This is a genomic window from Pantoea sp. X-Soil-TKNS-1280 (assembly GCF_059730475.1).
Map to the genome: position 1 here is coordinate 860,686 of NZ_AP035962.1, position 115,343 is coordinate 976,028.

At 54.9% G+C, this 115,343-nt stretch carries 107 protein-coding genes, 3 tRNA genes and 3 rRNA genes (2 of these 113 only partly in view); 66 read left to right on the plus strand and 47 right to left on the minus strand.

The genetic code is table 11. The annotated features are described in order from the left end of the window. Positions 1–186, plus strand: the 3' portion of a protein-coding gene (acnB, locus tag AC6I8X_RS03860) for a bifunctional aconitate hydratase 2/2-methylisocitrate dehydratase (RefSeq protein WP_497840599.1). 2,412 nt of this gene lie to the left of the window's left edge; only the last 186 of its 2,598 coding nucleotides appear in the window; its start codon lies off the left edge, out of view; the stop codon is at positions 184–186. Between the two features lie 172 nt (positions 187–358). Then, positions 359–721 (plus strand): protein YacL, encoded by a 363-nt coding sequence (gene yacL / locus AC6I8X_RS03865; RefSeq protein WP_313688169.1) that lies wholly within the window; start codon positions 359–361, stop codon positions 719–721. A gap of 53 nt (positions 722–774) precedes the next feature. On the opposite strand, the gene AC6I8X_RS03870 is transcribed toward yacL, so the two are convergent. The 6 genes from AC6I8X_RS03870 to AC6I8X_RS03895 form a co-directional block, all read right to left on the minus strand. Continuing rightward, complete coding sequence (locus tag AC6I8X_RS03870; protein ID WP_497840600.1) at positions 775–1,668, minus strand: hypothetical protein; 894 nt, start codon at positions 1,666–1,668, stop codon at positions 775–777. A gap of 85 nt (positions 1,669–1,753) precedes the next feature. Then, positions 1,754–2,560, minus strand: a complete 807-nt coding sequence (locus tag AC6I8X_RS03875) for a scabin-related ADP-ribosyltransferase (protein WP_497840601.1) — start codon at positions 2,558–2,560, stop codon at positions 1,754–1,756. A gap of 171 nt (positions 2,561–2,731) precedes the next feature. Further along, entirely contained in the window at positions 2,732–4,042 is a 1,311-nt protein-coding gene (locus AC6I8X_RS03880; protein ID WP_313688173.1) for an MFS transporter, read from the minus strand. Positions 4,043–4,087: 45 nt separating this feature from the next. Then, positions 4,088–5,041 (minus strand): phosphoglycerate dehydrogenase, encoded by a 954-nt coding sequence (locus AC6I8X_RS03885; RefSeq protein WP_313688175.1) that lies wholly within the window; start codon positions 5,039–5,041, stop codon positions 4,088–4,090. Between the two features lie 60 nt (positions 5,042–5,101). Further along, complete coding sequence (locus tag AC6I8X_RS03890) at positions 5,102–5,986, minus strand: dihydrodipicolinate synthase family protein (protein WP_497840602.1); 885 nt, start codon at positions 5,984–5,986, stop codon at positions 5,102–5,104. A gap of 17 nt (positions 5,987–6,003) precedes the next feature. Next, on the minus strand, positions 6,004–7,152 hold the full coding sequence (locus AC6I8X_RS03895; RefSeq protein ID WP_497840603.1) for an iron-containing alcohol dehydrogenase: 1,149 nt from the start codon (positions 7,150–7,152) through the stop codon (positions 6,004–6,006). Between the two features lie 192 nt (positions 7,153–7,344). Here AC6I8X_RS03895 and dtnK point away from each other — a divergent pair, with 192 nt between their 5' ends. Genes dtnK through AC6I8X_RS03910 form a run of 3 tightly spaced genes read left to right on the plus strand, consistent with a single transcriptional unit; the run spans position 7,345 to position 10,357 of the window. Beyond that, positions 7,345–8,616, plus strand: a complete 1,272-nt coding sequence (gene dtnK, locus AC6I8X_RS03900; protein ID WP_313688181.1) for a D-threonate kinase — start codon at positions 7,345–7,347, stop codon at positions 8,614–8,616. Continuing rightward, complete coding sequence (locus tag AC6I8X_RS03905; RefSeq protein WP_497840604.1) at positions 8,609–9,589, plus strand: D-threonate 4-phosphate dehydrogenase; 981 nt, start codon at positions 8,609–8,611, stop codon at positions 9,587–9,589. Before dtnK ends, AC6I8X_RS03905 begins: the two co-directional genes overlap by 8 nt. A gap of 6 nt (positions 9,590–9,595) precedes the next feature. Continuing rightward, positions 9,596–10,357 carry a DeoR/GlpR family DNA-binding transcription regulator gene (locus AC6I8X_RS03910; protein ID WP_310617693.1) on the plus strand — a complete coding sequence of 254 codons (762 nt, stop codon included), beginning with the start codon at positions 9,596–9,598 and terminating at the stop codon, positions 10,355–10,357. 264 nt (positions 10,358–10,621) lie between these two features. Here AC6I8X_RS03910 and AC6I8X_RS03915 read toward each other — a convergent pair whose 3' ends face one another. From AC6I8X_RS03915 to AC6I8X_RS03930, 4 genes are all read right to left on the minus strand, one after another. Then, the gene (locus AC6I8X_RS03915) at positions 10,622–11,938 is read right to left on the minus strand and encodes a ferredoxin reductase family protein (RefSeq protein ID WP_497840605.1); all 1,317 of its coding nucleotides are present in this window, start codon (positions 11,936–11,938) and stop codon (positions 10,622–10,624) included. Positions 11,939–12,240: 302 nt separating this feature from the next. Then, complete coding sequence (gene speD / locus AC6I8X_RS03920; protein ID WP_313689639.1) at positions 12,241–13,056, minus strand: adenosylmethionine decarboxylase; 816 nt, start codon at positions 13,054–13,056, stop codon at positions 12,241–12,243. A 28-nt stretch (positions 13,057–13,084) separates the two neighbouring features. Continuing rightward, a complete protein-coding gene (speE, locus tag AC6I8X_RS03925) occupies positions 13,085–13,948 on the minus strand; it encodes a polyamine aminopropyltransferase (RefSeq protein WP_299457380.1) in 864 nt (287 codons plus the stop codon). Between the two features lie 108 nt (positions 13,949–14,056). Continuing rightward, positions 14,057–14,404, minus strand: a complete 348-nt coding sequence (locus AC6I8X_RS03930) for a YacC family pilotin-like protein (RefSeq protein WP_084872772.1) — start codon at positions 14,402–14,404, stop codon at positions 14,057–14,059. 176 nt (positions 14,405–14,580) lie between these two features. On the opposite strand from AC6I8X_RS03930, the gene cueO reads away from it, so the two are divergent. Beyond that, the gene (gene cueO / locus AC6I8X_RS03935) at positions 14,581–16,200 is read left to right on the plus strand and encodes a multicopper oxidase CueO (protein ID WP_497840606.1); all 1,620 of its coding nucleotides are present in this window, start codon (positions 14,581–14,583) and stop codon (positions 16,198–16,200) included. Here the strand turns inward: cueO and AC6I8X_RS03940 are convergent. Then, on the minus strand, positions 16,197–17,477 hold the full coding sequence (locus tag AC6I8X_RS03940) for a cystathionine gamma-synthase family protein (protein WP_497840607.1): 1,281 nt from the start codon (positions 17,475–17,477) through the stop codon (positions 16,197–16,199). The genes cueO and AC6I8X_RS03940 overlap by 4 nt on opposite strands. A 168-nt stretch (positions 17,478–17,645) precedes the next feature. On the opposite strand from AC6I8X_RS03940, the gene hpt reads away from it, so the two are divergent. The 3 genes from hpt to AC6I8X_RS03955 all read left to right on the plus strand — a co-directional run bounded on the left by hpt (position 17,646) and on the right by AC6I8X_RS03955 (position 20,104). Beyond that, the gene (gene hpt, locus AC6I8X_RS03945) at positions 17,646–18,182 is read left to right on the plus strand and encodes a hypoxanthine phosphoribosyltransferase (protein ID WP_208714032.1); all 537 of its coding nucleotides are present in this window, start codon (positions 17,646–17,648) and stop codon (positions 18,180–18,182) included. A gap of 228 nt (positions 18,183–18,410) precedes the next feature. Then, complete coding sequence (locus AC6I8X_RS03950) at positions 18,411–19,337, plus strand: ABC transporter ATP-binding protein (RefSeq protein ID WP_299457372.1); 927 nt, start codon at positions 18,411–18,413, stop codon at positions 19,335–19,337. After that, positions 19,334–20,104: an ABC transporter permease gene (locus AC6I8X_RS03955; protein WP_084872784.1), complete on the plus strand. Its 771-nt coding sequence runs from the start codon at positions 19,334–19,336 to the stop codon at positions 20,102–20,104. The genes AC6I8X_RS03950 and AC6I8X_RS03955 overlap by 4 nt, the downstream gene beginning before the upstream one ends. A gap of 114 nt (positions 20,105–20,218) precedes the next feature. Here AC6I8X_RS03955 and panD read toward each other — a convergent pair whose 3' ends face one another. From panD to thpR, 9 genes are all read right to left on the minus strand, one after another. Next, positions 20,219–20,599: an aspartate 1-decarboxylase gene (panD, locus tag AC6I8X_RS03960; RefSeq protein ID WP_013507914.1), complete on the minus strand. Its 381-nt coding sequence runs from the start codon at positions 20,597–20,599 to the stop codon at positions 20,219–20,221. 28 nt (positions 20,600–20,627) lie between these two features. Then, entirely contained in the window at positions 20,628–21,482 is an 855-nt protein-coding gene (panC, locus tag AC6I8X_RS03965) for a pantoate--beta-alanine ligase (protein ID WP_299457366.1), read from the minus strand. A gap of 15 nt (positions 21,483–21,497) precedes the next feature. After that, positions 21,498–22,292 carry a 3-methyl-2-oxobutanoate hydroxymethyltransferase gene (gene panB, locus AC6I8X_RS03970; protein WP_313686385.1) on the minus strand — a complete coding sequence of 265 codons (795 nt, stop codon included), beginning with the start codon at positions 22,290–22,292 and terminating at the stop codon, positions 21,498–21,500. Positions 22,293–22,373: 81 nt separating this feature from the next. Further along, complete coding sequence (gene folK / locus AC6I8X_RS03975; protein WP_497840608.1) at positions 22,374–22,859, minus strand: 2-amino-4-hydroxy-6-hydroxymethyldihydropteridine diphosphokinase; 486 nt, start codon at positions 22,857–22,859, stop codon at positions 22,374–22,376. Further along, the gene (gene pcnB, locus AC6I8X_RS03980; protein WP_313686389.1) at positions 22,856–24,268 is read right to left on the minus strand and encodes a polynucleotide adenylyltransferase PcnB; all 1,413 of its coding nucleotides are present in this window, start codon (positions 24,266–24,268) and stop codon (positions 22,856–22,858) included. Before pcnB ends, folK begins: the two co-directional genes overlap by 4 nt. A gap of 38 nt (positions 24,269–24,306) precedes the next feature. Continuing rightward, positions 24,307–25,236, minus strand: a complete 930-nt coding sequence (gene gluQRS, locus AC6I8X_RS03985) for a tRNA glutamyl-Q(34) synthetase GluQRS (RefSeq protein WP_497840609.1) — start codon at positions 25,234–25,236, stop codon at positions 24,307–24,309. Positions 25,237–25,308: 72 nt separating this feature from the next. After that, the gene (gene dksA / locus AC6I8X_RS03990; RefSeq protein ID WP_084872798.1) at positions 25,309–25,764 is read right to left on the minus strand and encodes an RNA polymerase-binding protein DksA; all 456 of its coding nucleotides are present in this window, start codon (positions 25,762–25,764) and stop codon (positions 25,309–25,311) included. Positions 25,765–26,010: 246 nt separating this feature from the next. Then, complete coding sequence (gene sfsA / locus AC6I8X_RS03995) at positions 26,011–26,715, minus strand: DNA/RNA nuclease SfsA (RefSeq protein WP_497840610.1); 705 nt, start codon at positions 26,713–26,715, stop codon at positions 26,011–26,013. Continuing rightward, positions 26,716–27,255, minus strand: coding sequence for an RNA 2',3'-cyclic phosphodiesterase (gene thpR / locus AC6I8X_RS04000; RefSeq protein ID WP_313686377.1), 540 nt, complete (start codon positions 27,253–27,255; stop codon positions 26,716–26,718). Between the two features lie 25 nt (positions 27,256–27,280). On the opposite strand from thpR, the gene hrpB reads away from it, so the two are divergent. The 6 genes from hrpB to fhuB all read left to right on the plus strand — a co-directional run bounded on the left by hrpB (position 27,281) and on the right by fhuB (position 38,445). Further along, complete coding sequence (gene hrpB, locus AC6I8X_RS04005) at positions 27,281–29,758, plus strand: ATP-dependent helicase HrpB (protein WP_497840611.1); 2,478 nt, start codon at positions 27,281–27,283, stop codon at positions 29,756–29,758. 96 nt (positions 29,759–29,854) lie between these two features. Continuing rightward, positions 29,855–32,347, plus strand: a complete 2,493-nt coding sequence (gene mrcB / locus AC6I8X_RS04010) for a bifunctional glycosyl transferase/transpeptidase (protein WP_299457351.1) — start codon at positions 29,855–29,857, stop codon at positions 32,345–32,347. Between the two features lie 205 nt (positions 32,348–32,552). Beyond that, positions 32,553–34,742, plus strand: a complete 2,190-nt coding sequence (gene fhuA, locus AC6I8X_RS04015) for a ferrichrome porin FhuA (protein WP_313686371.1) — start codon at positions 32,553–32,555, stop codon at positions 34,740–34,742. 42 nt (positions 34,743–34,784) lie between these two features. Beyond that, positions 34,785–35,579, plus strand: a complete 795-nt coding sequence (gene fhuC / locus AC6I8X_RS04020) for a Fe3+-hydroxamate ABC transporter ATP-binding protein FhuC (RefSeq protein ID WP_299457347.1) — start codon at positions 34,785–34,787, stop codon at positions 35,577–35,579. Between the two features lie 8 nt (positions 35,580–35,587). Beyond that, complete coding sequence (fhuD, locus tag AC6I8X_RS04025) at positions 35,588–36,466, plus strand: Fe(3+)-hydroxamate ABC transporter substrate-binding protein FhuD (RefSeq protein WP_497840612.1); 879 nt, start codon at positions 35,588–35,590, stop codon at positions 36,464–36,466. Beyond that, entirely contained in the window at positions 36,466–38,445 is a 1,980-nt protein-coding gene (gene fhuB / locus AC6I8X_RS04030; protein WP_497840613.1) for a Fe(3+)-hydroxamate ABC transporter permease FhuB, read from the plus strand. The genes fhuD and fhuB overlap by 1 nt, the downstream gene beginning before the upstream one ends. Before the next feature lie 30 nt (positions 38,446–38,475). Here fhuB and hemL read toward each other — a convergent pair whose 3' ends face one another. Then, positions 38,476–39,756, minus strand: coding sequence for a glutamate-1-semialdehyde 2,1-aminomutase (gene hemL / locus AC6I8X_RS04035; RefSeq protein ID WP_208714047.1), 1,281 nt, complete (start codon positions 39,754–39,756; stop codon positions 38,476–38,478). A 221-nt stretch (positions 39,757–39,977) separates the two neighbouring features. Between hemL and erpA the strand changes: the two genes are divergently transcribed. Then, positions 39,978–40,325, plus strand: a complete 348-nt coding sequence (gene erpA, locus AC6I8X_RS04040; protein WP_084872819.1) for an iron-sulfur cluster insertion protein ErpA — start codon at positions 39,978–39,980, stop codon at positions 40,323–40,325. 28 nt (positions 40,326–40,353) lie between these two features. Here the strand turns inward: erpA and AC6I8X_RS04045 are convergent, their stop codons facing one another. The 3 genes from AC6I8X_RS04045 to mtnN all read right to left on the minus strand — a co-directional run bounded on the left by AC6I8X_RS04045 (position 40,354) and on the right by mtnN (position 42,215). After that, positions 40,354–40,605 carry a hypothetical protein gene (locus AC6I8X_RS04045; RefSeq protein ID WP_299457340.1) on the minus strand — a complete coding sequence of 84 codons (252 nt, stop codon included), beginning with the start codon at positions 40,603–40,605 and terminating at the stop codon, positions 40,354–40,356. A gap of 106 nt (positions 40,606–40,711) precedes the next feature. After that, positions 40,712–41,524 (minus strand): vitamin B12 ABC transporter substrate-binding protein BtuF, encoded by an 813-nt coding sequence (btuF, locus tag AC6I8X_RS04050; RefSeq protein ID WP_299457337.1) that lies wholly within the window; start codon positions 41,522–41,524, stop codon positions 40,712–40,714. Further along, complete coding sequence (mtnN, locus tag AC6I8X_RS04055) at positions 41,517–42,215, minus strand: 5'-methylthioadenosine/S-adenosylhomocysteine nucleosidase (protein ID WP_497840614.1); 699 nt, start codon at positions 42,213–42,215, stop codon at positions 41,517–41,519. The genes btuF and mtnN overlap by 8 nt, the downstream gene beginning before the upstream one ends. Before the next feature lie 99 nt (positions 42,216–42,314). On the opposite strand from mtnN, the gene dgt reads away from it, so the two are divergent. The 4 genes from dgt to AC6I8X_RS04075 all read left to right on the plus strand — a co-directional run bounded on the left by dgt (position 42,315) and on the right by AC6I8X_RS04075 (position 47,955). Beyond that, a complete protein-coding gene (gene dgt, locus AC6I8X_RS04060) occupies positions 42,315–43,808 on the plus strand; it encodes a dGTPase (protein WP_416413104.1) in 1,494 nt (497 codons plus the stop codon). A gap of 137 nt (positions 43,809–43,945) precedes the next feature. Next, the gene (gene degP, locus AC6I8X_RS04065) at positions 43,946–45,385 is read left to right on the plus strand and encodes a serine endoprotease DegP (RefSeq protein ID WP_313689592.1); all 1,440 of its coding nucleotides are present in this window, start codon (positions 43,946–43,948) and stop codon (positions 45,383–45,385) included. A 168-nt stretch (positions 45,386–45,553) separates the two neighbouring features. Next, positions 45,554–46,711 carry a CdaR family transcriptional regulator gene (locus AC6I8X_RS04070; RefSeq protein WP_208714053.1) on the plus strand — a complete coding sequence of 386 codons (1,158 nt, stop codon included), beginning with the start codon at positions 45,554–45,556 and terminating at the stop codon, positions 46,709–46,711. Continuing rightward, positions 46,711–47,955, plus strand: coding sequence for an alginate lyase family protein (locus AC6I8X_RS04075; protein WP_497840615.1), 1,245 nt, complete (start codon positions 46,711–46,713; stop codon positions 47,953–47,955). Before AC6I8X_RS04070 ends, AC6I8X_RS04075 begins: the two co-directional genes overlap by 1 nt. 28 nt (positions 47,956–47,983) lie before the next feature. Here the strand turns inward: AC6I8X_RS04075 and AC6I8X_RS04080 are convergent, their stop codons facing one another. From AC6I8X_RS04080 to map, 4 genes are all read right to left on the minus strand, one after another. Next, a complete protein-coding gene (locus AC6I8X_RS04080) occupies positions 47,984–48,376 on the minus strand; it encodes a DUF3461 family protein (protein ID WP_084872836.1) in 393 nt (130 codons plus the stop codon). Between the two features lie 276 nt (positions 48,377–48,652). After that, the gene (gene dapD, locus AC6I8X_RS04085; RefSeq protein ID WP_084872838.1) at positions 48,653–49,477 is read right to left on the minus strand and encodes a 2,3,4,5-tetrahydropyridine-2,6-dicarboxylate N-succinyltransferase; all 825 of its coding nucleotides are present in this window, start codon (positions 49,475–49,477) and stop codon (positions 48,653–48,655) included. Positions 49,478–49,553: 76 nt separating this feature from the next. Further along, positions 49,554–52,208 carry a bifunctional uridylyltransferase/uridylyl-removing protein GlnD gene (gene glnD, locus AC6I8X_RS04090; protein ID WP_497840616.1) on the minus strand — a complete coding sequence of 885 codons (2,655 nt, stop codon included), beginning with the start codon at positions 52,206–52,208 and terminating at the stop codon, positions 49,554–49,556. Between the two features lie 69 nt (positions 52,209–52,277). Then, positions 52,278–53,072 carry a type I methionyl aminopeptidase gene (map, locus tag AC6I8X_RS04095; RefSeq protein WP_299457323.1) on the minus strand — a complete coding sequence of 265 codons (795 nt, stop codon included), beginning with the start codon at positions 53,070–53,072 and terminating at the stop codon, positions 52,278–52,280. A gap of 315 nt (positions 53,073–53,387) precedes the next feature. Here map and rpsB point away from each other — a divergent pair, with 315 nt between their 5' ends. From rpsB to AC6I8X_RS04200, 21 genes are all read left to right on the plus strand, one after another. After that, a complete protein-coding gene (gene rpsB / locus AC6I8X_RS04100) occupies positions 53,388–54,113 on the plus strand; it encodes a 30S ribosomal protein S2 (protein WP_013507942.1) in 726 nt (241 codons plus the stop codon). A gap of 183 nt (positions 54,114–54,296) precedes the next feature. After that, positions 54,297–55,148, plus strand: a complete 852-nt coding sequence (gene tsf / locus AC6I8X_RS04105; RefSeq protein WP_299457321.1) for a translation elongation factor Ts — start codon at positions 54,297–54,299, stop codon at positions 55,146–55,148. A gap of 158 nt (positions 55,149–55,306) precedes the next feature. Beyond that, on the plus strand, positions 55,307–56,032 hold the full coding sequence (gene pyrH / locus AC6I8X_RS04110) for a UMP kinase (protein ID WP_084872843.1): 726 nt from the start codon (positions 55,307–55,309) through the stop codon (positions 56,030–56,032). Between the two features lie 160 nt (positions 56,033–56,192). After that, the gene (gene frr, locus AC6I8X_RS04115; RefSeq protein WP_084878324.1) at positions 56,193–56,750 is read left to right on the plus strand and encodes a ribosome recycling factor; all 558 of its coding nucleotides are present in this window, start codon (positions 56,193–56,195) and stop codon (positions 56,748–56,750) included. Between the two features lie 137 nt (positions 56,751–56,887). After that, complete coding sequence (ispC, locus tag AC6I8X_RS04120; RefSeq protein ID WP_497840617.1) at positions 56,888–58,090, plus strand: 1-deoxy-D-xylulose-5-phosphate reductoisomerase; 1,203 nt, start codon at positions 56,888–56,890, stop codon at positions 58,088–58,090. Between the two features lie 166 nt (positions 58,091–58,256). Then, on the plus strand, positions 58,257–59,009 hold the full coding sequence (gene ispU, locus AC6I8X_RS04125; protein WP_299457318.1) for a (2E,6E)-farnesyl-diphosphate-specific ditrans,polycis-undecaprenyl-diphosphate synthase: 753 nt from the start codon (positions 58,257–58,259) through the stop codon (positions 59,007–59,009). An 18-nt stretch (positions 59,010–59,027) separates the two neighbouring features. Continuing rightward, the gene (cdsA, locus tag AC6I8X_RS04130; RefSeq protein ID WP_313686005.1) at positions 59,028–59,885 is read left to right on the plus strand and encodes a phosphatidate cytidylyltransferase; all 858 of its coding nucleotides are present in this window, start codon (positions 59,028–59,030) and stop codon (positions 59,883–59,885) included. 12 nt (positions 59,886–59,897) lie between these two features. After that, positions 59,898–61,247: a sigma E protease regulator RseP gene (rseP, locus tag AC6I8X_RS04135; RefSeq protein ID WP_313686007.1), complete on the plus strand. Its 1,350-nt coding sequence runs from the start codon at positions 59,898–59,900 to the stop codon at positions 61,245–61,247. Between the two features lie 51 nt (positions 61,248–61,298). Beyond that, positions 61,299–63,710, plus strand: a complete 2,412-nt coding sequence (gene bamA / locus AC6I8X_RS04140; RefSeq protein WP_313686026.1) for an outer membrane protein assembly factor BamA — start codon at positions 61,299–61,301, stop codon at positions 63,708–63,710. A gap of 106 nt (positions 63,711–63,816) precedes the next feature. Beyond that, positions 63,817–64,317, plus strand: coding sequence for an OmpH family outer membrane protein (locus tag AC6I8X_RS04145; protein ID WP_299457315.1), 501 nt, complete (start codon positions 63,817–63,819; stop codon positions 64,315–64,317). Between the two features lie 3 nt (positions 64,318–64,320). After that, complete coding sequence (gene lpxD, locus AC6I8X_RS04150; protein ID WP_299457314.1) at positions 64,321–65,346, plus strand: UDP-3-O-(3-hydroxymyristoyl)glucosamine N-acyltransferase; 1,026 nt, start codon at positions 64,321–64,323, stop codon at positions 65,344–65,346. Between the two features lie 193 nt (positions 65,347–65,539). Further along, positions 65,540–65,995 carry a 3-hydroxyacyl-ACP dehydratase FabZ gene (fabZ, locus tag AC6I8X_RS04155; RefSeq protein ID WP_013507953.1) on the plus strand — a complete coding sequence of 152 codons (456 nt, stop codon included), beginning with the start codon at positions 65,540–65,542 and terminating at the stop codon, positions 65,993–65,995. A gap of 3 nt (positions 65,996–65,998) precedes the next feature. Next, on the plus strand, positions 65,999–66,787 hold the full coding sequence (gene lpxA, locus AC6I8X_RS04160; RefSeq protein WP_313686015.1) for an acyl-ACP--UDP-N-acetylglucosamine O-acyltransferase: 789 nt from the start codon (positions 65,999–66,001) through the stop codon (positions 66,785–66,787). Between the two features lie 3 nt (positions 66,788–66,790). Next, complete coding sequence (lpxB, locus tag AC6I8X_RS04165; RefSeq protein WP_313686017.1) at positions 66,791–67,939, plus strand: lipid-A-disaccharide synthase; 1,149 nt, start codon at positions 66,791–66,793, stop codon at positions 67,937–67,939. After that, on the plus strand, positions 67,932–68,558 hold the full coding sequence (gene rnhB / locus AC6I8X_RS04170; protein ID WP_299457291.1) for a ribonuclease HII: 627 nt from the start codon (positions 67,932–67,934) through the stop codon (positions 68,556–68,558). The genes lpxB and rnhB overlap by 8 nt, the downstream gene beginning before the upstream one ends. A 31-nt stretch (positions 68,559–68,589) precedes the next feature. Beyond that, positions 68,590–72,072 (plus strand): DNA polymerase III subunit alpha, encoded by a 3,483-nt coding sequence (gene dnaE / locus AC6I8X_RS04175; protein ID WP_313686021.1) that lies wholly within the window; start codon positions 68,590–68,592, stop codon positions 72,070–72,072. 12 nt (positions 72,073–72,084) lie between these two features. Beyond that, positions 72,085–73,044: an acetyl-CoA carboxylase carboxyl transferase subunit alpha gene (accA, locus tag AC6I8X_RS04180; RefSeq protein ID WP_299457286.1), complete on the plus strand. Its 960-nt coding sequence runs from the start codon at positions 72,085–72,087 to the stop codon at positions 73,042–73,044. Between the two features lie 134 nt (positions 73,045–73,178). Then, complete coding sequence (locus AC6I8X_RS04185; protein ID WP_497840618.1) at positions 73,179–75,329, plus strand: lysine decarboxylase LdcC; 2,151 nt, start codon at positions 73,179–73,181, stop codon at positions 75,327–75,329. 75 nt (positions 75,330–75,404) lie between these two features. Next, positions 75,405–75,794: a VOC family protein gene (locus AC6I8X_RS04190; protein ID WP_313687927.1), complete on the plus strand. Its 390-nt coding sequence runs from the start codon at positions 75,405–75,407 to the stop codon at positions 75,792–75,794. A gap of 52 nt (positions 75,795–75,846) precedes the next feature. After that, positions 75,847–77,148 (plus strand): tRNA lysidine(34) synthetase TilS, encoded by a 1,302-nt coding sequence (tilS, locus tag AC6I8X_RS04195; protein ID WP_497840619.1) that lies wholly within the window; start codon positions 75,847–75,849, stop codon positions 77,146–77,148. A gap of 14 nt (positions 77,149–77,162) precedes the next feature. Beyond that, a complete protein-coding gene (locus AC6I8X_RS04200; RefSeq protein ID WP_299458300.1) occupies positions 77,163–77,471 on the plus strand; it encodes a c-type cytochrome in 309 nt (102 codons plus the stop codon). A 41-nt stretch (positions 77,472–77,512) separates the two neighbouring features. Here AC6I8X_RS04200 and rof read toward each other — a convergent pair whose 3' ends face one another. Both rof and AC6I8X_RS04210 read right to left on the minus strand, forming a co-directional pair. Then, positions 77,513–77,776: a Rho-binding antiterminator gene (gene rof, locus AC6I8X_RS04205; protein ID WP_084872879.1), complete on the minus strand. Its 264-nt coding sequence runs from the start codon at positions 77,774–77,776 to the stop codon at positions 77,513–77,515. After that, complete coding sequence (locus AC6I8X_RS04210) at positions 77,763–77,963, minus strand: YaeP family protein (protein WP_013507964.1); 201 nt, start codon at positions 77,961–77,963, stop codon at positions 77,763–77,765. Before AC6I8X_RS04210 ends, rof begins: the two co-directional genes overlap by 14 nt. Before the next feature lie 216 nt (positions 77,964–78,179). Here AC6I8X_RS04210 and arfB point away from each other — a divergent pair, with 216 nt between their 5' ends. Then, positions 78,180–78,590 carry an alternative ribosome rescue aminoacyl-tRNA hydrolase ArfB gene (gene arfB, locus AC6I8X_RS04215; protein ID WP_084872881.1) on the plus strand — a complete coding sequence of 137 codons (411 nt, stop codon included), beginning with the start codon at positions 78,180–78,182 and terminating at the stop codon, positions 78,588–78,590. Positions 78,591–78,624: 34 nt separating this feature from the next. On the opposite strand, the gene proS is transcribed toward arfB, so the two are convergent. From proS to metN, 6 genes are all read right to left on the minus strand, one after another. Then, positions 78,625–80,343, minus strand: coding sequence for a proline--tRNA ligase (gene proS / locus AC6I8X_RS04220; protein ID WP_313687932.1), 1,719 nt, complete (start codon positions 80,341–80,343; stop codon positions 78,625–78,627). Positions 80,344–80,434: 91 nt separating this feature from the next. Next, positions 80,435–81,142, minus strand: coding sequence for a tRNA (N6-threonylcarbamoyladenosine(37)-N6)-methyltransferase TrmO (gene tsaA / locus AC6I8X_RS04225; RefSeq protein WP_497840620.1), 708 nt, complete (start codon positions 81,140–81,142; stop codon positions 80,435–80,437). Further along, positions 81,139–81,540, minus strand: coding sequence for an envelope stress sensor lipoprotein RcsF (gene rcsF, locus AC6I8X_RS04230; protein ID WP_313687936.1), 402 nt, complete (start codon positions 81,538–81,540; stop codon positions 81,139–81,141). Before rcsF ends, tsaA begins: the two co-directional genes overlap by 4 nt. A gap of 129 nt (positions 81,541–81,669) precedes the next feature. Next, on the minus strand, positions 81,670–82,485 hold the full coding sequence (locus tag AC6I8X_RS04235) for a MetQ/NlpA family lipoprotein (RefSeq protein ID WP_084872890.1): 816 nt from the start codon (positions 82,483–82,485) through the stop codon (positions 81,670–81,672). A gap of 36 nt (positions 82,486–82,521) precedes the next feature. Then, positions 82,522–83,175 carry a methionine ABC transporter permease MetI gene (locus AC6I8X_RS04240; RefSeq protein WP_013507970.1) on the minus strand — a complete coding sequence of 218 codons (654 nt, stop codon included), beginning with the start codon at positions 83,173–83,175 and terminating at the stop codon, positions 82,522–82,524. After that, entirely contained in the window at positions 83,168–84,199 is a 1,032-nt protein-coding gene (gene metN, locus AC6I8X_RS04245) for a methionine ABC transporter ATP-binding protein MetN (protein WP_084872892.1), read from the minus strand. Before metN ends, AC6I8X_RS04240 begins: the two co-directional genes overlap by 8 nt. 188 nt (positions 84,200–84,387) lie before the next feature. On the opposite strand from metN, the gene gmhB reads away from it, so the two are divergent. The 7 genes from gmhB to dkgB all read left to right on the plus strand — a co-directional run bounded on the left by gmhB (position 84,388) and on the right by dkgB (position 91,502). After that, on the plus strand, positions 84,388–84,948 hold the full coding sequence (gene gmhB, locus AC6I8X_RS04250; RefSeq protein ID WP_084872894.1) for a D-glycero-beta-D-manno-heptose 1,7-bisphosphate 7-phosphatase: 561 nt from the start codon (positions 84,388–84,390) through the stop codon (positions 84,946–84,948). A gap of 381 nt (positions 84,949–85,329) precedes the next feature. Then, positions 85,330–86,871, plus strand: a 16S ribosomal RNA gene (locus AC6I8X_RS04255). A gap of 89 nt (positions 86,872–86,960) precedes the next feature. Beyond that, positions 86,961–87,035 (plus strand) — tRNA-Glu (locus tag AC6I8X_RS04260). Positions 87,036–87,251: 216 nt separating this feature from the next. Further along, a 23S ribosomal RNA gene (locus tag AC6I8X_RS04265) occupies positions 87,252–90,156 on the plus strand. 105 nt (positions 90,157–90,261) lie between these two features. Further along, a 5S ribosomal RNA gene (rrf, locus tag AC6I8X_RS04270) occupies positions 90,262–90,377 on the plus strand. Together the 16S, 23S and 5S rRNA genes with 2 tRNA genes alongside form the textbook arrangement of a ribosomal RNA operon. Positions 90,378–90,451: 74 nt before the next feature. Beyond that, positions 90,452–90,528 (plus strand) — tRNA-Asp (locus AC6I8X_RS04275). 170 nt (positions 90,529–90,698) lie between these two features. Further along, a complete protein-coding gene (gene dkgB / locus AC6I8X_RS04280; protein WP_497840621.1) occupies positions 90,699–91,502 on the plus strand; it encodes a 2,5-didehydrogluconate reductase DkgB in 804 nt (267 codons plus the stop codon). Positions 91,503–91,513: 11 nt separating this feature from the next. Here the strand turns inward: dkgB and yafC are convergent, their stop codons facing one another. Continuing rightward, on the minus strand, positions 91,514–92,422 hold the full coding sequence (yafC, locus tag AC6I8X_RS04285) for a DNA-binding transcriptional regulator YafC (RefSeq protein WP_416413084.1): 909 nt from the start codon (positions 92,420–92,422) through the stop codon (positions 91,514–91,516). 98 nt (positions 92,423–92,520) lie between these two features. Between yafC and AC6I8X_RS04290 the strand changes: the two genes are divergently transcribed. Then, entirely contained in the window at positions 92,521–93,699 is a 1,179-nt protein-coding gene (locus AC6I8X_RS04290; protein ID WP_497840622.1) for an MFS transporter, read from the plus strand. A gap of 146 nt (positions 93,700–93,845) precedes the next feature. Continuing rightward, on the plus strand, positions 93,846–94,649 hold the full coding sequence (locus AC6I8X_RS04295; protein WP_313690086.1) for an endonuclease/exonuclease/phosphatase family protein: 804 nt from the start codon (positions 93,846–93,848) through the stop codon (positions 94,647–94,649). A gap of 60 nt (positions 94,650–94,709) precedes the next feature. Here AC6I8X_RS04295 and mltD read toward each other — a convergent pair whose 3' ends face one another. Together mltD and gloB are read right to left on the minus strand one after the other, a co-directional pair. Further along, positions 94,710–96,089: a murein transglycosylase D gene (mltD, locus tag AC6I8X_RS04300; RefSeq protein WP_497840623.1), complete on the minus strand. Its 1,380-nt coding sequence runs from the start codon at positions 96,087–96,089 to the stop codon at positions 94,710–94,712. A gap of 71 nt (positions 96,090–96,160) precedes the next feature. Continuing rightward, a complete protein-coding gene (gene gloB / locus AC6I8X_RS04305; protein ID WP_497840624.1) occupies positions 96,161–96,916 on the minus strand; it encodes a hydroxyacylglutathione hydrolase in 756 nt (251 codons plus the stop codon). Between the two features lie 40 nt (positions 96,917–96,956). Here gloB and AC6I8X_RS04310 point away from each other — a divergent pair, with 40 nt between their 5' ends. Further along, positions 96,957–97,691, plus strand: a complete 735-nt coding sequence (locus AC6I8X_RS04310) for a class I SAM-dependent methyltransferase (protein WP_299457252.1) — start codon at positions 96,957–96,959, stop codon at positions 97,689–97,691. On the opposite strand, the gene rnhA is transcribed toward AC6I8X_RS04310, so the two are convergent. Continuing rightward, positions 97,676–98,242 (minus strand): ribonuclease HI, encoded by a 567-nt coding sequence (rnhA, locus tag AC6I8X_RS04315; RefSeq protein WP_167379253.1) that lies wholly within the window; start codon positions 98,240–98,242, stop codon positions 97,676–97,678. The two genes, AC6I8X_RS04310 and rnhA, sit on opposite strands and share 16 nt — an antisense overlap. Between rnhA and dnaQ the strand changes: the two genes are divergently transcribed. Together dnaQ and AC6I8X_RS04325 are read left to right on the plus strand one after the other, a co-directional pair. After that, positions 98,196–98,927, plus strand: coding sequence for a DNA polymerase III subunit epsilon (gene dnaQ, locus AC6I8X_RS04320; protein ID WP_497840625.1), 732 nt, complete (start codon positions 98,196–98,198; stop codon positions 98,925–98,927). The two genes, rnhA and dnaQ, sit on opposite strands and share 47 nt — an antisense overlap. A 134-nt stretch (positions 98,928–99,061) precedes the next feature. Beyond that, a tRNA-Asp gene (locus tag AC6I8X_RS04325) sits at positions 99,062–99,138 on the plus strand. 90 nt (positions 99,139–99,228) lie between these two features. On the opposite strand, the gene AC6I8X_RS04330 is transcribed toward AC6I8X_RS04325, so the two are convergent. After that, positions 99,229–100,725, minus strand: a complete 1,497-nt coding sequence (locus AC6I8X_RS04330) for an NCS1 family nucleobase:cation symporter-1 (protein ID WP_497840626.1) — start codon at positions 100,723–100,725, stop codon at positions 99,229–99,231. A 145-nt stretch (positions 100,726–100,870) separates the two neighbouring features. On the opposite strand from AC6I8X_RS04330, the gene AC6I8X_RS04335 reads away from it, so the two are divergent. From AC6I8X_RS04335 to puuE, 3 genes are read left to right on the plus strand one after another with little or no spacing between them, the layout of a single operon-like run. Further along, entirely contained in the window at positions 100,871–101,587 is a 717-nt protein-coding gene (locus AC6I8X_RS04335) for a GntR family transcriptional regulator (protein ID WP_313689142.1), read from the plus strand. Beyond that, on the plus strand, positions 101,587–102,318 hold the full coding sequence (hpxA, locus tag AC6I8X_RS04340; protein WP_208714089.1) for an aspartate/glutamate racemase family protein: 732 nt from the start codon (positions 101,587–101,589) through the stop codon (positions 102,316–102,318). Before AC6I8X_RS04335 ends, hpxA begins: the two co-directional genes overlap by 1 nt. 33 nt (positions 102,319–102,351) lie before the next feature. Beyond that, complete coding sequence (gene puuE / locus AC6I8X_RS04345) at positions 102,352–103,305, plus strand: allantoinase PuuE (RefSeq protein ID WP_497840627.1); 954 nt, start codon at positions 102,352–102,354, stop codon at positions 103,303–103,305. 120 nt (positions 103,306–103,425) lie between these two features. On the opposite strand, the gene hpxZ is transcribed toward puuE, so the two are convergent. Genes hpxZ through AC6I8X_RS04365 form a run of 4 tightly spaced genes read right to left on the minus strand, consistent with a single transcriptional unit; the run spans position 103,426 to position 106,989 of the window. After that, positions 103,426–103,809: an oxalurate catabolism protein HpxZ gene (hpxZ, locus tag AC6I8X_RS04350; RefSeq protein WP_313689090.1), complete on the minus strand. Its 384-nt coding sequence runs from the start codon at positions 103,807–103,809 to the stop codon at positions 103,426–103,428. A 2-nt stretch (positions 103,810–103,811) separates the two neighbouring features. Beyond that, positions 103,812–105,209 (minus strand): AtzE family amidohydrolase, encoded by a 1,398-nt coding sequence (locus tag AC6I8X_RS04355; protein WP_497840628.1) that lies wholly within the window; start codon positions 105,207–105,209, stop codon positions 103,812–103,814. After that, on the minus strand, positions 105,206–105,391 hold the full coding sequence (gene hpxX, locus AC6I8X_RS04360) for an oxalurate catabolism protein HpxX (RefSeq protein WP_084872924.1): 186 nt from the start codon (positions 105,389–105,391) through the stop codon (positions 105,206–105,208). Before hpxX ends, AC6I8X_RS04355 begins: the two co-directional genes overlap by 4 nt. Before the next feature lie 11 nt (positions 105,392–105,402). Continuing rightward, on the minus strand, positions 105,403–106,989 hold the full coding sequence (locus AC6I8X_RS04365) for a gamma-glutamyltransferase family protein (protein ID WP_299457233.1): 1,587 nt from the start codon (positions 106,987–106,989) through the stop codon (positions 105,403–105,405). A gap of 122 nt (positions 106,990–107,111) precedes the next feature. Between AC6I8X_RS04365 and hpxU the strand changes: the two genes are divergently transcribed. From hpxU to uraH, 9 genes are all read left to right on the plus strand, one after another. Beyond that, complete coding sequence (gene hpxU, locus AC6I8X_RS04370) at positions 107,112–107,951, plus strand: MurR/RpiR family transcriptional regulator HpxU (protein ID WP_299457231.1); 840 nt, start codon at positions 107,112–107,114, stop codon at positions 107,949–107,951. Positions 107,952–108,143: 192 nt separating this feature from the next. Beyond that, complete coding sequence (locus AC6I8X_RS04375) at positions 108,144–108,929, plus strand: transporter substrate-binding domain-containing protein (protein WP_313689097.1); 786 nt, start codon at positions 108,144–108,146, stop codon at positions 108,927–108,929. A gap of 12 nt (positions 108,930–108,941) precedes the next feature. Continuing rightward, the gene (locus tag AC6I8X_RS04380; RefSeq protein ID WP_299457226.1) at positions 108,942–109,610 is read left to right on the plus strand and encodes an amino acid ABC transporter permease; all 669 of its coding nucleotides are present in this window, start codon (positions 108,942–108,944) and stop codon (positions 109,608–109,610) included. Continuing rightward, a complete protein-coding gene (locus AC6I8X_RS04385) occupies positions 109,607–110,263 on the plus strand; it encodes an amino acid ABC transporter permease (protein ID WP_497840629.1) in 657 nt (218 codons plus the stop codon). Before AC6I8X_RS04380 ends, AC6I8X_RS04385 begins: the two co-directional genes overlap by 4 nt. Next, positions 110,244–110,975 (plus strand): amino acid ABC transporter ATP-binding protein, encoded by a 732-nt coding sequence (locus AC6I8X_RS04390; RefSeq protein WP_313689673.1) that lies wholly within the window; start codon positions 110,244–110,246, stop codon positions 110,973–110,975. Before AC6I8X_RS04385 ends, AC6I8X_RS04390 begins: the two co-directional genes overlap by 20 nt. Before the next feature lie 21 nt (positions 110,976–110,996). Further along, a complete protein-coding gene (locus AC6I8X_RS04395; protein WP_313689661.1) occupies positions 110,997–112,232 on the plus strand; it encodes a pyridoxal-phosphate-dependent aminotransferase family protein in 1,236 nt (411 codons plus the stop codon). Further along, entirely contained in the window at positions 112,229–113,488 is a 1,260-nt protein-coding gene (gene hpxK, locus AC6I8X_RS04400) for an allantoate amidohydrolase (RefSeq protein WP_313689663.1), read from the plus strand. The genes AC6I8X_RS04395 and hpxK overlap by 4 nt, the downstream gene beginning before the upstream one ends. A gap of 13 nt (positions 113,489–113,501) precedes the next feature. Beyond that, a complete protein-coding gene (uraD, locus tag AC6I8X_RS04405) occupies positions 113,502–113,996 on the plus strand; it encodes a 2-oxo-4-hydroxy-4-carboxy-5-ureidoimidazoline decarboxylase (RefSeq protein ID WP_497840630.1) in 495 nt (164 codons plus the stop codon). Continuing rightward, the gene (uraH, locus tag AC6I8X_RS04410) at positions 113,993–114,328 is read left to right on the plus strand and encodes a hydroxyisourate hydrolase (RefSeq protein WP_313689667.1); all 336 of its coding nucleotides are present in this window, start codon (positions 113,993–113,995) and stop codon (positions 114,326–114,328) included. The genes uraD and uraH overlap by 4 nt, the downstream gene beginning before the upstream one ends. A 97-nt stretch (positions 114,329–114,425) precedes the next feature. Here uraH and AC6I8X_RS04415 read toward each other — a convergent pair whose 3' ends face one another. Beyond that, positions 114,426–115,193, minus strand: a complete 768-nt coding sequence (locus AC6I8X_RS04415) for an amidohydrolase (protein WP_497840631.1) — start codon at positions 115,191–115,193, stop codon at positions 114,426–114,428. Beyond that, positions 115,181–115,343: the 3' end of a pyridoxal phosphate-dependent aminotransferase gene (locus AC6I8X_RS04420; protein WP_299457210.1), read on the minus strand. Its footprint extends 998 nt past the window's final position; only the last 163 of its 1,161 coding nucleotides appear in the window; its start codon lies beyond the right edge, outside the window — the gene reads right to left on this strand; it ends in the stop codon at positions 115,181–115,183. The genes AC6I8X_RS04415 and AC6I8X_RS04420 overlap by 13 nt, the downstream gene beginning before the upstream one ends.

Here is a 115,343-nt window from a genome sequence, read left to right on the forward strand (position 1 = left end):
CTGGCGTCTGCGGAGCTGGCGGCGGTTGCATCGCTGCTGGGCAAATTGCCGACGCCGGACGAGTATCAGCAGTTCATGACTCAGGTTGATAAGACAGCGGCAGATACCTACCGCTATCTCAACTTTGACCAGCTGAATCAGTACACCGATAAAGCAGATAACGTGATCTTCCAGACCGCGCTGTAATCGGCTGTAAACTCAGTAAAGGGGCGATGCAAATCGCCCCTTTTTTTACGCCCTTTTTTCCTCTGCCGTGGCCTGACATAATGCGAGCGCGATCCCACTTTATTCAGCGTGTTGCGCACAAAATGAATTCAGGCAGTGCCACGCGGCGCGCCATTGGTAAGAGGTTATACACATGGAGTATGAATTTTTGCGCGATCTGACCGGTAAGGTCAAAGTGCGTATGTCGATGGACCACGAAGCGGTGGGGCACTGGTTCAACGAAGAGGTTGATGAAAATCTGGCTTTGCTGGATGACGTCGAAGCCGCCGCGCAACAGGTAAAAGGCACCCATCAGCAATGGCAACGTGTCGGCCATGAATACACATTATGGCTTGATGAAGAAGAGGTGATGATCCGGGCCAATCAGCTGGCGTTAGAAGACGACGGGCTGGAAGAGGGGATGACCTATTACGACGAAGAGAGTCTGTCATTCTGCGGCGTCGAGGATTTTCTGGCGGTGATTGCAGCATACCGGCAATTTCTGGCCGGGAAATAACCGGTTGCCACTTCTTCTCCCCCAATCGGGCCTTTCGGCCCGATAAAAGGTCGTTAATTCCAGTCCCTGTCTATGCCATAAGTGGAGACCATATCCACATCGGAAACCAGTGCTCCGCAGGCTGCCAGTTCCTTGCTTTTCGATGCAAATTCAATGGTTAAATGCAGGTCTTCGTGGGGTTCCGGTAGATCCAGTGCCAGGGCGTAAGATTGCCATTGCGGGTTCATTCTGGCGTGTTTACGTTTACCAACCTGGTCGATGACGAATTCAGGGCTGGTGCCGAGATTATAGCGGTTTTGGGCAACCGGTAGCTCCTGGCCCTCAAGTTTGACCGTCACTTCAACATCCTGGCTGCCCTGCAGAAATGGCTGGCTTCCCTGCCATTGGCTGTCAGCGGGTTTTGCGCACCACGGCTGGGTGTTATTGCCTAAACGAAATAACAGGACCGATTTCAGATGAGCACTTCTCTCCGTATCGGGTTTAATAAAGCTGACTTTTTGTGAGATTTTTCCGGGATAAAGATAATAATTTTTACCCTCATATTCCGCGCGGCTCAACTCTAAAGCCTGAGATTCACTTTCCGTATGTGCACCCTTAGCGGAAAATATAAATGCTCCTCCCTCAACCTGCCATCCACCCTGTGATCCTTCATCCAGATATCGCAGGGAATAATCTTTTAAATTACCCGTGTCGGTAAACGATTTATCTTTCAGTGCAACCAATTCTGGACTGTTGGCCAGCAGACAGGGCTTATCACTGGCATCTGGCAGCTGTTTATAGTGCTGTACTGCCTGGGTAATGAGGGTGCTATGGTAACTCATGCCGCCTGGTAATTTAATACAGGATGGGTTTTCATTTTTATTTGCTGCCACTGTACCCAGTCCAGATATATACCAGTAAGAAATTGGTATGTATTTCCGTTCGGCATCAACAGCCGCTAATGTCATACTTTTTTTCTCGGGCAGACGAATTATCCCTGGATTTATCGGCTTCCCATCCAGTAAAAAATGAATGTCATTATCACCGAAATCTCTATTCGCTCCCCGGCGCAAAAAGCGCTCTTCCAGTGGAGGAAAGGATTAAATCGATCTGACCGGGTTGGCTGGGAGCGAAGTTTCGATAGTGTGGATTCAGATAGTAGTCTATCCCTGCCCATGATTTGCCCCACCAGTCTTTTTCCGATGATGCGATTACCCCATGAATGTAATCAGGTTGGATACCGCCAGGGAAGGCAATTTCCTGTTCGTTGATGCCAAAACTATTATCAACATCAATCCCACCCGGCGCATCAATAATATAGGTGTTCACACCGAAGAAACGGGTGTGCATAATATTATAACTGGTGCTGGTGATACCTGATTCCTGGGTGGAAATACCACTCACCATAGCCAGGTTTCCACCGTCTGGCTGCCACGGGAAAAAGCCTTTTAAGAAAATATCAGGAATAGAGGGGGTGGATGTTAACGTTGAACCGCTGGTGCGAAAAAGTAATTCTGAGCTTTCACGCCAATGTATTTTTTCAAAAGGAATGGTTTGATCTTTTTCTATATTCCTCAGATTAACGCAGAGTGACACTGTGGTATTAAGCCAGTGTTGATACCACGGCACCGATACAATCTCACCATCAACCCATTCGGGCATTTTGCCCGCAGCGGGGACACAGGCTTCTCGTAATTTTCCGTAATCAGGATGTAACTCTCCCGGTGGTGATTCAATGGGGCTGGCCGAAAGAATGTGGTTTTTTAGGGCAGATGTATTCGCCGAATCGGCAAAAGTGGAAGGGGAGAAGAGGCTGGCGACGACTATATTAATAGCCAGAAAACTTAATTTAGTTTTCATTACGGTGATGTCCTTATCCTGATTGCTTTGTTTCATCCATTAAAGAGCAATAAATTTAAGGGGTTACCGATAAATATTCATTGATGGCTGTCAAATTCTCACGATTGTAGCCAATGTTTTTTCATGAGGAAAAAGGACGCCGCATCAGGACGATGCGGCGTGGCAGGGCACTTACGCGCCGCTGGTCAGGGTGTGTGGATGATGAACTTTTTCCTCATCCACGATCGGTTCAACTTTGCCCATCAGGAACAGGTAGTTGAGGATGCCAATCACCACCAGCACGGCGGAGAACACCAGTGCCCAGGTGAAGTGACCGGTGGCACCGACGATGGCACCGGTAATGATCGGACCCACCGCGCCGCCCATATTCGAGACGGTGTTCTGTAAACCGGCAACAATCGACACGCTGTTTTTCGGGGCGACGTCACCCGGCAGTGCCCACACCTGGGAAGCCGCCACGGTGGTGCCGGATTTAGCGATACACAGCAGCAGTACCGTCATAAATACCGAATCGGTGAAGGGAGCGAAACCGATACACAGCGCCATTAGCAGGCCAATGGTCAGGAACAGTTTGCGGGTGGCAGTGAGAGACAGCACTTTGTTATGCACCATACGGTCCGATGCCCAGCCCGCCAGCACTTCAATCACCATGCCGCAAATCAGCGGCAGAGCAGCCACCATGCCCATTTTCAGGAAATCCATGCCTTTGTCTTTCACCAGGTAGGTTGGCAGCCAGGTGATAAAGAAATAGGAAGTGTAGTTAATGGTGAAGAAGCCAATACACATCGCCCAGATGTTGCGATAGCGCAGCAGCTTGTACCATTTCATCGGCAGCACGCTTTTATCGCCATGCTTGTTGGCCTGGCCATCACGGATCAGGTGAACTTCGTCGCGGCTGATCGCTTTATGATCTTCCGGATTTTCCGCGTAGATAAAGTACCAGGCGATCACCCAGAACAAACCGATCGCGCCGATGGCGAGGAAGGTGATGCGCCAGTCAAACATGGCGATCATCCAGACGATCAGCGGCATGGCGACGGCCCCACCAAACTTGGAGGCGCTATCAAACAGGCCAGAAACCGTTGCGCGTTCGCGATCCGGGAACCAGCGTGCGGCGATCCCGGCGTTGCTTGGGTAAGCGGCGGCTTCACCAACACCCAGTGCCAGGCGCAGCGCCAGCAATGATTTAAAGCCTGTCGCCAGCCCCATCGCCATGGTGGCGATGGACCACCAGCCGACAGCAATGCCGAGACCTTTTTTCTGACCGAAGCGGTCAGCAAACCAGCCCGCCGGGATCTGCAGCAGCGCATACGACCAGAAAAACGCAGCCATGATCACGCCCATCATTTCGGGATTGATCGACAGTTCTTTGATCAGATGTGGGGCAGCAGCAGAGAGTACAGTACGGTCAATATAGTTAATGGCAACCGCCAGCCACATCAGGCCTGCGATCCACCAGCGAATGCGAGAGGTGTTGTTCATAATAATAATCCACCAGACATTTCGTAGGGTTGAGCCGGGCGGCCTTTAAGCCAGCCCGTTCATCACGTTCACCGGGCGTTCGCCCTGTTTAATGCACTGCACAATCTGCATCACGCAACGTTCGCCGATGGCGCTGATGGCTCCGTCGGTGTAGCCCGCGATGTGCGAGGTTGGGATAAAGTTACTCAGCGTGAACAGCGGGTGTTCCGCCAGCGGTTCCTGCTCAAATACGTCGGCAGCGGCACCGGCAATCACATTGTCTTGCAATGCCTGGAACAGATCCTGTTCGTTCACCACGCCACCGCGTGACACGTTGATCAGGAAGGCGCTTTTCTTCATGCGTCTGATACGTGCCGCATCGAACAGGTTGCGCGTTTCGTTGGTCAGCGGGGTATGCAGAGTGATGAAGTCACTCGCTTCGGTCAGTTGTTCCATATCGACGAATTCAATGCCGTGTTCGGCAGCGAATTTTGCATCCGGGTAGAAATCAAACGCGATGACGCGCATGTTGAATCCTTTGGCACGCAATGCGACCTGCTTGCCAATGTTGCCCAGACCGACGATACCGAGGGTTTTGCCATACACATCGGTGGCAAAAATGCGTGGCCAGTGACCGGCGCGGGTATCTACGGCGGCCTGAGTCACCTGGCGTGCGCTGTTGAGAATTAGCGCAAAGGCAAAGTCGGCCACGGCGTGCTTATTGGCGTCCGGCACGTTGGTGACATAGATGCCGCGTGCGCGCGTGGCGTCGAGGTTGATGTTATCGACGCCAACGCCGTGCTTGCAGACAATCTTCAGCAGCGGCGCTTTGCTTAGCAGTTCTTCATTCACGTCGGTAAAGGCGACAATCATCGCTACGGTGTCAGCCAGATGAGGTTCCAGCGCGCTGAGCGGGGCATCGGCCGGCAGGGTAATCAGCTCGAAACCCTGCTGCTGTAAGGTCGTAATTGGTGTGGCGTCATATTTGGCGAATGACGGTGAGGTACAGATGACTTTCATAACGCTTCCCGGTGTAAAAAGTGGAACAGGCAAGGGCAGCAGCGGCTGCCCTGACGGCCGTTACTGCAAATACTGGTTCACTACCTGGCGGATCTTCTGCTCTTCTTCGGCAGAGAAGCGCACCGCATAGCGGCTGTCGCCTACGTCATAACCCAGCAGGGAGAGGGCTTTCTTCACTGCTGCCGGGGAGAACCCGATGCTGTAAAGATCGGTACGCAGGCCAGTGACGTTTTCTTGCGCCAGACGCGAACCTTCAATATCACCAGCATGGAAACGTGCCCAGATGGCGTTGATCTCTTTCGGTGCTACGTTGGCAAGGCCGGAGATGCAGGCAGAGCAGCCATCGACAAAGCCCTGATGGATTAAGGAATCCGGGCCGTTCAGCACATCAAAACCCTCGATACCTTCCGCTGCCTTGAGGAAACCGCTCAGGCTCTCATAGCTGCCTGCACTGTCTTTGATACCGATGATGTTGGGATGCGCAGCCAGCTGGCGCACGGTTTCCGGTTGCAGCGTGTTGCCGGTACGCGCCGGGATGTTGTAGAGAAACAGCGGGACGCTCAGCGCATCGGCCACGCTCTGATAGTGATAAATCAGCTCATCCTGTTTCAGCGGCACAAAATACGGGGTGATCACCGACACCGCATCCACGCCCAGCTTCTCAATCTGCTTACCGAGACGGATGGTTTCACGCGTCGAGATCTCGCCAATGTGGGCCACGACAGGCGCACTGCCGTTGACTTCATCGACACAGGTTTCGGTGACGGCCAGCTTCTCCTGCTCATTCAGCACGAAGAATTCGCCGTTGGTACCGCCGCAGAAAATACCGTTACCGGCGCTCAGCTGACGCCTGACCTGCTCACGTTGGGTCGCAGAGTTGAAGGCACCGTCGCGGTCGAAGGTGGTGACAATGGCGGTCAGTACGCCCTGGATTTTGTTACTCATGATTTCCTCGATAGTCCTTAGTGATTCAATGCCGGAAACAGCGTCAGGTAGACGTTTCGTACGTCATCGGCGCTCACTTTCATCGGTACATTCTTCATCAGGCGTTGCACGTCGAGCGCGGCTTCCACCAGATAGGGCAGGTGATCCGGGCCGATACCCAGTTCTTCCAGGCTGGCCGGCAGCTTCAGGCGTTGCACCAGCGCGGCGAAATACTCCACCAGCGCGTGCGACTTCGCCTCTTCATCCAGCTGGAGATCGGCATCGGGCAGTAAATCGTAGGCCTGAGCAAACTTGCTCACCGCTGCCGGACGCACGAAACGCATGCAGGGTGCCAGCAGGATGGCGTTGGCGACGCCGTGCGGGATGTGATATTTGCCGCCCAGCGGATAAGACATGGCGTGTACCAGGTGCGTACCGGCATGGGCAATTGACGCGCCACCGTAATAAGACGCCCACAGCATATTCAGGCGCGCTTCGAGATTGCCCGGTTCGGCAACGGCGGTTTCCAGGCTGGCAAACAGCTTCTTCATGCCGATCATCGCGTAGTTATCGCTGACCGGGTTCGCCACCGTGGCGGTGAAGCACTCAATCAGGTGACACAACGCATCGATACCGGTTGAAGAGGCAATATGCGGCGGCATGCTGGTGGTCAGCTCCGGTATTAGTGCCACGTAATCCGGCAGCATCACCGGGGTGATAATGCCGACTTTGGTCTCTTTCTCCGGGAGCGCCAGAATGGCGTTGGGCGTGGCTTCAGAACCGGTACCGGCGGTGGTGGGAATCAACAGCGAGGTGGTGCGAGTCAGCGGTTTTTCCCCTGCCAGCAGCGCATCGAGGTTGGGTGCGCCTGCTACGCACAGAATAGACAGCAGCTTGGCGACATCCAGTACGCTACCGCCACCCACGCCAATCACCAGATCGACATCAGTGGTTGGCAGGGCCGCGACGATCGCCGTCACATCGTGCTGGCTCGGTTCCGGTGGCACGCTATTGACCAGGCTGAGGCTGGCAATCTGCTGCTTCAGCTGGGCGATTAACGTCTGTACTGCCGGAATGCCCTCTATATTCTTATCAGTAACCAGCAGAGCTTTTTGCTTACCTTTCAGCAGGTAGCTGAGGTCATTAAGTGCCTGGTAGCCGCTGATCACGGTGCTGTTGATATTCATTTCGTACCCTTTTCCCGGTGTTATCGCACTGATTGATTGTTATTGCTCAATGCAATGCGATATCTGTCACTAACTGTGCCTGAATTTATAGGGCATATTGATTTCAATTAATTTGATCTTGCTCACATATAATCAATCATGATTTAATATAATCAATCTCAATACGGCAAGCTGCCCGTGACAGGAGAGAGAATGCATTCACAACCATGGAAAACGCCGGTGCTGGTAATTGCCGATGATTTTACCGGCGCTAACGATGCGGGAAGCGGGCTGGCCCGGGCAGGTGCGCGCGTCCATGTGCTGTTTGATAGCCAGACACCGCACGATGCCGGTGCTGCAGATGTGCTGGTCATTAGCACCGACAGCCGGGCGGTGAGTGCAACCGACGCGGCCGAACGCACCCGTCAGGCGGTGCAGCAGCATCAGGCGATGGCTCAGGATGGCTGGCTGTTCAAGAAGATTGACTCCACGTTACGTGGCAACCCCGGCGCAGAGATCGCCGCAGCATTGCAGGCCAGTGGCAAAGCGCTGGCGCTGGTGGTACCGGCGGTGCCGAAACTCGGGCGTACCACGCGCAACGGTGAAGTGTGGATCAACCAGCAGCGCCTGACCGACACCGAATTTGCCAGCGACCCGAAGACGCCGGTCACCAGCAGCCATGTTTTGACACGCCTGCAAATGCAGAGCGATTTGCCCGGTGAGGTGATAGATCTTGCCACGCTGCGTAGCGGCAAACTTGCTCAGGTGCTGGCTACGATGCACGGGCTGGTGGTGATTGATATCGAGCAGGATGCTGATCTGACCTTGCTGATGCAGGCTGCCGCGATGCTGAAAACCCGCCCATTGCTGGCTGGCGCGTCTGGTCTCGGTGATGCGCTCGGTGAGTATCTTGCCGGACGACCGGCACGACCGGTGCTGGCGATCGTCGGTTCGATGAGCGCCATTGCGCAGCAGCAGATTGACAGGCTCGCCAGCCAGCGCGCCATTCGTATCATCGATATTGATATCCGCCAGCTGTTTGCCCAGCCCGCATGGCCGCAGGCCCGCGTCTGGCAGCAGGAGATGCAACAGGCGCTGCACGCCGGTCACCACTGCGTGGTTCGCACCACGCAACATGCCGGGCAGCGCCATGAGATAGATGCGCTGTGCCAGCAGCATCAGCTATCGCGCCAGCAGTTGGGCGAGCAGATTTGCCAGTTTCTGGCGCAGCTGACCAACACGGTCTGCCGCGATCATCAACCTGCCGGGCTGTATCTTTCCGGCGGTGATGTTGCGATCGCCGTGGCGCAGGCACTCGGTGCCAGTGGTTTCCAGATTCAGGGCCTGGTGGCGGGCTGTGTGCCGCACGGGGTTCTGCTTAATAGTGATTTACACCTGCCGGTGATGACCAAAGCGGGTGGCTTTGGTGACGAAAACACCCTGCTAGAAGCCATTCGTTTTATTGAGGAGAAGTCGAGTGAATAAAATTATTGCGGTGACCATGGGCGATCCGGCGGGCATCAGCCCGGAGATCATCATTAAAGCGCTGGCGGAAGGCGACCTGGCAGGCGTGCCTGCGGTGGTGGTTGGCTGCGCCAGTACGCTGCGTCGGGTGATGGGATTGAACATTACGCCGCAGGTCGAACTGCGCGTGCTGGATCAGGTAAAAGATGCGCACTTTGCGCCAGGCATCATCAACGTGATTGATGAGCCGCTGGCGAATCCGGACGCACTGAAGCCCGGTGTGGTACAGAAGGAAGCGGGCGATCTGGCGTGGCGCTGTGTGAAACGTGCCACCGAGCTGGCGCTGGCCGGGGAAGTCCATGCCATTGCCACCGCACCGCTGAACAAAGAAGCGCTGCATTCGGCGGGGCATATCTATCCGGGACACACCGAATTGCTGGCGCAACTGACCAATACCAAAAATTACGCCATGGTGCTGTATACCGACCATCTGAAGGTGATTCACGTCACTACCCATATTGCGCTGCGTAAATTCCTCGATACCCTGAATCGGCCACGTATTGAAACGGTGATCGGCATGGCGGATAGCTTCCTGCGTCGCGTTGGGTTCGACAAGCCACGCATTGCGGTAGCGGGGGTTAACCCGCATGCCGGTGAAAACGGCCTGTTCGGCGATGAAGAGATCACTACCGTGGCACCGGCTATCCGGGCGATGAAGGAAAAAGGCATTGATGTGTACGGCCCGTGCCCGCCGGATACGGTGTTCCTGCAATGTCAGCAAGGCCAGTACGATATGGTGGTAGCGATGTATCACGATCAGGGGCATATTCCACTGAAATTACTCGGTTTTTATGATGGTGTAAATATCACTGCCGGGCTGCCGTTTATCCGCACTTCAGCAGACCACGGCACCGCCTTTGATATCGCCTGGACAGGTAAGGCGAACTCTGCGAGCATGGCGATCTCCATCAAACTCGCGATGCAACTTGCATAGGGAAATATGAAGGGACAAAGTCGCCTCGACCAGATTATGGATTATCTGAAAAGCCATAATCTGGTTACTGTTGAACAGCTGGTGAGTGCCATTTCTGCCTCACCGGCCACTATTCGCCGCGATCTGATTAAGCTGGACAAGGAAGGCGTGGTAAGCCGCAGTCATGGCGGCGTGACCTTAAATCGTTTTATTCCCGCCCAGCCGACCACGCTGGAAAAAATGCAGCGTAACCTGGCAGAAAAACAGGCGATCGCCCATTTTGCCGCTGGTTTTGTGCAGTCCGGGGATGCGGTAGTGCTGGATGCCGGTACCACCATGTTGGAACTGGCGCGTCAGCTGACCCATTTGCCGTTGCGGGTGATTACCGCCGATCTGCATATCGCGCTGTTCCTGTCAGAATTCAAACAGATTGAAGTCACTATCATCGGCGGGCGTATCGACGATTCCAGCCAGTCGTGCATTGGTGAACATGGCCGCCGTCTGTTGCGTAGCATCAATCCGGATATCGCTTTTGTCAGCTGTAACTCGTGGAGCATTGAACGCGGGATAACCACGCCAACCGAGGAGAAGGCCGGTCTGAAGATGGATCTGTTGGCGAATGCCCGGCGGCGGATTCTGCTGGCGGACAGCAGCAAATACGGTTCCTGGTCGCTGTTTTGCGCGGCACCGATTGACAGCCTGACCGACATCGTCACCGATGCACGGCTGGATGAGACGGTATGCCATAGCCTGCGTGAACGCGGTATTGCGCTGCAACTGACGGAATAAAACGATTTTCCTCCCCTGCCGTGGCTCAAGAGTTCAGGCGCGAAGGCGCCGGACTCATTCCTGAGCACGATTACCGATTACACATACTATTTTCTGCATACCGTTTTGTATGATGTTAATTCTACAGGCGATGAGCGGTGATCATTTCAGGGAAATGTTCAAAAATAGACTCTGCTATATGCAAAGAATATCATCAGTGCCAGTATTATCACGGCCGTGATAAAAATAAGAAGATCGGCAAATAATTTACGCATTTTGGCCTCTTTATACAAAGTGATAGCGTTCTGAGTGATATTTCGCTAACGGAACATGTAATGCAGACAGTGTTTTTTCAATCTCATCCATCATTCTGTTCGGGCCGCAGATAAAGTATTCATGTTGTTCATATGGCGCTGGAATATAACGCTCTATCAGCTCACTGGTAATGATGCCGGTCTCTCCCGTCCAGTTTTTCGGCGGGTGTTCAAGAACATGTATGACCTGTAGATTTATCCTGCCTGACAAGGCTTCCAGTTCTTCTCTGAAGGTAATGACATCCCAGTTTTTATTGCCATAAATCAGTATTATCGGACGCTTATCACCATTATCGGCAAACGTTCTGATGATACTCATCATTGGGGTAATACCAATTCCTCCGGCAATTAATACATGCATATCCGCCGGATTACCCACAGTGAATGCACCATAGGGACCATCAATATAAACACGCTTACCCGCAGTCACATTTCTGATCTTCCTGGTGTAATCGCCAGCATCTTGTATGGTCATTTCAATCGACTCTTTCGCGATTTCCGCACTGGATGAAAAGGAGAAGGGATGAGAGGTCAATTTGAAAGGACTTCCCCAGACGTTCAGCCAGCCAAACTGACCAGGGATAAATGGAAATCCTTTATGACCAATAGGTTGCATCACCAGCGTTGTACTACCTCCCCGTTCATGGCGCGTTGCGATGACCTGGTAGGGTTTTCGCAACATCAGAAAAGGCCGGACGATGCGTGTATAAATCAGCAGGCAGCACCAGAGAATGGCTAATCCTGTCCACAAGGCGCGTTTTAATGGCGCATCTAAATAGAATCCCCAGGCAATCGTATGAAGTAAACCGCCACCAATCGCTAAAACCGCCAGAATAATATGAGTGTAGTGCCAGGTCTCATAGTTAATTTTCAGTTTTACACGCCATAGTGCCATCACAATTAATGCAATAAGCGAATAGGTCGATATTGCCGCGAAGCGTGCCCGCCAGGGAGCATCAATGAAATTGAGCAGCGCAAGCCTTTCCGGTCGTAAAATAAAAAGGATGACAGGATGGGCAATAATCAGGACCAAAGCAATAAAAGACATTTGTTTATGAAAATGATAAATAGTATCTTCCCCCCAGGGGCGCGTCACCGCGCGAAAGCGGGCGGTGAGACCAACCTGCAATCCAAGAATTGCCAGACCAGTATAACCTGCAGCAGCGGAAAATTCTGTCCAGAAATCCCTGGGTGGTGGGAGTGGACCTATCAGCAGAATAAATAACGGACCGGCAGTGAAAAATAGATAGAATAATACCCAGAGAGTATTTCGCGTGAAAATGTTCATGTCCACAACCCCGTTCAGAGTTATTACGGATGATGTATCATTTATTCTGCTATCAGTCTTATGTATATGAAATAATATTCAATCTTTTGTACATACGAAGAGTAGACGAACATTTCTGTTTATACAAAATGATAACTGATACCACACGGGCGTGTGTTTATTAATGGGTGGTACTAAAGTTCATCTTAATAATGATTTTTTTGATAAATTTTCGCGGCATCAAAGTATTGGCGGGCTGCTGCCCGCCATAAAAAATGGTAAAGATAACGTCTAAGTTGACTGAACCATTTCCGTGAAAGGTGTCAGAACGCTCCTGGCTTCAGGCCCACCGACGGAATATTGCGGCCGTAATAAATCTCCCGCATCTCTTTCCACAGCAAGCTGGTTATACGCTTATGTTCCTGCGGGCTGAGATCTTCCGGTTTGGTATTGAACAGGTAATGCTTCAGGTCAAATTCTTTCAGCAACATCTTAGTATGAAAGATATTTTCCTGGTAAACGTTCACGTCCAGCATGTCATACATTGATTTCATATCGTCAGACATAAAGTTCTGAATCGAGTTAATCGCATGATCAATGAAGTGCTTCACGCCATTCACATCGCGGGTGAAACCACGCACGCGATAATCAATGGTGACGATGTCGGATTCCAGCTGGTGAATCAGATAATTTAACGCTTTCAGCGGGGAAATCACGCCGCAGGTCGAGACTTCGATATCGGCGCGGAAGGTGCATAATCCGCCTTCCGGGTGGCTCTCCGGATAGGTATGCACGCAGATATGGCTTTTATCGAGATGGGCGACAACCGAGTTAGGCAGTGGGCCGGGGTGCTCTGAGTTATCGATATCTTTCGGATCCATCGGCTCCTCGCTCACCAAAATGGTGACGCTCGCGCCTTGTGGTTCATAGTCCTGGCGCGCGATGTTGAGCACGTTAGCACCAATGATCGAGCAGGTTTCTGTCAGGATTTCGGTCAGACGGTTGGCGTTATATTGCTCATCAATATAAGCGATGTAACCATCACGCTCAGCTTCAGTATTTGCATAGCAAATATCGTAAATACAAAAACTCAGGCTCTTTGTCAGGTTGTTGAAGCCATGTAGTTTTAGCTTTTGCAATTTCGTTCACCCCCTTATAAATGTCCGATCAGCGCGCGTCTGACAGGGCATTCAACAGATATTGCGGCAGGGCAAAGCTGCCAGTATGGATTGCCGGATTGTAGTAACGGCAGTTCAGGCCAGCGGCCACAAAACGTGACTGCAAGGTCGCGCTGTCGAGCGTGCGCAGCGCCGGATTGTCGCTTGCCCAGGCAAAGGTCATGATGCCGCCGTAGTAGGTCGGGATCGCTGCCTGATAAAAACTGACATCGGAAAAGTAGTGGCTGAGTTTGCGATGGCTGTTAACCGCTTCATCTTGTTGCAGAAAACAGACGCCGTTCTGCGCCACAAAAATGCCGCCAGGGTTGAGGGCGTTTTTGCAACCGGCATAGAACTCCGAAGTGAACAGGCTCTCTCCCGGACCGATCGGGTCGGTACAGTCGGAGATGATCACATCGAATTTTTCCTGCGTCTGATTGACGAAGTTGACGCCATCGTCAATCACCAGCTGCAAACGTGCATCGTCGTAAGCCCCTGCGCTGTGGTTCGGCAGGTACTGCTTACAGAAGCTCACCACACCCGCATCGATCTCCACCATGGTGATCTGTTCGATGCTGCGATGACGTGATACTTCGCGCAGCATGGCACCATCGCCACCGCCGATGATCAGCACACGTTTCGCCGCCCCGTGCGCCAGAATCGGTACATGGGTCATCATTTCATGGTAAATGAATTCATCACGCTCGGTGGTTTGTACCACGCCGTCCAGCGCCATAACGCGACCGAAAGCCGCATTTTCGAAGATGACGAGATCCTGATGCGCGGTTTTATCACGGTAGAGTTCTTTATCAACCGTGAAATATTGTCCGAAACCGGCATGAAGGGTTTCATACCACATTTCATTTTGGGCCATGATGAGGCTCTCCTGTAATGACATCGCCATGAAAATGGGCGGCAAATCATAGCGAATTATGACCGTGGTTGCACGGTCAAATGTTCAGCAGGAGAGCGGGGCAGCAGGTTATTTCACGTAGGCGAGCAGGCTCAGGGAATCCCGTGCCAGCGACTTACACTTCTTGTCGTTGGTGATGGCGATGCCGCTCAGATCTTTATAACTGTCTTCGCCGAGCGCTTTCATGTTGAAGGTGCTGTAGTTACTCAAATCCCAGCGATTCTGCTGGGCGAAAAACACCAGAGCCTTGCGAATCTGCGCATCGGGGAGATCCTGATAGCCGCAATCATTCTTCAGATAGACAAAAACCGCCGTCAGATCAGCCAGATCTTCCGCTTCGGATTCGCTCAGGGCAAAGCTGGTGGAGGAGAAGCCAAGGAGTCCCGCCAGCAGCAGGATCTTGATGCTTTTCGACATAATCATTCTCAACAGGGGGCAATAAAATGACGTTAACACAGATATTGGCAGGATTCTGATAAATTTGCCGCCGTGGCGCTCGCCACACTTTTTTTCGGTGCATTCTGCAGCAGGGCTTGACCCTCCCGCAGGGGCAAGGTTTACGCTGTGCCCTTATGCACAATAAGGATATGAATATGCAACGTCGTCATTTTCTGAAGCTGACTGCCGCCCTCAGCGCGGCAGGTGCCCTGCCCATGTGGAGCCGTTCGCTGATGGCCGCCACGCGACCGCTGCTGCCTATCCCCAACCTGCTGGAAGCGGATGCACACGGCAACTACAACCTGACCGCTCAGGCGGGCACCAGCCAGTGGAATGGCAAAGCGGTGCCGACCTGGGGCTACAACGGCAGCCTGTTTGGGCCGGCAATTGTGCTTCAGCGGGGTAAACCGGTCACGGTGAATATTCATAACCGTTTGCCCGACGCCACCACTGTTCACTGGCACGGGCTGGAAATTCCGGGCGCGGTGGATGGGGGGCCACAGGCGACTATCGCACCAGGAGCATCGCGCCAGGTGACCTTTACGCCCGATCAACCCGCCGCTACCTGCTGGTTTCATCCTCATCAGCATGGCAAAACTGGCTATCAGGTGGCGCAGGGGCTGGCGGGGTTGGTGCTGTTGCAGGATGAGGCGTCTGGCAAACTGCGTTTGCCGGTGCAGTGGGGCGTTGACGATGTACCGCTGATTTTCCAGGACAAGCAACTGAGTTCGGATGGTACGCGGATTGATTATCAGCTCGATGTCATGCGTGCGGCGGTGGGCTGGTTTGGCGACATGATGCTGACCAATGGCGTGCAGTACCCGCAACACGCGGTACCGCGTGGCTGGTTACGCCTGCGTCTGCTGAACGGTTGTAATGCGCGTTCATTGCATATTGCCACCAGCGACCAGCGTCCGCTGTATGTGATTGGCAGCGATGGTGGCCTGTTGGCCGAGCCGGTAAAAGTGGACAGCCTGCCACTGCTGCCCGGCGAGCGTTTTGAAGTGATGGTGGATACCTCGGACGGTAAAAGCTTTGACATGGTGACGCTGCCGGTGACGCAAATGGGCATGATGCTGGCACCGTTTGATCAACCGTTGCCGCTGGTGAATATCCTGCCATTACGTGTGATGGCAAGCGCTTCGCTACCGGATAAGCTGGTGGATGTGCCGCCGCTGCCCGCCACGGACGGGCTGCAAACCCGCTGGCTGCAACTGATGATGGACCCGCAACTCGATAGCCAGGGGATGCAGGCGCTGATGGATCGCTATGGCGCGAAAGCCATGGGCAGCATGGACGGTCATCACGCGATGAGCATGCCCCAGGGGCAAACGCAGGGCGATATGAAGATGGATATGGGTGATATGCCGATGGATCATAGCAAGATGGCGATGGATCACAGCGGCCATGGCAAGGCTGCCGGTTATGATTTCCACAATGGCAACAAGATCAACGGCATCGCCTTTGATATGACCAAACCGATGTTCGATGTGAAGCTCGGCAGCATGGAAAAGTGGACGATTTCCGGCGAGGGCGACAGCATGCTGCATCCATTCCATATCCACGGCACCCAGTTCCGTATTCTGTCCGAAAACGGCAAGCCGCCAGCCCCGCATCGTCAGGGCTGGAAGGACATGGTCAGCGTCAACGGCTGGCGCAGTGAAGTGCTGGTGCGCTTCGATTATGTCGCCAGCGCTGAACAGGCGTATATGGCCCATTGCCATCTGCTGGAACATGAGGACACCGGCATGATGCTGGGCTTCACCGTGACTTAATCGGCCAGCGCCTGACGGATATCCTCAATTAAATCATCGGCATGTTCGATGCCGATCGACAAACGGACAGTGGCGTCAGTGATACCAATGCGCTGACGCACCTCCGCCGCCACCCCGGAATGGGTGGTGCTGGCCGGATGGCTGGCCAGCGATTCGGTCCCCCCCAGACTCACCGCCAGTTTGAACAGCCCCAGCGCATTGAGGAAACGAAACGCTGCTGGTTGCCCGCCGCGAATATCAAAGGAAAAGGTCGAACCTGCGCCGAAACACTGGCGGCGATAGGTCTCTCCTGCGCTGCTGTTTTTATCCAGATAAGGTAGCCAGTGCAGCTTTTCCACCTGAGGTTGATCGCGCAGGAACGCCGCCACTCGCGCCGCATTGTGCGCCGCTTTCTCCATGCGCAGCGCCAGGGTTTCCAGCGAACGGCCAATCATCCAGCTGGAGTGGGGATCAAGCTGGGTGCCGATCGCGCTGCGTAGTGAGCGTACCTGATCGATCAACGCTTTCCTGCCCAGCACCGCACCGGCAATCAAATCCGAATGGCCGCCAACGTATTTGGTGAGTGAATACAGCGACAGGTCGGCACCCTGTTCCAGCGGGCGCTGAAACAACGGACCGAGCAGGGTGTTATCACAGGCGATGATCGGTCGCGATCCCTGATGCTGCGCAATCACCTCGGCCACCTGCACCATCAATTTAATATCCACCAGGCTGTTGGTGGGATTGGCAGGGGTCTCAATCAGGATCAATGCCACCCGCCCACGCTGCCAGGCCAGTTTGGCCGCTTCGTGGACTTTCTCCTCATCGGTGCCGTCGCTAAAACCCACCGCTTTGATTTCCAGATTATGCAGCGTTTTGCTCAGCAGGGTTTCGGTGCCACCGTACAGCGGCTGGGAATGCAGAATCACCTCGCCAGGCCGGGCGAAGGTCAGCAGCGTGGTGGCAATGGCCGCCATGCCGGAGGAGAACAGCGCGGCCTTTTCTGCGCCTTCGTAAATCGCCAGTCGGTCTTCGACAATTTCGCTATTGGGGTGATTGAAACGTGAATAGACCAGCCCGCCACTTTTTCCTTCTGGCGGTTCACGCCGTCCGGCGACGAAATCAAAGAAATCTTTCCCCTCTTCGGCGCTGTTAAACACAAAGGTGGAGGTGAGAAACACCGGTGGCTTCACCGCGCCTTCGGACAGACGTGGATCGTAACCGTAATTCAGCATCTGGGTTTCGGGGTGAAGCGAATGATGGCCAGCTTGCGATTTTTTACTGGATGAAGAGGTCATAACGTCTCCGGTTGGCAGGGGATCGCTGTTGGGCGCTTTTCATACAGTTAACGTCAGAGCAATATTTTTCGCCACGGTAACGTTTGCGTTGTGTGCGCGGCGTCAGTGCTTAAATGGACTATGATAGACTGCGTGGCTTTCTGAGATATCAAACCCAGGCAGAATGCAATGAAACACACCGTAGACGTGATGATCTCTGAGCAGGAGATTGCAACCCGTATTGCCGAACTGGGCAAGCAGATTAGCGACCACTACCGTAACAGCGGCAGCGAAATGGTGCTGGTTGGTCTGCTGCGCGGTTCCTTTATGTTTATGGCCGATTTGTGCCGTGCCGTTGAGGTGCCACACGAAGTCGACTTTATGACCGCTTCCAGTTACGGCAGCGGCATGTCCACCACCCGTGATGTGAAGATCCTGAAAGATCTCGATGAAGACATTCGCGGCAAAGACGTGTTGATCGTTGAAGACATCATCGACTCCGGCAACACCCTGAGCAAAGTGCGCGAGATCCTGCGCCTGCGCGAACCCAAATCACTGGCCATTTGTACCCTGCTGGATAAGCCGGAACGCCGTGAGGTGGATGTGACGGTAGAATACGTCGGTTTCTCCATCCCGGACGAATTCGTGGTGGGTTTTGGCATCGATTATGCCCAGCGCTACCGCCATCTGCCGTACATCGGTAAAGTGGTGCTGCTTGACGAATAACCGCACAATCTTCCAAGGCTAACCTTTCCCGCCTGCGATAAGATGCGCAGCCCGTCGGCCAGTGGCTGGCGGGCATTCTGCTGCGTTTCCCTGCGGCGCGCAGAGTGATAGACTCTGCCCGACTCCTTTGATTTCACAACCTTTATCCCAGCGAACGCGCACGTACCGCTCGCGCACACTATCATTTCAACAGGCAATGATGTCACTACAACAAGGTATGGACTCGCAATGACTTATGCACTGGAACTTTCCGGGCTGATCAAGACCTATCCAGGCGGCGTACAGGCGCTGAAAGGGATCGATCTCAGCGTGGAAGCAGGTGATTTTTACGCCTTACTGGGGCCGAACGGTGCCGGTAAGTCCACCACCATCGGCATTATCAGCTCACTGGTCAATAAATCTGGCGGCAGCGTTCGCGTGTTTGGCTATGACCTGGAAAAAGATGTGGTCAACGCCAAGCGTCAGCTCGGGCTGGTGCCGCAGGAATTCAACTTCAACCCGTTCGAAACCGTGCTACAGATTGTGGTTAATCAGGCGGGTTACTACGGTGTGGAACGTCGCGAAGCCAATCAACGCGCCGAAAAATACCTGAAACAGCTCGATCTCTGGGGTAAACGCAACGAACGTGCGCGGATGCTGTCCGGCGGTATGAAACGTCGTCTGATGATTGCCCGCGCGCTGATGCATGAACCCAAGTTGCTGATCCTTGATGAGCCGACGGCGGGGGTCGATATTGAGCTGCGTCGTTCGATGTGGGTATTCCTGAAAGAGCTAAACGCCAGGGGCACCACCATCATTCTGACCACCCACTACCTGGAAGAAGCGGAAATGCTGTGCCGCAATATCGGCATTATCCAGAGCGGTGAACTGGTGGAAAACACCTCGATGAAAGGACTGCTGTCCAAGCTGCAATCCGAAACGTTTATCCTCGATTTAGCGCCACGCAGCCCGCTGCCGCAGCTGGAAGGCTTCCAGTATCGTCTGGTCGATACCTCCACACTGGAAGTGGAAGTGATGCGTGAGCAGGGGCTGAACAGCGTGTTCAGCCAGCTGAGTGCGCAGGGGGTGCAGGTGCTGAGTATGCGTAACAAAGCTAACCGCCTTGAGGAGCTGTTTGTCAGCCTGGTGCAGGGAAAAACAGGAGCGAAAGCATGACGCATTTGTATTGGGTAGCGCTCAAGAGCATCTGGACCAAAGAGATCAACCGTTTTGCCCGCATCTGGATTCAGACGCTGGTGCCGCCGGTGATCACCATGACCCTGTATTTCATTATTTTCGGCAATCTGATTGGTTCGCGTATCGGTGATATGCATGGTTTCAGCTACATGCAATTTATCGTGCCGGGCCTGATCATGATGGCGGTGATCACCAACGCCTACGCTAACGTGGCATCTTCCTTCTTCAGCGCCAAGTTCCAGCGCAATATTGAGGAGCTGCTGGTGGCACCGGTGCCGACGCACATTATCATCGCGGGTTATGTTGGCGGTGGCGTGGCGCGTGGCGTCTGCGTCGGCATTCTGGTCACGGCGATATCGCTGTTTTTCGTGCCCTTCCATGTGTATTCATGGTCAATGGTGGCGCTGACGTTACTGCTGACGGCGATTCTATTCTCGCTTGCCGGTTTGCTGAACGCGGTGTTTGCCCGCACCTTTGATGATATCAGCCTGATTCCGACCTTTGTGCTGACACCGTTAACCTATCTGGGCGGCGTCTTTTACTCACTGACGCTGCTGCCACCGTTCTGGCAGATGGTGTCAAAACTGAACCCGATTGTGTATATGATCAGTGGCTTCCGCTACGGTTTCCTCGGCATCAATGATGTGCCGCTGGAGTTGACCTTGTCGGTGCTGGTGGCGTTTATCGTGGTGTTTTACGCGGTGGTGTATGTGCTGATTCAGCGCGGCAGAGGACTGCGCAGCTAAGGTGAAGCTCGAACGTAGCGGCGCGATTTATCGCGCTGTTTTTTTAAAACCCGCGCGATAAATCGCGCCGCTACGGGATCAGATGGGGCGGGATAACATCCCGCCCGTATTGGATCAGGCGACCTGAACCGGCAGCGCTTTGGCTATCCGCTTCATCTCGTTATCGCCCTCAAAATAGGCCACTTTCGGCTGCCAGCTACGCGCGACTTCATCTTCCACCTGCACATAAGAACAGATGATCATAATATCGCCCTCGCAGGCACAGCGGGCGGCTGCGCCGTTGACGGAGATAATCTTTGAGCCACGCTCAGCGGCAATGGCGTAGGTAGAGAAACGCTGGCCGTTGGTCACGTTGTAGATGTCGATGGCTTCATATTGCAGAATGCCAGATGCATCCAGGAAGTCCTGGTCGATGGCGCAGGAACCTTCGTAATTCAAATCTGCCTGAGTCACTTTGACGCGGTGCAGTTTGCCCTGTAATACGGTACGAATCATGGCGGTACAACCTTCTATAAACGATCCCTTACTGGGTCAGATCTACTTGCTGATTATCGATCAGACGCGCATTGCCCAGCCACGCGGCCATCAGAATCACGGCCTGTTTGCTATCGACGGTCAGCGCCTGCAACGTTTCGGCATCGCAAATCGCCAGCCCGTCCGGGCGGAAACCTTTCTCGCGTAACGCCTGTTCGGCGTGTTCAATAATCTCTTCCACATGGCGCTCGCCATTGCTGAGGCGCTCTGCCATGCTGTTCATCACCTGGCTTAAGCCCGGTGCCAGTGTACGCTCATCGGCGGTGAGATAGCCATTACGCGAGCTGAGGGCTAAGCCATCTTTGGCGCGTACCGTGGGAACACCGACAATCTCGATGTCGAAACCCATATCCGCCACCATCTTGCGGATAATAGCCAACTGCTGAAAATCTTTTTCACCAAAGCAGGCAATATCCGGCTGCACCAGGTTGAACAGCTTGCTGACAATGGTGGAGACGCCACGAAAATGGCCCGGACGGGCGGCTCCTTCCAGCAGCGATGACAGACCCGGGACTTCCACGAAGGTCTGGGTATCGAGGCCTTTGGGGTAGACGTCTGCCGGGGCAGGGGCGAACACCAAATCAACACCATGGCGATTCAGCTTTTCGCAATCATCCTGCAAAGTGCGGGGGTAGCGCGCTAAATCGTCCGGACGATCAAACTGCATTGGGTTAACAAAAATCGACGTCACCACGATATCGGCACGCGCGCGCGCTTCATCGACCAGTGTCATATGTCCATCATGCAGGTTGCCCATAGTAGGCACCAGCGCGATACGTTTGCCTTCCTGACGCCAGCGACGGATCTCGTGACGCAGCATCGGCAGTGTTTCAATGATCAGCACTGCACATCTCCTGATTTACTGGAAACTGTGTTCGGCGGCCGGGTAACTGCCCGCCTCAACTTCGGCAATATACTGGCGAATCGCAGCGCGAATGTCGCCGGTTTCCGCGAGGAAATTTTTAGCGAATTTCGGGATATGGCCGCCGGTGATCCCAAAGGCATCATGCATCACCAGAATCTGTCCGTCGGTTACGTTTCCGGCACCGATGCCAATCACCGGGATGGTGAGCGCTTTGGTGACGCGTTCTGCCAGCGTCACCGGCACGCACTCCAGCACCAGCAGCTGTGCACCCGCTGCTTCCAGCGCCAGCGCATCGGCCAGCAGGCGTTCCGCTCCGGCTTCGTCGCGGCCCTGTACTTTATAGCCGCCGAAGATATTCACCGACTGCGGCGTTAAGCCGAGGTGACCACACACCGGTACCGCGCGCTCGGTCAGCATTTTTACGGTTTCCGCCAGCCAGGCACCGCCTTCCAGTTTGACCATATTGGCACCGGCGCGCATCAGCTGGGCCGCGTTGTCAAAGGTCTGCTCCGGGGTGGCATAACTCATAAACGGCAGATCGGCCATCACCAGCGCCTGTGGAGCGCCACGGCGCACCGCTGCGGTGTGGTAGGCAATATCGGCAACAGTAACCGGCAGAGTTGATTCGTGGCCCTGCACCGTCATGCCAAGTGAATCGCCAATCAGCAGGACCTGGATGCCCTCGTCAGCAAACAGACGGGCAAAGCTGAAGTCGTAGGCCGTCAGAGTGGCAAATTTGCGGCCACTGGCTTTCCACTGGCGTAAATGGGAGATAGTTGTGGGTTTCATCGCACGCTCTCAGTATTTTCTGATGGGCGCAGTGTACTGGATTGAAAGGGGAGGCGATACGATTGCCGTGCGATTCTGGGGTTACTCAGACCAGAAACGAATCTCGCTTTGATCGAGCGCAGCCAGCAGCGGGGCCAGCGGGGTGCCATCGGGGAAAGTGAGCTGGGGAGCGAGCTCCAGCAGCGGTAACAACATAAACGCGCGGTTGTGCATATCGTAATGCGGCACCGTCAGACGCGGGGTGTTAATCACCGTGTCGCCAAACAGCAGGATATCCAGATCGAGCGTACGCGGACCCCAGCGCTCGGCTTTGCGCACCCGGCCATGTTCCAGTTCAATGCGCTGGGTATGGTCGAGTAAACTTTCGGCTGAAAGCCCGGTTTCCAGCGCAACCACGGCGTTGAGGTAATCAGGCTGATCCGGCGGGCCATAAGGCGGGGTGCGATACAACGAGGACGTCGCCACGCGGCGGGTTTGCGGTATCGCATCCAGCGCCGCCAGCGCTGCATCAACCTGATGCAGCGGGTCGGCGAGGTTGCTGCCTAAGGCGAGATAAACGCGGGTCATGGCGCGCTGTTGTTGCGCGGTGCCGCCGGACGGCGACGCGGACGACGCGGTTTACGGCGTGGCGCAGGATCGTCACCCAGCGTGTTCAGCATGTTTTTCTGCTGCGTCGGTGCTGCGGCCTGGAATTCACCCCACCACTGGCTCAGACGTTGCAGTTCCGGGTTATTTTCCACATCGGCACGCAATGCCAGCAGGTCATAGGCGGCGCGGAATTTCGGATGTTCCATCAGCTTCCACGCACGTTTGCCGTGGCGGCGTGACATGCGCAACTGCAACTGCCATATATCGCGAATCAGCGTGGTGATACGCTTCGGAATCGCCAGCGCGCGGCAGGCTTCATCCAGTGTTTCATTCATCGCCAGCGCAAAGGCATCGTAATAGGTCAGGCCGCTTTCCTGGGCAATCTGCTCAGCAGACTCCAGTTGCGGATACCAGAACATCGCAGCAAACAGGAACGCCGGATTGACGCGCATATCATTCTGAATGCGGGTATCGGTATTTTTCAGCACCTGTGCCAGCATACGCTCCATTGAGCTGTCGCTGTGCTCGGTGAAACCGCGCGTCAGTGTCGGGAACAACGGCTGGAACAGCTGATATTCGCGCATCATCTGATAGGTGCGGTAGCCGTAACCGGCCTGTAGCAGCTTGAGCGACTCTTCGAACAGACGTGCGGGCGGAATATCATGCAACAGCGTCGCCAGGCGCGGAATCGGCTCGGCGGTTTCTGCGGCAATGCTCATCTCCAGCTTGGCGGCAAAACGCACCACGCGCAGCATCCGCACCGGATCTTCGCGATAGCGCGTTTCCGGATCGCCAATCATACGAATGACGCCCTGCTGCAAATCCTGTAAACCGCCGACGTAATCACGCACAGTGAAATCCGCCACGCTGTAATACAGGCTGTTGATGGTGAGATCGCGACGCTGGGCATCATCTTCGATGCTGCCAAAGATGTTATCGCGCAGCAGCATACCGCTTTGCGCGCGCTGTGAGCTGTTGCGATCTTCTTCTTCGGCTTCTTCTATCTGGTGATGGCCACGGAAGGTCGCGACTTCAATCACTTCCGGTCCGAACATGACGTGAGCCAGACGGAAACGGCGTCCGACCAGACGACAGTTGCGGAACAGTTTACGCATTTGTTCCGGCGTGGCGTTGGTAGTGACATCGAAATCTTTGGGTTTTTTACCCAGCAGCAAATCGCGCACGCCGCCGCCTACCAGGTAGGCTTCGTAACCGGCTTTATTCAGGCGATAGAGCACTTTGAGGGCATTTTCGCTGATATCTTTGCGTGAGATGTTGTGGCTTTCACGGGGAATAACGGTCATCAGACTTTCGGTTTCCACCTCTTCAGGCGCCTCCTCGTCACGCTTGAGGACTCTCCGGCAAAAATTAGCGACTCGGGTAAAAATGGGACACCTCGACAGTGACATTAGTGGTGTTAGTAAAATCAGCGGCTAATCATAGCCTGTTGCGAACCATTTGAGAATGGCGTTGTCATTTCAACTGGCCTCAGGGCGTTCTCCAGTGGGATCAGACGGATATTCCACTGGTTAATCGCCGTCTTAAGCAGGGTTTCCAGCGATTCGTCCTGCCAGCCTGGTGATACCGGCTGACCCAAAAAGTGTAATGCCTGCACCAGCAGTGGCCGGGGATCACCCGCAGGCAGCGCGGGCGCATGGTTTTGCTTCGATAACTTGTTGCCATCGCCATTCACCGCCAGCGGCAGATGCAGATATTCCGGCACCGGCCAGCCAAATTGCTGATACAGCGCAATCTGGCGGACTGTCGGCTCGATCAAATCAGCACCGCGTACAATCTCGGTCATGCCCTGAAAATGGTCATCCACCACCACAGCCAGGTTATAGGCGAACAGGCCATCGCGGCGATGGATAATAAAATCCTCTCGCGCCAGCCGTGTGTCCGCCAGCAAATGACCCCGCAGACGATCGTCAAAGCCATACACCGGCGTATGCTGGCGCAGGCGCAGCGCGGCGTTTTCCGCTGGCAGCTGCAACTCGCGGCAGTGGCCATCATAAAAACCGCCCAGCTGCTGAATGCGGCTGCGTGTACAGGTACAGAAATAACTCTGACGCTGCTCCCGCAACCAGTTTAACGCCGCGCGGTAAGCCTCATGGCGCTGTGACTGCCACAGCACCTCACCATCCCAGTGCAAGCCATAATGTTCCAGCTGTTGCAGAATGCGGGTCGCGGCACCCGGTACTTCACGCGGTGGATCGATATCTTCAATACGCACCAGCCAGCGCCCCTGTTGCGCGCGGGCACTCAGGTAGCTGCCTAACGCAGCAATAAGCGAGCCAAAATGAAGTTCACCAGAGGGAGAGGGGGCGAAGCGCCCAATACAGGGAAGGTTAGACATTTTTTGATGCGCACCGCACGGCGGGAAAACAGTGGTTTTCCCTGCCGTACGGTGACAGTCTGTTCACGGCCATTAGCCTGCCATCTGTTTCTCGCGGATTTCTGCCAGCGTTTTACAGTCAATGCAGAGATCGGCGGTCGGACGCGCTTCCAGACGACGAATACCAATTTCAACACCGCAGGATTCGCAGTAGCCGAAATCGTCATCTTCCACTTTCTTCAGCGTCTTCTCGATCTTTTTGATCAGCTTACGCTCACGATCGCGGTTACGCAGTTCCAGACTGAATTCCTCTTCCTGCGCGGCACGGTCAACCGGATCCGGGAAGTTGGCAGCTTCATCCTGCATATGCGACACAGTACGGTCGACTTCATCCCTGAGTTGATTGCGCCAGGCTTCCAGAATCTTGCGGAAGTGGTTCAGCTGGGCTTCGTTCATATACTCTTCGCCCGGTTTCTCCTGATACGGCTCCACCCCAGCGATGGCGAGGATACTCAGGGACGATGTTTTACGGTTTTGCCCTTCTTGCATGTTGTTTCTCCTGGATAACACGCACTACCCTTGATACTTCAGATTGCATGCGGCAAGGCCGTCTTCCTGCAACCCGAGTTACTTTGGGTTTATCGATTCCCAACAGGGAAAAAAACAGGCCGCTATAAATAGCAGAAGCAATCAAGGTTGGCAATTATTCATGATCGCACCTTGACAAGCCTGTGAGGAACAGCGTATTTAGCGCACCACTCGGAACATTCCTATCACACCAAATTGCTAAGAATATTACAACTCTACCCTTATCGGCCGCGTCAGTAACATTTTTAGCGGGGAGATGTGAGCCTGATACGCCAATACTTCCACGCCACGCCGCTGCGCCTGTACCAGTAGTTCCGCGTACTGCGCGTCGATATGGCGCGCCGGGGAAACGTCCTCAATCCCCGTATGCAGAACAGCAAACAACAAAACGGCTCGATGGCCTTCTGCCGCGATTTGTGTCAGTTCGCGCAGATGCTTTTGCCCGCGAGTCGTCACCGCATCCGGAAAATAGCCTTTACCGTGTTGTAAAAGTGTGACGGACTTGACTTCAATATAGCAGTTTGATCTGTCATCCGCCCGCAACAGGAAATCAATTCGGCTTTTTTCCGTGCCGTATTTTACCTCAGGCTGGCAGTGCTCATAAGAGGATAATTCTGGAATCGCAGCAGAGATCAACGCTTCTTTCACCAGCTGATTGGCACGCAGGGTGTTGACGCAGATCCAGTGGCTCTGCTGGGTTTCGGTCAGTTCCCAGCTGTGCGGGTATTTGCGCGTCACGCTATCAGAAGTGGAATACCACACCGTATCGCCTGGCGTGGCGCAACCGGTCATGGCACCGGTATTCGCGCAATGAATGGTCAGCGTTTCCCCTTCGGGGGTGATCACATCCGCTAAGAAACGCTTATAGCGGGTAATTAAACGGGCCGGTTTGAGCGGCGGGGAGAAAAGCATTCAGTCTCCTGTGGTGGCGGATAGCGGCCAGCGGGCCAGCGCCTGATAATGGGTGCGGCCTTTCTCGAAACGTGACGAAAACAGCGCAAAATGGCTGACATCAACACGCCAGTGAAAGCCGCGCGGTGGAAGCGCCACTTTTTGCGTGGCGTTACGCCACAGGGTGACATGCGGATGAAACGACGGTGCGTTTTGCGCGCAGCCGTGACGCGCAGCCTGCGCCCGCAACAGATTCGCCAGTTGCAGTAACCCGCGCGGCGGACGCTGGCAGCCCAGCCACACCACGCCGGGACGCGGCCAATGGCCAGCATCATCCAGATCGAGTGCAAAGCCGGGTTGCGTGATGCGCGCAGCCAGCTGCTGCAAACGTTGCGAGGTGTCATCGCTGACCTCACCGAGAAACGCCAGCGTCAGGTGCAGATTCGCTGCCGCAATCGGCCTGCCGATATCTTCAGCAAAATTCTCCGCCCGCCAGCGCACCAGCTGCTGTTGCAGCGCGGCGGGCAGTTCGAGAGCAAAAAACAGACGTTGCGTTGCCATGATGGACTCTGCGGGGAATGCTACAATGCGCGCCATCTTAGCACAGGCAGAAACGGAGTTGAGTGTGAGTGAGTTACCGGTAAGCGAGGTGCTGCCTGAGCTGCTGGCCGCGCTGGCGCAGTCGCCCCAGGTACTGCTGGCGGCACCCACCGGCGCAGGTAAATCCACCTGGCTACCTTTACAACTACTGCAACAGGCGCAGTTGCCTGGCCGCATCATTATGCTGGAACCGCGGCGGCTGGCCGCACGCAATGTGGCGCAGCGGCTGGCGGAATTGCTCGGCGAACAACCGGGCGGCACCGTGGGCTATCGCCTGCGCGGGGAAAATTGCTGCGGGGCCGATACCCGGCTGGAAGTGGTCACCGAAGGTATTCTGACGCGCATGCTGCAACGCGATCCGATGCTGGAAGGGGTTTCTTTGGTGATCCTCGATGAGTTTCATGAGCGTAGCCTGCAAGCCGACCTGGCGCTGGCGCTGCTGCTGGATGTGCAGCAGGGGTTACGTGATGATCTGAAGATTCTGCTGATGTCGGCGACGCTGGATAACCAACGCCTGCGTAACCTGTTGCCGGATGCCCCGTTTATCGCCTCTGAGGGCCGTAGTTTCCCGGTGACTCGCCGTTACGCCTCGCTGAATAATCAACAGCGTTTTGAGGAGGCGGTGGCGCGGGAAGTGGCGCAGCTGCTGCGTGAAGAGCAAGGGTCGTTGTTGTTGTTCCTGCCGGGTGTGGCGGAAATCGAACGCGTCAAACGCGAGCTGGAAGCGCGGGTGAGCGAAGACGTTGATCTCTCTCCTTTATATGGCGCGTTATCGCTTGAAGCGCAACGCCGGGCGATTCTGCCGTCACCGCCGGGCCGCCGCAAAGTGGTGCTGGCCACCAATATCGCGGAAACCAGCCTGACGATTGAAGGTATCCGGCTGGTGGTGGATAGCGCGCTGGAGCGCGCGGCGCAGTTTGAGGTGCGCAGCGGCGTGACCCGGCTGCAAACGCAGCGTATCAGCCAGGCATCGATGACGCAGCGCGCAGGGCGTGCCGGACGCCTCGAACCGGGTATCTGCCTGCATCTGCTGCCGCAGGAGCAGGCATTAAGGGCAGCAGCCCAGAGCGAGCCGGAAATCCTGCACAGTGACCTGGCCTCGCTGCAAATCGATCTGCTGCAATGGGGTTGCCCGGATATCGCACAACTTAGCTGGCTGGATATGCCGCCTGCGCGCCATCTGCGCGCTGCGCGGGAGTTGCTGGCCCGGTTGGGAGCATTGGATGAGGCGGGGCGATTAACCACAACCGGCCGCAAAATGGCTGAATTGGGCAGCGATCCCCGTCTGAGCGCCATCCTGTGCGCGGCCGGACAAGATAAGAATGCCGTTGCCAGCGCCGCGTTATTGGTGGCGATTCTGGAGGAGCCGCCGCGCAGCGGCAGTGCTGACCTGCGCGATGCGCTGCATCGTCCACAATCGATGTGGCAACGGCGTGCCCGTCAATGGCAGCAGCGTCTCAACGCCAGCGGCGGCAATGTTGATGCGGATCGCTTTCCGGCGCTACTGGCTGCCGGATTTGCCGACCGGCTGGCGCAGCGTCGCGGCAGCAGCGCGCGTTATCAGCTGGCGAACGGTATTGGCGCGATGCTGGATGAGCAGGACGGTCTGAGCCGCAGCGAATGGCTGATTGCTCCCTCCTTATTACAGGGGGCCAGCGCGGCCGATGCGCGTATCCTGCTGGCACTGCCGGTGGATATCGATCAACTGCGCCAGCAATGCCCGCATTTGGTTGAACAGCGCACCGATGTGGAGTGGGATGAAGCGAAAGGGACGCTGCGCGCCTGGCGACGTGAAGTGGTGGGTGCGCTGGTCCTGAAAGCACAACCGCTGGCGCGGCCGGAACCGGAGGTGTTACATGCGTCGATGCTACGCTGGATCCGCGAAAAAGGTTTGGCGGTGCTGGGCTGGACGCCGGAGGCGGAACAGCTGCGCCTGCGTTTGCATTGTGCCGGATTATGGCTGCCGGAAGAGGCCTGGCCATCACTGGATGACGATACCTTGCTGGATACGCTGGAAAGCTGGCTGCTGCCGGAGATGAGTACGGTGCGCGATTTGAAGGGTTTGCAGAGCGTCAATCTTGTCAGCGCATTATTACATTTGCTGACATGGTCACAACGCCAGCGGCTGGATAGTGTGCTGCCAACTCATTACACTGTGCCGACCGGAAGCCGCCTGCCGATCCGCTACGATGCAGAGAAGCCACCCACGCTCGCGGTACGTATTCAGGAAATGTTTGGCGAAGCGCGTAACCCGGCTGTAGCTGATGGACGGGTGCCGCTGGTACTGGAGCTGTTGTCACCGGCGCACCGACCGTTGCAGATCACCCGTGACCTGGCGGCGTTCTGGCGTGGAGCATATCCTGAAGTACAGAAAGAGATGAAAGGGCGCTATCCCAAACATCCCTGGCCGGATGATCCGGCCAACGCCTTACCAACGAGGCGGACTAAAAAATTTTCATCGTGATCCTTTGGTATCGAATTCAGAGGGTTCTGCCATGCGCAGCACGAGAAAGCAGTTAGAGTAACGGCGCAGCCGTAGCTATGCCTGGAGAATAAAAGCATGTCTGGGAACGATCGCGAACCGATTGGGCGCAAAGGAAAACAGCCCAAACCACCGCGCAGCACCGCGCGCCGGGGTCGCCGCAGGGAACTTGATGATGATACAGAGCAGGATGATGACGAGGAGAGTGAGCCAGTGCCACGTAAAGGTAAAGGAAAACGCCCGCCGCGCGCGAAACGCCGCTGGTTAGGCTGGTTCATCAAACTATTCCTGGTGTTTGTGGTGGTGATGGTCATCTGGGGCGTCTATCTCGACTCAGAAATCCGCAGCCGTATCGACGGTAAAGTGTGGCAATTGCCCGCTGCCGTTTATGGCCGCATGGTCAGCCTCGAACCGGGAATGCCTTACGACAAAAAAGAGATGATTGCGCTGCTGGAAGGCACGCAGTACCGCGAAGTCTCGCGCATTACCCGCCCTGGCGAGTTTAGCGTGAAGGGTAACACTATCGACCTGCTGCGCCGTCCGTTTGATTTCCCGGACAGCAAAGAGGGGCAGATCCGTGCCCGTATGAGTTTCAGCAACAACGAACTGAGCGAGATTAAAAATCTCGATACCGGGCGTGATTTTGGTTTCTTCCGTCTCGATCCGCGACTGATCACCATGTTGCAGTCTCCAAACGGTGAACAGCGCCTGTTTGTGCCGCGCGCCGGATTCCCGGATCTGCTGGTTGATACGCTGATCGCCACCGAAGACCGCCACTTCTACGAGCACGATGGCATCAGCCCGTACTCGATCGGTCGTGCGTTTCTCGCCAACATCACCGCCGGTAAAGCGGTGCAGGGCGGCAGTACCCTGACGCAGCAGCTGGTGAAAAACCTGTTCCTTACCAACGAGCGTTCGTTGTGGCGTAAAGCGCGTGAAGCCTATATGGCGATAATCATGGATGCGCGCTACAGCAAAGATCGCATTCTGGAGCTGTACCTCAACGAGGTGTACCTCGGCCAGGCCGGTAACGATCAGATCCGCGGTTTCCCGCTGGCGAGTCTGTACTACTTCGGTCGTCCGGTGGATGAGCTGAGTCTCGATCAGCAGGCGATGCTGGTGGGGATGGTGAAAGGCGCTTCGCTGTATAACCCGTGGCGTAATCCGCAGCTGGCACTGGAACGTCGTAACCTGGTGTTGCGTCTGTTGCAGCAGCAAAAGATTATCGACGAGGAGCTGTACAACATGCTGTCGGCGCGTCCGCTGGGCGTGCAGCCGAAGGGCGGGGTGATTACACCACAGCCTGCCTTTATGCAGATGGTACGTAATGAGTTGCAGGCCAAACTCGGCGATAAAATGAAAGATCTCTCCGGCGTGAAGATCTTCACTACGCTGGACCCGATTTCCCAGGATGCTGCGGAGAAAGCGGTGGAAGAAGGTATTCCGACGCTGAAGAAACAACGCGGCCTGAAAGATCTGGAAACCGCGATGGTGGTGGTGGACCGCTTCAGTGGTGAAGTCCGCGCCATGGTCGGTGGCTCTGATCCGCAGTTCGCCGGTTATAACCGTGCGTTGCAGGCGCGTCGTTCCATCGGTTCACTGGCAAAACCGGCCACCTATCTGACCGCGCTGAGCCAGCCGAACAGCTATCGTCTCAACAGCTGGATCGCCGATGAACCTATCGCGCTGAAACAGCCGAACGGCACCGTCTGGAAACCGCTCAATGACGATCGTCGCTTCAGCGGCAAAGTGATGCTGGTGGATGCGCTGACCAACTCGATGAACGTGCCGACGGTTAACCTCGGTATGACGCTGGGGCTGAATTCGGTGGTGGATACCTGGGCTAAACTTGGCGTGCCGAAAGACCAGCTGAATCCGGTTCCGGCGATGTTGCTGGGTGCGCTTAACCTGACGCCGGTGGAAGTGGCACAGGCGTTCCAGTCCATCGCCAGTGGCGGCAACCGTGCTGAGCTGTCGGCGGTACGTTCGGTGATTGCGGAAGACGGTACCGTGTTGTATCAAAGCTTCCCGCAGGCCCAGCGTGTGGAACCGCCGCAGGCCGCGTATCTGACGCTGTACAGCATGCAGCAGGTGGCGGATCACGGTACGGCGCGTGCGCTGGGGGCGCGTTTCCCGAATGCGCATCTGGCGGGCAAAACCGGTACCACCAATGACCTGGTCGATAGCTGGTTTGCCGGTATCGATGGCAAAGAAGTGGCAATCACCTGGGTGGGTCGCGATAACAACCAGACCACCAAACTGTACGGTGCCAGTGGTGCGATGCAGCTTTATCGCCGCTACCTCGATAACCAGGCACCGATGCCGCTGGTCCTGACGCCACCGGAAGATATCAGCCAGATGAATATTGATTCGGCCGGTAACTTTGTCTGCGGTTCTGGCAGCAGCACCTGGCGCACTTTGCCGGTGTGGACGCTCGATCCGAACTCCCTGTGTCAGCAACAGCAGCAGCAAGTTCAGCAGCAGCAACAGTTGCAGCAGCAGCAGCAGGAAGAACAAAAAGACAGTAATGGCGTTGCTGGCTGGATCAAAGAAATGTTCGGCAATAACTAAGTTGCTGAAATTTAAAAAGGGTGCTGCGGCACCCTTTTTTTATGGCCGTTTTTTCGTAACAAAAATGAACGAACTTGCGGCAAACGCACCGCCATCAGGCTTTATATCTTGCGGATCTTGCGGCCTTTCGCCTAAAATCCAACCTTTCTAATAATCATTCTCGTTTACATTCGCCTGCACCGACTTTTTTTCGAGAGATCCTGATATGAATGCGCGAACTGTTTCCTCTCCGCGCGGAACGTCTACCAAACGTCCGCTCGCTTTACTGATTTCCTTAATCCTGGGTTCCCTGAGCGCGCAAGCGCTGGCTGAAGATACCGTAGTGGTCACCGCCGATGGGGGTTCTGCCGCTCCACAGGAAAGTGCCTGGGGACCGGCACCGACTATTGCCGCAAAACGCAGCGCCACGGCCACCAAAACCGATACGCCGATCGAGAAGACGCCGCAGTCGATTTCTGTCGTCACCCAGGAAGAGATGGCGATGCACAATGTCCAGTCGGTCAAACGGGCCTTCAGCTATACCCCGGGTATCAGCGATAACCGCGGCAGCTCGGATGTCATCGATGCTTTCTCTATTCGTGGCTTCAGCGAAACCAACACCAACCAATATCTTGATGGCCTGAAGTTGCAGGGCGATAACTACTCCGAATTTGCCATCGATCCTTACTTCCTTGAGCGCGCCGAATTGCTGCGTGGCCCGGCTTCGGTGCTGTACGGTAAAAGCAACCCAGGTGGCGTGGTGTCGCTGGTGAGTAAGCGCCCGACCCAGGAAACCTTGCGCGAAGTGCAGTTCCAGATGGGGACGGATAACCGCTTCTCCACCGGTTTTGATTTCGGTGGCGCGCTGGATGACAGCGGCGTTTACAGCTATCGCCTGACCGGACTGGCGCGCAGCCAGGACGCGCAGCAGGAGATGAACAAAGAAAAGCGCTACACCATCGCGCCTTCCTTTAGCTGGCGTCCTGATGCCAACACCCGTTTCGATCTGCTGACCTACTTCCAGAACGAACCCGAAACCGGCTACTACGGCTGGCTGCCGCGTGAAGGCACTGTGGTACCGATTATTCGTCCCGATGGCAGCCAGTACAAACTGCCGACCAACTTTGATGAAGGCGAACCGAGCAACAAGATTTCGCGCAACACCAAAATGGTGGGCTACAGCTTTGAGCACAGCTTCAACGACACCTGGACGGTGCGTCAGAATCTGCGCTATGCCGATCTGCGCACCGATTATCGCAGCATTTACGGCAACGGTTACGATGCTGCAACCCAGGAAATCACCCGTGGTTCGGCCATTTCGAATGAGAAGCTGAACCAGTTCGCGGTGGATACCCAGGCGCAGGCTAAATTCGCTACCGGCGCGGTGGATCATACGCTGCTGATGGGTGTGGATTACCAGCGCACGCGCAATGATATCGATGCGGCTTTCGCCAGCGCCGATCCGATCAGCGCGGTGAGTCCGCAATACGGTAACAACACCACCGGCGCACCTTTCCTGTATCAATACCTGAATCGTCAGGAGCAGACCGGCCTCTACACTCAGGATCAGATGGAGTGGAACCGCTGGGTGCTGACGCTGGGTGGTCGTTACGATTATGCGATGACTTCAGCGCTGAATCGCAATGGCAACACTGAAGAGAAAAACCATGATCAGGCGTTTACCTGGCGTGGTGGTCTCAACTACGTGTTTGATAACGGTATCGCGCCGTATTTCAGCTATAGCGAATCCTTTATTCCGACGCCAGGCACGACTTCAGGCGGCCAGCCGTTCGATCCTTCCCGCGCGAAACAGTATGAAGCGGGTGTGAAATACGTACCGAAAGATCGTCCGATTGTGCTGACGGCGGCGGTGTATCAGCTGACCAAAACCAAAAACCTGACTGCCGACCCGAACAACGTGCTGTTCAGCGTGCAGAGCGGTGAGATTCGCTCACGCGGTGTGGAGCTGGAAGCGAAAGCGGCGCTGAGCGCCAATATCAACCTGACGGCGGGCTACAGCTACACCGACGCGGAGTACACCCACGATACGCAGTTGCAGGGTAAAACGCCGGTACAGGTGCCGAAGCAAACAGCATCGTTGTGGAGTGATTACACCTTCCACGAAACCGCACTTTCGGGCCTGACGCTGGGTGCCGGTGTGCGTTATACCGGTGCCAGCAAAGGGCTGTACAGCACCGGCGACAATGTAAACCAAAACTTCGATGTGAAGGGCTATACCGTGGTTGATGCGGCAGTGAAATATGACCTTGCACGTTTCGGCCTGCCGGGTTCATCGCTGGGTATCAACGTTAACAACCTGTTTGATCGCGAGTATGTCGCCACCTGCTACCGCGAATATGCCTGCTACTGGGGCACCGATCGCCAGATTGTTGGTACTGCAACCTTCCGTTTCTGATAGAAAAGGGCGCGGAATGCGCCCATAACGCCAGGGATTATCATGCAGCATCCGCACCACCAGGAAACAACCTTTACGCTGGATAACGTCAGTTTTCGCGTGCCTGGGCGCACGCTGCTCCATCCGCTTTCCCTCACCTTTACGCCGGGCAAAGTCACGGCGTTGATCGGCCATAACGGCTCCGGCAAATCGACATTGCTGAAAATGCTCGGACGCCATCAGGCTGCGAGTGAAGGCCGCGTGTTGCTGAACGGTGAAGCGGTGGATCAATGGGGCAGCAAGGATTTTGCCCGCCAGGTAGCCTATTTACCGCAGCAGTTACCGGCGGCAGAAGGGATGACGGTGCGCGAGCTGGTGGCGATTGGGCGTTATCCGTGGCATGGGGCGCTGGGGCGTTATGGTCAGGAGGATCGCGACCGCGTGGAGGAAGCCATTGCGTTGGTAGGACTGAAACCCTTTGCCGGGCGTCTGGTGGATAGCCTGTCAGGGGGGGAACGTCAGCGTGCCTGGCTGGCGATGCTGGTGGCACAAAACAGCCGCTGCCTGCTGCTGGATGAACCGACCTCGGCGCTGGATATCGCCCATCAGGTGGAAGTGCTGGCGCTGATTCAGCGGCTCAGCCAGGAGCGTGGTTTGACGGTGATCGCGGTGTTGCATGATATCAATATGGCGGCGCGCTATTGCGACCAACTGGTGGCATTACGTGGCGGCGAAATGATTGCCGAAGGTGGGCCAGAAGTGATCATGCAGGCTGATGTGCTGGGCAGCATTTACGGTATTCCGATGGGCATTCTGCCTCATCCGCAGGGCGGTGCGCCCGTCAGTTTCGTTTACTGAGGCTGGTGATGCTGGATATTTCTCGCCGTCGGCTGCTGGCGGCGCTGGCGTTATCGCCATTAATGAAAATGACGCCGCTACAGGCGGCGTTGCCGGATACCCAGCGCATCCTGGCGCTGGAGTGGTTGCCCACCGAACTGCTGATGGCATTGGGCGTAGCTCCGCTGGGTGTCGCGGATATATCCAACTACCGGGTATGGGTGGGGGAACCGGCACTGCCAGCCGGGACAATTGATCTCGGCCTGCGCACTGAACCCAATCTGGAGCTGATGACTCAGCTCAATCCTTCTTTGATCCTGCACTCCAACGGCTACGGTCCTTCAGCGGCTAACCTGGCACGCATCGCTCCCACCATGGGCTTTGATCTGAACAGCGGCGATGGTAAACCGCTCAGCACCGCACGCAAATCATTGCATCTGCTCGGGGCGCGTATTGGCCGTGAAGCACAGGCGGTGCAGCATTTGCAGTACGTTGATGGCGTGCTGGCGGCGGCGCGTGAACGCCTCAAACCCTGGGCAGGGCGACCTATCCTGCTGATGTCGATCCTCGATAGCCGCCACGCCATTGCCTTTGGTAAAGGCAGCCTGTTTCTGGAGGTGATGGAACAGCTGGGACTGCAAAGCGCCTGGCAGGGTGAAACCAACTTCTGGGGCAGCGCGGTGATTGGCATTGAGCGATTGGCTGCCGTGGGGGATGTGCCGGTGATTTGCTTTGATCACGATAATGAATGGCAGATGCAGGACATGATGGCAACGGCGCTCTGGCAGGCGTTGCCGTTTGTGCGTGCCGGACATTTTCAGCGTGTGCCTGCCGTCTGGTATTACGGTGCCACCTGGTCGGCACTGAAATTTGTCCGCGTGCTGGAACACGCGCTGGAGTCGCACTGATGCGCAATCGTCTCTTCCCTGTCGCGCTCTTAAGTGCCTTGTTTCTGCTGGCGCTGGGGTTAACCCTCGTTAACCTGCGCCAGGCGCTGCCGATGACCGAGTGGGCGCAGGCGTTTGTCGCGCCAGACGTCAACAATATCCAGCAGGTGGTATTCCATCACAGCTTACTGTCGCGCCTCGCGCTGGCGCTGCTGGTGGGAGCCGGTCTGGGACTGGCGGGTTTGTTGTTTCAGCAGGTGCTGCGTAACCCGCTGGCGGAGCCCACAACTTTAGGCGTCTCTTCCGGTGCCCAGCTTGGCATTACGGTCGCTACCCTGTGGCAACTGCCTGGCGGTGCGCTGACGCAGCAATTTGCTGCGATGGGCGGGGCGGTGGTGGTGGGGATTCTGGTGTTTGGCGTGGCCTGGGGCAAACGCCTGTCGCCGGTGACGCTGATTCTTGCCGGGCTGGTGCTCAGCCTGTATGCCGGTGCGGTCAACCAGATCTTTGCCATCTTCAATCACGACCAATTGCAGAACATGTTTCTGTGGAGTACCGGTGCGCTGAACCAGCTGGATGGGCGCAACGTGGCGTTGTTATGGCCGCGTCTGCTGCTGGCCTTTGTGCTGGCGCTGGCGTTGCTGCGTCCGCTCACCCTGATGGGGCTGGATGATGGGGTTGCCAAAAATCTCGGATTGGCGCTGTCGCTGGCGCGGGTGGTTACTCTGGCGCTGGCGATTCTGCTTAGCGCTCAGCTGGTCAACGTGGCGGGTATTATCGGTTTTATTGGCTTGTTTGCGCCACTGCTGGCGAAGATGCTGGGTGGTCGCCGTCTGCTGAGCCGGATGCTGCTGGCTCCGTTGATTGGTGCTCTGCTGCTGTGGCTGGCGGATCAATGCGTGTTGTGGCTGACAACGCACTGGCGTGAAGTGTCCACTGGCACGGCAACCGCGCTGATTGGCGTGCCGATTCTGTTGTGGCTGCTGCCGCGTCTGCGCACCGGCTCGGTACCTCCGCCGCTTAATCAGGGTGACAAGGTTCCGGCTGAACGTCAGACGGTGGCGCGCTGGTGCCTGTCTGGTCTGCTGATACTGGCGTTGCTGGCAGTGGTCGGCGTGACCTTTGGCCGCGATGCATACGGCTGGGCCTGGGTGAGCGGAGATATGCTGCATCAGCTGCTGCCGTGGCGCGCGCCGCGTGTGCTGGCCGCAATGGTGGTCGGGCTGATGCTCGGGGTTGCCGGGGCGCTGATTCAGCGTTTAACCGGCAATCCGATGGCCAGCCCGGAAGTGCTGGGGATCAGTTCCGGTGCCGCCTGTGGCGTAGTCGTAATGATGTTTTTTGTGCCGGGCAATGCGGTTGCCTGGTTGCTGCCGGCCGGTGCGCTGGGCGCGGCGGTCACCTTGCTGACCATTATGCTGGTGGCCAGCCGCGGCGGCTTTTCGCCGGAACGCATGTTGCTGGCGGGGATGGCCCTGAACAGCGCCTTTGTCACTTTGCTGATGTTGCTAATGGCGAGCGGCGATCCGCGTATGGGAGGCCTGCTGAGCTGGATCTCGGGGTCCACCTACAACATGACTATGCAGCAGGCGCTGCAAAGCGCGGTGTGTGGCGTGGTGCTGGTGGCACTGGCACCGCTGGCGAGTCGCTGGCTGACATTGCTGCCACTGGGTAGCGCCACAGCGCGTTCGGCGGGGATGGCGCTGACGTCATCGCGTCTGGCGTTGCTATTGCTGGCTGCGGCGCTGACGGCAACCGCGACCTTAACTATCGGGCCGTTAAGTTTTGTCGGTTTGATGGCCCCCCATATCGTGCGCATGCTGGGCTTCCGCCGTGCCTTACCGCAGGTGTTAATGGCAGGTCTGCTGGGGGCGGGGTTGATGGTGTTTGCTGACTGGTGCGGGCGTATGCTGGCGTTTCCGGATCAAATCCCGGCCGGGTTGATGGCGACCTTCTTTGGTGCGCCGTATTTTATCTGGCTACTGCGACGGGCGCGATAAAAACAGGGCACCGAACGGTGCCCTGTTTGATTACAGCTGCGCGAAGCAGCGGCGTGCGGCATCAATGGTGCGCTGAATATCTTCCTGGCTGTGCGCCAGCGACATAAAGCCTGCTTCGAACGCGGAAGGCGCCAGGTAGACGCCTTCTTCCAGCATCAGGTGGAAGAAACGTTTGAAGCGCTCCACATCGCACTGCGTGACGTCCTGATAGCAGGTCACGCTGTCGGCTGCGGTAAAGAACAGGCCAAACATGCCGCCCACATGGTTAATCACCAGCGGGATGTTTTCCGCTTTGGCCGCTGCCAGCAGACCCTCGGACAACTGGGTGGTCAGCTCGGTCAGGGTTTCATGGGTGCCTGGCTGTGCAATCTGCGACAGGCAGGCAAAACCGGCAGCCATAGCAATTGGGTTGCCGGACAGGGTTCCCGCCTGGTACACCGGCCCCGTCGGTGCCAGTGCTGCCATCACATCACGACGGCCACCAAAGGCACCCACCGGCATACCGCCGCCGATGATTTTACCGAGGCAGGTCAGATCCGGGGTGACATCGTAATACGCCTGAGCACCGCCGAGAGCGACACGGAAACCGGTCATCACTTCGTCAATAATCAGCAGCGCGCCAAACTCATCGCACAACGCACGCAGGCCTGGCAGGAAATCCGGCTGCGGTGGAATGCAGTTCATGTTACCCGCTACCGGCTCAACGATGATGCAGGCGATATCCTCAGGATACTGCTCGAACGCGCTGCGCACGGTGGACAAATCGTTGTAAGTACAGGTCAGGGTATGTTTGGCGAAATCAGCTGGAACGCCTGGAGAGTTCGGCTGGCCGAGGGTCAGTGCGCCGGAACCGGCTTTCACCAGCAGGCAGTCGGCATGGCCGTGGTAGCAGCCTTCAAACTTGATGATCTTGTCGCGATGGGTGAAACCACGCGCCAGACGAATCGCGCTCATGGTGGCTTCGGTGCCGGAGTTGACCATGCGCACCATATCCATGCTCGGCACCAGCTCGCAAACCAGCTGCGCCATTTTGACTTCCATCTCGGTCGGCGCACCAAAGCTCAGGCCACGCGAGGCCGCTTCAATCACCGCGTTACGGATGGTGGCGTTGTTGTGACCGAGCACCATCGGACCCCATGATCCGACATAGTCGATATAGGCTTTGCCGTCGGCATCATACAGGTAAGCGCCATCAGCGCGTTCAATGAACAGCGGCACGCCGCCCACACCGGTAAACGCACGTACCGGGGAGTTCACACCGCCAGGGATCAGGCGCTGTGCTTCGGCATACAGGTTTTCTGACTTACTCATTCTTCGGCTCCGGCTGTGTCTTAGAAAAACTCGCGCCATTCTACGGGAAGATAGCGGTCAGGTGAAAGGCACCCGGGCGCTAAAGCCGCCATGTGGCTATACTTTAAAGCATAACAGGCGGCACGCAGTGCGAAGGGCAAGACTTGATTGCACTCAGCGGCTGGCAGATAATAGCGTGATTGAGGTCGTTTTCTGACCTGGACGTTTACCCGGAGTAAAACATGAGTGACGATGTAGCAGCACTGCCTTTGCAATTCACCGATGCAGCAGCCAAAAAAGTGAAAAATCTGATCGCGGATGAAGAAAACCCGGATCTGAAATTGCGTGTTTACATCACCGGCGGCGGCTGTAGCGGCTTCCAGTACGGTTTCACTTTTGACGATCAAATGAATGACGGCGACATGACCATCGAGAAACAAGGCGTGGCGCTGGTGGTGGATCCGATGAGCCTGCAATATCTGGTGGGGGGTTCGGTTGACTACACCGAAGGGCTGGAAGGTTCACGCTTTATCGTGACCAACCCGAATGCCAAAACCACCTGCGGTTGCGGTTCTTCCTTCAGTATCTGATTTATCAGGCCGCCGTTCTGGCGGCCTGTTACCACTCTATCGTAACTAATCGTGACGTTTCGTGGCGCATCGCATCGCGCGGCATTGTGCTTTGCGTGATACGTGGCTGGGCGCTGAAATGACGACCACAATCCACCGCAGGCAGCGATTGAATGCCGGGGCGTGAAATATCACAGCGGGAGAAAATAGTCAGCGTAGCGACGATAGAGCCGGTGGTGGTCGCTGCACCGATGGGTACAGCGATCACAAGCCCTATGGCCAGCAGCAGAGCTCTGGTCATATTGATTTCCTGGTGTTTTTAAAATTGCGCTTAGCGCAAAAAGGGCACAGAGCATACATGGCCGCTGTGCTTTGTTACCTGATTAACGACAATCCTTGCTGATTCTTTAATCGTTTTTGGTACTGATTTTCGCCGCATGCAGTGCTGTGCACAGCTGTTGCGCCGCCAGCAGCAGACGTGGACCCGGCCTGCTTAGCCAGTCATCATTAAGCGCAATCACTGGCACCGATAACTGCGGTTGCCAGAACTGCCCGATAGCACTGGCCTGTGCGGCCGTACCGCCCATCACAATCGCCTGGGGATGGCGCGCCAGGACCTGTTCGCGGCTGACCTGCGGCCAGCTCACCGTGCTATCGGCAAAGATATTACGGCCTCCGCACAATTCGATCACTTCATTTTGCAATGTGTTGCGCGCGGCGGTGAACAACGGCTGCTGACCAAACTGCAAAAACACCCGCACAGGCTTCTGCGCCTGATACTGCTGACGCAACTGCGCTTCCTGGCTGCGCAGTGCCTGAGCAGCATCGCGCGCCTGCTGCGGATGTGGACTCCAGCGTTGCAGTGCCGCCAGTGCATCAATCATCTGATCAAGGGTTTGTGGATCGATCCACTCCACCTTAATGCCTAAGCGTTGCAGTTGATCAATTTGCCGCTGCGGGTTACCACCACGCCACGCCAGTACCACGTCCGGTTTAAGCTGCACAATCCGTTCAATGCGGATGCCCTGCCAGTTCGCCACCTGCTCCAGCGATTTGGCACTGGCCGGGTAATCCGACCAGGCGCTCACCGCCACCGGGGTAATACCGGCAGCGAATGCCAGTTCCGTTAGATGTGGGGCAAGGGTAATAACACGCGGCGGGGCAGCCAGCAGGCTGCTGCAAAACAGCAGCAGCCCGGCCAGCCAGAACGATTTAGCCACGCGCCAGCTGCGCCAGCAGGTTTTCCACCATCAGGGAAGATTGCTTCGCGGCAACGCTGATGAATTCATCAAAGCTGAGATGCGATTCCTGATCGGCGACATCAGAGATGGCGCGAACCACCACGAAAGGCACCTTGAATTGGTGGCATACGTGACCGATCGCGGTGGCTTCCATTTCGACGGCAATCGCCTGCGGGAAGGTGCTGCGAATGCGTGCCAGCGGTGCGGCACCATTAATAAAGGCGTCGCCACTGACCACCAGGCCACGTACTGCGTTGAGATCCAGCTGTTTGATCACCTGCTCAGCCGCAGCGATCAGTGTTTCGTCGGCCACGAAAGCCGCCGGGCAACCGGCCATCTGACCTGGCTCGTAACCAAAAGCGGTCACGTCGGCATCGTGATAACGCACTTCGTCAGAAACCACGATATCGCCGACTTTCAGAGTCGGGGCCAGACCACCGGCTGATCCGGTGTTGATCACCACATCTGGCTTGCAGAGTTGCAGCAGCAGCGTGGTGCCGAGAGCCGCTGCGGTTTTACCAATGCCCGATTTCAGCAGGGCAACCTCAACACCATTCAGCGTGCCAGTGTAAATTTCGCACCCGGCCAGCGTCAGCGTCTGACGGTTTTCAATTTTGTCACGCAGCAGGGTAACTTCCTGCTCCATCGCGCCAATAATGCCTGCTTTCATAAAAGAGTCTCGCTAATGTTGTGGATGTAAACGGCAAAAGTGAGGCATAGTCTAACATGGCTGTCAGAGGAAGAATTCACGAAAAAATAAGGGGTAATTATGGCGACGATCAATTTCAGGAAGAAGATCAGCTTCACCCGACCCTATACCAGCCGCAAAGATCCCGAAGGGGAATACTTTATTACCCGTCATTTTGAGAGCGATCGCGGACGCATTATTAATTCCGCCGCGATCCGCCGTCTGCAACAAAAAACCCAGGTCTTTCCGCTGGAGCGCAATGCGGCAGTGCGCTCGCGTCTGACCCATTCGCTGGAAGTGCAGCAAACCGGGCGCTATATCGCTAAAGAGATCCTGCAAACCCTGAAAACGCAGGGTGGCGGGCTGGCTAAATACGGCCTGGATGAACTGGAAGGCGCATTTGAAAGCCTGATCGAGATGGCTTGCCTGCTGCACGATGTGGGAAATCCGCCTTTTGGTCACTTCGGTGAGGCGGCGATCAATGACTGGTTCGATGACAATTTGCCTGCTGAACTGGTTGATCCGCTGGTGGCGGGTGTCGAAGATGATGAGCAACGGGTCGCTTTTGACCAGCTGAATGCAATGATTCGTCAGGATTTGTGCCACTTCGAGGGCAATGCGCAGGCGATTCGCATGGTCCATACCTTGCTGCAACTGAACCTCAGTTATGCTCAGGTGGCCTGTATTTTGAAATATACCGCCCCCGCCTGGTGGCAGGGAGATAAACCGGCTGAGTTCAGCGTATTAATGAAAAAACCGGGTTTTTATTTATCAGAGCGGGAATATGTCGCTAATCTTCGCGTGGCGACCGATATAAAAGAACATCATCGTTATCCGCTGACCTGGATAATGGAAGCTGCCGATGATATCTCTTATTGCATCGCCGATCTTGATGACGCAGTAGAGAAAGACATCTTCAATGTCGATACCTTATATGATTATTTGTCGAAAGCCTGGGGTGTGGTGAAACCGGGGGATGCGTTCAGTCGTACTATCGGTGAGGCCTGGAAAGATGCCTGTCAGAAAAAATGGCGTACTAAAGGTGATCAGTTTTTTATGTCGTTGCGCGTCAACGTACAAAACGTGTTAGTCAGCCATGCGGTACGGCGCTTTATCGATAACTTACCGGCTATTTTTACAGGTAATTTTAACCACGCCTTGCTGGAAGATGATGGTGAAGAGGGGCGTCTGCTGATGTTATTTAAGACGGTTGCTCGCCAGCAGGTGTTTAATCATCCGGAAGTCGAGCAGCTGGAATTACAAGGCTATCGTGTGATTAAAGGGTTATTGGAAATTTATCAGTCATTAATGCAGCTGGATTATGAACAGTTCACCACGCTGATGAATGATGATTTCTTAGCCAGACACCCAATTGAAACGCGTCTGTTTCATAAACTTTCTGGCAAACATCGCAAAGCGTATCAGCAATCAATGCGTGCCTTGATCGTCGAACATAAATATGAGCGCCTGCTGTGGGAACGCTATTATCGTTCACGTCTTATTCAGGACTATATCAGTGGTATGACCGATCTTTATGCCTGGGATGAGTACCGTCGTTTGATGGCGGTGGAATAAGCGAAGTTTTGTAAAGAAGAGGAATAATTTTTTACTTTTACCCAAAACTTTATCAGGAACTTCGCGTTTACAATTTAATCTCATCATCACGACCACAGCAATGGTCCGGACGTAAATCTTATATGAGACACAGATGAATGAAAAAAAGCACATTAACGTTAAGTGCGCTGGCACTTAGTCTGGGCATGGCGTTCAGCCCTGTCAGTGTTTTCGCGGCGGAGACAGCTTCCTCCTCCAGTCAACAGCTGCCAAGCCTTGCACCAATGCTGGAAAAAGTGATGCCTTCCGTGGTGAGTATCAGCGTGGAAGGGAGTACGACGGTGAAGACCCCGCGTATGCCGCAGCAATTCCAGCAGTTCTTTGGTGATAACTCGCCGTTCTGCCAGGACGGTTCGCCGTTCCAGAGTTCACCGATGTGTCAGGGCGGTGGCGGCGATAACGGTGGCGGCGGTAGCGACACGCAGCAGGAGAAATTCCGTGCGCTTGGCTCTGGCGTGGTGATCAATGCGGATAAAGGCTACGTGGTCACCAACAACCATGTGGTTGAAAACGCGACGAAAATCCAGGTGCAACTGAGCGATGGCCGTCGCTACGACGCGAAGGTGATCGGTAAGGATCCGCAGTCGGATATTGCGTTGATTCAGCTGCAAGACGCGAAAAACCTGACGGCGATTAAGATTGCCGATTCTGACAACCTGCGCGTAGGTGATTACACCGTCGCCATCGGTAACCCGTATGGCCTCGGCGAAACCGTCACCTCGGGCATTGTTTCGGCGCTGGGTCGTAGTGGCCTGAATGTCGAAAACTATGAAAACTTCATCCAGACGGATGCCGCGATCAACCGGGGTAACTCGGGTGGTGCACTGGTGAACCTTAACGGTGAGCTGATCGGTATCAATACCGCGATTCTGGCACCGGACGGCGGCAACATCGGTATCGGTTTTGCTATCCCGAGTAACATGGTGAAAAACCTCAGTGCGCAGATGGTGGAATACGGCCAGGTGAAACGCGGCGAGCTGGGTATTATGGGTACCGAGCTGAACTCCGAGCTGGCAAAAGCGATGAAAGTCGATGCGCAGCGCGGGGCCTTCGTCAGCCAGGTACTGCCAAATTCAGCGGCGGCGAAAGCCGGTATCAAAGCGGGTGACGTCGTTGTTTCCATGAACGGTAAACCGCTGACCAGCTTCTCAGCACTGCGTGCGGAAGTCGGTTCTCTGCCGGTCGGCACCAAACTGCAACTGGGTCTGCTGCGTGACGGCAAACCGGTGAGTGTCACCGTCGAGTTGCAGCAGAGCACCCAGGATAAAGTGCAGTCAGCCACGATCTACACCGGTATTGAAGGTGCTGACCTGAGCAATGTTGACAGCAACGGCCAGAAAGGCGTGCGTGTCGATAGCGTGAAAGCGGGGAGTGCGGCGGCGCGCATCGGCCTGAAAAAAGGCGATGTGATCCTCGGCGTGAACCAGCAGAGCGTGGCGAATCTGGGCGAATTACGCAAGATCCTCGACACCAAACCGTCGGTTCTGGCGTTGAATGTACAGCGCGGCGACAGCAGCCTGTACCTCCTGATGCAGTAATCTCTGTAGCGTTAACTCAAGGCGGACTTCGGTCCGCCTTTTTTTGTGGTTACAGATGTGACCTCCCCCGCAATTCCCGCATTATCCCTGCGGCTATGTGCATTTGCACAATGTCAGCTGTCTGATGGGCGCGTATTCTGTCTTCTCGTCTTTTTTCCGGAGTGATTGATGGCCACCTATCATCTCGATGCGCGCCTGGCACAGGACATTGTTGCCCGCACCATGAAAATTATTGACAGCAATGTCAACGTGATGGATGCCCGTGGCCGCATTATTGGCAGTGGAGATCGCGAACGTATTGGCGAATTGCACGAAGGTGCGCTGCTGGTACTGTCGCAGGGCAGGGTGGTGGACATTGATGAGGCAGTCGCCCGACATCTGCATGGCGTCCGCCCTGGTATTAATCTGCCGTTACGTATTGATGGCGAAATCGTCGGCGTAATCGGCCTGACCGGGCAGCCGGTCGCACTGCGTCATTACGGCGAGCTGGTTTGCATGACGGCTGAAATGATGCTGGAACAGGCACGTTTGCTGCATATGCTGGCGCAGGATAGCCGTCTGCGTGAAGAGCTGGTGCTTAATCTGGTGCGGAGCGAAAGCCTGTCACCGGCGTTGAGTGAATGGGCACAGCGACTGGGTATTGACCTTAATCAGCCACGCGTTGTGGCGGTGGTGGAGGTGGATAGTGGCCAGCTGGGCGTGGATAGCGCCATGTCGGAATTGCAGCAACTGCAAACGCTGTTGACCACACCTGAGCGCGATAACCTGATCGCTATCGTTTCACTGACTGAAATGGTGGTGTTAAAGCCTGCGCTGAATACGCATGGCCGTTACGATCAGGACGATCATCGTCGCCGGGTCGAACAACTGTTGCATCGGATGAAAGAGAGTGGCCATCTGCGCATGCGTATTGCGCTGGGCAACTACTTCACCGGGCCTGGCAGCATCGCGCGATCCTATCGTACTGCCCGCACTACCATGATGGTGGGCAAGCAGCGTATGCCGGAGCAGCGTAGCTATTTTTATCAGGATTTGGTGCTGCCGGTGCTGCTCGACAGTTTACGTGGTGGCTGGCAGGCGAATGAGCTGGCCCGGCCGCTGGCGAAATTAAAAAATATGGATAACAACGGTCTGCTGCGCCGGACACTGATCGCCTGGTTCACACATAATGTGCAGCCGAGCGCCACGGCACGCGCGTTGTTTATCCACCGCAACACGCTGGAATACCGTTTGAACCGTATCTCGGAACTGACCGGGCTGGATTTGGGCAACTTTGACGATCGCCTGCTGCTGTATGTGGCACTGCAACTGGATGAGCAGACCTGATGAAACTGGCTGCGGTACTGACATCGCTATTGTGGCTGTACAGTGGTTTTGGTCTGGCGACTGAGCTGGCCTTTCTCTCCCTGACCGATTTACAACAGGTCAGGCAACAACTGGTGCAGCAAACTGCCGCAGCGCCAACCCTTGCCGCCTGGCAGCAATTGCAGCGGGAAGCGCAACAGGCGCTGAAACATCCGGACCCAAGCGTCACCGATAAAGGGCTGCTGCCACCGAGCGGTTCAAAGCATGATTATCTCAGTCTGAGCGCCTATTGGTGGCCAGACGACACGCACCCGACAGGTCTGCCGTGGCAGCGACGCGATGGGGTGGTCAATCCTGCCAGCAAAAACGATCAAAGCGATGGTGTCCGGCTGGCGCGTTTTACCGCCGATTTGCAGGTATTGACCCTCGCCTGGTACTTCTCGGGTGAGCAGCGTTATGCCGATAAAGCGCAGTCGATGGCGCGGCATTGGTTCATTGAACCCGCCAGCCGCATGAATCCTAACCTCAATTTTGCCCAGGGGGTGCCGGGTGTGGCGCAGGGGCGTCATACCGGAGTGCTGGATGGGCGTTATTTCGCCACCCGGGTGGTGGATGCGCTGACGTTGTTGCGCGGAGCGCCGGGCTGGAAACGTGCGGATGAGCAGGGTGTGCAGCAGTGGTTTCATGCCTATCTGCACTGGCTACAACAGAGTCCGCTGGCGCAACAGGAGGCTGAGGCGGCTAACAACCATGGCAGCTGGTACTGTACGCAGGTGGCGGGTATCGCCTGGTATCTTGGCGATCGCGCGACGGTGCAGGCGATGGTGGCGCTGGCGCGCGGTAAGATCGACCAACAAATTCGGGCTGATGGTACGCAACCGGCGGAACTGGCGCGCACGCGATCCTTTCATTACAGCTATTTTAATCTGCAGGCACTCAGCAACCTTGCCTGGCTGGCACAACGAAGCGGCTTCGGTGATCTCTGGCATTACCAGAATCCGCAGGGCGGATCGTTGCTTGCCGCGCTGGCAACCATGGCCCCTTACAGCGATCCGACCAAAGTATGGCCGTGGAAAAATCGCGATCGTGTCAGCGTGCGGCTGATTCCTTTACTGTCACTGGCGGATAACAGTTTGCAGCAATCACGCTGGCGGCAGCGCATTGCTCAGGCAGACTGGACGGCTTCGGGTGGCGCGGTGCAACAGGCACAGCGGGATACCTGGCTGTTTTCACTGCCTTATGCGCAGAAAAAAGGCCAGCATTAGCTGGCCTGAGCAGAGCGGGAAGAAAGTATTAACGACCGCTGCGGGTCAGTTTATCGAGGTCAGATTCGATCTCGGCAATCTTGTTCGACACCACGTTTTCCAGATGGCGCAGGTCATCAAGGATTTTGCGTTTCAGATCGACTTCAACCTGATCGCGCTGGCAAATCTGATCCAGCTCATCAATCACATAACGCAGGTTAGGGCTGATTTCCTGAACTTCTTTGTATCCCTGGCTGCTGTGGTCGGCCACAACGGTTTTGCGTTGACGCGGGTATTTGAACTTCACGCTTTTGGCGAAGAATTCACCTTTGTCTTTGCGGAAGTAGATTTTCAGGATGTCGTTATTGGCTTCCTGACGCAGGCTGTAACGGTCAATGTCGTCAGGGTTGCTGATACCTAAGCTTTTCAGGTTGTCGTACATAGCTTTATATTCCATCAAAAGTGGGAGAGCGCGCAGGACCATCATCATTCAGGATGCAGCTGAAACGCAGCAACCAGCTTAAACAACTGTAGACATAAAAAACCGGGATGAACATTGCGCGGCCTGAGTTAACTGGCGCGGATTATGACCTGTTTGAAAAACAAACGCACTTGTTAATTCGCGGTGAGAAACAGGTTGTCAGGTGGGATGTGTAAAGAAAAAATTACGGGCCTGAATACAGGCCCGTCGGATAAGTTTATTTAAGGCAAATTTGCCTTAGTCGATGGTACGCAGCAGCTCGTTAATGCCCACTTTGCCACGGGTTTTCGCATCAACTTTCTTCACGATAACGGCGCAGTACAGGCTGTAGCTGCCGTCTTTCGATGGCAGGTTACCTGAAACCACCACGGAGCCAGCCGGTACACGGCCATAATGAACTTCGCCGGTTTCACGGTCATAAATTTTGGTGCTCTGGCCGATGTAGACGCCCATGGAGATCACGGAACCTTCTTCAACGATCACGCCTTCAACGATTTCTGAACGTGCGCCGATAAAGCAGTTGTCTTCGATGATGGTCGGGTTAGCCTGCAGCGGCTCCAGTACGCCACCGATGCCGACGCCGCCGGACAGGTGAACGTTTTTACCGATCTGCGCACAGGAACCGACGGTTGCCCAGGTATCGACCATTGAACCTTCATCAACGTAAGCGCCGATGTTAACGTAAGACGGCATCAGCACGGTGTTGCGCGCAATAAATGCACCCTGACGTACTGCTGCCGGAGGAACAACGCGGAAGCCTTCTTTTTTGAAGCGTGCTTCGTCCCAGTTAGCGAATTTCATCGGTACTTTGTCGTAGAAACGGGTTTCTGCGCCTTCCATTACCTGGTTGTCGTTGATGCGGAACGACAGCAGCACTGCTTTCTTCAGCCACTGATGCGTTACCCACTCACCGTTGATCTTTTCAGACACGCGCAGTTCACCGCTGTCCAGCAGACCGATGACCTGGTTGATGGCTTCACGAGTGGCGCTGTCCACGCTGGCTGGCGTGATGTCGGCGCGGCGCTCAAAGGCAGATTCAATAACGCTCTGTAACTGTTGCATGATAATTTCCTGAGTCTGTCATACGGGTGCCAGCGTCACGCTGGCACAGAAAAAAGGGATAATAAATCGATTGCGGTCACACTTTATCGTTTGGATTAAGGGCCTCTGTCAACCGTTGTTGCAACACATTGCGCATTTCGACATCAAGCGCACGTCGCTCGCTGTTCGCCAGGATGAAAAGATCCTCAACCCGCTCACCAATTGTACTGATACGCGCGCCATGCAGTGAGACGCCTAAATCGGCAAAGACTTCACCTACCCGCGCCAGCAGGCCAGGCTGATCGAGCGCGATCAATTCCAGATAGCTGCGGCGATCGGTATGGGTTGGCAGGAAGCTGACTTCGGTGTCTACGCTGAAGTGCTTGAGGCGTGATGACTGGCGGCGCACGCGCGGCGGTACCCACTCGGTTTGCGCGATCGCCTGTTCCAGCGCGTGGATGATCATCGGATGACGATCGGCGGCCAGCGGGCTGCCATCGGGTTCCAGCACGATAAAGGTATCCATTGCCATGCCATCACGGCTGGTAAAGATCTGCGCGTCGTGCACGCTAAGGTTACGCCGATCCAGCTCGCCTGCCACTGCGGCGAACAGATAAGGGCGATCCGGGCTCCAGATAAAAATTTCGGTACCGCCACGGGTGGCCTGCGGGCTGACCAGCACCAGTGGCTTGCTCAAATCATGGTTAATCAGATGGCGTGCATGCCATGCCAGCTGATTAGGGGTGTGACGCAGGAAATAATCGGAACGGCAGCGGCTCCAGATATGCTGCAACCGTTCTTCGTCGAGGTTTTCCATGCGCAGCAGGGCCAGCGCCTGCAACCGATGATGGCGCACGCGCTCGCGCAGGTCCGGGCTGTTTTCCATGCCGCGACGCAGCTGTTTTTCGGTGGCAAAAAACAGTTCGCGCAGCAGGCTTTGCTTCCAGCTGTTCCACAGGCTTTCGTTAGTGGCGCAGATGTCCGCTACCGTTAAGCACACCAGATAACGCAGACGGTTTTCGTTCTGCATCACTTCAGCAAATTGCTGAATGACGGTCGGGTCCTGAATATCACGACGCTGCGCCGTTACCGACATCAACAGATGGTGACGCACCAGCCAGGCAACCAGCTGGGTTTCGCGTGAATTGAGACCATGCAGTTCGGCAAAATCCAGCGCATCCTGCGCCCCCAGAATCGAATGGTCACCACCGCGCCCTTTGGCGATGTCATGCAACAGCGCCGCCATCAGCAGCAGTTCCGGTTGCGGCAGACGTGGCCAGAGTTCAACACACATGGGATGCATCGGACGCGTGGCTTCATCGGCAAAGCTCTCCAGCTTCTGCAATACGCGGATAGTGTGTTCATCCACGGTGTAGGCATGGAACAGGTCAAACTGCATCTGGCCGACGATATTGCCCCACAGCGGCGTGTAGGCCCACAGCACGCTATGGCGATGCATTGGCAACAGCGCGCGTTTCACCGCGCCGGGGTGGCGCAGAATCGCCATAAAGGTCTGGCGGGCTTCCGGGATCTGGCATAACGGTTGTTTCAGGTGACGACGTGAATAACGCAGCTGGCGCAAGGTGGTGGAATAGATGCCTTTAATGTCCTCGTTGCGTACCATTACGTAAAACATACGCATAATCGATTGTGGCTCACGATCGAACAGCGTCGGATCCCGCAGGTCGATCAAATCGCCCCGCAGCTGGAAATCATCGTCAATGCTGCGCGGTTTTTCCGTCGAGGAAAGCCCGAGAATGGCTTCATCAAACAATTGCAGCAGCATCTGATTCAGTTCGCCAATACGGCGCGTGACGCGGAAAAAGTCCTTCATCATGCGCTCAACCGGCTCATTACCTTCGCCGAGGTAGTGAAGGCGTTGGGCGACGTTTAACTGGCGATCAAACAACAGCCGGTTATCGTAACGCGTTAACGTCAGATGCAAAGCAAAGCGGATACGCCAGAGAAATTCCTGGCATTCATTCAGTTCGTTGCGTTCAGCTTCAGTGAGAAAACCGAAACCGACCATTTCATCCAGCGTGGTGGCCCCAAAGTGACGGCGCGCCACCCATTGCAGCGTGTGAATATCGCGCAAGCCGCCGGGGCTGCTTTTAATATCCGGTTCCAGGTTGTAGCTGGTGCCGTGATAGCGCTTATGGCGTTCCTGTTGTTCTTCAATTTTGGCGGCAAAGAAACGTGCTGAAGGCCAGAAGCCATCGCTAAAGATGTTTTTTTGCAGTTCGAGAAACAGCGCCACGTCGCCGGTCAGCATGCGCGACTCAATCAGGTTGGTGGCGACAGTCAGATCCGACAGTCCTTCCAGCAGGCACTCTTCCAGCGTACGGACGCTATGACCGACTTCCAGTTTGAGATCCCACATTAGCGTCAGCAGTTGGCTGGTGCGCTGTGCTGCCTGCTCATCCAGCGGGCGACGGCTGAGGATCAGCACATCAATATCTGACAGCGGATGCAATTCGCCACGGCCATAACCACCGACCGCCAGCAGAGCGATCTCTTTCATCTGATCAAAGCCAAAGAAGCGCCATAAGCGACGCAACAGCCGGTCGATAAACAGCGTGCGCACATCAATCAGCGATTCAACATCGGTCCCGGCATCAAATGCCACGCCCATATGTTGCTGAAATTGTTCGAGATAGAGTTTGAGGTTCTCGCGGGTTAAGGCTTCATCGGGCCAGTCGGCAGGGGAATCGGTCAGGCCCTTGTGTACTGCTTCGGTCACGCTACCACTCATCGACATCGTCTCGTCTGCACGCCATAAAAAAGCCGACACATGGTCGGCGAGGTCATTATTGGAAGAGATTTACGCTACGTTTTCCAGCACCGCTGGAATGGTGTCGTCTTCACGCAGGGTCAGAATCTCACAGCCGTTTTCCGTCACCACAATAGTATGCTCGTACTGCGCGGACAAGCTGCGATCTTTGGTTTTCACGGTCCAGCCATCCTTCATGGTACGGATGCGGTAGTCACCGGCGTTAACCATCGGCTCGACGGTAAAGGTCATGCCAGCCTGCAACACCACGCCACTGTCATCAGCATCGTAATGCAGCACCTGCGGTTCTTCATGGAAACCTTTACCAATACCGTGGCCGCAATATTCACGCACCACGGAGAAATCCTGCGCTTCAACGTACTTCTGAATCGCACGACCCAGTTCACGCAGGCGAATGCCTGGTTTTACCAGACGCAGCGCCAGATACAGGCTTTCCTGCGTGACCCGGCACAGACGTTCACCCTGAATGGTTGGCTTGCCAACAATGAACATTTTCGAGGTGTCGCCGTGATACTCATCTTTGATCACCGTGACATCGATATTGACGACATCGCCATCTTTCAGGATGCGATCGTCGCTGGGAATGCCGTGACACACCACTTCATTGATTGAGATGCACACCGATTTCGGGAAACCATGGTAACCGAGACAGGCGGAAATGGCCTGCTGCTGTTGGGTGATGTGCTCGTGGCAGAGACGGTCCAATTCACCGGTAGAGATACCCGGTACCACGTGTGGTGCAATCATTTCCAGCACTTCAGCGGCCAGGCGGCCCGCAACACGCATTTTTTCGATTTCTTCAGGGGTTTTGATTGAGATTGCCATTAAATTAATCCGCGGCTGTCGAAAATTTCGACGATAATTGAATTCTGTGCAGTCATGTTAGCAGCAGGCATTTAGGCTGCCAAATCGGGAAACACTAAGCCTTTTCCCGCTAACTACTATTGGCGTATTCCTGCGCATTATGGTATAAAGCGCGCCGACGATTCTCTGTCAGCCGCCAGGCCGACAGGAAACGCATAAATCTCATTATGTGTACTAAAACACACATGTATCGACACGTACGCCGGGGTGCCTCGTAAGAGGTCGGTTGTATGGGATACATGGAGGCCCAACCCCAATCAAACTTTAGAGGTAATCATGGCAACTGTTTCCATGCGCGACATGCTCAAGGCTGGTGTTCACTTCGGTCACCAGACCCGTTACTGGAACCCGAAAATGAAGCCGTTCATCTTCGGTGCGCGTAACAAAGTTCACATCATCAACCTTGAGAAAACTGTACCGATGTTCAACGAAGCCCTGGCTGAGCTGAACAAAATTTCTTCCCGTAAAGGTAAGATCCTGTTCGTCGGTACTAAGCGCGCTGCTGCCGAAGCGGTAAAAGAGTCTGCACTGAGCTGCGACCAGTTCTTCGTTAACCACCGCTGGTTGGGTGGCATGCTGACCAACTGGAAAACCGTTCGTCAGTCAATCAAACGCCTGAAAGATCTGGAAACTCAGTCTCAGGACGGTACTTTCGACAAACTGACCAAAAAAGAAGCGCTGATGCGCGCTCGTGAGCTGGCCAAGCTGGAAAACAGCCTGGGCGGTATCAAAGATATGGGCGGTCTGCCGGACGCACTGTTCGTTGTTGATGCTGACCACGAGCACATTGCAATCAAAGAAGCAAACAACCTGGGTATTCCGGTATTTGCTATCGTTGATACCAACTCTGATCCGGACGGCGTTGATTTCGTTATCCCGGGTAACGACGATGCAATCCGTGCTGTAAGCCTGTACCTGACTGCCGTTGCCACTACCGTGCGCGAAGGCCGTTCACAGGATCTGGCTGAGCAAGCTGAAGACGCGTCTTTAGAGAACGCCTGATAAGGTCTGCTCTTTCACAGAGCCCTTAGACATCAGATGTAATCTGTTAAGGGGGCCGCACAGGCCCCTTTATTATATCCAAGTTTGTCACGCTGACCTGTCAGGTGAGCGGGGCAGAGTAAATTTTCCGCAACAAGTTTCTGGCAGTGTGCAAACACTGAGAAACGAATCGAGGATTCTGGAATGGCTGAAATTACCGCTGCACTGGTAAAAGAACTGCGCGAGCGTACTGCCGCTGGCATGATGGATTGCAAAAAAGCGCTGACTGAAGCGAATGGCGATATCGAACTGGCCATCGAAAACATGCGTAAGTCTGGCGCAATCAAAGCAGCGAAAAAAGCGGGTAACGTTGCTGCTGATGGCGTGATCAAAACCAAGATCGCTGACGGCTATGCTGTGATCCTGGAAGTTAACTGCCAGACCGACTTCGTCGCAAAAGATGCCGGTTTCCAGGCGTTTGCTGACAAAGTGATTGACGCAGCAGCTGCTGGCAAAGTGACCGACGTTGAAGTTCTGAAAGCGCAGTTCGAAGAAGAGCGCGTAGCACTGGTTGCGAAAATCGGTGAGAACATCAACATCCGTCGCGTTGCGATTCTGGAAGGTGCTGAGCTGGGTAGCTACCTGCACGGCGCACGTATCGGCGTTCTGGTTTCTACCAAAGGCGCAGACGAAGAGCTGATCAAGCAGGTTGCAATGCACGTTGCAGCAAGCAAGCCGGAATTCGTTAAGCCGGAAGACGTGTCTGAAGACGTGGTGGCTAAAGAGTACCAGGTTCAGCTGGACATCGCCATGCAGTCTGGTAAGCCGAAAGAAATCGCAGAGAAAATGGTTGAAGGCCGCATGAAGAAATTCACCGGCGAAGTTTCTCTGACTGGTCAGGCTTTCGTTATCGACCCGAGCAAAACTGTTGGCCAGGCTCTGAAAGAGAAAGGCGCAGACGTGATCAACTTTATCCGCTTCGAAGTGGGTGAAGGTATCGAGAAAGTTGAGACTGACTTCGCAGCAGAAGTTGCTGCAATGTCCAAACAGTCTTAATTGGTCCGAAAGAACCGCCGGAAGGCGGTTCTTTTTTGTCTGCATTTTGTTGCGGACGCATTTTCAGTCACTTCCCAATAGCTTTTTTCTCTTGCTAAGCGGATGATTGATCAGATTTAACTTCTCCTTTTCATCATATCTTCCAGGAAGAATTGACCATGGCGACCAACGCAAAACCTGTATATCAACGTATCCTGCTAAAACTGAGTGGCGAAGCACTGCAAGGTGCCGAAGGTTTTGGTATTGACGCGAGTGTGCTTGACCGCATGGCGCAAGAGGTGAAAGAGCTGGTTGAGCTGGGTATCCAGGTAGGTGTGGTTATTGGTGGCGGTAACCTGTTCCGTGGCGCGGGCCTGGCGCAGGCGGGTATGAACCGTGTGGTCGGTGACCATATGGGTATGCTGGCTACCGTGATGAATGGCCTGGCGATGCGCGATGCGCTGCACCGTGCCTATGTCAATGCGCGTCTGATGTCAGCGATTCCGCTGAATGGCGTATGTGATAACTACAGCTGGGCCGAAGCGATCAGCCTGCTGCGCAATAACCGTGTTGTGATTTTCTCTGCCGGTACTGGCAACCCGTTCTTTACCACCGACTCAGCCGCCTGCCTGCGTGGCATTGAAATTGAAGCGGACGTGGTGCTGAAAGCGACCAAAGTCGATGGCGTCTATTCTGCCGATCCGGTTAAAAATCCGGACGCAACGCTGTATGAACAGCTGAGCTATGCCGAAGTGTTGGATAAAGAGCTGAAAGTGATGGATCTGGCAGCCTTTACGCTGGCTCGCGATCATCAGCTGCCAATCCGCGTCTTCAACATGAACAAGCCTGGCGCACTGCGCCGCGTAGTGATGGGTGAAAAAGAAGGCACCCTGATTACGCATTAATACCCGACGCAAGATAAAATAGGGTATATTCTGTTGGCGCGGCGCTCGGGCGCTGCACCATACCCGAAGTATGACGGGTATCAGGATGATCGATGATTATCGATACCGCTTCCGGTTAGCCCGGAAATGGCCAGGTCAAACCGAATCCAAGGGTTTCAACGTGATTAACGAAATTAAAAAAGATGCTGAAACGCGCATGGACAAATGCGTGGAAGCATTCAAAAACACCATTAGCAAAGTGCGCACTGGTCGCGCTTCTCCCTCTCTGCTCGACGGCATTGTTGTTGAATATTACGGTACGCCAACGCCGCTGCGTCAGCTGGCTAGCGTCACTGTAGAAGATTCCCGTACGCTGAAAATCAACGTCTTCGATCGCTCCCTGGGTCCGGCAGTTGAGAAAGCGATTATGGCATCCGATCTGGGTCTGAACCCAAGTTCAGCAGGTAGCGACATCCGTGTTCCGCTGCCAGCGCTGACGGAAGAACGTCGTAAAGATCTGATCAAAATCGTCCGTGGCGAAGCGGAACAGGGTCGTGTGTCAGTACGTAACGTACGTCGCGATGCCAACGACAAGATCAAAGCGTTGCTGAAAGATAAAGAGATCAGCGAAGACGACGAACGTCGTACGCAGGATGAAATCCAGAAAATGACCGATGCACGCATCAAGAATGTTGATGCAGCACTGGCAGAGAAAGAAAAGGAACTGATGGAGTTCTGATTCCATCTTTGTCCGACAAACGCCGTCAAGAGAGGTATACCCATTTGGGAATGCACAATCTTGCGGCGTTTTATTTTTGTCCCTGCGGAAGAGGGCATTTTCTGCCTGCCTTCTCCGGAAAACACACGGAAAGCGTCATGAAGCGATTAACTCTGCTTGGTTCCACCGGCTCAATTGGTACCAGCACACTGGCAGTGGTGCGGGAAAATCCCGAGCAATATCAGGTAACAGCGCTGGTGGCTGGTCAGAATGTGGCGTTAATGGCCGAGCAATGCCAGCAGTTTGCGCCGCGTTATGCGGCGATGGCGGATGAAATCTCCGCACAGGCGCTGCGTGAGCGACTGAGAGCACTCAACATCAAAACTGAAGTGCTCTCCGGCGTTCAGGCTGCCTGTGAACTGGCTGCGCTGGATGAAGTTGATCAGGTGATGGCGGCGATTGTCGGTGCATCGGGTCTGCTGCCGACGCTGGCAGCCATTCGCGCCGGGAAAACCGTGCTGCTGGCGAATAAAGAATCTCTTGTCACATGCGGCCGCCTGTTTATGGAGGCGGTACAGCGCCATCAGGCCCGGTTATTGCCCGTTGATAGCGAGCACAATGCCATTTTTCAGAGTTTACCGGCTTCCATACAGCAACAGTTGGGGTACGCTGATTTGCGGGAGAACGGCATTGAGTCGATTATCCTCACGGGATCAGGTGGCCCTTTTCGTGACACGCCACTAGCTGAGTTAGCGGCCATGTCGCCGGATCAGGCATGTGCGCATCCGAACTGGTCAATGGGGCGTAAAATCTCTGTTGATTCAGCCACCATGATGAATAAAGGTCTTGAATACATTGAAGCCCGCTGGCTATTTAACGCAACGGATGCGCAGATGGAGGTGATCCTGCACCCGCAGTCGGTCATCCATTCTATGGTGCGTTATTGCGATGGTAGCGTGCTGGCGCAACTGGGATCGCCCGATATGCGTACCCCTATTGCTCACAGCATGGCATGGCCAGCACGTATTTCTGCCGGCGTGACACCGCTCGATTTCACCCGAATGAAAGCGCTGACCTTCGCTGAGCCAGATTACGCGCGCTATCCCTGCCTGAAGCTGGCAATTGACGCCTGCGCCACTGGCCAGGCCGCCACGACGACGCTGAATGCAGCGAATGAGGTGGCGGTCGCCGCATTTCTGCAGCATCAGATCCGCTTTACCGATATCGCAGCACTGAACAATGAAGTGCTGGCATCGCTGAGCTGCGGGGAACCCGATAGCGTTGAGGCGGTAGTGGAGATTGATCGGTTAGCGCGGGTATGTGCCACGGAAATGTTGCCACGTTTGCGCATAGCAGGTTGATTGTCCCCGCTATTTGTTAGCTCAGGGCGAAAATGGTATAGTCGCTCGCTCGCGTTTCACGGCCTGGCATTGTTTCGATGCCAGCCGACTGAAAAGTCGGTGTTTGCTGCAGGCGCAATGTATTCAGAAACCACAGCATTTCTGATTAAAGGAATTATTACGCGTTATGTCGTCCAACAATCACAACACATTCGATGACCGGTCTGATTGTACGCCGCGTCACGTGGCCATCATTATGGATGGTAATGGTCGCTGGGCAAAAAATCAGGGCAAACTGCGTATTTCAGGCCACAAAGCCGGGGTAAAATCAGTACGCCGGGCCGTCAGCTTTGCGGTCAGCCACAAGCTGGAAGCGCTCACACTTTACGCATTCAGTAGCGAAAACTGGAGCCGACCGATACAGGAAGTGACGGCCTTAATGGAATTGTTTGTCTGGGCGCTTGATAGTGAAGTCAAAAGCCTGCACAAACACAATGTACGTCTGCGTGTTATTGGCGACATCAGTCGTTTCAATTCCAGAATTCAGGAACGCATTCGTCGCGCCGAGGAACTGACTCAGCAAAATAATGGACTGACTCTCAACATTGCTGCCAACTATGGCGGTCGTTGGGATATTATCCAGGGTGCCAGAAAACTGGCCGAGCAGGTTCAGGAAGGTTTGTTACGTCCTGACCAGATAACCGAAGAGAGTCTGGCTCCGTACCTTTGTATGAATGAGCTGGCGCCGGTGGATTTAGTGATAAGGACCGGGGGAGAGCATCGGATTAGCAACTTCCTGCTGTGGCAAATCGCCTATGCTGAGTTCTGGTTTACCGATGTTCTTTGGCCTGATTTTGATGAACAAGTTTTTGAAGGTGCACTGAATGCTTTCTCTCTGCGGGAGCGTCGTTATGGCGGCGCTGCACCAGGCGGCGCCTGAGCAACCTGGGGGTAACCTTTGCTGAAGTCTCGTTTAATTACCGCGTTTATTTTAATCCCGCTGGTGATTGCTGCGCTGTTCTGGTTACCACTGTCCGGTTTTGCGATAACAACCATCATCATCTGTATGCTTGCCGCCTGGGAATGGGGGCAGCTGGCGGGTATGGCGACCCGTCAGCAGCGCATCTGGCTGGCTGTGCTTTGTGGCTTGCTGCTGGCTGTGATGCTATTCACGCTGCAACCTTATCAACGTGATTTGCACCAGGTGCAGATGGAAAGCTCGTTATGGGCGTCTCTTATCTGGTGGGTTGTGGCGTTGGTGCTGGTTCTATTCTATCCCGCCTCTGCGGCCGTCTGGCGTCATTCGCGCCCGCTACGTCTCCTGTTTGGTGTGCTCACCGTGATCCCCTTCTTCTGGGGCATGATGGCGTTGCGCCAGTATCATTACGATACCGATCATTTCGCCGGAGCCTGGTGGCTGCTGTTTGTCATGTTTCTGGTGTGGGGTGCTGATTCAGGTGCCTACATGTTTGGCCGGTTATTTGGTAAACACAAGCTGGCCCCTAAAGTCTCGCCGGGTAAAACCTGGGAAGGCTTCCTCGGTGGGTTAGTCTGCTCTGCCGTGATTGCCTGGCTGTTTGCCATGCTCGCGCCATTAACCATTGCCACGTCAACCCTGATTATCTGTGCTGTTATCGCCGCATTGGCTTCGGTACTGGGCGATTTGACAGAAAGTATGTTCAAACGTGAAGCCGGTATCAAAGACAGCGGTAACTTAATTCCGGGTCACGGTGGTATCCTCGATCGCATTGATAGCCTGACAGCGGCGGTGCCGGTCTTTGCCTGCCTGCTGCTGCTGGTGTTCCGCACCCTCTGAGGATAGGCGACGATGTTGAGCATACTCTGGAGTTTTGCAGCCTTTATTGTGGCGCTCGGCGTGCTGATTACCGTGCACGAGTTCGGCCATTTTTGGGTTGCGCGCCGTTGCGGTGTCAAAGTTGAACGCTTTTCGATTGGTTTTGGCAAAGCGCTGTTCAGTCGCCGCGACCGTCAGGGCACGGAATATGTCATTGCCCTGATCCCCCTTGGCGGTTACGTCAAAATGCTTGATGAACGCGTGGAGAGCGTTCCTGCTGAACTGCGTCATCAGGCCTTCAATAACAAAGCTATCTGGCAGCGTGCATCGATTATTGCTGCCGGACCGATTGCCAACTTTATTTTTGCCATCATTGCGTACTGGGCGGTGTTTATTCACGGCGTGCCCGGTGTGCGACCGGTTGTTGGTGAAATTTTGAACGGTTCCATTGCTGCGGAAGCGCAAATTACCTCCGGTATGGAACTTAAAGCGGTAGATGGTATCGAAACGCCTGATTGGGATGCGGTACGCATGGCACTGATCGGCAAAATCGGTGACCAAAGTACAACGCTAACCGTCTCGCAGTTTGGTGAACAGGCCACCCAGCAGAAGCAGCTGGATTTGCATGACTGGCAGTTTGAGCCAGACAAGCAGGACCCGGTGGTTGCGTTAGGTATTCGTCCGCGTGGACCGCAGATTGAAACGACCCTCGCCGAAGTGCAGGCTAACTCTCCGGCGAGTGAAGCCGGTTTGCAAGCGGGCGACAGGATCGTTAAAGTCGATGGTCAGCCGTTAACGCAATGGCAGACTTTTGTGGTGCAGGTGCGCGATAACCCCGGCAAAAACATGGCGCTGGAGGTGGAGCGTAACGGTGAATCGTTGGCATTAACGCTGACACCCGAAGCGAAGCCGGGTGATAAAGCGGAAGGTTTTGCAGGAGTTATCCCGCGAGTGATTCCGCTACCTGACGAGTACAAAACGGTAAGGCAGTATGGGCCTTTCGCCGCGATTGGTGAAGCCAGTGTAAAAACCTGGCAACTGATGAAGCTGACGGTTTCCATGCTGGGCAAGTTGATAACCGGGGATGTGAAGCTGAATAATCTGAGCGGGCCGATTTCGATCGCGCAGGGTGCCGGGTTATCAGCAGAATATGGGGTGATTTACTACCTGATGTTCCTGGCGCTTATCAGCGTCAACTTAGGGATAATTAACCTGTTCCCACTGCCGGTTTTAGATGGTGGACATTTGCTCTTTCTGGCGATCGAAAAGATCAAAGGTGGACCTGTGTCCGAGCGAGTTCAGGACTTTAGTTATCGCATTGGCTCAATTCTGCTGGTGCTGTTAATGGGGCTTGCACTTTTCAATGATTTCTCACGTCTGTAATAGCTGGAATGCAGACAGACGTGGGATGTGTTAGGAAAACGCATAACAACGATGGCGATGAAAAAGTTGCTCATAGCGTCGCTGCTGTTTAGCAGCGCCACCGTGTACGGTGCAGACGATTTCGTGGTGAAGGATATTCATTTCGAAGGGCTACAGCGAGTCGCCGTCGGCGCGGCTCTGCTAAGCATGCCGGTTCGTGTCGGCGATACAGTGAATGATGATGACATCAGAAATACCATTCGCTCACTGTTCGCCACCGGCAACTTTGAAGATGTTCAGGTTCTGCGCGACGGTACTACGCTGATTGTCCAGGTGAAAGAACGCCCGACCATTGCCAGCATCACTTTCTCCGGTAACAAAGCGGTGAAAGAAGATCAGCTGAAGCAAAACCTTGAAGCATCGGGTATCCGCGTCGGTGAAGCGCTTGACCGCACCACGCTCTCTTCCATTGAGAAGGGGCTGGAGGATTTCTACTACAGCGTCGGTAAATATACCGCCAGCGTCAAAGCCATTGCCACGCCGCTGCCGCGTAACCGTGTCGATCTGAAGTTTGTCTTCCAGGAAGGTGTTTCTGCACAGATTCAGCAGATCAACATCGTGGGCAACAAAGCGTTCAGCTCTGATGAACTGATTTCCCGCTTCCAGCTGCGTGACGAAGTACCGTGGTGGAACGTGGTGGGCGATCGTAAATACCAGAAACAGAAACTGGCCGGGGACCTCGAAACCCTGCGTAGCTTCTATCTGGATCGCGGTTATGCGCGTTTTAACATCGATTCAACGCAGGTGAGCCTGACGCCGGACAAAAAAGGCATCTACATCACCGTCAACATCACCGAAGGCGATCAGTACAAGATTGCCGGTGTGATTGTTAACGGCAGCATGGCAGGCCACTCGGCGGAAATTGAACATCTGACGAAAATCCCTGCGGGTGAGCTGTATAACGGCACTAAAGTCACCCAGATGGAAGATGACATCAAGAAACTGCTGGGCCGCTACGGCTATGCTTACCCGCGTGTGGTGACACAGCCGGAAATCAATGATGCCGATAAGACGGTAAAACTGCATATCAACGTTGATGCAGGTAACCGTTACTACGTGCGTAAAGTCCGCTTCGAAGGCAACGATACGTCGAAAGATTCGGTACTGCGTCGTGAGATGCGTCAGATGGAAGGTGCCTGGCTGGGTAGCGATCTGGTTGATCAGGGTAAAGAACGTCTGAACCGTACCGGTTACTTTGAAACTGTGGACGTGGATACCCAGCGCGTGCCGGGTTCACCTGATCAGGTAGACGTGGTCTACAAGGTGAAAGAACGTAATACCGGTACCTTTAACTTCGGCGTGGGCTACGGCACCGAGAGTGGTGTGAGCTTCCAGGTCGGTGTGACCCAGGATAACTGGCTCGGCACCGGTAACACCGTCGGTATCAGCGGTACCAAAAACGATTATCAGACCTACGCTGAATTCTCACTGACCGATCCGTATTTCACGGTGGACGGTGTCAGCCTGGGTGGTCGTATTTTCTATAACGACTTTAGAGCTGACGATGCTGACCTGTCTGACTACACCAACAGAAGTTATGGTCTTGATGGCACGCTGGGCTTCCCGATTAACGAGAACAACTCCCTGCGCGTTGGTTTAGGTTACGTACATAACGACCTGTCCAATATGCAGCCGCAGATTGCGATGTGGCGTTATCTCGACTCAGTAGGGAATCATCAGGGTCTGAATAAAGATGGTGATTATTCTGCCAATGACTTTACCTTCAACTATGGCTGGACATATAACACCCTTGACCGCGGGTTCTTCCCAACGTCGGGTAACCGTACCAACCTGAACGGTAAGATCACCATTCCGGGTTCAGACAACAGCTTCTACAAAGCGACGCTGGATACTCAGCAATACGTGCCGATTAACCAGGATCGTACCTGGGTGCTGTTGGGCCGTGGCCGTGTGGGCTATGGTGGCGGACTCGGTGGTAAAGAGATGCCGTTCTATGAGAACTTCTACGCCGGTGGTTCCAGCACCGTTCGTGGCTTCCAGTCCAACACCATTGGTCCGAAAGCTGCGTATCTGAACGATGGCTCGTCTACCTGTACGCTGTCCGATCCGAATGGCGTCTGTAAGTCGGATGATGCGGTGGGTGGTAACGCGATGGCAGTGGCCAGCCTTGAGCTGATCACACCAACACCGTTCCTGAGTGAGAAGTACGCTAACTCAGTACGTACCTCATTGTTTGTCGATGCCGGTACGGTCTGGGATACTAAATGGCAGAATACTGCTGAAACGCGTGCGGCAGGGATTCCTGACTACAGCGATCCAAACAATATTCGCGTATCCAGCGGTATCGCACTACAGTGGATGTCACCGTTGGGGCCGTTGGTGTTCTCATATGCCCAGCCGGTCAAGAAAGTCGAGGGAGACAAGTCAGAGCAGTTCCAGTTTAACATCGGTAAAACCTGGTAAAGCTCTGAGCAGGGAAGTGTATACCCAACGGGTATAAATAGCGTCTTGCAAGCGTGTAGTTCTGCTACACGCTGCAAACACACATGTTGAGGGTAAGGAGTTTATAGTGAAAAAGTTGTTCTGTGCCGCTGCTCTGGGTGTTGCATTAGCTGCTTCTGCTGGTGCCCAGGCGGCAGACAAAATCGCCGTTGTTAACCTGAGCCAGGTTTTCCAGCAGTCTCCGCAGCGTGCTGCTGTTGCTAAGCAACTTGAGAGTGAGTTCCAGGGCCGCGCCTCCGATCTCCAGTCTCAGCAGCAGAAAATTCAGCAGGAAATCCAGGATCTGCAGCGCAATGCTTCAACCATGAAAGCTAGCGATCGTACCAAGAAAGAGAAACAAATCTCCTCTGAGCGTGCGGCTTTCGAAGCAAAAGCTCAGGCTTTTGAAAAAGACAACCAGACCCGTCAGATGCAGGAGCGCAACAAGCTGCTGGCTAAAATCCAGACCGCAGTTCAGTCTGTAGCGAAAAGCGAAGGGTACGATCTGGTTCTGGACTCTCAGGCCGTGCTGTACACTTCTTCCGATGCTAAAGACATCACTGCAGACGTTGTAAAACAGGTTAAATAATCGATGTCATCTATTCGACTGGCTGATTTAGCCCAGCAGTTGGATGCAGAATTGCACGGAGATGGCGATATCGCCATCTCCGGCATTGCTTCTATGCAATCCGCCACAACTGGCCAAATCACTTTTCTTGCAAACAGCCGTTACCGCGAGCAACTCGCCCAGGTTCAGGCTTCGGCCGTGGTGCTGACGGAAGCGGATCTGGAGTGGTGTAATACGGCCGCGCTGGTGGTGAAAAATCCTTACCTGACTTACGCTCGCATGGCACAACTGCTGGACACCACGCCTCAGCCCGCGCAAAATATCGCGCCCAGCGCCGTGATCGACCCGACCGCGAAGCTGGGGAATAATGTGTCGGTAGGCGCGAATGCGGTGATCGAGTCCGGTGTTGAGCTGGGCGACGACGTCGTTATCGGTGCCGGATGTTTTGTCGGTAAGCAGACGCGTATTGGTCGCGGTTCACGTTTGTGGGCGAACGTGACGATTTATCACGAAATCCAGATTGGTCAGGATTGTCTGATTCAATCAGGCACCGTCATCGGTGCGGACGGATTCGGATATGCCAACGATCGCGGCAATTGGGTGAAAATCCCGCAGCTGGGAACGGTGATCATCGGTGATCGGGTGGAAATTGGTGCCTGCACCACCATCGATCGCGGTGCGCTGGATAACACTCTGATCGGCAATGGTGTTATCATAGATAACCAGTGTCAGATTGCGCACAACGTTGTGATCGGTGATAACACCGCGGTTGCTGGTGGTGTGATCATGGCGGGTAGTCTGAAGATTGGGCGTTACTGTATGATTGGCGGTGCCAGCGTCATTAACGGACATATGGAAATCTGTGACAAAGTGACTGTGACCGGAATGGGCATGGTCATGCGGCCGATCACAGAGCCTGGGGTATACTCTTCGGGTATTCCGCTGCAACCCAACAAAACCTGGCGTAAAACGGCAGCGCTGGTGATGAATATCGATGACATGAGCAAACGTCTCAAAGCCATCGAGCGTAAAGTCGGCAAAGACGACTGACGCCATCCCGCGTAACCCGCTTCATAATAAGTAGCGTACCTGCTTTCCACCTCAGCAGCTTTGAGGAAGTGCAGCAGGTATTGCAGAGAAGCGAAACGCCACCGAACTGATTTGCGGCCTGCAGATGATCATTTTGATCGATGCAGGCCGTGTTATTGTTGCCATCAGAATTTTTTAGGACAGGAAGAGTATTTTGACTACTGAAACGCATACTCTGAAAATTGAAGAGATTTTAGAATTGCTGCCGCACCGTTATCCATTTCTGCTGGTTGACCGCGTGCTGGAGTTTGAAGAGCATAAATATCTGCGTGCGGTGAAGAACGTTTCTGTTAACGAACCGTTTTTCCAGGGACACTTCCCTGGTAAACCGATTTTCCCTGGCGTTCTGATTCTGGAAGCTATGGCGCAGGCGACGGGCATTCTGGCGTTTAAAAGCGTTGGAAAACTGGAGCCGGGCGAACTTTACTACTTCGCAGGTATCGATGAAGCCCGTTTCAAGCGTCCGGTTGTGCCGGGCGATCAGATGATCATGGAAGTCACTTTCGAGAAAACCCGTCGTGGTCTTACTCGCTTCAAAGGTGTTGCTACCGTAGACGGTAAAATTGTCTGCGAAGCGACCATGATGTGTGCCCGTAGCCGGGAGGCATAATTAGTGATTGATTCAACCGCCAACATCCATCCCAGTTCTGTTATCGAAGAAGGCGCCATTATCGGTGCCAATGTTCACATCGGCCCGTTTTGCTTCATTGGTGCTAACGTGGAAATTGGTGAAGGTACGGTGCTTAAATCGCATGTGGTGGTGAATGGCCATACGCGTATCGGTAAAGACAACCAGATCTATCAGTTTGCTTCCATTGGTGAAGTAAATCAGGACCTGAAGTATGCCGGTGAACCGACCCGCGTGGAAATTGGTGATCGCAACCGCATCCGCGAAAGCGTCACCATTCACCGTGGTACGGTGCAGGGTGGCGGTTTGACTAAAGTCGGCAGTGACAATCTGCTGATGGTGAATGCCCATATCGCGCATGACTGTGTGATTGGCAATCGCTGCATTTTCGCCAATAACGCCACGCTGGGCGGCCATGTCACCGTTGATGATTTTGCGATCATTGGCGGTATGACCGCCGTGCACCAGTGGTGCACCATTGGCGCACATGTGATGGTCGGTGGTTGTTCTGGCGTGGCTCAGGACGTGCCTCCTTATGTCATCGCGCAGGGTAACCATGCAACACCTTTTGGTATCAATATCGAAGGTCTGAAGCGTCGTGGTTTCAGCAAAGAAGCACTGCATGCGATTCGCAATGCCTATAAATTATTGTATCGCAGCGATAAAACGCTGGAAGAAGCCAAGCCGGAAATTGAAGCACTGGCAAAAGTTCACAGCGAAGTGCAGCCTTTCTATGACTTCTTTGCCCGTTCTACCCGTGGGTTGATTCGTTAATCCATGTCAGTGCGTCCCCTGACTATTGCCCTGGTCGCCGGAGAAACCTCCGGCGATATTCTTGGTGCCGGACTTATTCGCGCGTTAAAGGCGCGTCACCCTGATGCGCGTTTTGTTGGCGTTGCGGGCCCGCGTATGCAGGCTGAGGGCTGCGAAGCCTGGTATGAGATGGAAGAACTGGCGGTGATGGGCATTGTTGAAGTGCTGGAGCGTCTGCCGCGCTTATTGAAAATCCGTCGCGACCTGACGCAACGTTTCACTGAACTGCAACCGGACGTGTTCGTAGGCATTGATGCGCCAGATTTTAATATCACGCTGGAAGGTCGCCTGAAACGTGCGGGTATCCGTACCATCCACTATGTCAGTCCGTCTGTCTGGGCCTGGCGTCAAAAGCGCGTATTTAAAATCGGTCGTAACACCAATCTGGTGCTGGCATTTCTGCCGTTTGAAAAAGCGTTCTACGACCGTTTCAACGTGCCATGCCGTTTTATCGGGCATACCATGGCCGATGCGATGCCAATGCAACCCGATAAGCAGGCGGCACGGCGTGATTTAGGCATTGCCGACGATGCGATTTGCCTTGGCCTGTTGCCGGGCAGCCGTGGTGCAGAAGTCGAAATGCTGAGCGCTGATTTTCTGCGTGCCGCGCAGCTGCTGCGCCAGCGTTACCCGACACTGGAAATTGTTGTGCCGTTGGTAAACGCCAAACGCCGCGAACAATTCGAGCAGATCAAAGCCGAGGTTGCACCAGAGCTGCCGATGCATCTGCTGGATGGCAAAGGGCGTGAGGCGATGATCGCCAGCGATGCAGCGATTCTGGCATCAGGTACGGCAGCCCTGGAATGTATGCTGGCAAAATGTCCGATGGTGGTGGGTTATCGTATGAAACCCTTCACTTTCTGGCTGGCGAAACGACTGGTGAAAACCCCGTATGTTTCTTTACCGAATTTACTCGCCGGGCGTGAATTGGTGAAAGAGCTGTTGCAGGATGAGTGCCAGCCGGAGGCATTAGCCGCCGCACTGGAACCGCTGCTGCATGCTGGCCCGGAGCGTGATGCGTTGCTCAACACCTTTAACGAGCTACATGCACAGATTCGCTGGAATGCCGACGAGCAGGCCGCGGATGCCGTATTGGAGATTGCCCATGGCTGAGTTTATTTATCCAGATGCGCGTTTGATTGCGGGTGTTGACGAAGTGGGGCGTGGTCCGCTAGTCGGTGCGGTGGTGACTGCTGCGGTGATTCTGGATCCGGCAAAACCGATCGTGGGTCTGGCCGATTCCAAGAAGTTGTCAGAAAAACGCCGTGTGGCGTTGTATGAAGAGATCAAAGAGAAAGCGCTGGCGTGGAGTCTCGGACGCGCCGAGCCAGAAGAGATCGATCAGCTGAACATCCTGCACGCGACCATGCTGGCGATGCAGCGTGCGGTAGCCGGTCTGGCGCTGGTGCCCGATTTTGTGTTGATTGACGGTAATCGTTGTCCGGCATTGCCCATGCCTTCACAGGCGGTGGTAAAAGGCGATAGTCTGGTGGCGGAGATCAGTGCTGCGTCGATCCTGGCCAAAGTGACGCGCGATCGTGAAATGGCCGAGCTGGATTTGCTGTTCCCTCAGTATGGTTTTGCGCAGCACAAGGGTTATCCTACGGCGCTGCACATGGAAAAACTCACTCAGCATGGTGCCACACCCCATCACCGTCGCAGTTTTGCGCCGGTACGTAACGCCTTGATTGATGCCGACGTGCTGGCCGCGCGTCAGCCGACTACGCTTTAATAGCCTGACGCTGTTTTAACCGGAAACTGATATGGCTGAACCCCGTTTTATACATCTGCGTGTCCACAGTGACTACTCAATGGTTGATGGCCTGGCGAAGACCGGGCCGCTGGTAAAAAAAGCTGCCTCATTAGGTATGCCAGCCATCGCCATTACCGACTTCACCAACCTGTGCGGGTTAGTGAAGTTCTATGGCACAGCGCATGGTGCCGGGGTGAAACCGATTATCGGCGCTGATTTTAACGTTGCCAGTGAGCTGATGGGCGATGAACTCACTCAGCTTACCGTGCTGGCGGCCAATAACACCGGTTATCAGAACCTGACGTTGTTGATTTCACGCGCTTATCAGCGCGGCTACGGTATTGCTGGCCCGGTGATTGATCGTGACTGGCTGGCTGAGTATCAGGAAGGCTTGATTCTGCTTTCCGGTGGTCGCCGTGGTGATGTGGGGCGTAGCTTGCTGCGCGGCAACAACGCACTGGTAACGCAGTGTCTGGCGTTTTATCAGCAACACTTTCCCGATCGCTATTATCTCGAACTGACACGTACGGGCCGCCCGGATGAAGAAAGCTATCTGCACTCCGCAGTAGAACTGGCAATAGCGCAAGGCGTGCCGGTGGTGGCGACCAATGAAGTTTGCTTCCTGAATGAAGACGATTTTGATGCACATGAAATTCGTGTGGCAATCCACGACGGCTATACGCTGGACGATCCTAAGCGCCCACGTAACTACAGCCCTCAGCAATATATGCGTAGCGAAGCGGAAATGTGCGAGTTGTTCTCGGACATCCCGGAAGCGCTGGAAAATAGCGTAGAAATTGCTAAGCGTTGTAACGTCACGGTGCGTCTCGGTGAATACTTCCTGCCGCAGTTCCCCACCGGTGATATGACCACTGAAGACTTCCTGGTGCTGAAATCGCAGGAAGGTCTGGAAGAACGTCTGGAGTTCCTGTTTCCCGACCCGGCAGTACGCGCCGAGAGGCGGCCGGAATATGATGAACGTCTGGAGATTGAGCTCAACGTTATTAACCAGATGGGTTTCCCCGGTTACTTCCTGATCGTTATGGAGTTTATCAAGTGGTCGAAAGATAACGGCGTACCTGTGGGGCCAGGACGTGGTTCCGGTGCCGGTTCGCTGGTGGCCTATGCGCTAAAAATCACCGACCTTGATCCGCTGGAATTTGACCTGCTGTTCGAACGTTTCCTTAACCCGGAACGTGTGTCGATGCCTGACTTTGACGTCGATTTCTGCATGGAAAAACGCGATCAGGTGATTGATCATGTGGCAGAAATGTACGGTCGTGATGCGGTATCGCAGATCATTACCTTCGGTACCATGGCGGCTAAAGCGGTTATCCGTGACGTAGGCCGCGTGTTGGGTCATCCCTATGGTTTCGTCGATCGCATCTCCAAACTGGTGCCACCCGATCCGGGCATGACGCTGGAAAAAGCCTTTGCTGCCGAGCCGCAACTGCCGGAAATCTACGAGGCAGATGAAGAGGTTAAAGCGCTGATCGATATGGCGCGTAAGCTGGAAGGTGTCACGCGTAACGCCGGTAAACACGCCGGTGGTGTGGTGATCGCGCCGACCAAAATCACCGATTTTTCCCCGTTGTATTGCGATGAAAGCGGCAATCATCCGGTGACACAGTTTGATAAGAATGATGTGGAATACGCGGGGCTGGTGAAGTTCGACTTCCTCGGCCTGCGTACGCTCACCATTATCGACTGGGCGCTGAAGATGATAAACCCGCGCCGCGAGAAGCAGGGGCTGGAACCGATTGATATCGCTGCCATTCCGCTCGATGACAAAAAGAGTTTTGACATGCTGCAACGCGCGGAAACTACCGCGGTGTTCCAGCTTGAATCGCGCGGCATGAAAGATCTGATCAAACGTTTGAAGCCGGACTGCTTCGAAGACATGATCGCACTGGTGGCTTTGTTCCGTCCTGGTCCGTTGCAATCAGGCATGGTGGATAACTTTATCGACCGTAAGCATGGTCGTGAAGCGATCTCTTATCCGGATATTGAGTGGCAGCACGAGTCGCTGCAACCGGTGCTGGAACCTACCTATGGCATCATTCTTTACCAGGAACAGGTCATGCAGATCGCCCAGGTGCTATCCGGTTACACCCTCGGCGGTGCGGATATGTTGCGTCGTGCGATGGGTAAAAAGAAACCGGAAGAGATGGCGAAGCAGCGCTCGGTGTTCCAGGAAGGCGCAGAGAAGATGGGCGTCAACGGCGAGCTGGCGATGAAGATCTTTGACCTGGTGGAGAAATTCGCCGGTTATGGCTTCAACAAATCGCACTCCGCAGCTTACGCACTGGTTTCTTATCAAACGCTGTGGCTGAAAGCACACTACCCGGCAGAATTTATGGCGGCGGTAATGACCGCTGATATGGATAACACCGAGAAGGTGGTGGGGCTGGTGGACGAGTGCTGGCGTATGGGCCTCAAGGTTCTGCCGCCGGATATCAACGCCGGGCTTTATCCGTTCCACGTTAACGATGATGGTGAAATTGTTTACGGCATCGGTGCCATCAAAGGGGTGGGTGAAGGCCCGATCGAAGCGATCCTCGAAGCGCGTAATCGCGATGGTTACTTCAAAGAGCTTTTCGATCTCTGTGCGCGTACCGATACCAAAAAGATCAACCGGCGGGTGATGGAAAAACTGATCATGTCCGGGGCGTTTGATCGCTTAGGGCCGCATCGTGCAGCACTGATGAGCTCGCTTAGCGATGCGCTGAAAGCGGCCGATCAGCACGCGAAAGCTGAGGCCATAGGCCAGGCGGATATGTTTGGCGTACTGGCGGAAGAACCGGAGCAGGTGGAGAAATCCTATGCCAGCGTGGCGCCATGGCCGGAACAGATTCAGCTGGATGGCGAACGTGAAACGCTGGGTCTGTATCTCACCGGCCATCCGATTAATCAGTATCTGAAAGAAATTGAACGTTACGTCGGCGGCATGCGCCTCAAGGACATGCATCCGACCGATCGTGGTAAAGTGACCGTCGCGGCGGGGCTGGTAATTTCAGCCCGGACGATGGTCACCAAGCGCGGCAACCGAATTGGTATCTGTACTCTGGATGACCGCTCTGGTCGTCTGGAAGTGATGTTATTTACCGATGCATTGGATAAATACCAGCAATTGCTGGAGAAGGACCGAATCCTGATCGTCAGCGGACAGGTCAGCTTTGATGACTTTAGTGGCGGCCTTAAAATGACCGCCCGTGAAGTGATGGACATTGACGAAGCGCGGGAAAAATACGCGCGTGGTCTTGCTATCTCGCTGACGGACAGGCAAATTGATGACCAGCTTTTAAACCGTCTCCGCCAGTCTCTGGAGCCTCATCGTTCCGGGACTATTCCGGTGCATCTCTATTATCAGAGAGCAGATGCGCGGGCGAAGCTGCGCTTTGGTGCAGCGTGGCGTATTTCGCCCAGCGATCGTTTACTCAACGATTTGCGGTTGTTAGTTGGGTCGGAGCAGGTGGAACTGGAGTTTGACTAAAACAGGAACATTATGAGTCTTAATTACCTGGATTTTGAACAGCCAATCGCTGAACTGGAAGCGAAAATCGATTCGCTGAAATCGATTGGCCGTCAGGATGAGAAACACGATATTAATCTGGATGAAGAAGTGCAGCGTCTGCGTGAAAAAAGCGTCGAGCTGACCCGTAAAATCTTCTCCGATTTGGGTGCATGGCAGGTCGCGCAACTGGCGCGTCATCCTCTGCGTCCTTATACGCTGGACTATGTCCGCAATGCCTTTGATGATTTTGACGAGCTGGCAGGCGACCGCGCCTATGCTGACGATAAAGCCATTGTTGGCGGTATCGCGCGTCTCGATGGTCGCCCGGTGATGATCATTGGTCATCAGAAAGGCCGTGAAACCAAAGAGAAGATTCGCCGTAACTTCGGGATGCCAGCACCAGAGGGCTACCGTAAAGCGCTGCGTCTGATGGAAATGGCGGAACGCTTTAAGATGCCGTTGATCACCTTCATCGACACGCCGGGTGCTTATCCGGGTGTGGGTGCGGAAGAACGTGGTCAGTCTGAAGCGATTGCGCGGAACCTGCGTGAGATGTCTGGCCTGAAAATCCCGGTGATCTGCACCGTGATCGGCGAAGGTGGCTCTGGTGGTGCGCTGGCGATTGGTGTGGGCGATAAAGTCAACATGCTGCAGTACAGCACCTATTCGGTGATCTCACCGGAAGGCTGTGCCTCTATCCTGTGGAAGAGTGCCGACAAAGCACCGCTGGCCGCAGAAGCGATGGGTATCACCGCCGATCGTCTGAAAGAGTTGAAGCTGATCGATACCATCATCCCGGAACCGCTGGGTGGTGCGCATCGTCACCCGCTCGATATCGCTGCGTCGCTGAAAAATCAGCTGCTGGCCGATCTGGCCGATCTCGATGTGCTGAGCACGGAAGAGTTGCTGAACCGTCGTTATCAGCGTCTGATGAGCTACGGCTACGCCTGATGCTGATTTGATCAAAACAAGCGGACTCCGGTCCGCTTTTTTTACGTCTGAACAACAGCAGAGCATTCTGACGGCCAGCGCCCCCCACTTTTCGCTATCATTATTCAGTGCCACAACACCACAGGAGGTGAGCATTGAATATTCTTGCGATCATGGGAGCGCACGGCGTTTTCTACAAAGATGAACCGATTCGTGAGCTGGATGCTGCGCTGAAGCTACAGGGGTTTCAGACCGTCTATCCCACCAATGCCAGCGATCTGCTCAAGCTGATTGAGCAAAATCCACGCATCTGCGGCGTAATTTTTGACTGGGACGACTACAGCCTGGAATTATGCAGCGAGATCAATCAGCTCAATGAATATCTGCCGTTATATGCCTTTATCAACACCCATTCGCAAATGGATGTCAGCATCAACGAGATGCGCATGGCGCTGCATTTCTTTGAGTATGCATTAAGTGCCGCCGACGATATCGCGCTGCATATCCGTCAGTATACCGATGAGTACATTGATAAAATCACGCCTCCGCTGACTAAAGCGCTGTTTACCTATGTCAAAGAGGGGAAATACACCTTTTGTACACCGGGCCATATGGGCGGTACGGCGTTTCAGAAAAGCCCGGTCGGCAGCCTGTTCTATGATTTCTTTGGGGCTAACACGCTAAAAGCGGATATCTCTATTTCGGTCACGGAACTGGGTTCACTGCTCGATCACACCGGCCCGCATCTGGAAGCAGAAGAGTACGTAGCGCGTACCTTTGGTGCCGAGCAAAGCTACATGGTGACTAACGGCACCTCGACGTCAAATAAGATCGTCGGTATGTATGCGGCCCCGGCGGGTAGCACGGTGTTGATCGACCGCAACTGCCATAAGTCACTGACGCATCTGCTGATGATGAGCGATATTATTCCGCTGTGGCTGAAGCCTACGCGCAATGCTCTGGGAATTCTGGGGGGTATTCCGCAGCGCGAGTTTACGCGCGACAGCATTCAGCACAAAGTTGATGCAACGGCTCGCGCCAGTTGGCCGGTACATGCGGTGATCACCAACTCAACCTACGATGGCCTGTTGTACAACACGCAATACATCAAACAAACGCTGGATGTGCCCTCGATCCACTTCGATTCGGCCTGGGTGCCCTACACCAATTTTCACCCGATCTACGCCGGTAAAAGCGGTATGAGCGGCGATCGTGTGCCAGGTAAGGTTTTCTATGAAACGCAGTCAACGCATAAACTGCTGGCTGCCTTTTCGCAGGCTTCGCTCATTCACATCAAAGGGGATTACGACGAGCAGACCTTCAATGAAGCCTACATGATGCATACCACCACCTCACCGAATTACGCGATAGTTTCCTCAATCGAAACGGCAGCGGCGATGCTGCGGGGTAATCCGGGTAAACGGCTGATCAATCGTTCGGTGGAGCGTGCCTTACATTTCCGGCGTGAAATCCAGCGCTTGCGCGAGGAGTCTGATGGCTGGTTCTTTGATATCTGGCAGCCAGAGCAGGTTGATGAAGCGGAATGCTGGCCGATCCAGCCAGGTGAAGAAGAGTGGCACGGTTTTACCCAGGCCGATCGTGATCATATGTATCTCGATCCGATCAAGGTCACTATCCTGACGCCAGGGATGAGCGAGTTGGGTGTGATGGCGGAAGAGGGGATTCCGGCGGCGCTGGTAGCGAAATTCCTCGACCAGCGTGGTGTGGTGGTAGAAAAAACCGGGCCATATAACCTGTTGTTCCTGTTCAGTATCGGTATTGATAAAACCAAAGCGATGAGCGTACTGCGCGGCCTGACGGAGTTTAAACGTGCTTACGATCTCAACCTGCGGGTAAAAAACATGTTGCCGGATCTGTATGCCGAAGATCCCGATTTCTACCGCAACATGCGAATTCAGACGCTGGCTCAGGGCATCCATCAGTTGATCCTGCAACATGATCTCCCCCGCCTGATGCTGAAAGCATTTGATGTCTTGCCGGAGATGAAGATGACGCCCCATCAGGCCTTTCAGCAGCAGGTGAAAGGGCAGGTGGAAACGGTAGACATTCGTGAGCTGGTGGGCCGAATTTCAGCCAATATGATTTTACCTTACCCACCGGGCGTGCCACTGGTGATGCCGGGGGAAATGATCACCGAGCAAAGCCGCGCGGTGCTCGATTTCCTGCTGATGCTCTGTACCATCGGGCGGCACTATCCTGGCTTTGAAACCGATATCCACGGTGCCACGCTGACGGAGGATGGACGCTATCTGGTGCGGGTATTAAAAGGCGAGAACGATCATTAACTTCGGACAAAAGCCTCTTTTCAGCTGGCCGCCTGCCGCGTAAGGTAGGCGGCAAATCAGAAAACCGGAGCCGCTATGCTGCAAATTAAACAGATCCACCACATTGCCATTATCGCGACGGATTATGCGCGCAGTAAGGCGTTCTACTGTGATGTGCTGGGCTTTGAATTGCTGGGGGAGTTTTACCGGGCGGAGCGTGATTCCTGGAAGGGCGATCTCGGCCTGAATGGGGTGTACACCATTGAGCTGTTCTCCTTCCCGTCGCCACCGGCACGCGTCAGCCAGCCGGAAGCCTGTGGTTTACGCCATCTGGCGTTCTGCGTTGCGGATGTTGAACAATCGGTCGCGGCGCTGGCAGAGAAAGGCGTGGTGTGTGAACCGATTCGTATCGATGCCCTGACCGGTAAAGCCTGTACTTTCTTCTCAGATCCGGATGGTTTGCCGCTGGAGCTGTATCAGGCGTAAAATACCGCCGTCGCGAGCCGCAATCAGGTGGCTCGCTTTCACGGAACTCGCCATGTCTTTGTCCCATCTTGCTGCACTGCTGACACCCGACGCCCGCTATGTGCTTGCGTTCAGCGGTGGGCTGGATTCCACCGTTCTGCTGCACCAATTGGTTTGCTGGCAACAGCAGCACCCGCAGCTTCACCTGCGCGCCTTACATGTTCATCATGGTTTAAGCCCCAATGCGGATGGCTGGGCGGCGCATTGCCAGCAAATTTGCCAGCAATGGGGTATCCCCTTAGCGGTGTTGCCTGTTCAGGTTGATGGTCGCGAGCAGGGGATAGAAGCCGCAGCCCGTGAGGTACGTTACCAGGCGTTGTTTCAGCAGTTGCAGCCCGGTGAGTGCTTACTTACCGCCCAGCACCTTGATGATCAATGTGAAACCCTGTTGCTGGCGCTAAAACGTGGCAGCGGTCCGGCGGGGCTGGCAGGGATGCCTGCGCAGCGTTTCCTCGGAGAAAAGCAGCATCTGCGTCCGCTGTTAGGGATCAGCCGTCAGCAGCTGGAAGCCTGGGCGGCAGAACATCAACTGAGCTGGATTGAAGACGAGAGCAACGCAGATTGTCGCTACGATCGTAACTTTCTGCGTCAGCGGGTGATCCCTGAGTTGCAGGCGCGCTGGCCGCATTTTAGCGCTGCCGCTGCACGCAGTGCCGCACTGTGCGGTGAGCAGGAACAACTGCTGAATGAGCTGCTGGCGGAGCAGCTCACACAGCTTACGGATGAGCAGGGGCGGCTGACCTTCACGTCTCTGTTGAGCATGAGCGAAGCTCGTCGCCATGCGTTGCTGCGTCGCTGGATTGCCGGGCAGGGAGGGGCGATGCCTTCGCGTGATGCCTTGTTGCGTATCACCCGTGAAGTCATGCAAAGCCGGGAAGACGCACAACCCTGTCTGAGCTTTGGCGCTTTCGAGCTACGCCGTTATCGCCAGCACCTTTACTGGCTGCCACCGCAGGTCTCCCTCAGTCAGCACTTACTTACCTGGGATGACCGTTCACGGCCGCTGCAATTACCTGATCAACTGGGTGAATTGCAGGCGTGCCCTGAAGTCCCACAGTTACGTTTTCCCGCCGCAGATGAACAAGTCAGCGTGCGTTTTCAGGCGCAGGGCTATTTTCACCTGCAGGGCCGGACGGGTGGGCGCGAGATGAAAAAACTATGGCAGGAAGCCGGTATTCCACCGTGGCAGCGCGAACGCATCCCACTGATTTATTACAACCAGACGTTAATCTGCGCCCCGGGTTTATTTATCACCCGTGAAGGCGCGGCCAGTAATGAGCAAGGCTGGCAGGCGATTTGGTTAAAACAACAATAAAACGGAGAGCAATGATGAAACACTGGATCGCGGCGGCGTTTTTAGTCGTGGCACTGCCGGCACTGGCCGACGGTGATATTAAGGCAGGTGCGCAGAAAGCTGCCAGCTGTATGGCATGCCACGGTGCTGAGGGAAAAAGCGCAGTGCCTTTGTATCCTAATCTGGCCGGGCAGCATGCGCCTTATCTGCTGCATTCCCTGCAGGCATACAAAAAAGGCGAGCGTAGTGGCGGTCAGGCTGAAGTCATGAAGGCGTTTGTGGCTGGGTTAAGTGATGAGGATATGGCCGATTTGGCGGCGTATTACAGTTCGCTACAACCGTAAATGAGGGGGGCGGGATGTGAAACTTCCCGCCCATTGGAAGGTTACTCGTCTTCGCTGACGATGACGGTGCCCAGCTCAGGATGACTGAAGCTGGCGATGTGATCGAGCCGCAGCTCGCGTGTTTCACCGGAGAGGTCGACAGCAAGGTACTCAACGTTTTTACGTGAGACCATGTCCACGGCTTTCGCCTTGAGCTGTTCGCCGCTTTTCAACTCCAGCGACAGCGTCCAGTGTTTTTGGCAGGCGAGTTCCAGGTTGTCGTAGTCATCGCAGTTGATGGGTTTGTAGGCTTCATTCGTCAACATAGTCGCTCACCAATAAGTTCGCAGCGGCATAGGCTGCCTGTTCCCTGACAGAAGAGTTTAGCGCAGAATTAGCGGCAATATCATTGAGTGCATTCAGCGCACATCCAATGGCGTCTGGCACATACCCCAGGTCGCCGCTGCCAATCTCGGCATATTTCTGGCGAACTAACTCACAATACTTTTGCACATTCACCTCCTCAGCAGAGTATCAATACTCTGGTTGATAGGTGACTATATCACAGGCATTTCATTGAAATCAGCCAGGCAACAGCGTGAAGCACGCAGAGAAAAACATGAAAGTGACAAAATTCGCTGGTCCTGAGCATGCGTAAAGAGCACAAAAGGTTAAGTTGATGAACAGGTTATTACGCGGTATCGCCCCCCAACAGGCAGCAGGTGACAGATGATTGTATTGTCACGCTCCGTTTCACTGCCGGAAAATGAGGTTGAGCTGAGTGCCATTCGTGCGCAGGGTGCGGGTGGACAGCATGTAAATAAAACGTCTACCGCCATTCATCTGCGTTTTGATATCGCAGCATCGTCGCTGCCACCGTTCTACAAAGAGCGTCTGCTGGCAGCCCGACACCATCTGATCACCGATGAAGGGGTGGTGATTATCAAAGCTCAGGAGTACCGCAGCCAGGAAATGAATCGTGAGGCGGCAGTGCAGCGATTGATTAACCTGATTCGGGAACTCACTACCGTGGAGAAAGTACGGCGTGCCACTCGTCCAACACGCGCATCGAAAGAACGGCGGCTGGAAGGTAAAGCGCGGCGGAGTAGCACCAAGTCGTTGCGGGGGAAAGTACGTTAAAAAAAGCGCCTCCGGAGGGAGGCGCCTGGGGACATTACTTGTTCAGAGCCTTTGCCAGGAAATCAACGATTTCGCTGTGCTTAATCATCTCTTTCTCACTGGCAGAGCGCGCTTTGTACTCGATCTCGGCGTTATCGAGGTTGCGGTCGCCAATGACGATGGTGTGTGGCACACCAATCAGTTCCATATCGGCAAACATCACGCCCGGACGCTCTTTACGGTCATCCAGAATCACATCGATGCCTTTAGCACGCAGGGTGTTGTACAGCTCTTCCGCGACTTCTTTCACACGGAAAGATTTGTGCATATTCATCGGCAGAATCGCGACTTCAAACGGTGCCAGCGCGGCTGGCCAGATGATGCCACGATCATCATGATTCTGCTCAATAGCGGCTGCAACAACGCGGGTAATACCGATACCGTAGCAACCCATGGTCATGATCTGATTGCGACCATCTTCGCCCTGGACTGCGGCTTTCAGTGCGTCTGAGTACTTGGTGCCAAGCTGGAAAATGTGGCCGACTTCGATACCACGCTTAATCAGCAGCGTACCTTTACCGTCCGGGCTTGGATCGCCAGCAACGACGTTACGGATATCTTCCACGCGCGGTTCTGGCAGGTCACGGCCCCAGTTAATACCGCTCAGGTGTTTACCATCGATGTTAGCGCCCGCACAGAAATCGCTGGTTTTCGCCACGGTACGATCCGCAATGACCGGCATGGTCAAACCTACCGGGCCGAGGGAGCCCGGGCCTGCGCCCAGCACCGCACGGATTTCAGCTTCAGTTGCCATTTCCAGCGGAGCAGCGACGATATCCAGCTTCTCGGCTTTCACTTCGTTCAACTGGTGGTCGCCACGCAGCAACAGGGCAACCAGCGCATGGCCGCTTTCTGCTGTGCCTTTCACGAACAACGTTTTAACGGTTTTCTCAATCGGCAACTGATGCTGCTCAACCAGTTCGGCGATGGTCTTAGCGTTCGGCGTGTCGAACTGCACCATTTCCTGCGTCGGCTGCGGACGTTCACCTGCCGGTGCCAGTGCTTCAGCTTTCTCAATGTTGGCCGCGTACTCAGATTCGCTGGAGAAGATCACATCATCTTCACCGCTCTGGGCCAGTACCTGGAACTCATGCGAAGCGCTACCGCCAATCGAACCGGTATCGGCCTGCACGGCACGGAAATCCAGCCCCATACGGCTGAAGCTCTGGCTGTAGGCGCGATACATTGCGTCATAGGTTTCCTGCAGCGATTCCTGCGAAACGTGGAACGAGTAAGCATCTTTCATGATGAACTCACGCGAACGCATCACACCGAAGCGCGGACGGACTTCGTCACGGAATTTGGTCTGGATCTGATACAGGTTGAGTGGCAGCTGTTTGTAGGAGCTTAACTCGTTGCGAATCAGGTCAGTAACGACTTCTTCATGCGTCGGACCCAGCACGAACGGACGATCGTGACGGTCTTTAATACGCAGCAGTTCGGGGCCATATTGCTCCCAACGGCCACTCTCTTCCCACAGATCGGCTGGCTGAACCACTGGCATGGAGATCTCAATCGCGCCAGCGTTGTTCATCTCTTCACGCACGATGTTTTCAACTTTTCTCAGTACGCGGATGCCGGTCGGTAACCAGGTATAGAGTCCTGAAGCCAGTTTGCGGATCATCCCGGCGCGCAGCATCAGCTGGTGGCTGATGACTTCCGCATCGGAGGGCGTCTCCTTCAGAGTGGAGAGCAAATATTGAGTAGTACGCATTGATTACGATTCCAGTTATACGGAAGGTCACTGACAAAAAATTTTGCTGGCGGCTAGTGTACCAGCGAGATCAGCCACTCAAAAGCGGGTTTTAGCGCGGATCGATCGCGACCACCTCTGTACCTGCCTCATCAATCCGCCAGCGCACATTAAAATCGAGCAGCCATGCGGCATATTCGCGACAGGTTTCCTCTCCTTTCCGATACGCCGGACGGGGATCCTGCGCCAGCACATCGCTGATAAAACGCGTCAGATGAGGATGTTGTTGCTGGTGTTGCTGAAGTTGCGTCAGTGCGAGCGGGGAGAAACGCACCGGCATTGAGGCTTCAGGCGCGGCCTGCGCGAACCCAGCGCGTGCATCAGGCAAGGCCTCGGCAAACGGCAGATAGGGTTTGATATCGACAACCGGCGTACCATCCACTAAATCGAGGCTGCCAAGTTGTAAAATGACCTGCTGCTTCTCACAGCGAATACCTTTGAGTTCAACCAGCGACATACCGATAGGGTTTGGGCGAAAGGTTGAACGTGTGGCAAATACCCCCATGCGTGCATTGCCACCAAGGCGTGGCGGACGCACGGTGGGACGCCAGCCACCTTCCATCGTCTGATGAAAGATAAACAGCACCCATAAATGGCTGAATGCTTCCAGGCCACGTACTGTTTCAGGCTGATTATAAGGCGGCAGCAGATGCAGCTCACCACCGCCATCCTGCACCAGACCGGGCTGGCGCGGGACGGCAAATTTCTCTTTCCACGGTGAGCGGATCACACCGATTTGCGCAAAGGCAAACTCACTCATTGATTGGCGACTTTCAGTGCAGAACCCTGACAGATAGCCTGACGATAGCAGCCTGGGGTGGTGGAGACGATTTCGCATTTGTGCAGCAGCACGGCGTTCGCTTTCATTCCTGCGGCTCTCTGTTGCAGGCGTTTACGGGCGGTATTGATATTCGGTGGTGAATCCTGATTGCTGTTCTGGCAATCATCGCCGGAGACTTCGCCCAGATCGCGGAACGGTTTGCTGACCAGGTCGGTCGCATCAGTGTAGATCTTCACCGGGGCCGGGCGCGGTGCAGGTCTGCGTTCCGGCTCACTGGATTGCTGCTGCGGGCGCGATGAAGCACTGCTTATCGGGTGATATTCACGCACACACCCGGTTAGCATCAATGCTAACAAGCAGAGCGGTAAAAAACGCATGGCAACATCCTCATGTTTTTAAAAGTGGCGTTATTGAAACAAGGACAACGGTAAATAACAAGTCAGGTGCCACAACCGGCAAAAGAAAGGGCGGCCGAAGCCGCCCTGCAAGGTATGAAAGGGGAGGGATTACCAACCCTTCACAGCACCGCCATTGAAGATTTTGTTCGCTGCTTCAGCAACTTCGTCAGACTGGTAAGCCTCGACAAATTTTTTCACGTTTTCAGCGTCTTTATTATCTTCACGGCTAACGATCAGGTTCACGTACGGTGAATCTTTATCTTCTACGAAGATACCGTCTTTAGCCGGAGTCAGGCCAATCTGGCTGGCGTAGGTGGTGTTGATCACGGCCAGCGCAATCTGCTGATCGTCCAGTGAACGCGGTAACTGCGGCGCTTCCAGCTCAACAATCTTCAGGTTTTTCGGGTTTTCGGTGATATCCAGCGAGGTTGGCAGCAGACCAACACCGTCTTTCAGTTTGATCAGGCCCACTTTCTGCAGCAGCAGCAGTGAACGGCCGAGGTTAGTCGGGTCATTCGGAATGGCAATCTGTGCACCGTTCTGCAGTTCATCCAGAGATTTGATCTTTTTGGAGTAACCGGCAATCGGGTAAACGAAGGTGTTGCCAACCGGTACCAGTTTATAACCACGATCTTTGATCTGCTGATCCAGATACGGCTTGTGCTGGAAGGCGTTGACGTCAATATCACCTTTGCTCAACGCTTCGTTCGGCAGAACGTAATCGTTGAAAGTGACCAGCTCAACATCAAGCCCATATTTCTCTTTCGCGACTTTCTGTGCTGTCTCAGCAACCTGCTGCTCAGCACCGACGATCACACCCACTTTAATGTGGTTTGGATCTTTTGCTTTCTGATCGCATCCTGCCAGCGCAATCACGCCAATCAGAGCGCCCACAGCGGCAATCTTTTTAAATGTAAAAGACATATCCTTTCCTTAATAGAGAATATTGATATTGCTTGCTTACTTATGGGACACAGCACGCACGATGCGGTCGCCACAGAATTGGATTAAATAAACCAGCACAACCAGCAGTACCAGCACGGTATTCATCACGGTGGCGTTATAGCCGATGTAACCATACTGATAGCCAATCTGTCCCAGGCCGCCAGCACCCACGGCACCACCCATGGCGGAGTAACCGACCAGCGTAATCAGGGTAATTGTAGCGGCATTCACCAGTCCCGGCAGGGCTTCTGGCAACAGGACTTTACGGACGATTTGCAAGGGTGTGGCACCCATGGCGCGTGATGCTTCGATTAAACCAGTAGGCAGCTCCAGCAGGGCGTTTTCGACCATACGGGCGATAAACGGAGCCGCACCGACGGTAAGCGGAACGATAGCCGCCTGCAGACCAATTGAGGTGCCGACGATCGCGCGGGTAAAGGGAATCATCCATACCAGCAGAATAATGAACGGAATCGAACGGAAGATATTCACCAGCGCAGAAAGTACGCGATACAGCGCTCCGTTCGCCAGAATCTGGCCCGGACGCGTGACGTACAGCAGAACGCCAACCGGCAGACCGAGCACAAAACCAAAAAAGCCTGAGACGAAGGTCATCATCAGCGTTTCCCAAATGCCACGTCCCAGCAGCCACATCATCGCTTCAGACATAACCCAGTACCTCTACTTTCACGTGGTTCTCTTTCAGCCAGATAATCGCGGCTTTGGTATCTTCTTCACTACCGTCCATTTCGGCCAGCATAATGCCGAACTTCACGCCACCGGCGTAATCCATCTGCGCACTAATAATGTTGTTGTTAACGTTGAAGCGGCGTGCCGCTTCCGACAGCAGTGGGGCATCGACCGACTTGCCGGTAAATTCCAGACGTAATAAAGGTACGCTTCCTGCTACAGGCTGTGCGGACATGCGTTGCTGATAGTCGTCAGGAATATCGAGATGCAGTGTTGACTGAATAAACTGCTGCGCCAGCGGGGTTTTCGGATGAGAGAACACTTCACTTACGCTGTCTTTCTCGATCAGTTCACCATTGCTGATGACAGCTACCTGATCACAGATGCGCTTCACAACATCCATTTCATGAGTGATCAAGAGAATGGTCAGGCCGAGACGACGGTTAATATCCTTCAGCAGCTCCAGGATGGAACGCGTAGTGGCTGGATCCAGCGCGCTGGTGGCCTCGTCGCACAGTAGTACCTTGGGATTGCTTGCCAGTGCACGAGCAATCGCCACACGTTGCTTCTGGCCGCCGGACAGATTGGCTGGCCAGGCGTCATGCTTATCCGCCAGTCCAACCAGCTCCAGCAATTCACTGACGCGTTTCTTAATTTGTTCACGTGAAAGATTACCCAGCTCCAGCGGCAAAGCGACATTGCCGGAGACGGTACGCGAGTTCATCAGATTAAAATGCTGGAAGATCATGCCAATCTGGCGGCGAGCCAGCGTCAGTTGACCACCTGAGAGCGAGGTCAGATCCTGACCACCGACGACCACACGGCCAGAAGTGGGGCGCTCCAGCAAATTGACGCAGCGAATGAGTGTACTTTTACCGGCACCGGACGAACCGATGACGCCATAAATTTGTCCGGCAGGCACATGCAGGCTGACGTTTGACAACGCCTGAATAGTGCGTGAACCTTGCTGGAACACTTTGCTAATATTTTCTAGTTTAATCATTAGGTTAATTATTATCGTGTTGCGTTATCCGTGGTGTTTCGGTTTTCATCGGTCTGAGCCATATGAAATCAGGATGGATGTTAAGGCATCCAGACGGCTAAATCAACGAAAGTCATTCAATCTGCCATTCTCTCATTATGCGCAATCATGCCATACTGAGCGGCAATTTTTGCAGCAGGAGTTTCTACGTGGCGAACAAAGTCCCGGCTATTTTTCTTGATCGTGATGGCACATTGAATGTCGATCACGGCTATGTTCATGAGATCGATAATTTTCAGTTTATTGAAGGCACCATCGAGGCGCTGCAGGCGCTGAAAAAAATGGGCTTTGCATTGGTACTGGTGACTAATCAGTCGGGCATTGCGCGCGGCATGTTTACGGAAGACCAGTTTATGCAGCTGACCGAGTGGATGGACTGGTCGCTGGCAGACCGTGATGTTGATCTCGACGGTATCTATTTTTGTCCGCATCTGCCGGATGCGACTGTGGAAGCTTATCGTCAGCAATGTGATTGCCGTAAACCACAGCCTGGCATGCTGCTTTCGGCGCAGGAACATTTGCATATTGATATGGCCGCTTCTTATATGGTGGGTGACAAACTGGAAGATATGCAGGCAGCGCAGGCGGCTGGTGTCGGTACTAAAGTGCTGGTGCGTACTGGCAAACCGGTGACGGCGGAAGGTGAAGCGGCGGCAGATTGGGTAATTGATAGCCTGGCTGACCTGCCAGCACGCATTAAAAAGGGTTAAAAACGGGCCTTTTGCACAAATTTCAGCCGAACAGTAAAAAAGTTGAAATTTGCGCTTGCGCTTCGTCAGAGTCTCCCTATAATGCGCCTCCACTGACACGGCAAAGCGGCAACGCAGACGGTCAGCGAGGGACGAAGTGATTCATCCCGCCAGAGAAAATCACTGAAAAAAGTGATTGACTCTGAAGGAGGAAAGCGTAATATACGCCACCTCGCGACAGACGGTTAACCCGCTGCTCGCACTGCTCTTTAACAATTTATCAGACAATCTGTGTGGGCACTCGCAGGATTGATATCAAAAGTCTACGGACTTAAAAAATATCAAGTCTCAAGAGTGAACACGTAATTCATTACGAAGTTTAATTCTTTGAGCATCAAACTTAAATTGAAGAGTTTGATCATGGCTCAGATTGAACGCTGGCGGCAGGCCTAACACATGCAAGTCGAACGGTAGCACAGAGGAGCTTGCTCCTCGGGTGACGAGTGGCGGACGGGTGAGTAATGTCTGGGGATCTGCCCGATGGAGGGGGATAACTACTGGAAACGGTAGCTAATACCGCATAACGTCGCAAGACCAAAGTGGGGGACCTTCGGGCCTCACACCATCGGATGAACCCAGATGGGATTAGCTAGTAGGTGGGGTAACGGCTCACCTAGGCGACGATCCCTAGCTGGTCTGAGAGGATGACCAGCCACACTGGAACTGAGACACGGTCCAGACTCCTACGGGAGGCAGCAGTGGGGAATATTGCACAATGGGCGCAAGCCTGATGCAGCCATGCCGCGTGTATGAAGAAGGCCTTCGGGTTGTAAAGTACTTTCAGCGGGGAGGAAGGCGGTGAAGTTAATAGCTTCATCGATTGACGTTACCCGCAGAAGAAGCACCGGCTAACTCCGTGCCAGCAGCCGCGGTAATACGGAGGGTGCAAGCGTTAATCGGAATTACTGGGCGTAAAGCGCACGCAGGCGGTCTGTCAAGTCGGATGTGAAATCCCCGGGCTTAACCTGGGAACTGCATTCGAAACTGGCAGGCTAGAGTCTCGTAGAGGGGGGTAGAATTCCAGGTGTAGCGGTGAAATGCGTAGAGATCTGGAGGAATACCGGTGGCGAAGGCGGCCCCCTGGACGAAGACTGACGCTCAGGTGCGAAAGCGTGGGGAGCAAACAGGATTAGATACCCTGGTAGTCCACGCCGTAAACGATGTCGACTTGGAGGTTGTGCCCTTGAGGCGTGGCTTCCGGAGCTAACGCGTTAAGTCGACCGCCTGGGGAGTACGGCCGCAAGGTTAAAACTCAAATGAATTGACGGGGGCCCGCACAAGCGGTGGAGCATGTGGTTTAATTCGATGCAACGCGAAGAACCTTACCTGGCCTTGACATCCACGGAATTTGGCAGAGATGCCTTAGTGCCTTCGGGAACCGTGAGACAGGTGCTGCATGGCTGTCGTCAGCTCGTGTTGTGAAATGTTGGGTTAAGTCCCGCAACGAGCGCAACCCTTATCCTTTGTTGCCAGCGATTCGGTCGGGAACTCAAAGGAGACTGCCGGTGATAAACCGGAGGAAGGTGGGGATGACGTCAAGTCATCATGGCCCTTACGGCCAGGGCTACACACGTGCTACAATGGCGCATACAAAGAGAAGCGACCTCGCGAGAGCAAGCGGACCTCATAAAGTGCGTCGTAGTCCGGATTGGAGTCTGCAACTCGACTCCATGAAGTCGGAATCGCTAGTAATCGTAGATCAGAATGCTACGGTGAATACGTTCCCGGGCCTTGTACACACCGCCCGTCACACCATGGGAGTGGGTTGCAAAAGAAGTAGGTAGCTTAACCTTCGGGAGGGCGCTTACCACTTTGTGATTCATGACTGGGGTGAAGTCGTAACAAGGTAACCGTAGGGGAACCTGCGGTTGGATCACCTCCTTACCTGAAGATACCTTCCTTCGAAGTGCTCACACAGATTGTCTGATAGAAAAGTAATGAGCAAGACGGCTGCGAAGTCGTGACACATTCGTGTCCCCTTCGTCTAGCGGTTAGGACTCCGCCCTTTCACGGCGGCAACAGGGGTTCGAATCCCCTAGGGGACGCCACTTGCTTGGTGACAGGTGAAAGGTGTCGCTGCTCAGTATCTCAAAACTGACTTACGAGTCACGTTTGAGATATTTGCTCTTTAACAATCCGGAACAAGCTGAAAATTTGAAACGACGCGTTGTGTCATTTCTCCGTAATAAGAAATGAAAGCGACGCGTTCGAGTCTCTCAAAAGCTTACGATTCATAAGCGTTGCAAAACGCCTGTGGGTTGTGAGGTTAAGCGACTAAGCGTACACGGTGGATGCCCTGGCAGTCAGAGGCGATGAAGGACGTGCTAATCTGCGAAAAGCGCCGGCAAGGTGATATGAACCGCAACAGCCGGCGATGTCCGAATGGGGAAACCCAGTGCACTTGTGCACTATCGTTAACTGAATACATAGGTTAACGAGGCGAACCGGGGGAACTGAAACATCTAAGTACCCCGAGGAAAAGAAATCAACCGAGATTCCCCCAGTAGCGGCGAGCGAACGGGGAACAGCCCAGGACCTGAATCAGTTTGTGTGTTAGTGGAAGCGTCTGGAAAGTCGCGCGATACAGGGTGACAGCCCCGTACACGAAAATGCACAGATTGTGAGTCCGACGAGTAGGGCGGGACACGTGGTATCCTGTCTGAATATGGGGGGACCATCCTCCAAGGCTAAATACTCCTGACTGACCGATAGTGAACCAGTACCGTGAGGGAAAGGCGAAAAGAACCCCGGCGAGGGGAGTGAAACAGAACCTGAAACCGTGTACGTACAAGCAGTGGGAGCATCCTTCGGGGTGTGACTGCGTACCTTTTGTATAATGGGTCAGCGACTTATATTCTGTAGCAAGGTTAACCGTATAGGGGAGCCGAAGGGAAACCGAGTCTTAATTGGGCGTTAAGTTGCAGGGTATAGACCCGAAACCCGGTGATCTAGCCATGGGCAGGTTGAAGGTTGGGTAACACTAACTGGAGGACCGAACCGACTAATGTTGAAAAATTAGCGGATGACCTGTGGCTGGGGGTGAAAGGCCAATCAAACCGGGAGATAGCTGGTTCTCCCCGAAAGCTATTTAGGTAGCGCCTCGTGAACTCATCTCCGGGGGTAGAGCACTGTTTCGGCTAGGGGGCCATCCCGGCTTACCAACCCGATGCAAACTGCGAATACCGGAGAATGTTATCACGGGAGACACACGGCGGGTGCTAACGTCCGTCGTGAAGAGGGAAACAACCCAGACCGCCAGCTAAGGTCCCAAAGTCATGGTTAAGTGGGAAACGATGTGGGAAGGCACAGACAGCCAGGATGTTGGCTTAGAAGCAGCCATCATTTAAAGAAAGCGTAATAGCTCACTGGTCGAGTCGGCCTGCGCGGAAGATGTAACGGGGCTAAACCATGCACCGAAGCTGCGGCAGCGACGCTTAGGCGTTGTTGGGTAGGGGAGCGTTCTGTAAGCCGCTGAAGGTGGACTGTGAGGTCTGCTGGAGGTATCAGAAGTGCGAATGCTGACATAAGTAACGATAAAGCGGGTGAAAAGCCCGCTCGCCGGAAGACCAAGGGTTCCTGTCCAACGTTAATCGGGGCAGGGTGAGTCGACCCCTAAGGCGAGGCTGAAAAGCGTAGTCGATGGGAAACAGGTTAATATTCCTGTACTTGGTGTTACTGCGAAGGGGGGACGGAGAAGGCTAGGTTATCCGGGCGACGGTTGTCCCGGTTTAAGCGTGTAGGTGTGAAGACCAGGCAAATCCGGTCTTCTTTAACACTGAGGCGTGATGACGAGCCACTACGGTGGTGAAGTAACTGATGCCCTGCTTCCAGGAAAAGCCTCTAAGCTCCAGGTAACACGAAATCGTACCCCAAACCGACACAGGTGGTCAGGTAGAGAATACCAAGGCGCTTGAGAGAACTCGGGTGAAGGAACTAGGCAAAATGGTGCCGTAACTTCGGGAGAAGGCACGCTGGCATTAGGTGAAGGGACTTGCTCCCGGAGCTGAAGCCAGTCGAAGATACCAGCTGGCTGCAACTGTTTATTAAAAACACAGCACTGTGCAAACACGAAAGTGGACGTATACGGTGTGACGCCTGCCCGGTGCCGGAAGGTTAATTGATGGGGTTATCCGTAAGGAGAAGCTCTTGATCGAAGCCCCGGTAAACGGCGGCCGTAACTATAACGGTCCTAAGGTAGCGAAATTCCTTGTCGGGTAAGTTCCGACCTGCACGAATGGCGTAATGATGGCCAGGCTGTCTCCACCCGAGACTCAGTGAAATTGAAATCGCTGTGAAGATGCAGTGTACCCGCGGCAAGACGGAAAGACCCCGTGAACCTTTACTATAGCTTGACACTGAACATTGAGCCTTGATGTGTAGGATAGGTGGGAGGCTTTGAAGCGTGGACGCCAGTCTGCGTGGAGCCGACCTTGAAATACCACCCTTTAATGTTTGATGTTCTAACGTAGGCCCGTAATCCGGGCTGCGGACAGTGTCTGGTGGGTAGTTTGACTGGGGCGGTCTCCTCCCAAAGCGTAACGGAGGAGCACGAAGGTTGGCTAATCCTGGTCGGACATCAGGAGGTTAGTGCAATGGCATAAGCCAGCTTGACTGCGAGAGTGACGGCTCGAGCAGGTGCGAAAGCAGGTCATAGTGATCCGGTGGTTCTGAATGGAAGGGCCATCGCTCAACGGATAAAAGGTACTCCGGGGATAACAGGCTGATACCGCCCAAGAGTTCATATCGACGGCGGTGTTTGGCACCTCGATGTCGGCTCATCACATCCTGGGGCTGAAGTAGGTCCCAAGGGTACGGCTGTTCGCCGTTTAAAGTGGTACGCGAGCTGGGTTTAGAACGTCGTGAGACAGTTCGGTCCCTATCTGCCGTGGGCGCTGGAGAATTGAGGGGGGTTGCTCCTAGTACGAGAGGACCGGAGTGAACGCACCACTGGTGTTCGGGTTGTCATGCCAATGGCATTGCCCGGTAGCTAAGTGCGGAAAAGATAAGTGCTGAAAGCATCTAAGCACGAAACTTGCCCCGAGATGAGTTCTCCCTGACTCCTTGAGAGTCCTGAAGGGACGTTGAAGACGACGACGTTGATAGGCCGGATGTGTAAGTGCAGCGATGCATTGAGCTAACCGGTACTAATGACCCGTGAGGCTTAACCTTACAACGCCAGAGGCGTTTTGGTGAGAGACCAGAGAAGATTTTCAGCATTGTTCGAACGGATTGATTCGTGCGGCCTGCGAGGGCGGTGCGGATAAACAGAATTTGCCTGGCGGCTGTAGCGCGGTGGTCCCACCTGACCCCATGCCGAACTCAGAAGTGAAACGCCGTAGCGCCGATGGTAGTGTGGGGTCTCCCCATGCGAGAGTAGGGAACTGCCAGGCATCAATTTAAGGTACTTATCTGAAAAGGTAACACCGGTTATCAGCGAGACCCCGCTGGTAATGCAGTATTCGGTGGTGCGGTAGTTCAGTCGGTTAGAATACCGGCCTGTCACGCCGGGGGTCGCGGGTTCGAGTCCCGTCCGCACCGCCACTCTCTTGATTAGCCCTGACTGAAAAGTCAGGGCTTTTTCATTTCTGGCATATCAACATTGATTGTTGACTGAAACGCAAAATTCCTCTGCTTATAAGCGGATTTTTCAGCAGTAATGATGCTGTCACAATATCCCTCATCGAAATATTCCATTCACTGATGAGGAAATCATGACAATCCCAGCTTTTGGTTTAGGTACTTTCCGTCTGCAAGACGACGTTGTTATTCATTCAGTTAAAACTGCACTTGAGTTGGGTTATCGTACTATCGATACCGCTCAGATCTATGAAAACGAAGCCGCAGTGGGCCAGGCGATTGCCGAAAGTGGCATCGAACGTAGTGAGCTGTTCGTGACGACTAAGATCTGGGTAGAAAACCTCTCTGCCGACAAACTGATTCCCAGTCTCAAAGATAGCTTGTTCAAATTGCGCACCGACTACGTCGATCTTACCCTGATCCACTGGCCATCCCCAGGAGCCGCTGTTTCAGTGAAAGAAAGTATGCAGGCATTAATGGCTGCCAAAGAAGCGGGTTTGACGCGCCAGATCGGCATTTCAAATTTCCCCATCGCGCTGATGAAAGAGGCAATTGAAGCCGTAGGTGTGGAAAATATCGCGACGAATCAGATCGAGCTGCATCCGTATTTGCAGAATGAGCAGGTAGTGGAGTTTGCTCAGGAGCTGGGCATTCACATTACCTCCTATATGACGCTGGCTTATGGCGAAGCGCTGAAAGACGAAGTCATTAAGGCGATTGCGCAAAAACATCAGGCCACTCCTGCGCAGGTTGTGCTGGCGTGGGCAATGCAGCTGGGTTATGCGGTGATTCCATCATCGACCAAACGTGAGAACCTTGCAGGCAATCTGCATGCGCAGGATCTGACGCTGGATCGTGAAGATATGGATAAGATCCATGCTCTGGATCGAGCACAACGTATGGTCAGCCCGGAAGGTCTGGCACCGTCCTGGGATTAAGCGTGAAATGATCAGTCCTGGCTACGCCAGGGCTGGTTCTGCACCCACTCGCTAAGAAAATCAATAAACGCCCGCACACGCTGGCTCACACCAAGATCACTGTAGTAAACCGCATTAAAGGGCATTTCTACCGGCAGACGCAGTTGCGCCAGCAATTCCACCAGGGTCCCTTCAGCAATTTCTTTATCGACCATATAGTCCGACAAACAGGCAATACCATTGTCATTCAGGCAAAGCTGTTTCAGTGTCTCTCCGCTGTTTGACGACATACCTGGCTGGATATCATAAAGTTCGCCATTTTCCTGTGCCACTGGCCAGCGATTGAGGCGAAGGGGTTCAACGAAGCCCAGACATTCATGATTGGCCAGATCGGCCACCGACTCAGGAATGCCATATTTCGCCAGATAAGCCGGCGTTGCGACCAATTTACGGTAGCTGATAAACAGCAGACGAGCGCGCAGGGTGGAGTCCGTTAGTGTTCCTGCGCGAATGGCAACGTCGACTTTTCGCTCGATAAGATTAATAAAGCTTTCTGAGGAGATGAGCGAGAGCGTGACATCTGGATAACGTTCGCGAAAAGGCTTAATCATTGGCAGTAGCAAATGCAGAATCACCGGTGTTGCTGCATCAATACGCAGCAAACCCTGCGGAGCTTGCTGACGTTCAATCAACTCGTTTTCGGCAGTCGACATTTCCTGCATCAATTTCTGTACGCGACGGAAATAGTGTTCGCCTTCATGAGTGAGTGCCAGCTGACGCGTAGTACGGGTCAATAAAGCCACACCCAGCTTAGTTTCAAGCTTTTTAACCGTGCGGCTGACGGCCGAATTGGCCATATTTAACTGCTCAGCAGCGCGGCTAAAACTGCCACTTTCGACCACAGCGATGAACACCTTCACTTCATCTGACGATGCCTTCATTATCCCTCCAAAAGCAAAAGTCTATTGTTACTTTGCACCTTTTTGTCATTAAAGCATAAGCAGATACTGACGCCCATCAAAACCAATGGGAGTCAATCATGCCACTTGCACTTTGGGCGCTAACCATCAGCGCCTTCGCTATCGGAACAACTGAATTTGTCATCGTTGGGTTAATCCCGACCATTGCGGAACAGCTCGCCATCACGCTTCCTTCTGCCGGGATGCTGGTCTCTATCTATGCTCTCGGGGTTGCCGTAGGTGCGCCGATACTTACTGCTCTCACCGGGAAATTGCCGCGTAAGCATTTGCTGATGGGATTGATGGCACTATTTACTCTGGGGAACCTGGTGGCCTGGCAGGCACCGAACTATGAAACGCTGGTAATTGCCCGTTTGCTAACCGGCCTGGCACACGGTGTATTCTTCTCTGTAGGCTCCACCATCGCGACCAGCCTGGTAAGCAAAGAGAAAGCGGCCAGTGCGATTGCGATTATGTTTGGTGGTCTGACCGTCGCGCTGGTGACGGGGGTGCCGCTGGGAACGCTGATAGGACAGCATTTCGGTTGGCGTGAGAGTTTTCTTGCAGTCTCTATGCTGGGGGTGATTGCCCTGATCGGTAGCATGTTGCTGGTGCCGCGTAATATTGCACAGCCGCCCGCTACGTCGTTACTGCAACAGGCTCGGGTGCTGACCAATCCACGTTTATTATTGATCTATGCGATTACTGCGTTGGGCTATGGTGGCGTGTTTACAGCCTTTACCTTTCTGGCGCCGATGATGCAGTCTCTGGCAGGCTTCTCTCCCTCAGCCGTGAGCATTATTTTGCTGGGATATGGTATCGCTGTGGCGATAGGTAATATCTGGGGTGGAAAACTGGCGGACCGTCGGGGTGCCGTGCCAGCCCTGACCATAATATTCGCTGCTCTGGCGATTTTGTTAGCCGTCTTTCAGTTCACGGCCAATACGCACTACCTGGCGTTAGCGACAGTGATCATCATGGGCATCTTTGCCTTCGCCAACGTGCCTGGCTTGCAGGTTTACGTGGTACAGAAGGCAGAACACTATGCCCCCGGAGCGGTAGACGTTGCCTCTGGACTCAACATCGCCGCCTTTAATATTGGTATCGCACTGGGCTCCACGGTTGGCGGGTATATTGTGCAGCATTATGGATTAGCACAAACGCCGTGGGTGGGGGCAGTGATTGTCTTTATTGCCTTGTTGCTGGTACGCCTCAGTGGTTTGCTGGATAAGCCACGCGCCGTTATGGCTGCACAATAATCTTCAGAAACAGCCTGCCAAATGTCAGGCTGTTTACGTTTAAGCCGAAATATCCATTCCGACAATCAAGAACACCAATTGAAACCCCGCGCTAAAATCCCTATAACAGTCAGGTGAAGTCTGTTTGTAACTAGCCAGGCGGGAAAGTGCGGAAAAAAACCTATGCAATGCGTTATGTAGCAGGTCAGCCTGCCGAGCGGATCTTTCCGCCGGGGTCGATGCTGCATCTTGGGCAGGCACTGCCGCCCGGCGCACCATTGCCAGCCGACCCAACGTTGAGGGTCCTGGTCTGGAACATCTTTAAACAGCAGCGAGCAGACTGGATGTCAGTGCTGCAGGGCTTTGGCAAAGATGCGCATTTGGTATTGTTACAGGAAGCACAGACCACGCCTGAGCTGGTCAGATTTGCTACCAGCAACTATCTTGCTGCCGATCAGGTGCCCGCATTTGTCCTGCCTCAGCATCCTTCTGGCGTGATGACGCTGGCATCGGCGCATCCTGTTTATTGCTGCCCATTGCGTGAGCGTGAGCCGTTACTGCGGCTGGCAAAATCAGCACTGGTGACGGCTTACCCACTACCGAACGGCGAAATGCTGATGGTGGTGAACATTCATGCGGTGAATTTCAGCCTTGGCATTGATGTCTACAGCAAACAGCTGGGGCCGATTGGTGAGCAGATTCAGTATCACCGTGGTCCGGTGATTATGGCGGGCGATTTCAACGCCTGGAGTCGTCAGCGCATGAAGGCGCTGTTTCGCTTTGCTCAGGAGATGTCATTAAGGGAAGTGACTTTTACTGATGACCATCGACGGAAAGCCTTCGGCCGCCCACTGGATTTTGTGTTTTACCGCGATATGAAAGTGAATGAGGCGTCGGTACTGGTGACTCGTGCTTCAGATCACAACCCATTGCTGGTTGAATTTAACTCCACCTGGGCAGCAGCGCGCTAAAACCGATTTTCCCCGATAAGAAAATGAAAAAGGCCGACAAATGTCAGCCTTTTCGAGCCATTAGGTATCTGGCGTTGCGCTATTATGGACAAACAGCGTGAGGTTATCCCCCGGCTGAATGCTTTTCGCAGCAGTTAATACACTGTTCCAGCGCATAACGTCCTGGATGTTAACACCATGACGTCGCGCGATACTGGCAAGAGAATCACCCTTACGAACACGATAGGTGATGCTGTTGCCGTTATCGGCCAGCTGCGAGCCTTTGTCGCCAGCGGTCAATTTTTGACCGATTCGAACTGAGGCACCGCGCAGGTTATTCTGCTGTTTCAGTGCATTGACGCTAACGCCAAGCTTGCTGGCAATGCCAGACAAGGTGTCACCTTTGCGCACCGTATAGCTGCTAACGGCATCACTGGCTTTCGCCAGCTGCGGCTGCACGGAGGCAATATCACCGGATGCCAGTGAATTGCGTAGCTGAGCAACATTGGACTTAGGCACCATAATGTAGTGCGGTCCATTCGGCGCTGTCGTACCGTGTTTATAGCCGGCATTGAAGCTTTTCAGCTTACTTAACGACATACCAGCCATATCTGCGGCCTGCGTCAGCTCAATCTGCTGACCCACTTCCACGCGAGCCAGTGCACGGCTCTCATTTGGGGTCGGCAATTTGATGCCGTAACGCTTGTTGTTCTTGAGAATATCGCTCAAGGCCAACATTTTAGGAACATAAACCGTGGTTTCGCGTGGCAGCGACAAGCTCCAGAAGTCGGTCGGCTTACCGCGCGCCTTGTTCTGTTTAATCGCCTTCAGCACTCGTCCCTCACCGCTGTTATAGGCGGCGATGGTCAGTAACCAGTCACCGTCAAACATGGTGTTGAGACGCTGCATCATATCCAGCGCAACCTTGGTAGAAGCCACCACATCGCGGCGACCGTCATACCATTGGTTCTGTTTCAAACCATAGTTTTTGCCCGTTGTTGCAACAATCTGCCAGATGCCAGCGGCATTCGCAGAAGATGTTGCATGTGGGTCAAAAGCGCTCTCCACTATGGGTAGCAGTACCAGTTCCATCGGCATTTTACGTTTCTGTATCTGCTCGACAATCCAGTACATGTACGGCTCTGCCCGTAATGTTACATCGTGGAGATAGCTCTTATTTCTTAAGTACTTTGTTTTTTGTTCGCGGATCCGGGGGTTATCCGGAATCCCCATCTTCAACTCGTCACTAATGTGATTCCAGAGATCAGTGTCTTCTGCGAGGCTTGTTCCATCATCTTGCCAGCGCGGCGACAACAAGCGATCTCCGTACTTTCCATTTTCACCTTGACCAGCTGAAGACAGGCTCTGAGCATGCTGTTCTGGGATCGTGGCGTCATTCCTTGATGCCTGACATCCTCCCACCAGCAAGACAGAGGCGATTAATATCGCTTTTGCCTTCATGTGTGTGTCAATAGTTCGCTTAAAAGACGAGCAATCATACGTGACGGTCTGACACAACACAACCATAAAAATTAAAAACGATCTTTCTTCTCGCGTAGAACAGCAAAAGTTTGCCATAGCGGGGCGGTTGCTAAATTAACGCCTAAAGCCTTTTGCAAATCAGGATCTTGCGTGCGCAAAAATAAATTTATTTCCCTCTCAAGCGCCAGATTTGTGGGTAAAGTAATGCGATTTTCTGCACGTAAGTCCTTAATTTGCTGATACCTTGCCAAAATTTTCGGGTCATGAGGCAGAATAGCCGCAGCAAACTTCATATTGGATAAAGTGTACTCATGGGCACAGCAAATTAAGGTGTCGTCAGGGAGTTCATTAAGCTTTTGAAATGAATCAAACATTTGTTGTGCAGTGCCTTCAAATAATCTGCCGCAACCGCCGGAAAACATCGTGTCGCCACAGAAAAGATAAGGCGAACTGAAATATGAGATATGTCCTAAAGTGTGTCCGGGGGTCGCGATGACACGAAAATTTCTCCCTGACAGCGTAAATTCATCTCCATCGGCGACAATGTGCTTTGCCCCTTTATCTGCAGTTTCCTGTGGACCGAAAACGGCCATATCGGGGTAATGCTGGAGCAATTCACTGACGCCACCCACATGGTCGTGATGATGATGAGTCAGTAAAATCGCCACCGGATGCCAGTGATTGGCTTTAATTTTATCCAGTACCGGTTGAGCTTCACCAGGATCGACAATCAGGCAATTTTGCTGGTCATCCGTCAGTGTCCAGATGTAGTTATCCTGCAATGCGGGAATACTGGTAAGATTCATAAACACCTCTCAGGCCGTAGAAAAAGGAAGATGGTAAAGCATGAAGCCGGCTAAAACACGCCAAATCCTGACTGCGCCGCGCTCCTGGCGCGACATGCCCTGGGGCGACTATTTTCGCGACGCACTCACACAGCAACTTCAGCCTTCGCTCGGCAAGCTGTATGGCTTTCATATGCTTAAAATTGGCAGCCTGAGCGCAGAAATCAATACCAGCCATTGTGCTATTTCGCATCAGGTTAATGTTGGCGAAGAGGGCGAAGGGCTGCAGGTGATTGCCCGTGCGACTCAGCTGCCATTTGAAGCCAAATCGATTGATGCCTGCTTGCTGGCGCATACGTTAGCCTGGAGCCAGGACCCGCATCGCGTGTTGCGCGAAGTGGACCGGGTCCTGATTGACGATGGCTGGATGATTATCAGCGGTTTTAATCCCTTTAGCCTGCTCGGTATCAGCAAAGGCATTCCAGGCTTGCATGGTCGTGCGCCCTGGAGCGGACGGATGTTTAGCCAGATGCGACTGCTGGACTGGCTGAATCTGCTGAATTACGAAGTGGTCTACCGTACCCGCTTCCAGGTGGTGCCGTGGCACCGGCAGGGCGGCAAAGTGATCAGTGCGCATCTGCCTGCGCTGGGTTGCCTGAATGTGGTGGTGGCACGTAAACGCACCTTCCCGTTAACGCCCACCAAAGTGAAAAAAAGCCTGAGTAAAACGCAGCTACGACAGGCGGTGAACGCTACGCGGCAGTTTCGGAAAATGAAGGATCAGGATTCGGGCTGATAGCCAATATCGTCCTGCGACGGCTGGCTGGCGGCACTGCGCGCCAGTTCGTCACAGCGTTCATTCTCCGGGTGACCGGCATGGCCCTTTACCCATTCCCACACTATCTGGTGTGAACTCAGCGCCAGATCCAGTCGTTGCCACAGATCGACATTCTTCACGGGTTTTTTATCTGCGGTTTTCCAGCCACGTTTTTTCCAGTTGTGGATCCAGCTGGTAATACCCTGGCGCACATACTGGCTATCGGTGCTGATCACCACTTCACACGGCTGCGTCAGCGCTTCCAGCGCGACAATGGCGGCCATCAGCTCCATACGATTATTGGTGGTGAGGCGATAACCGGCGCTGAAGGTTTTTTCATGCTGGCGATAACGCAGAATGGCACCATAGCCACCAGGACCGGGATTGCCAAGACAGGATCCATCGGTGAATATTTCTACCTGTTTACGCATCTCTGGTAGACTTCCTTCTGACAAAACGCCAAGTCTGACATAAACGAGTCCTATGAGCACTGCAAATAACCGCCAGATCGTCCTCGATACTGAAACCACCGGCATGAACATGATCGGTGTGCACTATGAAGGACACCGCATCATTGAAATCGGTGCGGTTGAAGTTATCAATCGCCGCCTGACCGGCAACAACTTCCATATCTACCTCAAGCCCGACCGGCTGGTGGATCCGGAAGCCTTTGGCGTGCATGGTATTGCCGATGAGTTTCTGGCGGATAAACCCAGCTTCAGTGACATCGCCGATGAGTTTCTTGAATACATCCGTGGTGCTGAGCTGGTGATTCATAACGCATCGTTCGATATCGGCTTTATGGATTACGAGTTTGCCATGCTGAAACGCGACATTGGCAAAACGGAAACCTTCTGCCAGATAACCGATAGCCTGGCGATGGCGCGTAAAATGTTCCCTGGCAAGCGTAACAGCCTTGATGCGCTCTGTAACCGTCTCGAAATTGACAACAGCAAGCGTACGCTGCACGGCGCATTACTCGATGCCGAAATCCTGGCGGAAGTGTTCCTGACCATCACCGGTGGCCAGACGTCGCTGGCATTCTCGCTGGACAGTGAGCAAAGCAACCAGGCCGATGGTGAAAATATTCAGCGTATTGTGCGTCCGGCATCCGGGCTGCGCGTGGTCAGCGCCAGTGATGAAGAATGCCTGGCACATGAAGGGCGTTTAGATCTGGTGATGAAGAAGGGCGGCAGCTGCCTGTGGCGTGCCTGAAATGGCTGATTTTGCGTGGAAAAGCGGCGTTAAGTCGAAAAAAGCAGCAAACGAAACAAAGCCACAGAAAAAGCGTTGACGGCTGATCGCCCTGCCATTAATATGCGCCTCGTTCCCGACGGGGAACACAGCGCGGTGCGGTAGTTCAGTCGGTTAGAATACCGGCCTGTCACGCCGGGGGTCGCGGGTTCGAGTCCCGTCCGCACCGCCAATTTATTTAAAGAAGCCGATTCAGCAATGAATCGGCTTTTTGCTTTTCCAGCGACATAAATCAAACGGCGCGCTAATCGCGCCGTTCGGGTTAATCCTTCTGTACCGCCACCTTGCCACGATACGCCCCTGCTACCGGAGCTTCACGTTCAGCACGTGCCAGCCAGCGATAGCAACCCATGCCCAGAGCCACACCGATAAACCAGCTGAAGTTCGCCACTTCATGCAGTGAAGGGATAAAGCTGATAATCAGACCAATTCCCACCGATGGCAGCAATGCGGCGATCGCTTTCGGGTTAAAACCGCTCTGATACCAGTAACGGCCTTTCGGCGTGTCATCAAACAGGTCATCGACATACACCTTGCTGCGTTTGATCAGATAGAAATCGACGATCAAAATGCCAAACAGTGGCCCGATAAAGGCACCCAGTACATCCAGCGTGTAATGAATCAACTCAGGTGACTGGAACAGGTTCCACGGCGTCAGCAGGACCGAACCCACTGCGGCAATCATGCCGCCGGTGCGGAAACTGATTTTCTGCGGCGAGCAGTTGGAGAAGTCGAAAGCCGGTGAAACGAAGTTCGCCACGATATTGATACCGATGGTGGCGGTGATCATGGTCAGCAGGCCAATCGCCACCGCCAAATCGTTACCCACCATGCTGACCGTTTCAATCGGGTCGGTAATCATGCGGCCAAACAGCGAATTGCTGCCGGAGACAATCACCACGGTGACGATGGAGAACAGCAGGAAGTTAAACGGCAGGCCCCAGCGATTGCCGCGACGAATCTCGCCCATATTCTTGCCATAACGGGAGAAGTCACCAAAGTTGAGCAGTGGACCGGAGAAGTAAGACACCACCAGCGCTGTGGCGGTGATCATCTGCCAGGTCTGCTCACCGGCACTTAACTGCTTGCTGGCGAGGGTAAAGGAGATACCGTCAAAACCGGTCTTGTATACAATCCATCCGGCCAATGCCACCATCACGACGTATACAGCCGGGCCGGCAACATCGATGAAACGTTTAATCGCGTTCATCCCGTGCCAGAACACCAGTGCCTGCAGGAACCACATGATACCGAAGCAGCACCAGCCCAGCAGAGATAAGCCCAGCCAGCTGCTGTGCGTCATGCTGGCGAGTGAGGGGAAGAACTTCAGCAGCACCAGCATCAATGCATTGGCTGCCAGGTAAGTCTGAATACCATACCAGGCGAAGGCGATCAGGCCACGAATCACCGCCGGGATATTAGCCCCGAAAACACCAAATGCCTGACGTGAGATCACCGCGTAAGGCACGCCTGCCATCTGGCTCGGCTTCGCCACCAGGTTGGCGCACAGCTGGACAATGCAAATCCCTACCAGCAGACACAGCAGCACCTGCCAGCTTGCCAGGCCGAGGGTAAAGAAGCTGGCAGCCACCACATAGCCGCCCATACTGTGTACATCCGACATCCAGAAAGAAAAAATGTTGTACCACGACCAGTTCTGATCACGCGTCGGTGCCAGATCCTCGTTGCAAAGTCGTGGGCTGTAATGGGCGTTGGCTTCAGAGGCCACCGCAGAGGTCACTTCAGAATGATTTGGCATGAAACCTGCTCCTCTCTTAATAATGAAAAAATAATCACAGCGTGAAACGGTATTGCAGGATCCAGGCCAGAATTGATTTCTTGTATACAAAAATTGTTTTTCGCGTATACGATGTGCTGTGCACAGACATTTACCGGAGCGGGAAATGAAGAGTGAAACAGGCCAGAGAACGGCCGCAGATCTGAATGATAGAGATGAACCGATCTACCAGGCGTTGCTGAACGCCATTGTCGAACATCAATTACCGCCAGGCAGCAAATTGCCGGAAGAAGCCTTATCCGAGGTGTTTGGTGTCAGCCGCACGGGCATTCGCAAGGTGCTGCAACGCCTCGCGGCGGTGCAAATGATCACCTTATCGCCCAGGCGTGGTGCACAGGTTGCGACGCCTGGCGTGGAAGAGGCGCGTGATATTTTCGCCACGCGTAGTTTACTGGAGTGTGCCAACCTGACTGCGGTCGTCGCGCATGTCCAGCCGCCGCATCTGGCGGCGCTGGCTGGTCTGATTGCTGAGGAGCAGCAGGCACACGAACAGAATGATGGTGCCGCCGCTATCCGTCTGTCGGCTGCCTTCCACATCCAGCTGCAGGCGATATCCGGTAATCAGGTGCTGACCGAGATGGTGACGCGTCTGACGCAACGTTCCTCGCTGGTGATTGCCGCCTGGGGCGCGCCCTGGCAGCGTGGTTGCCGTTGTGATCATCATGATCGACTGGTGGAGCTGTTGCGCCAGAAGGATCTGCCTGCACTGACGGCATCACTTCAGCATCATTTCGAACATATTGTTGCCAGCCTGCACTTTGAGCGCAGCGGTGAAACCCTCCCTGACTTTGCCCGGTTATTTGCCGGGAAAGGAGAACCGTAATGAGCCTGATCCAGGTCATCAACCCCAACACCAGCCTGGCGATGACGGAAACCATCGGCCAGGCGGCGCGTGCCGTTGCTGCACCGGGCACGGAAATTATTGCGGTGTGTCCGAGCCAGGGCGTGCCTTCGATTGAAGGCCATTTTGATGAAGCCATTGCGGCGATTGGGGTGCTGGAACAGGTGAAGCTGGGCAAAGCGCAGGGGGTGAGTGGGCATGTGATTGCCTGTTTTGGCGATCCCGGCTTATTAGCCGCCCGCGAGCTGGCAAGCGGCCCGGTGGTCGGCATTGCGGAAGCGGCGATGCACACCGCCACGCTACTGGCGACGCGTTTTTCCATCGTCACCACGCTGCCACGCACGCTAATTATCGCGCGCCATTTATTGCAGCAATATGGTTTTACCCATCACTGCGCCGGGGTGCACGCCATCGATCTGCCGGTGCTGGCCTTAGAAGATGGCAGCGGAATTGCACAGGAAAAAGTACGTCAGCGTTGTATCCAGGCGAAGCGGGAAGATGGCAGCGGGGCGATTGTGCTGGGTTGTGGCGGGATGGCAACGCTGGCGCAGGATCTGACCCGGGAACTCGGTCTGCCGGTGATCGACGGCGTTGGTGCGGCGGTCAAAATGGTGGAATCGCTGGTGGCGCTGGGCTTTGGCACCAGCAAACATGGCGATCTCGATTACCCGCTAGAAAAACCGCTCACAGGTGCCTTCCAGCACCTAAACTAAGCACTGGTTGAGGTTTACACAGGAACTTACAGAATGACTGATGTATCTGAAAAGAAAGAGTACAGCTTCAACAAAAACTATCCACGCGACCTGATTGGTTACGCAGGCCAGCCACCGCATGCCCACTGGCCAGGGAAAGCCCGTGTGGCAGTGCAATTTGTCCTCAATTACGAAGAGGGCGCTGAAAATAACGTGCTGCACGGTGACGCCGGTTCCGAGCAGTTTCTGTCTGATATCATCGGAGCCGCCAGCTACGCCGATCGCCATATGTCGATGGATTCGTTGTATGAGTACGGTTCCCGCGCCGGTTTCTGGCGCATCCACAATGAATTTCAAAAACGCGGTTTGCCGCTGACCATTTTTGGTGTGGCAATGGCACTGGCTCGTCACCCGGAAATTGTCGAAGCGATCAAAGCCGCTGACTATGACGTCGTCAGCCACGGCTGGCGCTGGATCCACTATCAGGGCATGGATGCGAAAACCGAGCGTCAGCATATGCAGCAGGCGGTGGATGTGTTGAAGGATTTGTTCGGTAAAGCGCCAACCGGCTGGTACACCGGGCGCGACAGCCCCAATACCCGCCGTCTGGTGGTGGAGCAGGGCGGCTTTAGCTACGACAGCGATTACTACGGCGATGACTTACCGTTCTGGACCCAGGTCACTTGTCAGGATGGTACGGTAAAACCGCATCTGATCATTCCGTATACGCTGGAATGTAACGATATGCGCTTTGCCTCGCCGCAGGGGTTCAACACCGCCGAGCAGTTCTATACCTATCTGCGTGACACCTTTGATGTGTTGTATGAAGAGGGAGAAACCGCGCCGAAGATGATGTCGATTGGTATGCATTGTCGTCTGCTGGGGCGTCCGGGCAAATTCCGTGGCCTGCAACGCTTCCTCGATCATATCCAGCAGCATGATCGGGTCTGGGTATGCACCCGCCAGCAGATCGCCGATCACTGGATGGAAACGCATCCGGCAGAATAACAGCCCCTTAGCGGCGCGATTTATCGCGCATTCCTGTGCGCGATGCTGGAAAAATCCGCGCGATAAATCGCGCCGCTACATTGAGGGCATATATATTGCCAGTAGCCTGGCAATATATCTCTAATTCATCAAACTCACCTGCGCGGCAACAATACGCCAGCCACACGGCAGCCGCACCCAGGTCTGCTGCTGACGGCCAATCCTCTCCGTTCCCTCACGGGTAAACTCGGTGCTGCACACCGCATAGTCATCGCCAAAGGTGGTGATCACCGTGTGGCGTAACGTACGATCCAGTCCGGCCGAGGGACGTGCGGCACGAAACGCGCGGATTTCTTCGATGCCATACAGATTCTCACCGGCACCGAGGCGTACCGTGCGGCTGTCATGCCAGAACAGCTCATCCAGAACGTCCACGTCATTGCTGACCAGCGCCTGCTCGTAGCGATAAAACGCCGCGGTCACTTCGGCGACAATTGCCGGACGATCAATATGTTCAGGTGTCATGTTTATGCGTCCATCAGGGTGGTTTGCGGCAGAGTAAGCCCTTGCTGTTGCAACGCCCAGGCGGCGCGCAATGCGAGGTGTTCTTTAAACGGTGCGGCGATCAGCTGTAATCCAATCGGCAGGCCGCTCGCCGTCGGCAGCGGTACGGTACACACCGGCAGGCCAAGGAAGGAGATCGGCTGAGTCAGCATCCCCATACTGGCGCGCGTCGGCAGATGCTGGCCGTTGATATGAATGGTTTCCTGGCCGATGGTGGTCGCGCTGCACGGCGTTGCCGGGGCGATCAACACATCGAACTGATCAAACAGCGGCAGTACCTGTTGCTGGAAATGACGACGGAAGCGTTGTGCCTGCACGTACCAGGCGGAGGGCAGCATCGCACCAGCCAGCAGGCGTTCGCGTGAGTTCGGTTCGAAACGTTCTGGCATCTCGCGCAGTTTTGGCAGGTAGTGATTGCCTCCTTCCGCAGCGGTGAGGATAAAGGCGGCAGAGCGGGCTATCTCAGCATCTGGCATCGTGACTTCATCGCTGGCTGCCAGCGCTTTGGCCACCACGGCCAGCGCGGCTCGGGCATCATCATTGCACCAGGTGGAGAAGAAGCCGCCTAACACGCCACAACGTAACCCTGCCGATCCCTGCACCAGTGTGTCGCTTGCCGTCATCACCGGTTGCGCGGCCTGAAAGGCATCGCTGGCGTCAGCTCCCTGCAAAATGTCATACACCAGGCTGAGATCTTCCACGGAACGCGCGAAGGGGCCGATATGGTCGAGGCTGGCGACAAACGGGTGGCTGCCGCTGCGGGATAAACGGCCAAAGGTAGGCTTCAGGCCGAAAATGCCGCACAGCGAAGCCGGAACGCGAATCGAGCCGTTGGTATCGCTGCCGAGCGAGAAGTGCACCAGCCCGGCCGCGACGGCGGCTGCCGATCCGCCTGAGGAACCACCCGCCACCCGCGTCAGATCGCGCGGGTTGTGGGTGGGGCCATAATGGGTGTTCTCGGTGGTGAAGCCGTAGGCATAAGCATCCATATTCAGCATCCCGGAGAGTAGCGCCCCTTGTTGTCGCAGCTTGCTCACCGCCCAGGCGTCTTCGCGCGCTGCCGGGCGTTCACTGAACAGGCTGGCACCGGCCAGGGTACTGTGACCGGCGACGTCAAACAGGTTCTTCACCGCATAGGGAATGCCCGCCAGCGCCGGTAAGGTTTCCCCGCGTTGGCGTTGTGCATCCAGCTGATCCGCTTCTTTCAGCATGCGCTGACCGGTGACTTCGGTCCAGGCGTTGAGTGCCGGATTATGCTGTTCAATCGCGCTTAACGTGTGTTCGGCGATGTCACGCGCACTGATGTCACCGTTGCTCAGTGCCTGTTGCAGCGCGCTGATTGAGAGGGCAGAAAGTTTCATAGCTTATACACTCCCGCCACTTCCAGACGATCGTCGAGCGGATAAGCCATCAGCGGTTCAGCCATCGCGGCAATGCGGTTAAATTGGGTCAAAAGTTCGGCGCGGCGCGCCTCATCCAGCTCCAGCGCCAGAATCTGTTCCATCTGGGCAATATAGGCAGCCCAGTCCGGTTGTGCACTCATCAGTTTTCTCCTTAGAAACCAGCGGCGCTGCCGTTGCTGCGCGGATCAAACGCGCCTTCCAGCATGCCGTTATTATGGCGAACAATGGCACCAGCATGGCCGACCACCTCGCTAAAATCAGGTAACAGTTCCACTTCATGACCCAGTGCGCGCAACTGCTGTACCGTTTCCGGCGCCACACGCGCTTCCAGTTTAAGGGAGTCAGAGGATTGTCCCCAGGTACGGCCCAGCAGCCAGCGCGGCGAGCTCACCGCCTGTTGCAACGGCAATCCCTGGATAACATGGCGGGTAAAAATTGCCGCCTGGGTCTGTGGCTGGCCGTCGCCGCCCATTGAGCCATACACCATGGTGCGGCCATCTTTCAGGCGTGCCGCCGCCGGGTTAAGGGTGTGGAACGGTTGTTTGCCGGGTGCCAGCGCCAGCAGGTGGCCGGGTTGCAAACTGAAGGCCGCGCCACGGTTTTGCCAGGTGATACCGGTGCCCGGCAGAACCACGCCGCTGCCAAATTCGTGATAAATGCTCTGGATAAAGGAGACCGCCAGCCCGCTGCTGTCCATCACCCCCATCCACACAGTATCTCCCGGACCTTTACCGGTGCCCCACGGGGCGGCATTGGCATCATCAATCTGCGCGGCCAGGCCAGCGAGATGATCGGCATCCAGCAGGCTTTGCACATCAATGTCGATATGGCGCGGATCGGTAATATGTTGATCGCGCAGGGCAAAGGCTTTCTTGGTGGCTTCAACGATGCGATGCACGGTCTGTGTTTCATCGGCATCCGCCATATTGAGCTGATCGGTAATGCCCAGAATCGCCAGCGACACCAACCCCTGGGTGGGTGGCGTCATGTTCCAGATATCGCCTTCGCTGTGCGCCAGATGCAACGGCGTGCAGCGGCGGGCCTGCTGGCGTTGCAAATCTTCGAGGGTGACCGGCATGCCGAGTGCCGACATTTCCCGTGCCAGATGATGCGCCAGTTCACCGCGATAAAAACTGTCTAATCCCTGCTCACACAGCAGGCTGAGGGTATTCGCCAGCGCCGGTTGGGTGAAACGGCTACCTGCCGCAGGCACTTCGCCATCGGGCAAAAAGGTGGCAGCAAACCCCGGCTGATCCTGCAATTCATGGCGTTTAGCAGCAGTGGCGGCGGCCTGCGAGTCAGTGACGGGAATGCCGTCAGCCGCATAGCGGATAGCGTCACGTAGCAGGCGTGGCAGCGGCAATGCTGTGGCTCCCAGCTCGGCAGAATAAGCCAGGGCTTCCTGCCAGCCGCTGACGGTGCCTGCCACGGTCAGCGCCGCTTTCGGTCCGCGATGTGGAATTTTTGTTGCGCCGTGATAAAAATCGAAGTGCGCCAGTGAACCGGCAGCACCGCTGGCATCGATAGCGATGGGATCGCCACCCGGCGGCACAATCAGCCAGAAGCCGTCACCGCCCAGCCCGTTCATATGCGGGTAGACCACGGCGATAGTGGCGGCAGCCGCAACCATGGCTTCAATGGCGTTGCCACCTTCGCGCAGCACCGCTAAGGCGCTTTCGCTGGCGAGATGGTGCGGGGTTACGGCCATGCCTAATGGCGCCATATTGCTCTGTATCATAGTGAACTCATTTTTCGGGTACGTGGGGAAGTTATAGCAAGAGCTGTTCCAGTTTTGGCAGGAAAACCATTGTGGATCGATTTATGCTAGCTTGTGATGAAACGAAAGTTACAGGACGAATGATGAAACAGTTAGATGAACGCCTCCGTAGCCACTATCCGCAACTGTCGCCGCAGGAGCAGCGCATTGCCGATTTTGTCTTTGACCATTTTGACGACCTGATCAGCTATAACAGTGCGGAACTGGCGCGGCTGAGTGGTGTGTCAAAAGCGACGGTGAGCCGCCTGTTCAAGCGCCTTGGCTACGAAAAATACAAAGACATGCGTGATGAGCTGCGCACGCTGCGCCAGAGCGGTATGCCCCTGACGGACAACCGCGATGCGGTGCAGGGCAACACGCTGCTGTCGCGTCATTACAAGCAGGAGATGGCGAACCTGACGCAGTGGGTCAACAGCATTGATCCGCAGCAGTTTGGCGAGGTGATTCAGGCGCTGGCGCAGGCGAAACGGCTGTTTATCGTCGGCATGCGTAATGCCTATCCGGTAGCGCTGCATCTGCGCCAGCAGCTGATGCAGGCGCGTCCGCAGGTCCATGTGCTGCCGCAACCCGGCCAGACGCTGGGTGAGGAGCTGGTGGATATCACCCCGGAAGATGTGGTGGTGGTGATGGCGTTTCGCCGTCGGCCCCGCATCCTCCGCCCGCTGATGCAGCAGCTACAACAAAGTAATATCCCGGTGCTGGCGCTGTGTGAACCGCAGGCGCAGGGCGTGCTCACCCTGGCGCGCTGGCAGCTGTGTGCACCGCTCGACAGCGTCTCCGCCTTCGACAGCTATGCCTCCGCCATGAGTCTGGTGAACCTGCTGGCTAATGCCCTGTTGCATGAAATGTTGTCGCAAGGTCGCCAGCGTATTCATCAAATCGCCGATCTCTACCAGCATCTGGATGAGCTGGAACACCGTTAAAGGGCACCGTTTTGGTGCTTTGCACCTTTTTTGATCGCTTTGACGTCCCGGCGCTGCGCCGGTTTTTTTCACCCTGATAAAGCTGCAACCCTGATTTTTCATGGAAGTGTTCTTTTTGTTTCGGTTGGCACATTAGTTGCAGAACGATTAATCAAGAATCTTTTGTTTCACGTAAACTCACCGGGGTGCATAATGAAAAAAGTTTTAATGGCAGTAGCAGGCGCTGCGTTAATGATGGCGCAGGTCGGTAGCGCGATGGCCGATCAGCTGCAGGACATCCAGAAACGCGGTGTTATCCGCATTGCCGTACCGCAGGACTTCCCGCCGTTTGGTTCCGTCGGCACCGATTTACAGCCGCAGGGCTATGACATCGACATGGCGAAGTATCTCGCCAAAGAGATGAAACTGAAGTTGCAGCTGGTGCCTGTCTCCAGTGCTAACCGCGTGCCGTATCTGCAAACCGATAAGGTCGATCTGGTGATCTCCAGCATGGGGAAAAATGCCGAACGTGAAAAAGTGATCGACTTTAGCCGTGCTTACGCGCCGTTCTTCCTGGGTGTGTTTGGTCCGAAAGGCGAAGAAATCAAAGATGCAGCGGCCCTGAGCGGCAAATCCATCGGTGTAACGCGTGGTGCGGTCGAGGATATGGTTCTGACCGGCATCGCACCGAAAGACGCCGATGTGAAACGTTACGAGGATAACAACACCACGCTGTCGGCTTATCTTTCTGGTCAGGTGCAGTACATCGCCACCGGCAACCTGGTCGTGGCGGCGATTGCGCGCCAGAACCCAGCCAAAGCCCCGGTCGCGCAGTTCATGCTGAAAGATTCCCCGTGCTTTATCGGTCTGAAAAAGGACGAGCCTGCGCTGAAAGATAAAGTGAATGCGTTGATCGAGCAGGGCATTAAAGACGGCACTCTGAACAAGCTGTCCGAAGAGTGGCTGAAAGCGCCACTGCCGGCCAACCTCGGCGCATAAGAAGGACAGCCAATGATTGGGCAACTTAACTTTGCTGCGCTCTGGCCGCATTGGCCGGAGCTGCTGGCGGGGCTGTGGGTCACCATCCAGCTGACGGTACTGGCGACCGTAGGGGGCGTGTCGCTCGGTATCCTTGGTGCGGCACTGCGCAGCGGCAAACCCAGCTGGCTGAGCCGTATCTGGGGCGTTTATGTCGAGCTGATTCGCAACACCCCGTTTGTGGTGCAGCTGTTTTTTATCGTCTTTGGTTTGCCCAATCTTGGTCTGAAACTGACGGCGGGCGAAGCAGCGCTGCTGGCGATGCTGATTAACCTCGGTGCCTACAGTACCGAGATCATCCGTGCCGGTATTCAGGTGACGCCGAAAGGGCAGTGGGAGGCCGGGCGTGTACTTGGCCTGACTCGCAGCCAGACGTTTCTGCGCGTGGTGTTACCGCCGTCCTTGCAACGTATTTATCCGGCACTGGTCAGCCAGTGCATCATCGTGATGCTGGGATCGTCAGTGGTGTCGCAGGTCTCCTATGAGGAACTGACCTTCGCCGCCAACCTGATTCAGTCGCGAACCTTTTTGAGTTTTGAAGTCTATCTGGTGACCACGTTGATTTACCTGGCGTTGTCGATTGCCATGCGTCAGCTGCTGCTGGCAGTGGGACGTAAATGGTTTGGAGCGCTGCCATCATGACGACCTTTACCGACTGGGACATCCTGCGCAACCTGCTGCTGGCGGCGCGCTGGACGATTTTGCTGTCGCTGGTGGCCTTCTTTGGTGGCACGCTGGTGACCCTGCCGCTGCTGTTTTTGCGCCTGCTGCGTAAACCGTGGCTGATGCGGGTGATCCGTGGTTACACCGAATTGTTTCAGGGCACGCCACTGCTGATGCAGCTGTTTCTGGCGTTCTTTGGCGTCGGGTTGTTCGGCATCGATGTTGCCCCCTGGACCGCCGCCTCACTGGCGTTGACGCTCTACACCAGCGCGTTTCTGGTGGATATCTGGCACGGTAGCATCCGTGCGTTACCGAAAGGCCAGTGGGAAGCGTCGCGCTGCCTGGGCCTGACGTTCGGCCAGACGTTGTACCGCGTGATTGCCCCGCAGGCGATCCGCATTGCTATCGCGCCGACCGTCGGCTTTGCCGTGCAGGTGATTAAAGGCACGGCGCTGGCTTCCATCATCGGTTTTGTCGAGCTGACCAAGGCCGGCACCATTTTGACCAATGTGACTTATCAGCCGTTTAAGGTATTTGGCCTGGTGGCGTTGGGTTACTTCCTGATGTGTTATCCGCTGTCTCGCTACAGCCAGTACCTGGAGAAAAAATTCAATGCCGCTCATCACCATTAATCAGGTACAGAAGTACTACGGCGACAACCATGTGTTGAAAGGGGTCGATCTCGATATCGAAATGGGCGAGGTGATCTCCATCATCGGCCGCAGCGGATCGGGTAAAAGTACCTTGCTGCGCTGCATGAACGGGCTGGAAGGCTATCAGGAAGGCAGCATCAAACTCGGCGGCATGACCATTACCGATCGGGAATCCCAGGCGCGTGACATCAGCCGTTCGGTCGGCATGGTGTTTCAGAGCTTCAACCTGTTCCCGCATATGACGGCGCTGGAAAATGTCATGCTGGCACCGCGTCGCGTGCTGAAAAAGAGCGAGGCGGAGTGCCGGGAACTGGCAAAACAGATGCTGGAAAAAGTCGGTCTCGGTGAGCGCCTCGACTATTACCCGGCCAATCTTTCGGGCGGCCAGCAGCAGCGCGTGGCGATTGCCCGTGCGCTGGCGATGCAGCCCAAAGTATTACTTTGTGACGAGATCACCTCGGCGCTTGACCCTGAGCTGGTAGGCGAAGTGCTGAAGGTGCTGGAGCAATTGGCGGCTGAGGGTATGACGCTGATTCTCGTGACACATGAAATGAACTTCGCCCGCGACGTGGGCGATCGTGTGGTCTTTATGCATCAGGGACGCGTCTGGGAACAGGGTGACAGCAAAACGCTGTTCGCCAATCCGCAAACCGCGGAACTGAAACAATTTATCTCGACGGTTCGTCTCTAAGCCAATAACAAGGAATTCATCATGGACATCGCGCAGTTTCCGCAAATCAATCCACCGCAACGCCTGCTGATGGGGCCGGGGCCGATCAACGCTGATCCGCGCGTACTGCGCGCCATGTCTACACAGTTGATTGGTCAATACGACCCGGCGATGACGAATTATATGAATGAGGTGATGGCGCTGTATCGCGGCGTATTCCGTACCGAAAACCGCTGGACCATGCTGATCGACGGCACCTCACGCGCCGGGATCGAAGCGATTCTGCTGTCGGCGATCCGTCCGGGCGACAAAGTGCTGGTGCCGGTATTCGGTCGTTTTGGTCATCTGCTGTGTGAAATTGCCCGCCGCTGCCGTGCGGAAGTGCACACCATTGAGGTGCCGTGGGGCGAGGTGTTTACGCCGGATCAGATCGAAGATGCCATCAAGCGTATCAAGCCGCGCCTGCTGCTGACGGTGCAGGGTGATACCTCCACCACCATGCTGCAACCGCTGGCTGAGCTGGGTGCCATTTGCCAGAAATATGGCGTGTTGTTCTACACCGATGCCACCGCCTCCCTCGGTGGTAATGCGCTGGAAACCGATGCCTGGGGGCTGGATGCGGTTTCGGCGGGGATGCAGAAATGCCTCGGCGGTCCGTCGGGTACGTCACCCATTACCCTTAGCCCACAGATGGAAGCGGTGATCCGCAAACGTAAATGTGTGGAAGAGGGGATCCGTACCGCCGATCATCAGGACGGCGAGGACGAGATGATCTACTCCAACTACTTCGATCTCGGCATGATCATGGATTACTGGGGCCCGGAGCGTCTGAACCACCATACCGAAGCCACCACGGCGTTGTTTGGTGCGCGTGAGTGCGCGCGTCTGATCATGCAGGAAGGGCTGGATAACGGTATCGCCCGTCATAAGCTGCATGGCGATGCGCTGCTGAAAGGCATTCAGGGCATGGGGCTGGAAACCTTTGGTGACCTGCAACATAAGATGAATAACGTGCTGGGTGTGGTGATCCCGCAGGGCGTGAACGGCGATGAGGTACGTAAGCGGGTGCTGGAAGATTTCGGTATTGAGATTGGTACCTCGTTTGGCCCGCTGCACGGCAAGGTCTGGCGCATCGGGACCATGGGCTACAACGCGCGCAAAGATTGCGTGATGCAAACCCTGACGGCGCTGGAAGCCGTGCTGAATCATCTGGGCTTCCGTTCCACACAGGGTGCGGCGCTACAGGCGGCCTGGGATCATTACGGGAGCCACGCATGAGTGAAAGCCTGATGACTGCCAGCGAGGCGCAGTCAGCCGCCGCACGCGTCATGGCACGCTGCGATGCGCTGGCTGAGATCAGTGAAACGGAAGATGGCCTGATGCGGGTCTACCTCTCGCCGGAACAAATGCGTGCTAATCAGCGCGTCGGTGAGTGGATGCAGGCCGCAGGTATGACGATATGGCAGGATGCGGTTGGCAATATCTGCGGCCGCTATGAATCCGCCACGCCGGGTGCACCGGCGCTTCTGCTCGGTTCACATCTCGATACCGTACGTAACGCCGGTCGCTACGATGGGATGCTTGGTGTATTGAGCGCGATTGAAACCGTACAGTGGCTGCACGATCACCAGCAGCGCCTGCCGCTGGCGATTGAGATTGTTGGCTTCGGCGACGAAGAGGGCACACGTTTTGGTATCACCCTGCTGGGCAGCCGTGGCATCACCGGCAGCTGGCCGGAAAGCTGGGTCACTCATCCCGATGGCAACGGCATCACTGTCGCGCAGGCGATGCAGGATGTTGGCCTGGATGCGGCGAACATCCTTGACGCCGCGCGTGATGTTAACGACATCGCGGCCTATCTGGAGTTGCATATCGAGCAGGGGCCATGCCTTGAGCAGGAAGATCTGGCGCTTGGCGTGGTGACGGCCATCAACGGGGCGCGTCGCCTGAATTGTCGTTTTACCGGCGAAGCAGGCCATGCGGGTACGGTGCCGATGACGCATCGTAAAGACGCGCTGGCCGCGGCTGCCGAGTGGATGGTGTTTATCGAGCAGACCACCCGTGAGCTGGATCCGCAGCTGGTGGCGACGGTGGGAACGCTGCACTGCGCACCGGGGGCGGTGAATGTCATCCCGGGTGACGTGCAGTTGTCACTGGATGTGCGCGGTCCGCAGGATGAACCGCTGGCACGTCTGCTGTCGCAGTTACTGACCCAGGCGGAAGCCATCGCCTTACGCCGTGGCCTGAGCTTCAGCGCGGACGAATATTATCGTATTGCTGCGACTGCCTGCGATGCGCGGTTGCAACAGGCGCTGAGCCATGCGCTGGAAACGGTGCAGGGGCGCAGTTTGTCGCTGCCAAGCGGTGCCGGACACGATGCGATCGCCATTGCGGAACGCTGGCCAGTGGGGATGTTGTTTGTGCGCAACCATCGCGGCATCAGCCACCATCCGGCGGAGTCGGTGCAGACGGCGGATGTGGCGTTGGGGGTGCAGGCGTATTTGCAGGCGGTGTGCGATCTGGCACGAGCATAACAGGAGTGGTGGCATGAATCTGGAGAGCTTTAATCAGTTGTCACCCGCGCAGGCTCAGGCGGCGATTGCCCATTGTGTCGCCATTCCCGCCTGGCAACAGGCGTTGGTGGCGGCCCGCCCGTTTGCCGATCGCGCCCGGCTGATCGCTGAAGCCGAGGCGCTGACCCAACGGTGGCAGGGGGCGGAGCTGGAACAGGCGCTGAGCGCCCATCCACGCATTGGTGAGAAAGCCCAGGGCGAGGGCAAAGAAGCCACGTTTTCGCGCAGTGAGCAGTCAGCCATGAATGAGGCTGACGGCGCGTTGCAGTTTGCCATGCTGGCGGGTAATCAACGCTATGAACAGCGCTTTGGCCGGGTCTTTCTGATTCGCGCCAAAGGTCGTAGCGGCGAGGAAATGCTGGCGGAGTTGCAGCGCCGCCTCAATAATGATGCCGCGACAGAACAGCAGGAAGCGCTGGCACAATTACGGGAAATTACTTTGTTACGGCTGAAGGAGAGCATCATATGAGCACCATCACCACGCATATTCTCGATACGGCGCTGGGTAAACCGGCGATTGGTGTGGCGATCTCGCTGGAACAGAATAGCCCGGAAGGCTGGCTGCCGCTGGCACAGGGCAAGACCGATACCGACGGGCGGATTAAAGATTTAACCCCAGAGCCATTAGCGCCAGGGCATTATCGTCTGACTGCTGAAATTGGTGATTATTTTGCCGCAGCGGGCCGTGATGCGCTGTACGTCAGTGCGCAGATTGATTTTGTGCTGGGGGAAACCGGCAGCCATTATCATCTGCCGTTCCTGATTTCCCCGTGGTCGTGGTCAACCTATCGCGGCAGTTGATTGCTCGTTCCGTAGCGGCGCGATTTATCGCGCGGATTTTTCCCGCAGCGCACGCGGAATGGCGCGATAAATCGCGCCGATACGGGATCTGTTCGGGTTATAGCGTAAACGCATCCGCATCGCGCCACGCCGGGAAGCGTTCACGATAGGCCTGTAACTCCTCCAGCGACAACTCAGCATCAATGCGCGCCCGCGCAAACGGCTCAGCGGCGGCCAGGATGTCACCCAGCGGTGAAATGATCCGGCTATCGCCGCTGTACTGGTGCTGATTACCGTCGCTGCCGACGCGATTACAGCCCGCGACATACGCCTGGTTCTCAATCGCCCTTGCCAGCAGCAGTGACTGCCAGTGCAGCGCACGCGGCGCGGGCCAGTTGGCGACAAACAGCGCCAGATCATAATCGTTGCGGTTGCGGGTAAAGACCGGGAAACGCAGGTCATAACAAATCTGCGGCAGAATGCGCCAGCCACGCCAGGTAAACACCTCGCGCGTTTCACCCGCAACATAATGCTGATGCTCATTCGCCATGCGGAACAGATGGCGCTTGTCATATTGATGCAGCGTGCCATCCGGCTCAACCAGCAGGAAACGGTTAACCGCGCCTTTTTCGGTCTGGATTGCCGCGCTGCCGCCAACCAGCGCATTGCTGGCTTTGGCATGCTGGTGCAGCCACGCGACGACTTCTTCCTGAGGCAGCGAGCTTTCCGCTGCTTCCATCGCGAAGCCGGTAGTAAACATCTCTGGCAGCAGGATCAGATCACGCCCTTCAATGCCTTTCAGCACGCCGTCGAAATGGCGCAGATTCGCTGCACCATCCATCCAGCTCAGGGTTTCCTGCAAAACGGTAATTTTCAAAGCTGACATAAACGCTCCGCAGCGGCGTCGAGCGTCGCTTCCTGTTTGGCAAAGCACAGGCGGATCAGCTTATGCGGGAAAGGATCGGCGCAGAACACCGACAGCGGAATCGCCGCCACGCCGACTTCTTTGGTCAGCCACTGGCAGAAACTCACGTCA

Bases quoted from the DNA above. Each gene is read 5' to 3' on its own strand.
- puuE (WP_497840627.1), top strand. From the start codon at position 102,352: ATGACTGATGTATCTGAAAAGAAAGAGTACAGCTTCAACAAAAACTAT.
- AC6I8X_RS04045 (WP_299457340.1), bottom strand. From the start codon at position 40,605: ATGACCAGAGCTCTGCTGCTGGCCATAGGGCTTGTGATCGCTGTACCC.
- arfB (WP_084872881.1), top strand. From the start codon at position 78,180: ATGATTGTATTGTCACGCTCCGTTTCACTGCCGGAAAATGAGGTTGAG.
- rseP (WP_313686007.1), top strand. From the start codon at position 59,898: ATGTTGAGCATACTCTGGAGTTTTGCAGCCTTTATTGTGGCGCTCGGC.
- AC6I8X_RS04080 (WP_084872836.1), bottom strand. From the start codon at position 48,376: ATGTACGACAACCTGAAAAGCTTAGGTATCAGCAACCCTGACGACATT.
- dkgB (WP_497840621.1), top strand. From the start codon at position 90,699: ATGACAATCCCAGCTTTTGGTTTAGGTACTTTCCGTCTGCAAGACGAC.
- tilS (WP_497840619.1), top strand. From the start codon at position 75,847: ATGTCTTTGTCCCATCTTGCTGCACTGCTGACACCCGACGCCCGCTAT.
- hpxU (WP_299457231.1), top strand. From the start codon at position 107,112: ATGAAACAGTTAGATGAACGCCTCCGTAGCCACTATCCGCAACTGTCG.
- rpsB (WP_013507942.1), top strand. From the start codon at position 53,388: ATGGCAACTGTTTCCATGCGCGACATGCTCAAGGCTGGTGTTCACTTC.
- dnaQ (WP_497840625.1), top strand. From the start codon at position 98,196: ATGAGCACTGCAAATAACCGCCAGATCGTCCTCGATACTGAAACCACC.
- AC6I8X_RS03940 (WP_497840607.1), bottom strand. From the start codon at position 17,477: ATGACCTCTTCATCCAGTAAAAAATCGCAAGCTGGCCATCATTCGCTT.
- bamA (WP_313686026.1), top strand. From the start codon at position 61,299: ATGGCGATGAAAAAGTTGCTCATAGCGTCGCTGCTGTTTAGCAGCGCC.
- AC6I8X_RS04415 (WP_497840631.1), bottom strand. From the start codon at position 115,193: ATGTCAGCTTTGAAAATTACCGTTTTGCAGGAAACCCTGAGCTGGATG.
- fhuB (WP_497840613.1), top strand. From the start codon at position 36,466: ATGCGCAATCGTCTCTTCCCTGTCGCGCTCTTAAGTGCCTTGTTTCTG.
- AC6I8X_RS03930 (WP_084872772.1), bottom strand. From the start codon at position 14,404: ATGTCGAAAAGCATCAAGATCCTGCTGCTGGCGGGACTCCTTGGCTTC.
- AC6I8X_RS03910 (WP_310617693.1), top strand. From the start codon at position 9,596: ATGAAGGGACAAAGTCGCCTCGACCAGATTATGGATTATCTGAAAAGC.
- glnD (WP_497840616.1), bottom strand. From the start codon at position 52,208: ATGAGTGGTAGCGTGACCGAAGCAGTACACAAGGGCCTGACCGATTCC.
- dgt (WP_416413104.1), top strand. From the start codon at position 42,315: ATGGCGACGATCAATTTCAGGAAGAAGATCAGCTTCACCCGACCCTAT.
- AC6I8X_RS04240 (WP_013507970.1), bottom strand. From the start codon at position 83,175: ATGTCTGAAGCGATGATGTGGCTGCTGGGACGTGGCATTTGGGAAACG.
- AC6I8X_RS03890 (WP_497840602.1), bottom strand. From the start codon at position 5,986: ATGAGTAACAAAATCCAGGGCGTACTGACCGCCATTGTCACCACCTTC.
- AC6I8X_RS03915 (WP_497840605.1), bottom strand. From the start codon at position 11,938: ATGAACATTTTCACGCGAAATACTCTCTGGGTATTATTCTATCTATTT.
- mrcB (WP_299457351.1), top strand. From the start codon at position 29,855: ATGTCTGGGAACGATCGCGAACCGATTGGGCGCAAAGGAAAACAGCCC.
- uraH (WP_313689667.1), top strand. From the start codon at position 113,993: ATGAGCACCATCACCACGCATATTCTCGATACGGCGCTGGGTAAACCG.
- AC6I8X_RS03955 (WP_084872784.1), top strand. From the start codon at position 19,334: ATGACGCATTTGTATTGGGTAGCGCTCAAGAGCATCTGGACCAAAGAG.
- AC6I8X_RS03895 (WP_497840603.1), bottom strand. From the start codon at position 7,152: ATGAATATCAACAGCACCGTGATCAGCGGCTACCAGGCACTTAATGAC.
- speE (WP_299457380.1), bottom strand. From the start codon at position 13,948: ATGGCCCAAAATGAAATGTGGTATGAAACCCTTCATGCCGGTTTCGGA.
- dapD (WP_084872838.1), bottom strand. From the start codon at position 49,477: ATGCAACAGTTACAGAGCGTTATTGAATCTGCCTTTGAGCGCCGCGCC.
- rcsF (WP_313687936.1), bottom strand. From the start codon at position 81,540: ATGCGTTTTTTACCGCTCTGCTTGTTAGCATTGATGCTAACCGGGTGT.
- AC6I8X_RS03880 (WP_313688173.1), bottom strand. From the start codon at position 4,042: ATGAACAACACCTCTCGCATTCGCTGGTGGATCGCAGGCCTGATGTGG.
- hpxZ (WP_313689090.1), bottom strand. From the start codon at position 103,809: ATGACACCTGAACATATTGATCGTCCGGCAATTGTCGCCGAAGTGACC.
- ispC (WP_497840617.1), top strand. From the start codon at position 56,888: ATGAAGCGATTAACTCTGCTTGGTTCCACCGGCTCAATTGGTACCAGC.
- fhuC (WP_299457347.1), top strand. From the start codon at position 34,785: ATGCAGCATCCGCACCACCAGGAAACAACCTTTACGCTGGATAACGTC.
- AC6I8X_RS03950 (WP_299457372.1), top strand. From the start codon at position 18,411: ATGACTTATGCACTGGAACTTTCCGGGCTGATCAAGACCTATCCAGGC.
- AC6I8X_RS03875 (WP_497840601.1), bottom strand. From the start codon at position 2,560: ATGAAAACTAAATTAAGTTTTCTGGCTATTAATATAGTCGTCGCCAGC.
- uraD (WP_497840630.1), top strand. From the start codon at position 113,502: ATGAATCTGGAGAGCTTTAATCAGTTGTCACCCGCGCAGGCTCAGGCG.
- gloB (WP_497840624.1), bottom strand. From the start codon at position 96,916: ATGAATCTTACCAGTATTCCCGCATTGCAGGATAACTACATCTGGACA.
- ispU (WP_299457318.1), top strand. From the start codon at position 58,257: ATGTCGTCCAACAATCACAACACATTCGATGACCGGTCTGATTGTACG.
- hpxK (WP_313689663.1), top strand. From the start codon at position 112,229: ATGAGTGAAAGCCTGATGACTGCCAGCGAGGCGCAGTCAGCCGCCGCA.
- mltD (WP_497840623.1), bottom strand. From the start codon at position 96,089: ATGAAGGCAAAAGCGATATTAATCGCCTCTGTCTTGCTGGTGGGAGGA.
- AC6I8X_RS04190 (WP_313687927.1), top strand. From the start codon at position 75,405: ATGCTGCAAATTAAACAGATCCACCACATTGCCATTATCGCGACGGAT.
- yafC (WP_416413084.1), bottom strand. From the start codon at position 92,422: ATGAAGGCATCGTCAGATGAAGTGAAGGTGTTCATCGCTGTGGTCGAA.
- AC6I8X_RS04355 (WP_497840628.1), bottom strand. From the start codon at position 105,209: ATGAAACTTTCTGCCCTCTCAATCAGCGCGCTGCAACAGGCACTGAGC.
- AC6I8X_RS04070 (WP_208714053.1), top strand. From the start codon at position 45,554: ATGGCCACCTATCATCTCGATGCGCGCCTGGCACAGGACATTGTTGCC.
- metN (WP_084872892.1), bottom strand. From the start codon at position 84,199: ATGATTAAACTAGAAAATATTAGCAAAGTGTTCCAGCAAGGTTCACGC.
- hrpB (WP_497840611.1), top strand. From the start codon at position 27,281: ATGCGCGCCATCTTAGCACAGGCAGAAACGGAGTTGAGTGTGAGTGAG.
- AC6I8X_RS04380 (WP_299457226.1), top strand. From the start codon at position 108,942: ATGATTGGGCAACTTAACTTTGCTGCGCTCTGGCCGCATTGGCCGGAG.
- accA (WP_299457286.1), top strand. From the start codon at position 72,085: ATGAGTCTTAATTACCTGGATTTTGAACAGCCAATCGCTGAACTGGAA.
- sfsA (WP_497840610.1), bottom strand. From the start codon at position 26,715: ATGCTTTTCTCCCCGCCGCTCAAACCGGCCCGTTTAATTACCCGCTAT.
- panD (WP_013507914.1), bottom strand. From the start codon at position 20,599: ATGATTCGTACCGTATTACAGGGCAAACTGCACCGCGTCAAAGTGACT.
- tsaA (WP_497840620.1), bottom strand. From the start codon at position 81,142: ATGAGTGAGTTTGCCTTTGCGCAAATCGGTGTGATCCGCTCACCGTGG.
- fhuA (WP_313686371.1), top strand. From the start codon at position 32,553: ATGAATGCGCGAACTGTTTCCTCTCCGCGCGGAACGTCTACCAAACGT.
- yacL (WP_313688169.1), top strand. From the start codon at position 359: ATGGAGTATGAATTTTTGCGCGATCTGACCGGTAAGGTCAAAGTGCGT.
- lpxD (WP_299457314.1), top strand. From the start codon at position 64,321: ATGTCATCTATTCGACTGGCTGATTTAGCCCAGCAGTTGGATGCAGAA.
- dtnK (WP_313688181.1), top strand. From the start codon at position 7,345: ATGCATTCACAACCATGGAAAACGCCGGTGCTGGTAATTGCCGATGAT.
- AC6I8X_RS04395 (WP_313689661.1), top strand. From the start codon at position 110,997: ATGGACATCGCGCAGTTTCCGCAAATCAATCCACCGCAACGCCTGCTG.
- AC6I8X_RS04330 (WP_497840626.1), bottom strand. From the start codon at position 100,725: ATGCCAAATCATTCTGAAGTGACCTCTGCGGTGGCCTCTGAAGCCAAC.
- dksA (WP_084872798.1), bottom strand. From the start codon at position 25,764: ATGCAAGAAGGGCAAAACCGTAAAACATCGTCCCTGAGTATCCTCGCC.
- fhuD (WP_497840612.1), top strand. From the start codon at position 35,588: ATGCTGGATATTTCTCGCCGTCGGCTGCTGGCGGCGCTGGCGTTATCG.
- hpxX (WP_084872924.1), bottom strand. From the start codon at position 105,391: ATGAGTGCACAACCGGACTGGGCTGCCTATATTGCCCAGATGGAACAG.
- AC6I8X_RS04200 (WP_299458300.1), top strand. From the start codon at position 77,163: ATGAAACACTGGATCGCGGCGGCGTTTTTAGTCGTGGCACTGCCGGCA.
- erpA (WP_084872819.1), top strand. From the start codon at position 39,978: ATGAGTGACGATGTAGCAGCACTGCCTTTGCAATTCACCGATGCAGCA.
- AC6I8X_RS04390 (WP_313689673.1), top strand. From the start codon at position 110,244: ATGCCGCTCATCACCATTAATCAGGTACAGAAGTACTACGGCGACAAC.
- proS (WP_313687932.1), bottom strand. From the start codon at position 80,343: ATGCGTACTACTCAATATTTGCTCTCCACTCTGAAGGAGACGCCCTCC.
- degP (WP_313689592.1), top strand. From the start codon at position 43,946: ATGAAAAAAAGCACATTAACGTTAAGTGCGCTGGCACTTAGTCTGGGC.
- gluQRS (WP_497840609.1), bottom strand. From the start codon at position 25,236: ATGTCTAACCTTCCCTGTATTGGGCGCTTCGCCCCCTCTCCCTCTGGT.
- thpR (WP_313686377.1), bottom strand. From the start codon at position 27,255: ATGGCAACGCAACGTCTGTTTTTTGCTCTCGAACTGCCCGCCGCGCTG.
- AC6I8X_RS04375 (WP_313689097.1), top strand. From the start codon at position 108,144: ATGAAAAAAGTTTTAATGGCAGTAGCAGGCGCTGCGTTAATGATGGCG.
- AC6I8X_RS04290 (WP_497840622.1), top strand. From the start codon at position 92,521: ATGCCACTTGCACTTTGGGCGCTAACCATCAGCGCCTTCGCTATCGGA.
- lpxB (WP_313686017.1), top strand. From the start codon at position 66,791: ATGTCAGTGCGTCCCCTGACTATTGCCCTGGTCGCCGGAGAAACCTCC.
- folK (WP_497840608.1), bottom strand. From the start codon at position 22,859: ATGACCCGCGTTTATCTCGCCTTAGGCAGCAACCTCGCCGACCCGCTG.
- AC6I8X_RS04235 (WP_084872890.1), bottom strand. From the start codon at position 82,485: ATGTCTTTTACATTTAAAAAGATTGCCGCTGTGGGCGCTCTGATTGGC.
- AC6I8X_RS04365 (WP_299457233.1), bottom strand. From the start codon at position 106,989: ATGATACAGAGCAATATGGCGCCATTAGGCATGGCCGTAACCCCGCAC.
- map (WP_299457323.1), bottom strand. From the start codon at position 53,072: ATGGCAATCTCAATCAAAACCCCTGAAGAAATCGAAAAAATGCGTGTT.
- AC6I8X_RS04385 (WP_497840629.1), top strand. From the start codon at position 109,607: ATGACGACCTTTACCGACTGGGACATCCTGCGCAACCTGCTGCTGGCG.
- rof (WP_084872879.1), bottom strand. From the start codon at position 77,776: ATGTTGACGAATGAAGCCTACAAACCCATCAACTGCGATGACTACGAC.
- panB (WP_313686385.1), bottom strand. From the start codon at position 22,292: ATGAAACCCACAACTATCTCCCATTTACGCCAGTGGAAAGCCAGTGGC.
- AC6I8X_RS04335 (WP_313689142.1), top strand. From the start codon at position 100,871: ATGAAGAGTGAAACAGGCCAGAGAACGGCCGCAGATCTGAATGATAGA.
- dnaE (WP_313686021.1), top strand. From the start codon at position 68,590: ATGGCTGAACCCCGTTTTATACATCTGCGTGTCCACAGTGACTACTCA.
- AC6I8X_RS04075 (WP_497840615.1), top strand. From the start codon at position 46,711: ATGAAACTGGCTGCGGTACTGACATCGCTATTGTGGCTGTACAGTGGT.
- AC6I8X_RS03870 (WP_497840600.1), bottom strand. From the start codon at position 1,668: ATGACATTAGCGGCTGTTGATGCCGAACGGAAATACATACCAATTTCT.
- hemL (WP_208714047.1), bottom strand. From the start codon at position 39,756: ATGAGTAAGTCAGAAAACCTGTATGCCGAAGCACAGCGCCTGATCCCT.
- rnhB (WP_299457291.1), top strand. From the start codon at position 67,932: ATGGCTGAGTTTATTTATCCAGATGCGCGTTTGATTGCGGGTGTTGAC.
- hpxA (WP_208714089.1), top strand. From the start codon at position 101,587: ATGAGCCTGATCCAGGTCATCAACCCCAACACCAGCCTGGCGATGACG.
- tsf (WP_299457321.1), top strand. From the start codon at position 54,297: ATGGCTGAAATTACCGCTGCACTGGTAAAAGAACTGCGCGAGCGTACT.
- pyrH (WP_084872843.1), top strand. From the start codon at position 55,307: ATGGCGACCAACGCAAAACCTGTATATCAACGTATCCTGCTAAAACTG.
- cueO (WP_497840606.1), top strand. From the start codon at position 14,581: ATGCAACGTCGTCATTTTCTGAAGCTGACTGCCGCCCTCAGCGCGGCA.
- mtnN (WP_497840614.1), bottom strand. From the start codon at position 42,215: ATGAAAGCAGGCATTATTGGCGCGATGGAGCAGGAAGTTACCCTGCTG.
- hpt (WP_208714032.1), top strand. From the start codon at position 17,646: ATGAAACACACCGTAGACGTGATGATCTCTGAGCAGGAGATTGCAACC.
- AC6I8X_RS04310 (WP_299457252.1), top strand. From the start codon at position 96,957: ATGAAGCCGGCTAAAACACGCCAAATCCTGACTGCGCCGCGCTCCTGG.
- AC6I8X_RS03885 (WP_313688175.1), bottom strand. From the start codon at position 5,041: ATGAAAGTCATCTGTACCTCACCGTCATTCGCCAAATATGACGCCACA.